The following is a 115343-nucleotide window of genomic DNA, read 5'->3' on the forward strand; positions in this document are numbered from 1 at the left end:
TCGAGTGTGTATTAATCTCTGCAAAAACCAGCTTCGGTTTCGTAAAAGGCATCCCCAGGATAACATTGAGGATTTACAGAATCCAATAGTCAGTACAGAGGTATATGAGGTTATGCATTCCGTGCATTTTCTTCCGGAAAAGCTTAGAAAGGTGATGATTTTGCATGCAGTTGAAGGGTATTCCGTAAAGGAGATTTCCAAAATTTTAAAGATTTCAGAATCCGCCGTAAAAAAAAGACTGCAAAGAGGTCGGGAACTTTTAAGAAAAGAGGTGTTGTCATGAACAGATATGAAAAAATCATACACAGTATCCGTATGGATGCAGAAGGCAGGAAACGAATCCTTGATGAAAGCAAACGTATTGCTGAGGATAGGATGAAAAGGAACAAAAGGCATAAAAGATATGCGGCTGGGTGCCTTATAGCAATTGGAATAAGCAGTGCCTGCCTGACGCTGAGGCAATCAAACATAAAAGATGGTGTTTTCCCCCTGACGGTTTATGCGCAGGAAATCAAAGGAGAGGAAGAAGTAAAATTGAAGGAAGGGCAGTTTGAATATCTGGAGGCAGTAAATACACCATTTGGAGAAGGGTATGCTATCAAAGTAAAGGCAGGGGAAAACTATTCCTATAAAAACCGCATAGAGGATACGGATTATGGTGTGGATACCATTTTTAGTAAAGAGGAATGTCTTTACTGGATACCGGATTACTGGAAAAGTGACAATTTCCAGATATATAATGAAAAAGGTGAATTACTTGAGTATTACAATGCAACAAAGGACAGCAAGGCAAAGGTCACCTATGATGTCTATGATGAGCAGGAAGTCTTAAGAGCCAGCATGACAGTGGAGCTATCAAAGAAGGAGCAGCAAGGAGTCATGAAAATACTTGAATTACACACGTATCCATCATTTAGCCCTGAATAAATTATTTTATTTTACTTTAAATTATATATGTCTTTTTGACTATCTTTTTATATCTTCTCAAATGTCCGCAAAGCCTTATTTTATCGGCTCTACGGGCATTTTGCTTTTGTGGTAAACCTCACATATCTAGGTCTATCTTCTTATATTTTCTCTATCAATCGTGGTTAAAATCGTGGTAAATACTTTTATGCGATTAGACGCTGAACCTCTGATTTTGCGGTATCTATGGACGCATGAGCATACCAGTTCATTGTGATACTGATATTTGAATGTCCCATGATATACTGTAAATCTTTCGGGTTCATGTTCTTGCTTGCCAGCCTTGTGCAGAATGTATGGCGTAGCGTATGCGGTGTGATATGTGGCAAGGGATTGTCCTTGTGGTGCTTGTTGTATTTCTTTACCATACGGATAAATAAGGCGTTATAATCAATCGCAACTTTTGGCTTGCCCTTATGATTGACAAACAGAAAATTGCTCCGTCCGTCTATTACAAATGGTTCTGCCTTTGGGCGTTTCTTCATAACCCTTTGAAATGCCTGTATCGTTTCTCTGCTTAATGGCACTTGCCTTATTCCGCTTTTTGTCTTAGGCGTTTCAATATAATAGCCCTGTTCCTTGCTCTTTAATAACTGGTGGTCGATTATCACAACTTCATTCTTGAAATCAATGTCGGCTACTGTCAGTCCGCACAGTTCCGAGATACGAAGTCCAGTTTTTAACAATATCAGCACATCATCATAATGCTTGTGATACACATTGTCCGTTTTGATGAATGAGAGTAGGGCTTGTTCTTGTTCCTCTGTCAATGCGACTTTCTCTTTGGTATCATTTTCTAGGACTTCACTTAACTTGAAATCAAAGGGATTTTTCCTTACACAATCGTCTTGTATGGCGATATAGAATGACGCTTTTAACGAGCGTTTATGGTTGTTAATGGTATTGTAGGAAAAGCCCTTGTCTTTCATGCGTAACGCCCATTCTTTAGCGTCAGAGGGTTTGATTGTATCAATGCTCCTAGCACCTAACTTGTCCTCTTTCAGTAACCGCATGAGTTGTTCCCGTTGTTTTTGTGTGCTTTTCTTCACATTTGCCCTCTGTGCGTTCTGTTTGGCATAGAGTTGGCAAAGCGTCATTTTCTTGCCTGTGCTGTCGATACCGTCCTCAATATCCCGTCTTATCTGTTGTTCCAGTTCTCGAAGTGAGGGTTTTACCCGTTTTCCCTTTGGTGTCGGGTCTGTGGGTGTCAATCTCCAAGCATACACATATTTTGTGTTTCCAAATGCGTCTACATATTTATATAAGTATTTTCCGTCTGTTCGTTGGCTCTCTCCAGTATGCAGGATACGACCTTTGTTATCCCGTCTTTTTTCTTTCATGGTGTCTGCTCCTTTCCTTGTTGGAAAGAGCCTTGATATGACTTGTGTTCATCATAACACATACAAGGCTCATTTGCACTAGATAGCGTCCAATTTGTCAATGACCTTTTCAAATTGTCGGCGTTTAATCTGTATGCGGTTGCCATTCATAATGAGCCAGCCAGCGTCCTTGTTTTCCTCTGCCAATCGTCTTAACTTGTTTTCTCCAATACGGAAATACTTTGACGCTTCTTCAATGGTAAGGGTATATTTTTCCCATACGGGAATATCCTGTGCATTACTCATAAAACACCCCCTCACTTTCGATTACATCTGCTATATCCGTACACATCTGTTCCACAAGCATTTCCTGTTTTTCGGAAAGGTGGGTACATTCATCAATCATTTTCATGTAGTTTGAGCCTGTCAGCCTGTCGATTTCCTCTATCATCACAATAGACGGCATGACCTGTCTTTCCAGCCATTGCAGAGTGCGTTCCATATTGACAGGTACGGGGTTCATTTCAAAAGGTAAACTGTCATGGGAAATGAATATCTCCCACAACGGATAGTCGGGAAATTGCACAAAATCAGTAATGAGGTAAAACACTAGCCCATGAGGGTTATATGTCAATAACAATTCCTCAACTGCCTGTACTGCCTTTTTATCACGCAGACGAATTTCAAAACGGTTGATAATATCGGTATGTTTCTTTTTCGTTGCCTGTTCCTTTTGCTTTTCATATAAGCAGAAATATTTTGTGCTTGCCTTTGAACCGATATAAAGGGTACTTGCTAAATTGCGGTTTTTCCCGCTTAATTTTCCACCTTGTACATTTTCATAGTTTTTACAGCGACAATCCGCACCGCCATTTTTGTATTTTTCAGACAAAACAGGAATATCCAGCAGACCGCACATATCATTGATTGCCAAGTCAAAACGTCGGATAACACCGCCACAGTCAAGACAGCGGTTTAAGAATGAATACCAATCCCTGTTCTGTGCCTGTAAGACATATTCCATGTTGCGTGAGCCTGCTCCTTTTAATTCCAAGAATACGCCCATGTGTTCATCATCAGAAGCCATAACCTTGATTTCCCCGTAGGCATAATGTTCTTTATAGCCATAATACCCATAGTCATAATAGATAAAATAATCTGCTTTCATGCCAAGCACCTTTCGGATAACTTCCAATGCGTCAGTCGTTGGAAAACGGACAGACAGATAATCAACGAGCAGATAAAAAGGCTTATCGCAGATATAGTAATTCAGACAACGCAGGATAATATTTTGTGTTTCCTTGCTAGCGTTGGCTTTTCCGTTCTCAAAGCGGTTGATACTATATCTTGATACATGGGTAAGACTTGCAAGTTCTCCTTGTGAAAGACCGCTTGCAAGACGTTTGTTTTTCATTTCAAGTGCAAATTCTAAATTGTTCATTGTATTCCTCCAATCCCACAATAGCCTTGAAATACCTGTAAACCACTATTCAAAAGAATGTGAAGTTACTATCTTCTTAAAACTCCTCATTACTCCTTACAGCTTTGGGGTTGTATGGTTTTTGACTTGTCTTTTGTGAAATAGTGCCCCCCTGTTAGATAACGGGGGCACAGGTAAGGCTCGCAGGCTCGCCCGCTGACAAAGCATTTCTGCCCCTTGACGGCAAGCCGTCATGGCGTTGTTGCTTACGCACGCCACCGTGTCAGAAATCCTTTGTCAGCAAACCCTGTTTTGCCTTTTCTAACCATGCCATATCAACTGATATTCATATCTACGGGTTTAATCAGATAGACTTTACTTTTCAAATAGTTTTATATTTCATTCTATTGTGCTTAATTATTTACAAACATATAATAATTCTTATGTGCTTATTTGTCAATATCTTTTTTTATCTTTACAAACCATATTAAGCGTGATAGACTTATAACGGAACGAAATAAGAAGATATGCAAAGTTACGGAGGGTTATGCAGTGAAAATAAATTTTTTAGGAAACAACATACAGACCATAAGAAAATTCAGAGGAATGAAACAACAGGAGCTTGCGGACAAAATCGGTATCAATATGCAGAGCCTTTCCAAAATTGAAAGAGGGTTGAATTATCCTGCCTATGATACGCTGGAAAAGATAATGGAAGTGCTGGACGTAACACCCAATGAATTGTTGTCGGGAGAATGGAAGTATGTCAATCAAGCGGAAAAGGAAGTCTGTCAGTTTCTAAGAACGGAAGAACGCCTAAATACAGAACTGAAACATGGACACTATGATAATTTCTTTGACAGCGAGGAAGAATGGCTGGAATTTGAATTAGAACAGTTACGAGGGTATATTACCGACTACATCAACGGAAAGAATATACAAGCAAAAGACCTTTATCCAATCAAAGAATTTATCCAGCATTTGAAATTTCAAAAGGTGTTAGACCGCTATGATGATTTATACAGCATGGATATGTTCGGGGAAAGCATAGAGGGACATAAGTATAAAACGCCTTACCAAGTTGTGAAAATGATAAATCCAAATTCTAAAGAAGATATAGAACTGTTACGGGAAGTATTAAGAAATAATCATTTTGATGATGAGGACGAGTAATCTTTTTCCTCTTATAAGAAGATACAGCAAACAAAAAGCCAATCAAGAGTGCAAAGCACCACCAATGGTGGCAAAGCTCTTGACAGGGCTTTTTCTTTTCTGTGTTGGGTAATCAAGAGGAAGAAAGGATAAAATCTGTAAGTGTATATTACCTATGCTTTGATACAATTTGTATGCGGTGTACTTCAAAAAATCTTTTTCATGGTTAATATACATTGACACCTTTTTTCAATAGATATATCATTTGGAGTATATTGTTAAAAAGGAGTTGAAACACAATGAATATCTTGTTAGTTGAAGATGATAAAAATATTCGTGAAATGGTTTGTGATTTTTTGACAAGTGAAAATTATAATGTCATAACAGCCATTGACGGACAAACAGCGATTGACATATTCAAAAAGCATACATTTGATATTGTGCTATTGGATTTAATGTTACCAAGGTCAAGCGGATTTGAAGTCTTAAAGTATATAAGAAGTGTAAGTGTAATTCCCGTTATTATCGCTACTGCTAAAGATAGCGATACTGATAAAATGATGGGGCTAAATTTAGGCGCTGATGATTATATTACAAAACCATTTTCTCTTGTTGAATTACTGGCAAGAATGAAAGCCAACATACGTCGTGCCACAGTATACAGCAATTCTGACGGTTCCCGTGATAATGTTATTAAGTACAAGGATTTGACTATCAATGTATCAAAATATACTGTTTCTAAAAATGGTGCTGATTTGAATTTGACGCATACAGAGTTTGAAATTATCAGACTTCTAGCAACTAATCAAGGTCGTGCTTTTTCAAAAGAACAACTTTACAACACCATTTGGAAAGAAGCCTATTACGGAAACGAAAGTGTACTGAATACGCACATCAACCGATTAAGAAATAAACTATCTGACGGTATAGATAAGAATAATTATATCAAGACCCTTTGGGGAATTGGTTACAAAATGGAGGAAGAATAATGGAATTAGTATTCGCTGTCATTTCAATTATATTATTAGTTCTCTATTTCAAGGAACGTAGCAAGAACGAAAAAATGGAAAGCGATTATAAATACATCAATGCAAGACTTCTTGATGTAACGAATGATGATAAAAGTAATTATATTCTCATACCGTCAGATATTAAAGTCGTAAAAGAAACTACGCAGAACATCAACAATCTTCTGGAAAAGTTTTACGGCAGACAGATTGATTACAATAGAAGTCAAAAGACGATTTTGCAGATATTTACTAACATCTCACATGACCTTAGAACGCCTATTACCGTTTTGAAGGGTTACATTGAAATGCTTTATCTTCAAAGTCAAAAAGAAGAATTACCCCTTACAATGCGTACAACTGTTGAAAAAATGCAGAGTAATTCGCAAGAACTGGTTCATTCTGTAAATAACCTATTCAATATGGCAAAAATTCAGTCTGGGGATATGGTCTTGAATATCCAAAAAGTAAACTTGACACAGGTTTGTCATGAAATTATTTTAGAGTTTTACGACCTATTGGAAAGAGAAAAATTCCATGTAGAGGTCAATATTGAAGATAAACCGTTATATGCGAATGTTGATACAGAAGCCGTTGGGCGTATCCTTAAAAATCTGATTGATAATGCAATCAAATATGGAAGTGCTGGTAAATTTTTAAGAATTTCCCTTTACGAAAACGACAGCCATATTTGCATTGAAATTGAAGATCATGGCGTAGGTATTTCTGAAAAAGACAAGAAACATATTTTTACAAGAGCATATACAGCAGACAGAAAAAAGGGTAACGGACTAGGCTTAGCCATTTCACAAGGGCTCGCAAATTCTATGGGAGGTTCAATTTCAGTAATAAGCATACCTCAAGAAAAAACAGTATTTACAGTCAGATTATAAAGTTAGAAAAAAGTTAGAATTAAAAGAGAGAAAAGATAACTTTCTTTTGTATACTGTTTTTAGAAAGGAGGCAGCATGATGAATTATATTATAGAAACTCATCATCTAAAGAAAATATATAAAGATAAAGCCGTAGTCAATGATGTAAATATTCATGTGAAAAAAGGAGAAATCTACGGCTTTGTCGGTCCAAATGGAGCTGGAAAAAGTACCTTGATGAAAATGTTACTTAATTTGGTTCAATCTAATTCTGGCGAGATTGTCATATTTGGAAATAAGGTTGTCGAGAATGACTTTGAAATGTTAAAAAGGATTGGTTCGATTATTGAAAACCCTTATTTTTACGAAAAATTAACCGCAAGAGAAAATCTTGACTTGCATTGTGAATATATGGGCTATCATAACAAGAACCATATCAAGGAAGTATTGGAATGTGTGGGACTGTTAAAAGACGCTGATAAAAAAGTATCTCAATATTCTTTGGGAATGAAACAACGTCTTGCAATTGCCAGAGCCATTTTAACAAAACCAGAACTATTGATACTTGATGAACCAATCAACGCTCTTGACCCAGAGGGTATACGGGAAATGAGAGAATTATTCCGTAAACTCAATACAGATTATGGAACAACAATTTTTATTTCCAGCCATATTCTTTCCGAAGTAGAACAGATTGCAGATAAAATTGGTATTATCCAAAATGGAAAGCTCATCAAAGAGATTTCTATGTCTGACGTACACAAATATCGAACAGATTATGTTGAGATAGACGTTGATAATGTAGAACTTGCAGGATATTTACTCGAACATGAACTACAAATACAAGATTTTAGAATTATTACTGAAAATCGAATTGAAATATATGATTTAAGCAAAAGCATAAAAAACATATCGTCCATACTTGTTCAAAATAGTATTGGCATTAACAGTATTGGACGTAAACAAAATTCTTTAGAAGATTATTTCTTTCAAATTACCGATACAAAGGCAGGGGAAAAAGTATGACATATTTAATGAAATTAGAGTTAAAGAAGATTAGTTTGAAAAGATACTGTTTTATATCAGTTGGTTTAATACTGTTCTCAATTTTATTCATTACTATTTCATTGATAGACTCTGCTACCGACCCAGCACAAAGCAAAGATACTTTTGATAATATTTTTCTAATGATAGAGGTATTGCTTTCGTTCATATACATTGTGTTTTTTGGGGTGCTGGTTTCTTCAATTATTATTAAGGAATACAACACTAAAACTATACTGATTATGTTTTCATATCCGATTCAAAAGGCAAAACTTATTCTTGCGAAGTTGTTTTTGATTAGCATATTTATTTCCTTATCTATGCTTATAGGCTTTTTTGCTTGTTGTGGTTATACTGTTATAGTGGATTATCTTTTGGACTTGCTTGCAGGGAATTTTGAGTTAACGTATTTAATAAATTGGCTGTTTTCAATAATTACCACTATACTAGTATGTATTTGTTTAGGCGGACTAACATTTTGTTTAGGTATGTTGAAAAAGTCTGTTCCATTTACAATCGTCGGCTCAATCTTTTTTATATTTCTTAGACAAGTTGCACTTTCATCTCCATTTGGTTATGCAGAGAATTTACTACAAGTTCTAATCATAGTAATATTCTCATGCCTTTGTATAAGATACATTGTAAAAACAAAACTTAGCTGTGTTGAATAAAAAAAGATTGGGCAAACTGATTAAATATTATTTAATATCGAACCATGTAAATTACAACTGAATATTTTAATGTCTTAGCTCATGCAAATCATATGTTTTGTGTGGGCTTTTTTCTTTGTCTCTTTTCCGTATTTCTCAAAGGTATAAACGGTATTTCCGTTTATATATTTCAGCGTTTGCGGAAAGGGGGTGAGATTATGAACACATCTTCTTTCGAGCATATCGTTAGAATACAATTTAACGCTTTGATGATGACAGTTATTAAATGCACAGTAAAAAGCAGGAAAAGACAGTTGGCAAGACGTTCCAAGCGTGAAGTTCTGTTTTGTGAATTATCAGATACGAAACAATTTGAATGTGGAACAACGAATAACTATTCTTGTGATTATATCTCTTTTGAAGTCTTGAATTATACAATCCAAGTATCAAATGAGAAACTTGCTGTTGCTTTACATAAGTTATCAGAGAAACAGCGTAGTGTTATCTTATTACGCTATTTTCAAGGCATGAGCGACAAAGAAATTTCAGAATTGTATCATGTATCACGTTCTGCAATTTATCGCAGAAGAAGTAACGGATTGAAGAAACTGAAAGCACTATTAACTGAAAGGAGTTGAACAAATGAGAAAAGATTATGGCTATCCCTCACTAGAACTAATATGCAAAGCGTCTGCTGGAAATGAAATTGCAATAAATGAAATTTTGAAATTCTATGACGCCTATATCTGTAAATTATGCTTGCGTCCGTTTTACCACTTTGAAAGTGGTAAAATCACTATGCAGGTTGATGAAGAATTAAAAGGTCAAATTCATACAGAAATGATGAAAGCAATCTTGAAATTTGAAATCAGAGTGAAGTAATCATATTACATGAATGAAAAACGGGAGATACACAGATGTTTTGTGCTATCTCCCATGTTGATTTTAGTGTCATATCAAGGCTCATTCAATCGTGGTAAATTCGTGGTAAAATGAGTGTTTTTCTATATTTTAAAACGCTTGAATGTGTAATATTTATGCGGATAATTGAAAATCAGATATAAAATTTACCATAAATGTTAAAATGAAACTATTATTGCAGCCTTATCAACAGCCGTGAGTGCATTGGGTATACTGAGCGTCGCAGTAGTTTCTTAAGTGATATTTAATGTGAAAAATAAGAAAGGCAGGAGTTTTGATATTTGGTGTCCTTTTAATTAAAATATGTTACAATCAGAGTAAGTGGAAGGAATATAATGATAGTAAAATAGAGCAATTATGTTATGCACTGCAGCGAAGCCTCATCTTGCTGCAGCGGGGAACGCGTAAAAGGATGAATGATATAGGTTAAGGGCAGGTGATGATTCGCCTGCCCTTTTGTCGTGCATCTTTTCAATCTCTGCTTATATCAAAATTCTTTTCATATTCATGAAAGCAACGTTTGCATTTACAGCTGAAACACAATATAATTAAAAAATAAAAAAATTGTTGAGAGGTGTAAATTTGGGGGTTATTTTTATATTTCCTGGAGTGATCCTTTTGTTTTTCAGCCTGGTGATCGGTATGGAAATCTTTACGGATTGGGAATTAGATCGGATACAAAAAAAACGTCAGAAGCTTTATGGGTGCAAATATCAGATCTTTCTGGCGAATGGAGCTTTCTATACCACAGACCAGGTCTATCACACGTATGATGGACTGACATTCACAGTAAAGGGAACAGGACGGCAGATATATCTGAAGGATCGGGAATATGGCATTAATATGAGCGTCAGGAAGTACTGGAAGATGATGGACAACATAGAGCTCTTTATCATCTGAATGCAAATGGTGGCTGCTATATGGCGGCAAAGGAACCTGTCAACTGGAGATACCGCAGGAAAGAAGGGGGAGAACACTGGAGATTTATATTGGATGGAGCCTGCTCATACCGGCGGCCCTTTATCTGCTCCGTGGGTATACGTCCCTTCGGACAATAAAAGCTTTGGGATATGTCCGTGATTGTACGTTGGTCCATAGTTTCTTATACATATTGCCCGAACTGCTCTTGTTTTGCCTTTGGTGCATGCTGGAGCTGCACCTGACGGTGGTCTATGTGCTGGCATTTCTATGTGATGCCTTCCGCTGGTGCTTAAAACGAAACGAATGGTCCAAAGGGTCCTTCATGGTAAGCCTTACCCAGCCGCTCTATATCGCATTTCATATGATATTGATCGGGATGGCTTCTTTGGGCGTAAAGATGCCAATGGGAATCTTGCTCCACCAGCCGAAATGGCGGATCGCGACAATCTCGGTAGCCGTAGCCGTCAGCATTGTGGCGGACATCGTTATCCTGAGCTGGCCGAAGCTTAAGGAAGCGCTGCGCGTACAGTCCCTCAGTGAAGAAACACGGCCGTTCATGGTATTCCTTTGGTTTTGTAATATATTCCTGCTTCTGGACAGCCTGCTCTGTATCGCAAGGATCCCGTGGACCTTTCTGCCTTTACTGTTGATCGGTGCGGCAGCACTCAAAGAATTCTTCATTATCCGTTGCCTGTTCCATCTGTATTCTATCATCGTGGAACACCAGAGCGAGATCCGGCACCGGGAGCTGTCCCAAAAGCTTGCCCGGCAGGAGCGGCGGAAAGAGGAGCTGAAAAACAGGAGCGACAGGGATGCACTGACAGGGCTGTTTTCCCGCCAGTACCTGATGGAGCAGATGGAAGCCCTGTTGGAGAAAAAACAGCAGTTTTCCCTGGCGTACATAGACCTGGACGGACTGAAACGTATCAACGACAGTCAGGGGCATGCCGCGGGGGATTCTTATCTCGTGCAGTTTTCCCAATATATCCTCGGCCGGCTTCGGGAAGAGGATATATTTGCAAGGGTTGGCGGTGATGAATTTGTGATCGTGCTTTCCGGTTGTAATGAAGCCGATGCGAACGAAAAACTGGAGCAAATGCGTTCTGAGGCTGCAGAGGGAAACTTTGAGCATATTCCGGCCTTCAGTTTCGGTATCGCGGAAGCAGACCTGGATACACAAGAGCGCACATACCAATTGTTGGAGCGAGCCGATAAGGTTATGTACCAGGACAAAGAGCGCAGAAGGCACTAGGAAGGAGGCGGCAGCTGTGGAGAGATTTTTAAATCCTTTCCATTTATTCATTATCCTGTTAAATGGAGCGGCATATTTCTTTTATCACTGGAATTATTTCAACTTTGTCAGCAGGCAGCGGCAGATGCCAGGGCTTCGCACCAGGGCGGTGATTCTGTTCTTTATAATCAATTATATGGCTTTTGTTGTGTTCGGCGCGCTGGAATTCCATCTGGTCATGAACTGGCTTTGCTTTGCTGTACTCCTGTTTGGTGAGACCATGTATTACACGGATAGGGACTGGCACTGCACGTTGTTCAGTACGCTGACCGGGATCATTTACGGCCTGGCGATTAATATCCTCTGCCGAAATGCCATAGCGATCATCACCGGGCAGTCTTTACAGGCCTTTGATAACCATATCAGCAGTCCCCAGAATCTGAAGGCTATCCCGGTATTTCTCGGATTCGTTCTGGCTGGCTTTACTATGCAGGTTCTGAGCCGGGCCCGATTTCAGGGATATCTGCGCCTGATCATGGATTACCGGCGGCGTATGCGGTTTTTGCTGGAATTGCTCACCTGCCTGTTCTTTTATCTGTTCCTGAACTTATTGATCTATTCGACAGATGCAAACAACCTGCTCTTAAAGGGATGGAGCATCAAATCCGGCCTTTTCAGCATGATGGGGTTTGCCATCGGCATCTGGTACACATGGCGGACCTGCGTCATGGCGGAATACCAGAAAATGAACCAGAGTATGGAGCAGGAGCTGGAGACCTACCGGCAGGAGGAGCCGCGCCTGCTGCAAAAGGCGCTCCGGGATCCGCTGACAGGGTTGTACAACCGGCAGCATGCCGTTGATGTGGGCACTGATATGCTAAGCAGGGGTATTCCCATAACTATTTGTTTTGTGGATCTGGATGAATTAAAGAAGATGAATGACCGTTACGGACATGCGGAGGGTGACCGCTATATCAGGACAGTGACCGGGCAGCTGCGGCATGCCTGCCGGAGCGGGAAGGATATGCTGTTTCGTTATGGAGGGGACGAGTTCCTCCTGCTTTTTCCGGAGGCAGCGGTCAGCATTGTAGAAAGCCGCATGGAAGAGATCCTTTCTATACTTGCGGAGCAGGGGCGGACGGAGCGCTTCCAAAGCCCGCTTTCCTTCAGTTACGGTGTGATCGATGGAGAGGATTTTTCCGACTTTGCAGAATTGGTCCAGGCGGCAGACAAAAAGATGTATATGCAGAAAAAAGAGAAGCACAGGGTACGTAAATGAAATATAAGGAGGGCACTCTATGGATCAAATGATTTTCTTGGGATATGAATTTCTGTCATCGTTTATTCCTTTTTTGGTCATGCTTGCGCTGTTTGGATTCCTGCATAAAAAGAAGAAACTGAACATATCAAAATCTTATTATCCTGCAATCATTCTTTTTGCACTCTACATCATGGCAGTATATCATTTTACGGGTACAGGAACACTTTATAATGGATTGTCATACCAATTTGAAGTAAAGCAGGATCAGATTAACTTCCTTCCTTTTTCCAAGGATATTGATGTGATCGCGTATGTGCTCAATGTTCTGCTGTTTATTCCGCTGGCATTCTTAGTTCCCCTTGTCTGGGAGAAGATGGATAAGTTTGTCCGTATGACAGGCGTTGGTTTTTCGTTTTCACTTCTCATTGAGATCAGCCAGTTACTAAACAACCGGCGGACAGATATTGATGACTTGATACTAAACACCCTGGGGGCAGCTATAGGATTCGTGTTGTATAAAGTATTTGCTATATGTACGAAAAACCGAATCAAATTACGGAATGTTCCGGCTATAGAACTTCCGATTTGTATTATAGTCATATTTGCGGGGCATTTCTTTTTTTCTATGAGATGGGGCTTGCGAAACTGCTTTATAAATTTTGAGTTATTAAGCAATGGCATTTTATCGAAGACTGCTGATGGAAGCAGCGTATGACCTGTCGGAACTGACAAACTATTATATTACGAATTTGAATTTATTTAGAGGTGTATAATGAACAATAAAGAGATTATAAAATACTTTTACGAGGTGGTCGTATCAGAAAACTTGCTTGATGAACTACCGCAATATATCTCAAAAGATTGCGTGCAAAGAGGTGGCAAAAACGAAATTTTTATCGGCATAGATGGAATGGAGCAACACCTTGTGGCTGTTAAAAATACATATCCCGACTACACAATGGAGATTACCCGCCAGTTTGAGGACGGCGATACTGTTATTTCGGAATTTATTATGAGAGGAACGCACAAGGGCGAGTTTATTGGAATAACGCCAACGAATAGGGTTATAGAAATGACTGGTGTAGATATTGATAAAATTGTGAACGGAAAAATCGTTGAACACGGTGGTGCGGTAAACACCTTTGATGCTTTTTGGGAAAACGGTTTAATTAAGCCAGTATAAATGAAAATCCCAGTTTAACGAACTGGGCAGATTAGAATTTGGAGGAAAGATAGTGACAATAAAACAGGTTATGGACGGAAAAAAAGAATATATAGACTTACTATTGCTGGCTGATGAGCAGGAAGATATGATAGATAAATACCTTGAACGTGGTGAGATGTTCGTTTTGGATGATAACGGTATAAAAGCCGAATGTGTGATCACGCAAGAAGGTGATGGTGTTTATGAACTGAAGAACATTGCTGTTTTACCCGATTGTCAACGTAAAGGCTATGGGAAAAGCCTGATAGAATTCTTGTTTTCCAATTATACCCATTGCAGGACCATGTTTGTTGGGACAGGTGATGTTCCTTCAGCTTTAACCTTTTATAATAAATGTGGTTTTACAGAGTCACATCGGATAAAAAACTTTTTTACAGATAACTATGACCACCCGATGTTTGAAGATGGGAAACAACTGATTGATATGGTTTATCTGAAAAGGACGCGGTAATCCCTGGGACACTTCGATGAAAGTATTTCGGTATATCGCTGACGGAAAGAAAATCGCGTTCCTGAATTTTGGGCAGGAAATAATCCATCCTCTATAAGAAGTTAAACATGGAGCGTAAGCACTTGTCACAATGACAGGTGCTTTTTTGTTTCTCTTCAATTGATAAAGAAGAATATGTTACTGTCACGCGTTAGTTATCCCGCGAGGTGTTTCCGTGCAGTATGCACGGAAATCCCGAGACATACGACGCGCGAACTTATACAGTATGCATAAGTTCTGTGCATCGCGAAACGTACTACTGATCACGGAGTGAACTGTAACAAAAATACTTCATAGGTTAGCCGGCAGACTAAATTTGTTGTATTTTAACATCCTCCATGTTATAATAAAAATCTGTAATGCACATGAACAGACGCGCTTTATCATGGGTCTGGCACGCTCCATGTGCCTGAGTGTTATTGCAGAAGGCGTGGAGACAAAGGAGCAGCTGGAGCGTCTGCACCAGTATGGCTGCGACTACGTGCAGGGCTACTATTTTGCAAAGCCTATGCCATGTGAAGAATTTGAAGCCCTTATGTGCCTAGACGACAGACAGTTAGAAATACAGGAAGAACTGCCTTTGCTGGATGAAAAAGGGTTTCTGGTAGTTGCTGACGAGATGGCTGCTTACCGCAATAAGGTGCATGATACCTTTTCGGATAAATATACGGTCCTGGAGGCTGCCGACAGAGAGACAGTCCTGGCCTTGCTCACCCGTTATGGGAACAGGATTGCTGCTATCATCCTGAATCTGTCCATAAAAACCCTGGATGGATTCACGATACTGGGGGCATTGCAAAAGTCAAAAATGGTCTGGGATATCCCCGTCATTGCCACAGGCCCGGCCAATGAAGAACTGGAAGGCAGAGCGATGGAACTGGGAGCCTCAGATTATACGGCAAAACCCCATCTGCAAAGCAGACTTCGCAAGAGAACACTCCATGCGGTTGAGCTGACCTTATTACGAAAAGCAGCACTCGACCTCCGAAAAGAGGCTTATGGCAGCCATAGAGGCCTTCCGGGATGAGGATGCTCTCTGCGCAGTGTATTTATTCGATCTGGATGACCTTAAGAGGATCCATGACACTCAGGGACATGGGAAGGGTGATGAGGCACTCTGCCGGTTTGGCAGCTTTCTGAGCAGCCATGCACGGGAGACGGATGTGCTGGCCAGATATGGCGGTGATGAATTTGTTGTGATCATGAAAAATATGAAAACAGAGGCAGCCATGAAAAAAAGCGAAGATATCTGCCAGGCCATGAAGAAGGAACGTGCTTTTATAGGAACACCGGCGGCCTGCTCCGTGGGTGTTGCCGTCTAGGATTTGAAAGAACCGATTCAGGCTGTGATCGAGAAGGCAGATCAGGCACTGTATCAGGCGAAAACAGGGAATAAAGGAGGATGCCGGCTGTGGAAAAAGCAGATCTACGGGGATGAATGCGGTGTTTTTGACACAGCTGAAGGGAGGGGTATAGTATGGCAAAGTCATTTCCACTGTCCCCCACCCAATCTGCGGTAGTGCTGGACCACGCGCCGATGTCTGTGTTCGTCAGTTCCGTCGATGGCCACGGCCTACTTTACGCAAACAGGCTGGCTAGGGAAACATTCTTAACAGAATAACTTTCCTAACAGGAAATAGGGGACAAACTATATGAAAAAATCAGATCAGCACGAAAAAAATTCTAACTATGAAATCCTTTTGCTGCCGGCAATCCGCAAAAGGTTTATTTGTTTATCTCTAATCTGCATATTACTTGCCGGTGCAGCGGGGATTTTTCTCAGTGTAAGGACAATGAGGCAATCGGCTGAGACTGCCTGTCAGAGCGCTTCTGCTCAGATTTCCCAAAGAGTCGATGAGTCGTTAAAGCTATTAAAATCACTCGCATCTCTTCCTGAATTTTATGATCCCCAGATACCCTGGGAGGAAAAGGTAGAAAAGATTGATAAAATCAATGAACAGTTTGGATACATGTTTATCTGCTATGTTGATAAGGAGATCCAGGTGTATACGCTGGGGGAAGAGCCCGCAAGTCTGGCAAGCCGCGAGCATATGCAAAAGCTCTATTCTACGAGGAATGATATTGTGACTGACAGCTTCATCGCCGGGGCGGACGGGGTAACTCTAAATTATACTGTCGCGGTACCCCTTATGATGGAGCAGGAGATGACAGGAAGCCTGTTTTGCTCCATATATTTTGATGAGACAATTAAGCTGATGGAACAGGCTGCAACGGCTGACGGTGTAGACGCAATATTGATCGGCTCGAAAGGACAGGTCATGTCTTCGACCAATAACTTGGATTACGGCGCTTTATACATGGATATATTAGGCGACAGAACATTATTTAATACTACAACAGATCAGCTTGAAGTGTCTTTGCTTGCACGCGAAGCAGGCTCTTTTACAAGCATGAAAACCGGAAGTATTCAATATACATTATATGGACCCATCAAACAGACCAACTGGGACATACTGGTAACGGCTGATTTCTTTTCCAGTTTTCTTGCGATTCTTCCTTATATACTGCTGTTTTGTGTTTTGCTTACAGGGTCCATGACTGTCTTTTATCTATATATCGTCCGGCAGACAAAGACGCAGGCGCAGGCTACGAGAAAACTGCTTGCTTCTTTCCATGATATTGAGAAGAAATTATATAATAGTGACGATGTCGAAAACATTGATTATGAAACAATTCTTCAAATGTCCAGCAAGGGACTGAGGGATGAGCTGACAGGTCTTTCCACACGGACATTTTTTCTGAATCAGGCAAAGCTTCTTCTGAATTGTAAAGAAGATAAAGATATCATTACGCTTTGTTTTGTGGATCTTGATGATCTGAAGATATTAAATGATACTTATGGACATGCAGCAGGTGACATTGCCTTACAGAAAATCGGCAGTATTCTGCGTGAATATGAGAAAAGATATGACGGTTTTGCAGGAAGATACGGCGGGGATGAATTTATTCTGCTGCTTAAGGACATAGAAAATGTCGGGGAATTGAAAGAAGTATTAATGGAGCTTGTAAAAAACCTGCAGATTTCTGTCTCCTACAAAGAAGAAGTTAAGGTCCACTGCAGTATCGGGGCATGTATCTGGGACAGGCAATCCTCTCTGGATACCCTCATCTCCAATGCTGACAAGGCGCTCTATGATGTAAAGCGTCACAGTAAAGGGCGGTACTCTCTTTTTTTAAATGGAGAACATGTATATGAATAATACAAGCAGGAAGAAACTATTCGAGTTTATTATATTAGCGTTCGTAATCTTAAGCGTTTTTTTAGGACTGAGGAATATGATCCGCCAGTGGCTGACCGATCAGCATCAGCGTGATGCAGGCACCGTTGCGAAGGTTTATACGGAAAAAATCAGGGGGAATCTCAATCAGTTAAATTATGCGTCCATCCTTTCCGTTTTCATTGGAGATACAAATAACGATATCACCGGCGTTTTTTCTGATATCGGAAGCAAATTACTTGCACAGCACGAAGAAATAGTTTATCTGGCATATTTTAACGGCGATTCTATGGCTAAAATATTGCCTGCAAAGTATCAGGACCTAGAGGGAAAGAACCTGAGTGAGTTTCCTTACAGCCATACTCTTGCAAAGGTGATTAAAAGTGAAGTTATAGAAGGACCCGAAACAGTAGATTTCTGTGAAAAGGATGTTTTTTTCTTTATTAATCCGATTGTAAACGGGAACAGATTTCAAGGTGAGATTGTAGCTGCTCTGGAACACAACAGTGTCATAGAGCAATTGCAGTTAGGTCTGCTGGAATCCGGGATGTATGACTATGAATTGTGGAGAGTCGATGAGTTAGGTGAGAAAAAGATGATTATTGCAGTCAGTGATGAATCAGTCGATTTCTCTGAAGCAGTAAAACTGGAGTTCAATCTTCCTGCAAACTGGAATATCAGTATACAGCCCAAAGATGGCTGGCTATCCCGGACAACGGAGACGCTGATCAGTCTGGGGTGTATCTTCGGCGGTTTAACAGTATATCTGTTAATCTGTACTATATATATCCTGTTCCGGAAAGAGAAGAGGTTAAAAAGGGCCGGTTATACTTATCCGGACAGCGGCTTATTGAATTTAGACGGATTCTGTCATTATGCTGATCAGAAAAGAATAAAAAATAAGAAATATATCAGGCTCCTGTACATCCATCTCACAAACTTTCATAATCTGGCCGAGAAACTGCAAAGCCGGCAGATTGATGAATATTTTGATGTTATATTCCAGAGCATAAACAACAGCTTTCAGGAAGATGCCCTTACGGCACGGTTGAATGAAGAAGTGCTGCTTATTGGCCTGTTTAAAGAAACGGATCAGGAAATCATTGAAGATTTCATATTGCAGCTGATCCTGAAAAAGAGAATAGACGGAAAAAAGGAATTTATCATCCCCAGGTACATACAGGTGGAGTTTCCGGATGACGGCATGACGGTCAGCCAGCTAATCGATTCGGCAGAGAAGAAGTATCAGAGCATCTGTGTTTCATAAAATCAATAAAAGGAACGGTATCCAACAATGAGAGGACAAAGAAAAATAAACTGGAAAATCCCTTTGGTAATAGCATTTGCGTGTATCATTGTATGCACCTTGTTATACTATACCTCCATTATCCGACAGACTACATATACAGAAAGTTCGGAGCATCTGGATGAGGTTTCCAGACAGATGGCAGCTTCCATTGTCAAACAGTCCCAAAGTCAGTGGAATATGGTAGAAATGTTTCACAATTATTTATCCGATGTTCCTTATCAGGATGATACAGACTTTAACAGTTATATCAGAGAAAAGAAAGAGGACTGGGGATTTGACTCACTGTGCTTTGTAGATAAAGACGCCATGTACTATGATAATGAAAATTCCTTCTCTCTGCTGTCACAGAAAGAGATAATCGTGAATCTGCTGACTGAGCGAATCCCTGTGATACTGGACAATGTTCTTTTCGAAGACGAAAATAAGCTTGTTTTTCTCTCTCCGGTGGAGAACCTAAGCATCAGCGGTAAAACATTCAAAGCTATGGGAGCGACATACAACAGTCAGAATCTATTCGATATCCTTGATATACAGGCATTTGACGGAAAAGCGGAGCTGTATATTACTCATAAGGACGGGGTCGTGCTCTTTCGGACTGCTCAGGACAGTGCCATATCCGGTTATAATCTCTTCAACAGTCTGGCAGAAGAGAAATTTGAAAGAGGTTCTGCACAGCTGCTTCGGGAGAATATACACTCAGACCATCAGGAGCTGATGACCGTTCACACAGACAATGGTGAATACTATTTGAATCATACTCCGGTAGGGGTTGACGACTGGCAGCTGATCATGATGGTGCCTATGGATGTAGTCAGCGGGCGTATACAGCAGTCTTCCATTATTACGTTTCTCTGTCTGCTGCTGATAGGGGCTCTGATTATAGCAGCCTTTATTCTGCTTTATTCTGACTCGGCAAAAAAAGTCCTGCATGCAGAAGAAAAGGCAAGGAAAGCAGCAGAAAGTGCGAATATGGCTAAGAGCCGTTTCCTCTCTAATATGTCACATGATATCCGTACTCCGATGAATGCTATTGTGGGAATGACAAAAATAGCGTCCGGTCATTTAAACGAACCCGAGAAGGTAAGAGACTGCCTTCAGAAAATTAATCTGTCAGGGCATCTGCTTGTCGGTCTGATCAATGATATTCTGGATATGTCCAAGATTGAAAGCGGCAAAATGGTCCTCAATAACAATACGGCATCTCTAGTGGAGCTGATGGATAATCTGGTAGGAATCACCCGGCCCACTATCCGGCAGAAAAACCAGGAATTTAATATCCGAATACACGATATTGACCATGAAGAGCTGGTTTTTGATTCCCTGCGTCTGAGCCAGATTCTGATTAATCTTTTGGGCAATGCCCTTAAGTTTACACCTGACGGAGGAAAGATCAGTGTGGATGTATGCGAACAGCCTTCCCCTGTAAAGGGCTGTGGGCATTTTGTATTCTGCGTGGCTGACACAGGAATCGGGATATCGCCTGAATTCCAGAAAAATCTGTTTGAATCCTTTTCACGGGAACGGGACAGCCGGATTGATAAGATTGAGGGCAGCGGGCTGGGCATGTCCATCACTAAAATGATTGTGGATATGATGGACGGAACCATCCGGGTAGAGAGTGAGCTTGATAAAGGGAGTGTATTCACTGTAGAGCTTGACCTGCAGATTGCCGCAGAGCCGCAGGAGCTGACACTTCCTGCCATCCGGGTATTATTAGCGGATGACGATCCAGATACATGCCTGTCTGCGGCTGAGTTCTTAAAAACAATGGGAGCAGTTGTGGACGTGGCCTTCAACGGTCAGGAGGCTGTTGAAAAGGTCCGGGAATCCTGTCTTGAAGGGGACGATTATCAGATGATTCTTCTGGACTGGAAAATGCCGAAATTAGGAGGTGCAGATGCGGCCAGATCCATACGCGAATACGTGGGAGATGACGTGCCGATCCTGATCATCAGTGCCTATGACCTGTCGGAGATTGAATCCGGGGTCAATGATACAAAGATTGACGGTTTTATTCAAAAGCCATTCTTTAAATCCACCCTGTATGACTGTATCCAGAGATATTATCTTAACCAGGATAAGAAGGAAAAGGTAAGTGCCGTAAAGAGACTGACTTTGAAGGGCAGAAGATTTCTGCTGGTCGAAGATAACGAAATCAATCAGGAGATTGCCCTGTATTCTATGAGTGAACTTGGGGCAGAGGTCGAGACAGCCTGGAATGGGAGAGAGGCCGTGGAGCTGTTCGGGCGCTCACCGGCTGGATATTACGATATGATTCTCATGGATATTCAGATGCCTGTTATGAATGGGTATGAGGCTGCAAGAGCCATCCGCAGCGCAGACCGAGAGGATGCAGGCCGCATCCCTATATTTGCCATGACAGCAGATGCTTTTTCAGAAGATATTATCATGGCGAAAGAGGCCGGAATGAACAGTCATTTTGCGAAACCATTGGATATGGAAGCAATTATAAAGGAAATCAAAAAATATATAGATTAGGCGGGGTCTGAAATGGGAAAAGGCAAAAGAAAGTACTATATTATGATAACATGTGCCGGACTGATGCTGCTCCTCGCATTGCTGGGAGGATGCACCGTGAAGGAAAACTCCGTGAGCGAGAATTTCATCGGGACGGCGGAGGAAGATGAAAGCGACTGTATTGCAGTCACAATCACAACCAGCATTCCGGTGAATCATTTTGCCGAAGCAGTGGAGGAGCGTTTTGAGAATGTCCGGTTAATTCAGGACAGTTATGCAGGTTCTTTTAAAATCAATGAACACATTGCCCGGGTTAAAAACAAGGATATGGGGGATCTGGTCCTGATCAAGGCAGGGCACATACCAAAAGCGGACTTAACGGGACTGCTTCTGGATCTTTCTACCCAGTCATTTCCGGCAAGTTATAATGCAAATGCGCTTCAGATGGATGAAGAAGGACATATTTATCTGCTTCCCGGTCCTCTCAGCTTTAATTGTAATATTTATAACAGAACATTGTTCGAGGAAAATGGATGGAGCGTACCAAAGACCTACGATGAATATTTAAAGTTAGCGGTAGAAATTGATAAAAGCGGGATACGCGGATATCGGTTTGTCTTTCATGATTCCAGTCTGCAAAGCTTTCAAATATATAATTACTGTGTCTATTCCGCTCTTGACACGCTCACCCAGGTGGACGGACAGATGTGGCACAACAGGCTTATGGCCGGGGAAAAGGTATCGCTCGAGCCTATGCTGACGGCTTTTCAGGATTTAGAGCGGCTGATGGATGCCGGCCTGGTTCGCACGGAGGATTTAGAGTTTACAGGCAGTATGTGCAATGAAGACTTTCTTAATAGAAAGATTGCCATTACTTCCGGGGAGATTGATCTGCTGCGCACATACAATGAGGAGGGGACAGACGAGTACTGTTTTATGCCCCATTTCAGCATGACGGACGGACAGGGATGGCTTCTGAACCTTGGCTATTATTTCTGTGCGAACCAGGAACTGAGCCTGGAGGGAAATGAAGAAAAGAGGGAAGCTGTCATGGAAATCCTTTCTTTTATGGCCTCGGATGAAGGGCAGCAATTGTTGATTAAAGACGGACTGGGAATGGTGTCGGCAACCAGAGGTGCAGAAGTTCCCGATGAATCTTTTATGGAAGATATCAGGATCCAGATTGAGAGCGGACAATATATCATGCGTCCCGGATATGACATGTTTACTTCTGTGCTTGAAACGGAAATCGCAGCCTTTATCCGCGGTGAAACAACCAGTGATGAAATACTGGAAAAGTGTCAGAAACTACTGGAAAAGGGAGGGCAGGCCGAAGAGTATATCGGAAGCGCCACTGAGGATTTTACGGTATTGCAGACAGGGAACCTGAAGGCGGACGCCCTGCGTACTGCCGCCGGCACGGATGTTGCACTGATCGGCATGGCAGAAGCGGATTTTTATGCCCCTGTAGGAGGAACCCGGTCCAGGCTGTATGAGGGCGGCATAACAAATGCCGATATAACCAGGATTACACAAATAGAATTGGACGTCCCGCTGCTGTGCAGCACTGCTTCGGTTACGGGCAGTGAACTGCTGGATATTCTGGAGCACGGAGCCACCTCCATAAAAGAGCAGGAGACAGGGGTAGTGGACCATTTTCATCCCTTCGCTGTTTCCGGCCTTACACTTACCTATGATACAGAACAGGACGAGGGACACAGGGTCAGCGATGTGAAGCTGAATCAAAATACTCTGAACCCTGAATCCACATATACTGTAGCATTTTTAAGCGGTGTGCTGACTGAGGAAGAAACCGGAAATATCCGGGAGACGGATCTGTCAATGACGGATGTTCTAAAGGATTATATACAGACAGAGCAGACTATCACTCCCAGTCCCCAGAATGTCCGTTTCCGTTAATTCCTCTTGCAAAAGGATTTTATGAACACATGGTATTTGATATTTATAAAAGAACTGAATTAGACGAACAAGGAAAGCCTTGTCTATTACTGTATATGAAAAGAGATTGTCAAATTCAATTTGAATTTGTCGATAAATCTGTGTGTTGGTTAGAAGGATTTGTTTTCTAAAGACAGGAGGGGAAAAAGTGAATTTCAACGCAGCAAGGCCTCGCAGGTGAATTTTGATGGGCATTCCTGGGATAATACGACGAGAGTTGGAAAACGGAATATGTTTGCAAGCCATCCCCGTTTATCACCTCTAAAAAGAGCGATTTCTATTTGGCGAACCAAGAAGTATGCGATTTTGAATGCAAGTTTATTGCAGACACTCAAAATGAGGATGGGACATGGAATATCAATTGGGCCTGGACAGGCTATCCTGAGGAATGGCATATCAGCAAAAATTGGTGGAAATCAGATTGGATCATAAAAACATCAAATTTTATAGAGGAATGAATCTACTAATTCCAGTTTTCCAGACAAGTTTGAATTTGTCAGTCCAACTCTAAAAAATATTCTCGGTTATCAAAGTGACGAACCCCATCAACATGGGAAGTAATACCATCTCTGTCATAAACAAAGCCAAGCTTTTCAAGTACCTTTGCAGAAGCAAGGTTTTCTTTTGCGTGACTGCCAGCAATTCGCTTTATACCCAAATTGGCGGAGACAAAACTGAAAATTGCCTGCATCGCTTCTGTGGTATATCCGTGATTCCAATGCGTCTTCATGATATTATATCCGACTTGAAACAGTTGCCTTTTTTCTTCCCAAATTAACCCACCAGAACCGAAAAGTTCACCTGTTTCTTTCAATTCAAATCCCCAAATGTAATTGTTATTTTCCAAGATATTCCCTATATCATCCTGTTTCCACTCAATTTCTTTTATCCATTCAATCGTATCATCAATCGAATGGTGAGGAAGCCAACTTACATATTCCGCTACTTCCGCATCTCCAGTCCATCCATAATAGGCAATATCCGCATCTTCAAGTGTAAGCGGACGAAGAATTAAACGTTCTGTTTCAATAATATTTATCATTTCAGCACTCCTGCATATTCAAATTTGCATCATTTGATCAATGCATTAATTGTAATTGAGTTATTATTGGACGATACTTGAAGCATTCCCCACTCAAACAATAATGCGTTATTTTCATCAGTTCCCGTCGATTCAGATTTATAATGCTCCATTAGGGTATCATAATCTGCTTCGGTTGTATCTTCAAAGGTTACAGTTAATACCGATTTATAATCCGGGGCATTGGTTATACCGGCAGAATAGTAGACGTTCCCTAAATTGCCGACTGTCGTTTCCAATATATCGGGGATATCGGCATCATCAACGCCAGGAAAGGGGCTATTTGAAATATTTTTTGCACTTGTACATGCAGTAAGGCTGATTGCTGTGATTATCAAAAGCATTATCAAAATAGTTTTCATGATTTTCATTGTAATCCTCTTCACTCCTCAAATTCAAATTGAACAAAATAGCTGAGCGATAGCCTGCCGAGGCTGTGGCGTAGCAATTTTGTTCAATTTTAATTTATTGATACACCTGTTATCCTCATAAGACGCTCGCTCCCAACAAGACCATTTTCCAACAGATCATTACCACCTGTCATAATGAATCTTTTCCGGTTCCCAGCGGCCCCGTAATTCCTTCTCCTCATCCGGCCATCCGAATGCAATCACCGCGACGGGTTCCAGTTTAACGGGAAGTTCTAACGCAGCAATCATCCGCTTCCGCCAATCAGAGTTTGACGCCACTCCGCACCAAACGCCTCCCAGCCCAAGGCCATGAATACCGAGCAGGATGTTCTGCGTGGCAGCAGCACAGTCTGCATACAAAAACTCTTTCATTCCCTCTATATTCTTATCACCACAAATGACGATGGCACCAGCGGCGGATTCAAGCATAGCGGCCTGTGAGTTTTGTGAGGCAAGTTCTGCCAGAAGCTGTCTGTTCCTTATAACAATGAAATGGCAGGGGCGCTTATTTTTCGCCGTAGGCGCATACATTCCACAGCAAAGTATTGTCGTAACCATATCGTCCCCGACGGGCCTTGAGGCGAACTTTCGTATGCTTTGCCGCGTTTTGATCGCCGCAAGTACATCCATACCGCTGCTGACAGCAACAGGCTCTTCACGTTTCTTGCCAGCAGGTTCCAGCTCTTCGGAGGACATGGTGACATGCGCGTTCATGGTCTGTCCATCAAATCCAAGGGACTTTTGTAACGGCTTATCTAAACCCATCAGAAATTTTCCGCCGCCACGGGATAATAATTTACCTCGGTACGGGGTACCGTTGATCGTTCCGCTTACATAGATCGTACCCTTCGGTTTGCAAAACCGCTCCCTTGCATCGAACGGGATTTCAAGAAAGGTTCGTCTCCCTATATCATCCTTGAAAATTGGCGATTCAAATAGTTCCATGATCTCTCCTTCCTTTTCATCCAAGCCTCTCTGTTACCCAAGGGTGTCCGGGTCCTGAAAGTCCGTACACAGCCGGGATATGTGGCTTTCCTGGGCGGCATTCTCAGTGAATGAGAGCTGGCCGGATACATTAAGCAGCTCTCCGCCGGCGGTCAGGAGCTTATCGCCTGGAAGAATGAGTTCCAAATGTGAGATCATTCCGTTTCCGCCTAAGGTAGAAAGAACCGAACTGACCGAGCTGAAGGTCTCCACATCATAATCCGTCAGGTCGTAATCTTCAAACAGGCCGGTGATCCCCTCCAGATAATCCTGGTCATCTTCAAAGGCCTTTTTATTTAGATAGTCGTTCCGCCCCGTACTTTAGCCATGATACGATTCTGTTCATGTACATTACAAAATATTATAACATAGGAGCCTTTAAAAAACAATCAATTCGGTATATCGTGGCATTATTCTTCCCCCACAGCCCACCGCGTCTTGTAAAGCCGATAAAATATAACCAAATAGATAAGCCGGCAGTCGAAATCAGTTGTGCTCAGAGGCCTCTCATGTTATAATAAATTCTGTGATGTACGTGAACAGTATCATATTCTATTTGATGATCACTTTCTGTTAGAATTGAAGTTGTGGAACCGGCGGACAGAACAGGGATTGGAAGCACAATCTTTTTATTCGTATATCCCGGCACCATATCAATGCTCACCGTGATAACAAATTTTGTGGCCTCAGGAGCTAACCTGGCCGTCGCACATAAGGTCCTGAAAGAAAGAGATGCTTTGTTTGCAGACCATCCGACAAAGACCGGCTATATAGCTTTTTATAAATAATTCAGATTCCGGCTATATACAGATTCATTATCGGACAATCCTATTAAATGTGTTTATATAAAATATCGCTCCATTGAGTACCAGAGGCAGGAAGTATATCAGCGGTACGAGTAGAAGGGGAAAAGATGAAGAAGGTCTCTTTAGGAATAATTATGATTGTAATGGTGGGATTATTATCCGGTTGTATAGTGACTGATGATTATGATGAATACGAAAGAAAGAAGTTTCAAAGCGCGGACGAAGTCTCTGATATCATAGTAAGAGACATAAGCGCTAGTATAACGGTCAAAATGTCAGAGCGTGAAGATGTACTTGTTAAATACTCGGATTCCCCCACTGACCCGTGGTATGAGATTGATATAACGAATGGCATATTAACCATTGAAAAAACGCGTGGTACAGTGGGGGTAGAGGATAACGCAGTCAATATCTCATTACCTCAAAAAGAATACGAGAGCATTTCGATTGAAACGACAAATGGAAATATAGTTTTTAGGGATCCCAGCGCATCTAATTACAAGTGCTCCACTGAAAATGGCAGCATTAAAGGAACGATAAAAGGGAATGAGGAAGAGTATCTGATAGTAACAGAAGTTAAGAATGGAAAGAGTGAGCTGGATAACCATGTAATAGAAAGTTCGAAGCTTATAGAGTTCAAAGTTACGAATGGTGATATAAAGGTAAGACTATCTGAATAATCATCGGCTTGAAGAAGGCACATGTCACAATGACGGGTGCTTTTTTCGTTTCACTAATATTTGAAAAAGAAATATATTTCATAGGTTAGCCTGCAGACTAAATTTGTTGTGTTTTGACATCTTCCATGTTATAATAAAAATCTGTAATGTACATGAACAGACAGACAAAAATCGAGAGGACGGCTTTATCCAGGCTGTATCCTTTTGAAAGGGATATTTAGCAGACAAATATTCGAATCAGAATAGAGGGGTAATCAGAATGCCAAAAAAGAAAATCCTTATCGTAGAAGACAATGCCATGAACCGGATGATATTGAGCGGGATTCTGACATCCGCCTTAATATATGAGGTAGCAGAAGCGTCCAACGGACAGGAGGCACTGGAAGTCCTGAAGCAGTATGGGGAAGAAATCTCCCTCATACTGCTGGATATCATCATGCCCGTTATGGACGGTCACACCTTTCTGTCAGTTATCAAGGCGAATCCTGCCTATTCTTCCATTCCTGTGATCGTGACAACCCAAAGTGACGGTGAAAAAAGTGAAGTCGCCGCTTTATCCTGTGGGGCTAATGACTTTGTCTCAAAGCCTTACCGGCCGGAGGTCATCCTGCACCGCATAGCGAATATCATCAACTTCCGTGAAACCGCAGCCATCGTCAACATGCTGCAGTATGACCGGCTGACAGGCCTTTACACAAAGGAGTTCTTTTACCAGAAGGTCAGGGAGGTCCTGGACCACAACCCAGACAAGTCCTATGATATCCTCTGTTCAGACATTGAAAACTTTAAACTGGTCAATGACATTTTCGGCATTCCCGCAGGAGATAACCTTCTGTGCCAGGTGGCAAATATGTACATAACTGATGTGGGGGACCGGGGCATCTACGGCAGGCTGAACGCAGACAAGTTCGCCTGTTTATTGGAGCATCAAACGGATTACAGGGAACAATGGTTTGTGGAGGCGGAGAATAAGATCAATACCTTATCCGGCACGAAGAATATCGTATTGAAATGGGGGATCTACTACATCGAGGACGGGGCGATCAAGGTGGAACAGATGTGCGACCGGGCGTTTCTGGCTGTACGCAGTATAAAAGGGCAGTACGGGAAACATTTTGCCGTCTATGATGACAAGCTGCGAAAGAAACTATTATTGGAACAGGCGATCACGGACAGCATGGAGGACGCCCTGGAACAAGGACAGTTTGAAGTATATCTGCAGCCCAAATACAGGATAGAGGACAACACCCTTTCCGGGGCGGAGGCGCTGATCCGTTGGAAGCATCCGGAATTCGGCATGCAGGCTCCGGGACAGTTCATCCCCTTGTTTGAGAAAAACGGCTTTATCACGAAGTTGGACCAGTTTGTGTGGGACAGGGCTTGTGCCATGCTGCAGGAGTGGGACCAAAAAGGGCATCATCTTCCATCTATTTCCGCCAATGTTTCCAGAGCGGATATTTACAATGTGGAACTCGCAGAGATATTGACAACCCTTGTGAAAAAATATGGACTGAAACCCTCAAGGCTTCACTTAGAGATAACGGAAAGTGCATATACAGAAGATCCTGACCAGATCATCGATACGGTAAGTGGTCTGCGGGACCTGGGCTTTATCGTGGAGATGGATGATTTCGGCAGCGGTTATTCCTCCTTAAATATGCTGAACCAGATGCCTATGGATATCCTGAAGCTGGATATGAAGTTCATCCAGATTGAAACAGCAAAACCGGTCCATCAGGGGATCCTGCGCTTTATCATGGGTCTGGCACGTTCCATGTGCCTGAGTGTGATAGCAGAGGGAGTGGAGACAAAAGAGCAGCTGGAGCGTCTGCGTCAGTATGGCTGCGACTACGTGCAGGGCTATTATTTTGCAAAGCCTATGCCATGTGATGAATTTGAAGCCCTTATGTGCCAATCCGACAAACAGTCAGAAATACAGGAAGAACTGCCTCTGCTGGAGGAGAAGGGATTTCTGGTGGTTGCTGACGAGGTGGCTTCTTACCGCAATAAGGTGCGTGAAACCTTTTCGGATAAATATACGGTCCTGGAGGCTGCCGACGGAGAGACAGTCCTGACCATGCTCACCCGTTATGGGAACAGGATTGCTGCCACCATCCTGAACCTGTCTATAAAAAACCCGGATGGATTCACAATACTTGGGGCATTGCAAAATTCAAAAGTGGTCTGGGATATCCCTGTCATTGCCACGGGCCCGGCCGATGAAGAGCTGGAAGGCAGAGCGATGGAACTGGGAGCCGCGGATTATACGGCGAAACCGCATCTACAGAGCAGCCTTCGTAAGAGAACACTCCATGCAGTTGAGCTGACCTTATTCAGAATGAAAGAGTTTGACCTTAAAAAGGAGGCTTACATGGATTATATGACCGGCCTTTTAAACCGCCGGGGACTTATGACTGCTATCGAAACCTTCCGGGAGGGGGATGCACCCTGTGCGGTGTATTTATTCGATCTGGATGACCTTAAAAGAATCAATGACACCCTGGGACATGGGAAGGGCGATGAGGCGCTCTGCCAGTTTGGAGATTTTTTAAACGCCCATGCCAGAGAGACGGACGTGTTGGCCAGATACGGCGGCGATGAGTTTGTAATAATTATGAAATGCATGAAAACAGAAGCCGCACTCAAAAAGGGGGAGGATATCTGTCAGGCCATGAAGAAGGAACGCGCCTTTCAGAGGATACCGGCGGCCTGCTCAGTGGGTGTTGCCATCTGGGATTTGAAAGAACCGATTCAGGCAGTGCTCGAGAAAGCAGATCAGGCACTGTATCAGGTGAAAACAGGGAATAAAGGAGGATGCCGGCTGTGGAGAAAATAAGACAGACAGGCCAGCGAAAAGAGGCGAGAGAACAGGCAGAGCTTTTTTGCCGCACATGGTTTGAACAACGGGATGCCGAGGCGGCGGCCAGCTTTCTGGCGGATAATGTAAGTTTCATCGGGGTAGGGGAGCAGGTACATATCAAAGGGCGGGATAAAATGGAGGCATACCTCAGGGAAGATATCAGGGAAATGCAGGAGCCATTCGCCTGCGGCCTTGCGGTGCTGGATGAAGAACTGGTATCTGAGAATGCCTGTCATCTTTCTGTTGAGATGTGTCTGAAGAATTCCCTCTATACATGGTATCTACGCGGTTTTATCCTGCTTTTGTGCCGGCAGGGGTTCTGGCAGATACGGAGCCTTCACTTTGCACAGCCCAGTGTGACTCAGCAAAAAGATGAGCATTACCCAAAAACACTGGTGATGGAGAACATAGCACGTCGGCATCAGGAAATCCTCAATGACTCCCTGGCCGGAGGCATGATGGGCAGCTATCTGGACGAAGGATTCCCGTTCTATTTCGTCAACAGACCGATGCTGGACTACCTGGGATATGCAGATGAGGAAGAATTTGTCACAGACATCGGAGGGAAAATCCTGCACTGCATGCATCCGGATGACCGGGAGATGGTGAATGAAACAGTACGGCGCCAGATCAAAGATTCCGGTGATTATGCAGTAGAGTACCGAATGAAAAAGAAGGACGGTAACTACATCTGGGTCCATGACATCGGAAGGGTGGTCGCGGCGGAAAACAGACAACCTGCTATTGCTTCTGTGTGTGTGGATATCACAGCCCAGCGGAACGACCGCAATGAGATCCTTCATCTTTATAACAACATTCCGGGCGGGGTTTTCCGCTGCCGGTTTGATGCGGACTTCCCTGTGATCGATGCAAATGACGGGCTGTTTGAATTCCTTGGCTACAGCAGGGAAGAATTCGCTGCCCTGGGCAATAAGATGTCTGCGGTCATGCATCCTGATGATCTGGCCGTTTTGACAGACAGATTGAATGAACAGCTAATATATGGCAATACCATAAAAAATGAGAACCGCTTCCTCTGTAAAGACGGCAGTATTAAGTGGGTATCTGTGAAAGGCCACTTATTTGAAGCGCCAAACGGGGAGCGGCATTTCTACTGCGTCCTTGTGGATATCACAGAGGAGAAGCGCCTGCAGGAGCGGATCAATGAACTGTATGAACAGGAAATGACTTATTTTGCTGAGCTTTCCTCCAAGGACGGCACATTCCAGGGCCGCATCAATGTGACGCAAAATAAGATAGAGAGCTACATATCAACCGCAAATGTAGCAGTGGCCCGACTGGGCGATACCTATGACCAGACGGTAGAAAATCTGGCGGACTCTTCCGTAAATCCCGATTACGGAAAGGATATGATGAATACTTTGGAGCGGGAGAAGGTTCTGGCAGATTACGGGGCGGGAAAGGTGGATTATCACTTCACCTTCATGCGCAGGCGGAAGGACGGTACTGCCTTTTGGAGCCGTTCCAATTTCCGTACCTGTCTGAACCCTGCCACCGGTGATGTGATCATGTTTTTCTATACTCTGGATATCACAGAGCAGAAGCTGCAGGAAGAACTGTTAAAGAAGGTCACCAGGCTGGACTATGACATCATCACGGAGATAGACATACAGACCTCCGGCTACCGTCTGGTAGGATTCTCCGATGGATGGAACCCCTCAATCCCACTACAGGGGGATTTCCAGCAGGAAATCCGCCGGGTAGCCTTACGATGCATGGATGAGCGGGGCAAAGAGAAATTCCTGAATAAGCTGGACTTTGAATATATGAAACAGCAATTGGCTGAACACGGCTCTTATACATTTATCCTGAAGCTTTGGGATGAGCAGGTCCCACGGATGAAGCGTTTTCAGGTATTTTACATTAGTGAAGAGCTTGGACGGGTGTGTATGACCCGGGCAGACGTCACAGATGTAGTAGAACAGGAGCGGAAACAAAGGGAGGATATGTCATCCGCCCTTATGGCAGCCGAGCAGGCCAATGCTGCAAAAACGGATTTCCTGTCCCGTATGAGCCACGAGATACGCACCCCGATGAATGCCATCATCGGCATGACAGCCATCGCTGTCCAGGCAAATCATGACAATACGCAGGTGGCGGACTGCCTGTCAAAGATTGGAATCTCATCCAGATTTCTGTTGTCCCTGATCAACGATATATTGGATATGAGCCGCATTGAAAGCGGCAAGATGCTGCTGAAAAATGAAAAGATACCTACAGAAGAATTTGTCAACGGCATCAATGCCATCTGTTTTTCCCAGGCAGAAGCCAAGGGCGTTGCATATGAGTGTATCGTGGACCCGGTACTGGATGACTATTACGTGGGTGACGCGATGAAGCTGCAGCAGGTGCTGGTCAATATTATAGGAAATGCCATCAAATTTACCCCAGAGGGCGGGACGGTCACTTTTTCCGTGGAGCAGTGCAGGCGCAGCAGAAAAGGTGCTGAGCTGCGTTTTGTGGTAAATGATACAGGGGTCGGCATGAATGAAGAATTCCTGCCCCATATATTTGAACCGTTTTCACAGGAGTCCACCGGTACCACGGCTTTATACGGCGGAACAGGACTTGGACTTGCAATCTCCAAAAACATTGTGGATCTGATGGACGGGCACATTGAGGTGCGTTCCATAAAAGGGATCGGCACGGAGTTCACTGTGGTTGCCAGACTGGGAATCACAGAGGAGGCGCTGCTGCAAAGCAGGAAAAAAGCGCAGATCCATAACTTTGCCCATTTGAAGACTCTGGTGGTGGATGATGATGTAGCAGCCTGTATCAGTGTGGTCGCTACATTAAAAGAAATAGGGATCACAGGCGAATGGGTGGACAGCGGCAGTAAAGCGGTAAAACGTGTGGAAGAGCTCTGGTCAGAAAACAAGTATTACGACATGGTCCTGATCGACTGGAAAATGCCGGGGATGAATGGTATTGAGACTGCCCGCAAGATCCGAACAATCGTAGGCCCGGATGTCACAATCATTATCATGACCGCCTATGACTGGAGTGTCATTGAACATGAAGCAAAGCTGGCAGGTGTCAATCTGCTGGTGAGCAAGCCTATGTTCCGTTCTTCACTTATCTCAGCTTTTTCAAAAACGCTGGGGGAAAAAGAGGAAGAACAGAAAAAAAATACCACGCCGGCATACGATTTTACAGGCAGGCGGGTACTGCTGGTAGAGGATAATGCTCTGAATACCGAGGTGGCCATGATGCTTTTAGAAAGCAGAGGACTCATGGTAGAAACAGCGGAAAACGGCCTGCGCGCGATGGAGATGTTCGCAAAGACGGAGAAGGGCCATTATGCAGCGATCCTGATGGATATCCGCATGCCTGTCATGGATGGTCTGACCGCAGCCAGAAATATCAGAAACTTAAGTAATCCGGATGCCGGGGAAATCCCCATTATTGCTATGACAGCCAATGCATTTGATGAAGACATTGAAAAAAGCAAAGCCGCCGGTATGAATGCGCATCTGGAGAAACCCATTGACCCTAACCGACTGTATCAGACGCTTCATCATTTTATCATCGGAAAGGAGGAATAGGAATGCCAGAATTTCGAGAGCTATTTGAAGCATATGGCGGCGATTATGATACTGCCATGAGGCGTTTCATGGGAAATGAAGGAATGTACCTGAAATGTTTTGGGATGCTCTTTCAGGATAAAAACCTTGAAAAACTGGGAAAGGCCCTTTCGTCCGGTGACCTTCAGGCTGCATTTGAGGCAGCCCATACACTGAAAGGTATGGCGGGGAATATGGGGCTGGAGCCTTTCAGTGAGGCGGTCTGTGCCATCATGGAGCCGCTGAGGGCCAAAGAGGAGTACGGCGATTATCCGGCACTTTATAACGGAATCCTGAGTGAGCATAAAAAAGTGGAAGCTTTCTGGGTACAACTGAATGGAGGGGTATAGTATGGTAAAGTCATTTCCACTGTCCCCCTTCCAGTCTGTGGCAGTGCTGGACCATGCGCCGGTGGCGGAGTTAGTCAGCTCCGTCGATGACCGCAGCCTCTTATATGCGAACCGGCTGGCTAAGGGCCAATGCCTTTGCTGAGAATGTACAGGCATGAATTCCCATGTACCCAAACCCATTGACGCGGATCTTTTGCAGTCAGTGCTTTCGGATATGATAGACCACAGATGATTAAGACAATGATAATCCACAGATGATATTGACATTCTGTGCCCCAGAGCTTAAAATTTAGTTAAAAGTTTAGCAGGGCACAACGGGATCCCTCCGTGCCCTGTTTGTTTTATAATTATAGTAGGAAGAATCAGGGTACAGATATGGAGATAGATATAGATAGTGAGCTGCATATGCTCGTGTATGAATATTTTGAGGCCAGGATCCTTTTTGGATTTTATGATTTTGAAGAAAAACTACAATCAGCTCCAAAGATTGCGGAATCCTTCCACCTTTCGCCATCTACTGTTCGGCAGGCATTTTCTCAGCTGGAGAAGCAGGGGTACGTAAAGCTGGAGGAAAGAAAGGTGGCAAGGGTTGCCTATCAGCCCGCGCCAGGGGAATGCAGGGAAAGAGCTTACCGGTATTTTGCAGAGCGCAGAAAGGGTATCACGGAATTCAATCAATCCGGACGCCTGCTCCTTCAGCCGCTTTGGAAAGAAGGGCTGAGCAGATGCAGTGATGAATTATTGCTGGAATTTCTGGCAAAGGCTCAGAAGAATCCCGACTCAATGGCGGTCAGGTTCTTTTTGTATACAATAAATATGCTGGACAATCAGCTGGTTCTGAACTTTTTCTGGGAGATCATACGGTATGTACGGTTCCCGTACCTGCGGAAAGAAACAGAGCCCCTTCCGTCGGACCTTACGAGCCTGCCCCGGAAGGATATCCTCACCTTTATCGGCCGAAATCTATTTCGGAACTACGAACTGGAGCTTGAAAAAGTATTTGCATTTTTAGATGAGTCGAAACCGGAATCTGCAATGGAGCAAGCAGAACCCGTACCTTTTGAGTGGAGTATCTACCGGCACCGTCCGCAGCTGCGTTATACCCTGGCGTCCCAGATCATACGGGAGGCCATGAACGGACGTTATCCGGAGGGCACTTATCTGCCGTCGATCTCCAAAATGGCTGAGCTGTATGGAGTCTCGGATATGACCATCCGGCGGACACTGGATATCTTAGCCGGCCTTGGTGTTACAAGATCCTATCACGGCAGAGGGACACTGGTCTGTATGGAGGAGGGAAAGATTGATCTTTCTATGTCAGGAGTAAGGGAAGGCTTTCGGTTATATCAGGAGAGCCTGCATATCCTGTCCCTGACCATTTATCCTGTAGCCCAGTATGTGCTGGCAGAAACATCCAAGGAAAAAAGGGCAGCATTACGGCAGGAATTTGAAACACTATTGTCAGAAAAGACCAGTTACCGTTGTTTTGAGATACTGCTCAGCTTTATTGAAGAAAACTGTACGCTGGATGTCATAAAGGAATGCTATGGGAAACTGCGTGAATTACTGGCATGGGGATACCCGTTCGCACTGATCCGTATTCAAAAACAAAGGATGTGCAGTGAGTATCTGGATGAGATAAGCCGTATGATACAGGCTCTGTCTAAAGATGATATAGAAGGCTTTGCCGGGATCTGGGAAGAACTCCTTAGAAGAGAAGCAGACCGCAGCAGAACATTTGGAGGGCTCTGATTCATGGACTATCGATCACTTGCAAATGAACTGCTGGGCATCCGCGCCGGTATGCTGCAGATCCCGGCAAATAGAAAATTATCTGAACTGGTCAAGGGAGAGTACTTTGTCCTGAATTATCTGCTCACTCGTAAACATGCGGTATATCCTTCGGAATTAAGCCAGCAATTGGTGGTCAGTACGGCCAGAATCGCGGCCCTTTTGAACCATATGGAAGAAAAAGGCCTGATCGCCCGCACGGCAGATGCAGAAGATAACCGCCATATCATCGTCAATCTAACCTCTAAAGGGACCGAGACGATCCGTAAAAAGCGGAAGGAAGTAGCAGATGTGGTGGCCCAGACGCTGGAACAATTAGGGGAAGATGATGCCCTGGAATATCTTCGGATACAAAAAAAGCTTATCCAAATATATTCCAGACATAGTTAAGAAAGCTACGGCGGTCCGCCGTAACTTTTCTGTCACTTTAATAGCTAACATTGTTAGTTACTTGCATATAACCAAAGGAGGCATCATCACTATATATGAATGAAAAATTGAAAGAAAAAACGAAAGAAGCACTCTCAAGTGTCCTTCCAATCACATTGATCGTCCTGGTTCTTAGCATTACGGTCGTTCCGATGGAGATTGGCACGATCGCTTTGTTTCTTACCGGGGCGATGCTCCTGATTTTTGGTATGGGATTCTTTCAGCTGGGGGCAGAGATGGCGATGACGCCTTTAGGGCAGGGGATTGGAGGAAGGCTTCTCAAAGGCCAGAAGCTGCTCCTCATCATTGCCGTCTGCTTCCTGATAGGAGCATTTATTACAATAGCAGAACCTGACCTGCAGGTTCTGGCCAACCAGGTTGCCTCCATTCCCAATGAGGTGTTGATCTGGACCGTGGCAGTTGGGGTCGGCATTTTTACTTCGGTGGCAGTCTGCCGGATCTTATTCCACATCAGCCTCTCGAAAATGCTGACGGTACTTTATATACTGCTGTTTATACTCGCCTTTTTAACCCCCTCCGATTTTGTTGCCGTGGCCTTTGATGCCGGCGGTGTTACGACAGGACCTATGACGGTTCCGTTTATCATGGCATTAGGCGTCGGCCTGTCTGCGTCACGAAGTGACAAAGATGGCGCCAATGACAGTTTTGGCTTGATTGCCCTGTGCAGTATCGGGCCCATCCTGATGGTACTGCTGCTTGGGATCTTCTATCATCCAACTGAGGCGACCTACAGTGCGGTTGAACTGATGCCAGTCATTACGACCCATGATGTAGTAAAACAATTCCTATCAGCAGTTCCGAAGTATGCCAGAGAAGTTACCCAGAGCATACTGCCTGTCCTTTGTGTATTTCTTATATTCCAGATCTTTTCAAAGCATTTCCGAAGGCGGCATATCCTGCGCATGTGCATCGGATTTTTATATACGGTGATCGGGCTGATCCTGTTTCTGACAGGCGTAAACGTGGGCTTTGCCCCGGTAGGAAACCTGCTGGGAAGCGGACTGACAGACGGCTGGCTGAAATGGCTGATGGTCCCTGTTGGAATCCTGATCGGATACTATATCGTTAAAGCAGAGCCGGCCGTACAGCTTCTGAACGAACAGGTGGAAGATCTCACCGGAGGCGCGATCTCACATAAAATGATGAATGCCTCGCTTTCCCTGGGCGTTGCCTGTGCAGTAGCGTTATCTATGGTACGTGTTTTAAGCGGCATCAGCATCTATTGGATCACCATCCCCGGCTATATACTGGCACTGGTGCTGAGCCGGCTTGTCCCGCCGGTTTTTGTAGGTATCGCTTTTGACTCCGGAGGGGTCGCCAGTGGTCCGATGACGTCTACCTTTTTACTTCCGCTGTCTATGGGGGCATGTACTGCCATCGGCGGCAATGTAGTAAGGGACGCATTCGGCATCGTGGCTTTGGTGGCGCTGGCCCCGCTGATCGCGATCCAGATTATGGGCCTTGTTTATAATCATAAAGCAAAAGCAGTCCCGCTGGCAGGCTCGACACTGGCAGAGGATATAGTGATAGAACTGGAGGAGGATGAAGATGAATAATATGGACGAAAAAATGATCTCACCCCGTGTGATGGTCTCCATCATGCGGATAGAGGATGAAAAGAAATTGGAGGATGTATTTGAGATGCTCCACATCCCCATCTATTATCAGTGCAGAGGGAAGGGGACCGCGCCAACCGAGATCATGGACATCTTTGGCTTATGCGGAACGACGAAGCTGATCACCATCGGGATCCTGCCGAAATTAATGATAAAAGGTGCGCTTAAGCTTATGGAGGAGAAATTGCTGCTGCGCCAGAAAGGCCGGGGGATTGCTGTGATAGTACCACTAACAGGCATACAGTCCCCTGTGCTGGATGTACTGAACGATGAAGCTCGAAGTAATATAATAAAAAAATTGGAAAGTGAGGAAACAAAGATGAAGGGGACATCGGAATATACAATGATCTTAGTTTCAACAGCCAGCGGCTATAGCGAGGATGTAATTGAAGCTGCACATAAAGCAGGTGCCAAAGGCGGCACGGTCATGAAAGGCAGAAGGAGAAATTCCAAGCATGTCAGCCAATATATGGGGATTTCCCTGCAGGACGAACAGGAATTTACAATGGTCATTGTTCCCAGAGAGAAGAAAGCGGAGATCATGACTGTGATCAGCCAGTCATGCGGACTGAAAACACCGGCACATGGTATGGTTTTGTCCATTCCTGTGGAAGATGCACTGGGGCTGGAATAAGGGGAGCAGAAAAAGGGGCTATAAAAAAAAATCCCCAAACAGAAAAATCGCTGAGGTCGTGAGACTTCAGCGATTTTTTGGTATAATTAATTATGCGACTAACTAACCTTACCAATGATTATTATACTCCACGTCAATTAAAATTACCATTAGAAATTGAAAAATTAATTGATATTTCTGATTCGGTATACACTTTCTGTGAGGTGATGGATCACATCGACCTATCAAAATATTTTGTAGTGAAAGGATACAAAACAGGCCGCCCAAGATGTGATCAACAGAAACTCCTCAAAGTGATACTCTTTGCTTTCATGGAAAACGGGATTTCTTCTCTGCGTGATATCGAAAAATTCTGCAGGAACGATATCCGATACCTGTATCTTCTTGATGGCATGAAGGCACCTTCCTTTGCCACCTTTGGCAACTTCATTCGAAATGAGCTTACTGATTCCATAGAAAAGATTTTTCTGGACGTGAATGCCTATATTTTTCAACAAGACCACGTGGATCTGGAACATACCTACATCGATGGCACGAAAATAGAGGCAAATGCGAACCGCTATACCTGGGTACGAAAAAAATCCTGTACAAAGAATCATAGCAAAGTTTTTGAAAAGATTTCGATGCTGATCGACGCTATGAACCAGGAAGTGTTAGGCTATTTCAATCTGAAACTTGAGAAGCGGGAAGAGTATGCCACTTTTATGCGGTTAAAAAAAGATCACATGGGAAATGATCAGTTGCTTCCGGCCTACAACCTCCAGATGGCTGTTTGCGATGAATACATAGCAATAGTGGATGTAAAACCATACGCATCAGACATGGAATGCTTTGTTCCACTGATGGAGAAGTTTTAGGAAACATATGGGCATTATCCAAAATATCCTGTTGCGGATGCAGGGTATGGTTCTTACAATAATTATCTTTATTGCGAAGAGCATGGGATGGAAAAATATATGAAATTCACCATGTTCAAAAAAGAGACAAACGATAAAAAGTATCATGAAAATCCATATCGTGCTGTAAACTTTCAAAGAGATAAATTCGGAAATCTGCTCTGCCCAAACGGAAGAAGATTCCGCTTCAAATGCAAGCGGCCTGTTTATAGGAATCAATATGGGAGAACAGAAGAATTCTATGAATGCGAATCCTGTGAGGGTTGTCAACATAAAAGCGAATGCTGTCCTAAGGCATCGGGAAACCGAACCATTCGCATGAATGAGGAATTGACTACCATACATCAGGAAGTAATTTCGAACCTTGAGTCCATACAAGGAGCACTTTTGCGAATGAATCGAAGTATACAGGCAGAAGGAACCTTCGGTATATTAAAGTGGGACAAATCTTACAAAAGATTATTTCGAAGAGGCGAGAAAAATGTGATTCTCGAACTCACGTTAATTTCTTGCGGTTATAATATCTATAAATATCATAACAAAAAGCAGCGAAAAGAACTAGCTGCTTAAAGCCTAAAATTTAGCCTCATAGGCTTAATAAGTGAACCCATTTTTATGAGTGAAATCAAGAATTGTCTAAAAAAGTAGGTATAAAAAGAAAGAATCGCCAGAGCCGGTATTAGCCGGAGCTGGCGATTCCTAATTAGGGACTTATTTTACAGCCCCTTTTTCTCTGAAATCTCAGAAAAAATTTATCATTGGTACCGTGATCCTTTTTGCAGGACTTTTGGCATTCCTACAATCCACGCATATATGTCAGTACCGGAACATGTGAGAAATAATAAAGGGGATGCCGGCGATGTACCGGCGGTGACAGCGTCAGCAGACGCCCGAGTAAAAGCGGCCCTGGAGACAGGAAAAAATTATATTCTGGAAGAAAGTGGATTAGATATCGTATTCAATGGGGATTTGCTTCAGTCACTGTCAAATTATTTGGGGGCAGAGCTGGATCATCTCGGAGCCGGCCTTTTTCAAGGCAGATGCAGTGACCATATTGTGCTTGAACTTCTCCTGAATTCCACAGGAAACGTCGGGCAGGTGCAGCTTTGCATCACAGAGGCCGCCAGTGAGGAAGAAATCAGGGATGCACTTTCTAATGAAGCCATCCGCCGTCACCGCAGGGATACTTATGATCAATCTGTTCCCGCGTATACGTCCGCACCTGACTATATATGGATTCAAACTGCTTGTTTGATAATCTCATCATCACGGCAAATGCGTTCTCTTCGGCAAACACATGACAGATCAGCTTTTTGTTTTTCCGATGGGCAATTCCCCAGCCGTATTGATTCCCATAGGGAAACGTGATTGCCTGTTCGGATTCTTTCGATGGTAGGCTCATTTTATTTCTCTAACATTCTTTCATACATATACATCCCTCCGAATTTCAAATTTTCCAGACAGAAAAACCGGGATTTATATCATTTAGCATATCGTGGGTCTAATAATGGTTTTCCGTCTTTATCTACCAGTACAGTAAGCCCTCCAACATTTGTCCAATGAGCCAGTAAGTATTGCACTCCCGTTTCTTTATCAACAACGATTTTAGCTCCTTCTGAAACCCCTTCTTTTTCTGTAAACTCAAATCTTTTATTCATTTAATATTCCTCCAAATTCTAATTTTTTAAGTTCAACAACCCGGGATTTATTTATGAATTACTTTTCTCATACAAGAACCGCAATAATCATGAGGGATTAACTTAAATCCCATTTTTTGATAGAATGTTTCCTTTCCTTTTTCCGCGATTAGCTGTATGCTGGAACGCCCGTTGACTGGTGTTTCATCATCAACATATTTGATTATCATATTGATTATTTGACTTCCCACGCCATTTTTTTGATAGGCAGGATGGACTATAATATCAATAATCATATAATACAGACCATCTCCGATCAATCTTCCCATGCCAACAGTTTGGTCATTTTCAACTGCAATTACTGTATATAAGCTTCTGTCAAGAGCTTTTTGAGCCTGTTGTTCTGAAAAATTTAACCAATCGACGCTTTTTCTTAACCTATAATAATCTTCGTAGCATAGCATATTTTCTTTGTATTCCATGTATTACCCCCAAATTCTATTTTTTGGCTTGGTAAACTGGGATACTTACTCTGAAAAAGTATTTGTACAATAGTACCCTGTTATCATTTTCTTGCCTCCTCAGTTTCCATTTGTTTCATCATACAGTATTTTAATGTGATTGTATAGCAGTTTGGCGCTATCCAGCTTATGCCGATGGCTTTTTTCTTTATTCCATATATTCATCATCCGGCATATTTAGTATGAAACAAAAAAGACGATGGGAGGTAAACAAGATGAATCACGCAAAGCAGATAGGGAAACCATTGTTTGTCCTGATGTCTCTCATAAAGGATGACGACAGCAGAAGTATTTATTGTGATGGATTTGTTTTGGAATAAGGAAGACGCAAGAAAAGAAATGCGCAAACAGTACAGAGGAGTAATGAAAAAAGTTTTAGAGGATCATGGTAAGCTCCCACAGGGCTATGTCAATACCTGGGACACGGGCGCATCTATTTGTACCGATACTTGTTCAGCAGATGAATATGAGTGCGAAATCTCAGAGCGGCGGATTATTGTGCAGGCCCGCCGTTGATATTTATGAGGGTGCCGGATTAAGCGTGTTCAATAACGGACAAAAAATCCTGACAGAATTGGATTTTGTCAGCATGGACAGCAACGACTCCAATCAAAGTTCGCTGGAACAGCAGAGATTTCACATGGGATCTGCTTTTTTCGTCTAACAGGAACATGAAAGCGCCGTCAGACAGCGTGTCTAAAATCTCCAGATCCTCTGTTCCGATTTGACAATCAACAATTTCATTATATCTTCCAAATGTTCTTTGCATTTCACACGATAATGTATCCATCCGCCATCGCCGCAGGGGTATTTATGATCCATATATTCCTGCGTGTATTTTTGCATATTTCCATAGACCGAAGCAAACTGCCGGTCAGAAAGCCGGACCATTACTGTAAAAGCATTATCTTCCGGAAAAATATTGCAGAGCAGCTTTTTCTTTGATCTGTGAGCAATTCCCCATCCATAATGATTGCCATAGGGGAAAACCGTTTCCTGCAAAGTGCAATATTGATTTGATAACCACTGATTCAGCATTGTAAATAATTCGGCGTTTACTCCACAATACGATGTCATTTCCTCAATGGTCGGCACAGCTTGTTTATTTAACATTCTTTCATACATACGATTTCTCCTTTAGGTTAGAATACAAGAGCGGCCTATCACAAGGAGGACCCCCGTCGGCACGGTCAGAGTCTACCTGACCGAATTTCAACGAACAGCGATACAATTTGATGTATCTTCATAATATTTCCTCATTAATCACAACAGCCCTTGCATCCACTGTTGATGTTCTCTTATGCATAATGGAGATATATTCTTTAGATCCAAAACATTTATCCAATGCTTCCTTATTTGGGAAACGAATTAGAATCACTCTATTTGGTGTTCTGGTTTCTGAGAGTGCCATTACATTTTCACTTCTAACAAGATACTTACCGCCATAAGCTTCTACGATTGGTTTTACCATTGCAATATATTCATCATATTCATTACGTTCATTATCTTTATTAAAATATACATCAACACAAAAATAACATGCCATTTCAAGTCCTCCAAATTACTATTTGATGATACACCTTATCCCAAAAGGCTGCATTAGTGCAGTTCAACAAACTGGGAATTGCTTATTTTTCTTTCTACCAATAGCGTTAAGTTAAAAAAATGAGATTTGTCTGATTTTAATTGATCGCTTTGCGTCGAATGGCAAAGATAATGTCAATCGTTGGCTGCCTTTCCGTGCTTCTTTCTGTGTGATACTCATATTCCAAATTCAATGCTTCAAAGGAACTTTTGGGTAACCATTTTGTATAGAAATATTGTTTTGCCTCTCCGATAGAAGCCCCCCACAAAAAGCCCAATTTAGGCTTTACTGTGATTTTGGCGTATTCGCAGGCTGAGAGGATGCAGCTTTCTAAACCGCTTTTGTCAATCATACTGCCAATAAATAATTCAAAATCGCGGCTTTGCTCATTGTAATTTCTGGAAAGTACAAAATAGGGTAACACCTTTCCCTCCGGCATGGAAACCACGGCATGATACTGTTTAGACAGAGCCTTTATATCTCTGGAAATAGTTTTATCATTTGACTTTTGCCACAATCCGTATATTGTTTGCTGGTCGATATATTCTAGCTTCACTTCTAATCCTGACATTATTATTTCTTCCTCCAAATTCAAGTTTGTCGGGGTGTCTTCACCACTGAACGAGACATTGACAACACCGCTTTGAACAATTTTATGTATCAATAAGCTCTGCGCTGAACATATAAGCAGTGCTACCTTTGTCGTATCCATTTTTAAATACTTCTGCTGTCCAATATTTATCCGGATACGGAATCGTTATTCCCTGGCTGAGCATAATGTTTCTGGTGACGTCGTACATGGCACTGATGTCATATCCTTCCGTTTTGTGCATAGCATCATAATCTCCTGAGAATTCCGCATAGGCAAATTGAGAAATATATGGAATGCCTGCCCTGCCATCATGATATGGCAGAAAATCAAATGAGAGAAATCCTTTTGGCACAGGGGTGTCTGCCCTCATAAACCGTCCCCAAAAAAGATGTACGGGCTCCACATCGATAGACAAGCCCTCATGATGCGAGAGCAGAATATCATAGTCAAAACCTGACGGATCACCATTCATGGCATCCAGTACACGAAAACGCTCCCCCTGCAATTCGCTGTCGGTCAAATCGTCGTCTTCCCATCCGATGAACCGCATACCGGGCATTTCTTTATATTCATAGTTTACTACTTTGAAGCCGTTCTGCTGTCGCTTTACTTTATCCGGCATAAACAGCGCCCATTGCACCTCCGCGTCACATTCTTTCAGATAATTGATAAAGCCGTATATGTCCGCATGATCCGTGCCGGTGGGGCCTGTTATGCTTCCTGCAATCTGCTCTCTGATGCCGCGCTGTTTCATAAGGGAAAAATCATCCAATACTTGTGCCACCACTTTCTGCAGCCGCTCGTCTGGAACCTGTCCTGACAACTGATCATTAAATTGATCCAGGGCTTTGAATACCGCTTCGTTGACCACCCCTGCCGGCCTTAATTCCGACAAGTATCGGCGGAGCTGTTTGTTCTGTTCTGAAAACCGTGCGAATACACCCTGCATCAAAATCTGTTCGTTTTCATTGAGCTTATCTTCGCACCATTCAATATCATCCAGCAGCCATTCCGTCAACGCATCAAAAACACCTGGGTTTTTCCCTCTCGCTGTTATCGCCCAATGAACGAGTTCTTGATACTTCTCTGCATCGGTCAGCGTTTTAATTATTTGTTCGTCAAGATTATTCCAACAAAATTCATCAATCTGTTGATAAGCCCTGTTGAATCCACCACGGATTGAAATATTAATAGAGAGAGGATGAAAAAATCGAAGCACAGCGCCGGATGTTTTGACATCTGAAGGTGAAATGCTGTGAAAACGCAAAAACGCCTTAGAAAAGCTCTCAGAAGTGTCATAACGGTATTTCTGCGCTATGTCAGCAACTTTATTGTCCGTAAGCAGCAGATCCTGCCCGGCCAGGCTTAAGCGGCGGTTTCGGATATATTCGCCAATCGTCACACCTGTCACCATATGAAACACCCGCTGAAAATTAGACTTTGAAGCGAATACATAATTTGATATCTGCTCAATGCTTAATTCTTCCATTAAATGTGTTTCCATATAATTGATTGATTCGTTGATGCGCTGTAACCAGTCCATGTGTTCACCTCGATTCCATAAAAATTGCAATGAAACTAATAGGATATAATGTTTCTATTATACCATTTTCATAAATCATTTGCCATGTCAGAAAATGCTTGCGTTTGTCATCCTACATTTGAAGTAATGATCTTAAGTTTTACCCCGGGACATGATGAGGCCGAACAACTGAAAGAACGGTATACCGAAGAGGTACAGGGGAAATTCATTGAGCGGATTGAAAGCAAACCGGAAAGACATGCCGCATAAGGATGCCCCGGACAGTGTGGAAAAGAAGCGGGAGTTGGAAAACAGCAGAGCCTATACATCTGAACTGATATATAGTATAATAAGGCAAGTTTAAAAGTGTGGTGTTAGGAGGGGGCAGTGGATGGAACAGAGCCTATCATTTCCAGTATCGAAATTGGATACAGCATATTCAAATCGGCCTGAGGGAATGGATTTTATTCAGATGGTTCTTTGTCGGATCAAAAATGGCCAACATACTCCGGGAAGAATGGAATTATAGAACCCCAGTATGGTAAACTGAAAAATTTAAATTTACGGAGGAAACGGAATATGTGGATATGCCCCAAATGCGGGAGAGAATTTAAAAGAATAAATCAAGGTCATTACTGCGGGAAAGCACCCAAAACAGTATTAGAATATATAGATTCGCAGCCCATAGAAACACACCCCCACTTAACAGAACTGATGATTATATTACAAAACAGTGTTCCATGTGTAAATGAACGTATATTATGGAGTATGCCATATTATGAGAAAGAAGGAAAATCCATCTCATTTTCTGCTTGTAAAAAGCACATCAGTTTCTATGTAGGGGTTGAAGCTATTGGAAAGTTTGCATTGGAGTTAAACGAATTTGTCACTAAGAAAAATGCAATATATTTTCCTTATGATAAAGCATTACCTACAAAATTGATTGAAAATATTGTGAAATGGTGTTTAAGCTGACTTGTTTATTTTAGTTTGCGGGGGTATCAAATTGGTATGGCGGGTATTACTCGAAATTCGGCAAGAGGCTGTACAATGCAGCAGCTGTCCGTGGTGACCTGGCATTGATGGCAGCAGGAATGGCTGTTCCGGTAAGAATATGGGGATATGCGGCAGCTTCTATGAACCTGCAGACAAAAGAAGAAACCTTCTCAGCTATGGTAGTGTATGATCAGGTTGAGGTATTATCATAGCCTCTGCATAGAAAGATAAATAACAGGTGCGAAAATCAACCGTTTACTGGCTGGTTTGCGCACCTCAAAATCCCCGGGGCTTGAAAAAGCCGGAGAGTTGCAGTATAATTTAATTTGGATTTTTGTAATTTGCAGGAAAGCGAGGAGAAATTATTTGCAGGAGCAGGAACTAGAATTTACACTAGATCAGCAGATGGATGTTTTCGGTGTTCAGGACAGCAATGCAAAGCTCATTGAAAATGCCCTGTCTGTTTCAATAAACGCCAGAAACTCCCATGTGGAGATTCTCGGAGATTCTGAGCAGGCTGTACAGAGTGCAGTGCGTACTCTCAAATCCCTCCGGGACATTCATGACAGAAAAGAGAAGATTGACACGGATGTAGTCTACCGCGTGCTGGAATCCATCCAGGCAGGAGAGATTGAGGAGACCATGAAGGCCATGTCCGATGTCATTGTCCTTGCCCACAGAAACCGTCCCATTAAATGCAAAACCATCGGCCAGAAGAACTATGCCAAAGCCCTAAAGGAAAATACGGTAAATATCTGCATCGGCCCTGCCGGTACCGGAAAGACATATCTGGCGGTTGCCCAGGCTGTGGCGGATCTGAAAAATGGTAATATTGAGCGTATCATCATGAGCCGTCCGGCAATTGAGGCCGGGGAGGAACGGCTGGGCTTTCTTCCGGGAGATTTATCCCAGAAGGTAGACCCCTATCTTCGCCCTCTCTATGACGCCCTCAACGATATTCTGGGAAATGAACAGGTCCAGAAATATCTGGAGCGGGGAACCATCGAGATCGCACCGCTTGCCTATATGCGGGGCAGAACCCTGAACCGGGCAAGCATTATCATAGATGAAAGTCAGAACGCCTCACTCTCAACCCTCAAAATGGCCCTGACCAGGCTCGGAGAAGGATCAAAAATGGTCCTGACCGGAGATGTGACACAGATTGACCTTCCAAAGAACACAGATTCCGGACTGGAAAAATGCGCCGCTATCCTGGGTTCCATTGACGGGATCGGTATAGTGCGGCTGAATAACCGGGATGTGGTCAGAAACAGGCTTGTGAAGGATATTGTGAAGGCATTTGAGAAAGCAGAGGCGGATAAAAAGCCGGGACCGTCCGGCAGACAGACGCATATGCGCAGAAAATAAATGAATAATAACCGATAGAAACTCATACAAAAGAGAATAATGGGGAGGAAAATGTATGACACTGAATATTGACAAGGAATATCCCGGAAATGTGGATTTTGATTATGAGTCCATTGCCCGGCAGGTTGTGGAAGCAGCCCTGGATTCTGAAAACTGTCCCTATGAGGCCGAAGTGAGCCTGGTACTCACCACAGATGAGGACATCCAAAGAACGAACCGGGAATTCCGTGAGATAGACAGGGTGACAGATGTGCTGTCCTTTCCCATGCTGGATTATGATACACCGGGGGATTTTTCCTTCTTAGAGGAATCCGAGGACGCATTCCATCCTGAGACAGGGGAGCTGATTTTAGGGGATATTATGATCGCAGTGCCCAGAATGCTTCAGCAGGCCGTGCAGTACGGACATGGCGCTGTACGGGAATTTGCGTTTCTTGTAGCCCACAGCATGCTGCATCTGATGGGCTATGACCATATGTCAGAGGAAGAGGCTGCTGTCATGGAAGCAAAACAGGAGGCCATCCTTGAGGGGCTTGGAATCCGCAGATAAGAAATTGGAGGAAAATTATGAGAACAAAAAAATATCTCGCATGGCTGCTGGTGGGAGCTGTCTGTGCGTCCACACTGCTTGCAGGATGCGGGAAAAAGAAAGAGGCTGAGAAAAAGGAGATTCCGCAGGAGACGGTAGAGGAGCCTGAGGAAAAAGAAGAGGTCAAGGAGATTGTACTGCAGCCAAAAGAACCGGAGACGGAACAGATCCCTGAGGGCATGATGAAAAGTTACCTGACAGGAGAGTATGTAAGTCCTGCCATCGGACAGAGAAGGCCCGTGGCTGTTATGCTGAACAATATCCAGGCAGCGGTCCCCCAGGCGGGAATTGCCAATGCAGGTGTTGTGTATGAGGCACCTGTGGAGGGCGGTATTACCAGGCTTATGGGTATTTTTGAGGATTACGACAATCTGGAGAAAATCGGCTCTGTGAGAAGCTGCAGGGATTACTATATTTTCTATGCCATGGAATTTGAAGCGATCTACGCTCATTATGGACAGGCGGCTTATGCCCTTCCCTATCTGGAACTGCCGGAAGTCAATAATCTAAGCGGCCTCTCAGGATACGGTGCGGATGTCTACTACCGTACTACAGACCGTGTGGCCCCCCACAACGCATACACAAGCTTTGCGGGACTGCAGAAGGGAATTGAGATCAATGCCTACAGCCAGGAGTATTCCCCGGAGTACAAGGGACATTTCCAGTTCGCATGGGTGGGCAAGGAGGCAGCTCCCGCAGGGGGCACACCCGCAACCCTGATAAAGCCCCATTACTCCGTCAATGACCCGTGGTTTGACTATAACGCGGAGGATAAGCTTTACTACCGTTCCCAGTACGGGGAACCGCAGATTGACGAGCTGACAGGCAGCCAGCTGGGCTACAAAAATGTCATCCTCCAGTATTGCCCTTGGGAAAATTATGACGATAACGGATATCTGAACATCAACGTGATGGCAGGAGGAAGCGGCAAGTATATCACGGAAGGTCAAGCCATTGACATTACCTGGAAGAAAGATTCCGAATGGGAACCGACCCATTACTACGATGCCGGCGGCAATGAGATCACCCTGAATCCCGGAAAGACCTGGATCTGCATTATCCAGGATACCAATGCGGACCAGGTGGAAATCTCAGGCCCGGAACCGGCAGCCCCGGAAGCTGCTGAGAATCCGGACGCAGCGGAAAACCCGGATGCGGCACAGGGAACAGAAGCGCCCGCAGAGACTCCGGAAGATACCGGTGCAGCCGAAGTGCCTGCCCAATAAGAAAAATCTCTGCTGCGCTTTTGAAAATGCAGGGAATAACTGAATAAAGTGGAAAAAAAGGCCGATACTAATATTCATAGATAGTTTATATGAATAAAGGAGTGATTCTTTCATGAAAAGAATTTTTTATAGTATCGGCCTTGTCTTTGCCATTTTCTTCCTGAGCTGTGGGTTTTTCCTGAGTTATCAGCTCACCTCTCTGAGAGACAGGATGAACCGGCTGGAACAGGAGAGCGCTTTGATGGGAAAGCAGGTCTCCGCCAATCCGTTTTCCAGAGACAGTGACTATGTCTTTGAATCCTTCAATTCGGATACAGGAAAACTGGTGAAGGAACGTTACCGGGTATCCTCCTATGCTGACAACCAGGTGGTACTGCGGCAGGAGCTGGGAGATATGTCCGCATCCGATCAGGAGACACGCTACTGTGTCCGTATGGAAAACGGCAGCTTGGTCGTTTATCTGGAAGATGGAAAGGAAGTCTTTGAGTACACGGACATTCCTCTGGAAGCACTGCCAAGCGAGGAACAGGCGGAGGTGCTGGGAGGCAAAGAGATCGTGGGGACAGATGAACTCTACAGTTTCCTTGAGAATTATTCCAGCTAAAGAAAAAGCCGCTCTGGACGAACTCTTAAAAATGGTGTAATATAAGAGAACATGAAAACGATGGAGTGATCAATAATGAACATAAGAGAAAAATTAAAAGATAAAAAAAGAGTTGTAGTAAAAATCGGCTCTTCCTCCCTGACACATGAGCAGACAGGACGTTTAAATCTGACAAAGCTGGAGATTCTGGTCAGGGAACTGGCAGACCTTCACAACCAGGGCAAGGATGTGATCGTGGTTTCCTCCGGTGCCATTGCGGTGGGAAGAAGCGCCATGGGCATCCACAGGCGTCCCGATGAACTGGCGGAGAAGCAGGCATGTGCCGCAGTGGGCCAGGCAAGGCTTATGATGATCTATCAGAAACTCTTTTCTGAGTACAACCAGACCGCAGCTCAGGTGCTCATGACAAAGTACACCATGATCAATGCAGCCACCAGAGTAAATGCCATGAACACCTTTAACAAGCTGTTTGATATGGGAGCCATTCCCATTGTAAATGAAAATGACACCATCTCCACAGATGAGATTGAGTTCGGTGACAACGACACCCTTTCCGCTCTGGTGGCAGCCCTGGTGGATGCGGACATGCTGATCCTGCTGTCCGATATTGACGGGCTTTTCACGGATGACCCCAACCAGAACCCGGACGCCGAATTCATTGACGTGGTGGAGAAGATAGACAGCCATCTGGAGAAAATGGCAAAAGGCAGCACAGGCAGCTCTGTGGGAACAGGAGGCATGGCAACCAAGCTCACCGCCGCCCATATTGCAACCAGCGCAGGCGCTGACATGGTGATCGCCAACGGAGAGGATTTCCACGTGATACATAAAATAATGCAGGGAAGAAACCACGGCACTTTGTTCTTAGCGGACAAAAAAGAAGGCTTTTACCTGGATGACATTATCCAGAAGCTGTGATGCCGCCCCTTTGAGACAATAAGAGAGGAGACCATACACATGAAACAGGAACAGATCGACAGGATCAACGAGCTTGCAAGAAAATCAAAGGTCACAGAACTGACCCCGGAAGAAAAAGAGGAGCAGAAAAAGCTCCGCACAGAATATATTGCCACCATACGCATGAACATGCGTGCCCAATTGGACAATATTGATATCCAGGAAAAAGACGGAACCGTCACTAACTTAGGCACGAAATACGGACTGAAAACAAAACATTAAGCGCAGCAGGCAGACTTGCAGATCTGCCGTATACATAAAGAAAAGGGTTGAATGTATGACAAATTTTGATACATTCCGCCCTTTTTTCCGTTACTGTTCCGATATTATGTAAATTTTAATGATTGAAAATTAAAATCCGTTATAGTAAAATAAGTCGTGAATGTTCAAAACGTGTATAAGAACAGTGACAAGGAATCGTGAATGTTTTGATTTTGCATTTTGGAAAGGATAAGGAATGAATCAGGAAAATTTGGAAGAAATTCTGGGAAATATAGATGCAGGCGGTGAAGCGCCGGCTAAGGAGCCGGACCGCCAGTATTATTTTATGAAAAAAGCACGGGCTCTGGTGAAAGAAAAAAGTGAAGCGCTGGGCCGTCCTCTGACCTTCTGCGTCAATACCTTCGGCTGTCAGATGAATGCCAGAGACTCGGAAAAACTGGTGGGCGTGCTGGAAAATATCGGATATGTGGAGAAGCAGGACGAGGATGCGGATTTTGTCATTTTCAACACCTGTACCGTCCGGGAGAATGCCAATCACCGTGTGTATGGCCGCCTGGGCCAGCTTCATGCCAGGAAAAAGAAAAATCCCCACATGATGATCGCGCTCTGCGGCTGTATGATGCAGGAGGCTCACGTGGTGGAAAAGCTGAAAAAGAGCTATTCCTTTGTGAATCTCATTTTCGGCACACATAATATCTATAAATTTTCAGAGCTGATCGTAAGCGCCCTTACTTCTGACCGTATGGTCATAGATATCTGGAAAGACACCGATAAAATCGTGGAGGACCTGCCTGCAGAACGGAAGTATTCCTTCAAATCCGGTGTCAATATTATGTTCGGATGCAACAACTTCTGCAGCTACTGCATTGTTCCCTATGTGCGCGGCCGGGAGAGAAGCCGAAGCCCGAAAGATATTGTAAGAGAGATTGAACAGCTTGTGGCAGACGGTGTTGTGGAGGTGATGCTTCTGGGCCAGAACGTAAATTCTTATGGCAGGAACCTGGAAGAACCCATGACATTTGCACAGCTTTTACAGGAGATTGAGAAGATAGAAGGGCTTCGCCGGATCCGTTTTATGACCTCACATCCAAAAGATTTGTCGGACGAGCTGATCGAGGTGATGAAAAACAGCAAAAAGATCTGCAGACACCTTCATCTGCCCCTGCAGTCAGGCAGCAGCCGTATCTTAAAACTGATGAACCGAAGATATGACAAGGAACAGTATCTGGCCCTTGTGGAGAAGATTCGTGCCGCAGTGCCGGATATTTCTCTTACCACGGATATTATCGTCGGATTTCCCGGTGAGACAGAAGAGGATTTTCTGGAGACCATGGACGTGGTGGAAAAAGTGCGCTATGACAGTGCCTTTACCTTTATTTATTCCAAGAGGACCGGAACGCCTGCTGCTGTCATGGAAGACCAGATTCCCGAGGAGGTCATAAAAGACCGTTTTGACAGGCTTCTTGTACGGGTGCAGGCCATAGGCAGGGAAATGTCTGCCAGGGACACCGGAACCGTACAGGAGGTTCTTGTGGAGGAGCAGAATGAACACGATAAAACCCTTATGACAGGAAGACTTTCCAACAACATACTGGTGCATTTTCCGGGAGACAGCTCTCTGATCGGCAGTCTGGTCCGTGTGCGGCTTGATGAGTGCAGAGGATTTTATTATATGGGTACGAAAGTAGGATGACAATATATGGGACTTACATTTAAAGACGTGGATGTGGCATCACTCTCACCGATGATGCAGCATTACGTGAAGACAAAAGAGGAAAATAAAGACTGTATTATATTTTACCGCCTGGGCGACTTTTACGAGATGTTTTTTGACGATGCGGTCACAACATCCCGGGAACTGGAACTGACCCTGACCGGTAAGGACTGCGGCCTGTCCGAGCGGGCGCCCATGTGCGGCGTCCCCTACCACGCGGCAGAAGTCTACATAAACCGTCTGGTGGGGAAGGGCTACAAGGTGGCGATCTGCGAGCAGATGGAGGACCCAAAGGAAGCCAAGGGGATGGTGAGAAGAGAGGTCATCCGTGTGGTCACACCGGGAACCAATCTGAATACCCAGGCACTGGATGAGACGAAAAACAACTATATTATGGCAGTTGTCTATCTGTCCAACCGTTTCGGCATCGCCATTGCGGATGTGACCACCGGTGATTTTATGGTGACAGAGGTGGATAAGATCCGAACCCTTCTGGACGAGGTATACAAGTTCTCACCGGCGGAAATCATCTGTAATGAGGCATTCTGTATGAGCGGCGTGGACCTGGAAGAGATCAGGAACCGGCTGAACATCTCCCTGTATCCGCTGGAGAGCTGGTACTTTGATGATGACCTGTGTGTGAGAACCCTGAAAGAGCATTTCCGTGTGGGGACACTGGAAGGCCTGGGACTGAAGGATTATGAATGTGCTGTCATCGGAGCAGGCGCCCTTTTGACTTATCTGCTGGAAACACAGAAAAACTCCCTGGAGCATATGCGTGCCATCACCCCATACATCACAGACCGTTTCATGGTCATTGACAGTTCATCCAGAAGGAATCTGGAACTGACGGAAGCCCTCCGTGAGAAAGTAAAGAGGGGTTCCCTTTTGTGGGTTCTGGACAAAACAAAAACTGCTATGGGAGCCAGAATGCTGCGCTCCTTTATTGAGCAGCCCCTCATTGACGAGGATGCCATCAACCGCCGTCTGGATGCCCTGGAAGAGATCAATTCCAGGGAAATGGACCGGGAGGAGATAAGGGAATATCTAAATCCCATTTATGATATGGAGCGTCTGATCGGGCGTGTCAGCTATCAGTCCGCCAATCCACGGGATATGATCTCCTTCAAATCCTCCATCTCCATGATCCCGTATATCAAACAGCTTGTCAAAAGCTTCTCCACAGAAGAGATGCAGTGCGTCTACGAGGATATGGATGACTTAAGAGATCTGTATACCCTTCTGGAATCCGCCATTGTGGAGGAACCGCCTCTTGCCATGAAGGAGGGCGGCATCATCAAAGATGGTTATAATGAAGATGTGGACCATTTCCGCGAGGCAAAAACAAAAGGAAAATCCTGGCTTGCGGAACTGGAAGCCGAAGAGAGGGAAAAGACAGGCATCCGCAATCTGAAGATCAAATACAACAAGGTATTCGGCTATTATCTGGAGGTGACCAATTCCTTCAAGGATATGGTGCCAGAATACTATACCAGAAAGCAGACCCTCACCAATGCAGAGCGTTATATCACTCCAAGGCTGAAGGAGCTGGAAGATATGATCCTGGGGGCAGAAGATAAGCTCTACGCCCTGGAATACGAACTTTTTGTAAATGTGCGCAATACCATCTCCAGGGAGGTGGAGCGGATTCAGCGGACAGCCAAGGCCATAGCCAAGCTGGACACCTATATCTCCCTTGCGCTGGTGGCATCCAGGAACAATTACGTCCGTCCCAAGATCAACACCAAAGGAGTCATTGACATCAAAAACGGACGCCACCCGGTGGTGGAAAAAATGATTCCCAACGACATGTTCATTCCCAATGACACGTACCTGGACAACAGCAAAAACAGGGTATCTGTCATCACCGGACCCAATATGGCAGGTAAATCCACATATATGCGCCAGACCGCCCTGATCGTCCTGATGGCACAGATCGGTTCCTTTGTCCCCGCTGAAAAGGCCAACATCGGCATTGCGGACCGTATCTTTACCCGTGTGGGCGCCTCCGATGACCTGGCAAGCGGTCAGAGTACCTTTATGGTGGAGATGACCGAGGTTGCCAATATTCTGCGGAACGCCACGTCCAGAAGCCTTCTCATCCTGGATGAGATCGGGCGCGGAACCAGCACCTTTGACGGCCTCTCCATTGCCTGGGCAGTCATTGAATATATCAGCAACACGAAGATTCTGGGAGCTAAGACACTTTTTGCCACCCATTACCATGAACTGACCGAACTGGAAGGCAAGCTGGCCGGCGTGAACAATTACTGCATTGCCGTGAAAGAGCGTGGAGACGACATTGTCTTTCTGCGGAAAATCGTGAAAGGCGGTGCGGACAAGAGCTACGGTATCCAGGTGGCAAAACTGGCCGGTGTGCCGGATGTGGTCATTGAGCGGGCAAAAGAACTGGTGGAGGAACTGGTCAGCGCGGACATCACTGCAGCGGTCAAGGATATCGCCTCGGAAAATAAAAAGACGAAGACAAAGCCCCAGGTACATTTGGACGAACTGGACTTAGAGCAGATTTCCCTGTTTGACACCGTGAAGGATGATGATGTGCTGGATGAACTGAAAAATATTGATGTCTCTAATTTAACACCCATTGACGCGCTGAACACAATTTATAAGCTTCAGAACAAACTGAAGAACAGATGGTGATAGAATTGAGAAAAATTGCTGTTTTAGATCAGAATACCATAGATAAAATAGCGGCCGGCGAGGTGGTGGAACGTCCCGCCTCCGTGGTGAAGGAGCTGGTGGAGAATGCCATCGACGCCGGTTCCTCTGCCATTACCGTGGAAATCAAAGAGGGCGGCATCTCCTTCATACGTGTGACCGACAACGGCCGCGGCATGGTGCGGGAACAGGTGCCCCTTGCTTTTCTGCGCCATGCCACCAGCAAAATTGAGAAGGTGGAAGACCTGATGCGGATATCCTCCCTGGGATTCCGCGGTGAGGCTCTGTCAAGCATTGCAGCAGTCGGACAGGTGGAGCTGATAACCAAAACACCGGAAGCCCTCACAGGCGTGCGCTATCTCATAGAAGGCGGAAAAGAAAAGTCTCTGGAGGAGATCGGCGCGCCCTGCGGCACTACCATAATTGTCCGCAACCTGTTTTTCAACACGCCGGTCAGGGCAAAATTCTTAAAGACAGCCATGACAGAAGCCGGTTATGTGAGTTCCTATATGGAACAGCTCGCTCTGTCCCATCAGGACATCTCTTTTAAATTCATGGTAAACGGACAGACAAAGCTTCACAGCTCCGGCAATGCCAGCCTGAAGGATGTCATCTACGGCATTTACGGCAGGGATATAGCCCGTGAGGTAACCGCCGTGAAGTATGAAAAGAACGGGATTTCCATAGAGGGATTTGCGGGAAAGCCTGTCATTGCAAGAGGCAACCGAACCTTTGAAAATTATTATATTAACGGCAGATATGTAAAAAGCAAGGTGCTCATGAAGGCCATAGAGGATGCCTATAAGCCCTATATGATGCAGCATAAATACCCCTTTGTCTGCCTGCAGTACAACATTCAGGGAGATGAGGTGGATGTAAACGTACATCCCACAAAAATGGAAGTCCGGTTTCAGAACCAGCAGGCTGTTTACCAGGCCACTTATGAGGCGCTCACTTCTGTGCTGGCGCACAGGGAACTGATCCCCGACATTGATTTTGACCAGGGAAAGGACAAGGAGGAGCAGGAACGCGGCGGCAGAAAACCAAACGGCCCGGAACCCTTTGAACAGAGACGAAGAGCAGGCATTTCCAATACACCGCAGAAGCAGAAATCACACATTTACACACCACAGCAGAATACCGGTTTTATAGCAGAGGAAAAACGTCCGTATAAGTACGGAACGGGACCTGAGACTTCAAAATCCGGTTCCGAACGGGGGACCGAAGGTGTTGTGCCCGCTCCCCTTCCTGCAGGCGTGCGCCCCGCTGTTGTACCGTCCTCCCCGGATGCGGATATTCGGCCTTCCGTAAATACTCCGCCTTCCGGCATCGGTGTGCGGCCAGCCACAACTTTCCCTGCACCCGAACATGGAGCGCAGGACATTTCCAACATGAACGCAGAAGAACCGTCATCCATTGCCATAAAGTCTGCAAATGGAACCAAGGCATCAATTGCTGTGCAGCCTGCGAATGAAGCGATGCCTTCAAATGACGCACAGTCCGCAAATGAAACATCACCATCAAATGCCGCACAGTCTGCAAATGAAACATCACCATCAAATGCCGCACAGTCTGCAAATGAAACATCACCATCAAATACTGCACAGCCCGCCGATGAAATACAACCATTGCCGCAAACCGCAGCAGCAGACCCGGCGGCCACAGCGGTACAGGAGTCAGTATCCGTAATACCGGAAAGCCCCCGGCAGATGGAGCTGTTTGACGACCGGCTTCTCTCCAAAAAAGCCAGACTGCGCCACCGCATCATCGGCCAGCTTTTTGACACATACTGGCTGGTGGAATACGATGAGAAATTTTACATCATTGACCAGCACGCCGCCCACGAAAAAGTGCTTTATGAGCGCTTCATGAAAGAATTCAGCCAGCGGGAGATCATCTCCCAGATGGTAAGTCCACCGGAGATCATCGCGCTCAGTCTTCAGGAGGCAGAGCTTTTAAAAGAGCAGATGGAGATATTTGAACAGTTTGGCTTTGAGATTTCTTCCTTCGGCGGCAGGGAATACAGCATCAGCGCTGTTCCGGCCAATCTGTACGGCGTCACGGTTCAGGAACTGTTCATAGAGATTCTGGACAGCCTGGAAACAGAGGGCAGGAGACAGACCCCTGAACTGATAACCCACAGAATCGCCACAGCCGCCTGCAAAGCCGCTGTAAAGGGCAACCAGATGCTCTCCGTCCCGGAAGCGGACAAACTGATCGACGAGCTTCTGGGACTGGAAAATCCTTATCACTGCCCGCATGGAAGACCCACCATTGTCTCCATGACAAAATACGAACTGGAAAAGAAATTCAAACGGATTGTGTAGGTGAATAGCTTGAAAAAACCTTTGATCATACTGACCGGACCTACGGCGGTGGGCAAGACCCACCTGTCTGTCCGGCTGGCTCACGCTGTTGGCGGGGAGATCATCTCCGCGGATTCCATGCAGGTATACCGCCATATGGATATCGGTTCCGCCAAGATCACGAAAGAAGAGATGGACAACATCCCCCATTATCTCATTGATGTGCTGAATCCAGAAGAGGAGTTCCATGTGGTCCGGTTCCAGCAGATGGCAAAAGAGGCCATGGCAAAAATTTACGCCAGGGGAAAGATTCCTATTTTAACCGGCGGTACAGGATTTTATATCCAGGCCGTGGTAAAAGACATTGATTTTTCCGAGGACACGGAAAAAAGCCCGGTGAGACAGCAGCTTGAGCAGGAAGCCAGGGAAAAAGGAGCCGCCTGGATGCACGGACGCCTCCGGGAAGTCGACCCTGCCTCCGCAAAAAAAATACATGAAAACAATATAAAACGTGTCATACGTGCCCTGGAATACTATGAACTGACAGGAGAACGCATCTCCGAACACAATGAGCGGGAGGCAGAGAAAACTTCCCCGTACAATACAGCCTACTTTGTCTTAAACGATGACAGAGAGAAACTTTATGCCCGTATTGACCAGCGGGTAGATGAAATGCTGGATGCCGGGCTGGTCCCTGAAGTAAAAAAACTTAAAAACATGGGCTACACCAAAAATATGGTCTCCATGCAGGGCCTTGGATACAAGGAGATTCTGTCCTATCTGGACGAAGAGATCACCCTGGAGGAGGCAGTCTACATTCTGAAAAGAGATACCCGCCATTTTGCCAAGCGGCAGCTTACCTGGTTCCGCAGGGAAAAAGACGTGATATGGGTAAACAAACCGGAATTCTCCTACAATGAGAATGCCATTTTGGAATACATGCTGAAAATATGTAAGGAAAGAGGAATTTGTGATGCAGGAAATGAATGCAGTGTACCGGGAACTGGGAATCAGCAGTGAGGTACTGGCATATGGAAATAAAATAGAACAGGAACTGAAGGAACGCTTTGCAGCCATCGACGATAACGCGGAATATAACCAGATGAAGGTGCTCCTGGCAATGCAGAAAAACAAAGTCAGCGAGGCATGTCTCTACGCCTCCAGCGGATACGGATACAATGACCTGGGAAGAGATACCCTGGAAGATGTATATGCAGACGCTTTCCACGCGGAGGCAGCACTGGTACGGCCCCAAATCGCCTGCGGCACCCATGCCCTTGCGGTTGCTCTTTCCGGCAACCTGCGCCCCGGTGATGAACTCTTCTCCCCTGTGGGCAAGCCATATGACACCCTGGAGGAGGTCATCGGCATCCGCCCGTCCAGAGGCTCCCTGGCAGAATACGGAGTCACCTACAGACAGACGGACCTGCTTCCTGACGGCAGCTTTGATTATGAAAACATCAAAAAGGCCATTAATGAGAAGACAAAACTGGTCACGATCCAGCGCTCCAAAGGATACCAGACCCGTCCCACATTGTCTGTGGAACGCATCGGAGAACTGATCGCGTTTGTAAAGAATATCAAGCCGGATGTCATCTGCATGGTTGACAACTGCTACGGTGAATTTGTGGAACGCATAGAACCCACTGACGTAGGTGCGGATTTGATCGTAGGTTCCCTCATCAAGAACCCCGGCGGCGGCCTGGCCCCCATCGGCGGTTATATTGCGGGCAAAAAAGAATATGTGGAAAATGCGGCTTACCGTCTCACCTCTCCCGGTCTCGGAAAAGAGGTCGGTGCCACTCTTGGCGTGAACCAGCCCTTCTTCCAGGGCTTCTTCCTGGCACCGACCGTGGTGGCCGGAGCGCTGAAAGGCGCTGTCTTTGCAGCCAATATCTATGAGCGCCTGGGCTTTGGAGTGGTACCGAACGGAACGGAAAGCCGCCATGATATTATTCAGGCAGTTACCTTCGGTGTACCGGAAGGCGTCATAGAATTCTGCAAAGGCATTCAGGCGGCAGCACCTGTGGACAGCTATGTGGAGCCGGAACCCTGGGCTATGCCCGGATACGACAGCGATGTCATTATGGCGGCAGGCGCCTTTGTACAGGGTTCCTCCATTGAACTGTCCGCGGACGGCCCCATTAAGCCTCCTTACGCCGTATATTTTCAGGGCGGTCTTACCTGGTACCACGCAAAACTGGGAATCCTCATGTCCTTACAGAAACTTATAGATAAAAAAATAGCGGTACTGCCAATACAGGAGGCATAGATCCATGGAGAAAAAAACTGTCTGCATCATCGGCGGAGGCGCTGCCGGACTGGTAAGCGCCATCTTCGCCGCCAGAAACCACGCATCCGTTATTCTGCTGGAACAAAATGAAAAACCGGGAAGAAAACTTCTGGCCACAGGAAACGGCAGATGCAATTTAACAAACACTTACCAGCACCCCTCCTGCTACCACGGCAGGCACCCGGAATTTGCCTGGGAGGTCATACAGCAGTTTCCCATGCAGCAGACAGTGGCCTTTTTTTCCAAGCTGGGTATCTACACCAGGAACCGTGACGGCTACCTTTACCCCGCGAGTCTGCAGGCATCCAGTGTGCTGGAGGTTCTGGAAGCGGAGGCCCGTTATCTGAAAGTGAAGATCAAATGCAGGGAACAGGTAACAGATATCTGTGCATGCCCGGACCGGGAGCAGGGCAGATGGCTGGTCAAGACCGCGTCATGGCAGTATCCCGCCGACAGCGTGATCATCGCCTGCGGTTCACCGGCATCTGAGATTGCAGGCTCCTGTACTTCCGGGTACGAGCTTGCAAAAAAGCTGGGCCATACGCTTATAAAACCGCTCCCCGCACTGGTGCCTCTGGTCTGCAAAGGCAGCTTCTTTAAAAAGTGGGCAGGCGTCCGCGCAGAGGGATGCGTCTCCCTTGCCGTTGACCGCCGGATTTTCCGGGAGGAGAGAGGCGAGCTGCAGCTCACAGAATACGGCGTCTCCGGAATCCCGGTCTTCCAGCTGAGCGGCTATGCGGTGCGGCTTCTGGATGAGGGTGTGCCCGTACGGCTTTTGCTTGACTTTATGCCGGATTTTACAGAGGAAGCCCTGGAGGCATTTCTGAAAGCCCGTATGGATAACTGCCCGTACAAGACTTTGAAGGAAAGCCTTGTGGGACTTTTTCCGAAAAAACTCATTGATGTGCTGACTCAGGATGATAAGACTGACACAGCATCTCTGGTACAGAAAATCAAATGCCTGGAACTGGATGTCAAGGGGCCTCGTTCCCTCGGGCAGGCGCAGGTATGCTCCGGCGGCGTTTCCACAGAGGAGTTATCCGCAGGAACCATGGAATCTTCCCTTCATCCCGGTATCTTTTTCGCGGGGGAAGTGGTGGACACAGACGGTATCTGCGGAGGATATAACCTGCAGTGGGCCTGGTCCAGTGCAGCCATGGCAGGCACACATGCCGCTTTATAACAGAAAGGTAGATACATGCTCACCATACAACAATTAAAGCTTCCGGTCTCACACACTGAAAACGAACTGGAAAAAAAGATTATAAAAACATTGAAAATAAAAAAAGAAGAGCTTTGTTCCTGGTCCATCCGGAAACAATCCCTGGATGCCAGAAAAAAGCCGGATCTTTTTTTCGTATATACCATTGACGCAGAGGTAAAAAAAGAGAGCACTGTTCTTAAAAGAGTTGACCATAAAATTGTTATGTCAACCAAAAGAGTGCCCTACACCTATCTGCACACGGACAACAGAGACAGACTGCAGCGCCCGGTAGTTGTGGGCAGCGGTCCGGCAGGTCTTTTCTGTGCCTATTATCTGGCTCGTGCAGGTCTTTCTCCCCTTGTCATCGAACGGGGGGACGATGTGGACAGCCGCATGAAAAAAGTACAGTCCTTCTGGGACGGCAAAGCTTTGGATACAGAATCCAACGTGCAGTTCGGGGAGGGCGGTGCGGGAACCTTTTCTGACGGAAAACTGAACACCCTGGTCAAGGACCCTGCAGGCAGAAACCTGGAGGTCCTCCGTCTCTTTGTGGAATGCGGAGCACCGGATGAGATCTTGTATGTGCAGAAACCCCATCTGGGCACGGATCTTCTGGTGACGATCGTAAAAAATCTCAGAAAAAAAATCGAAGCGCTGGGCGGTGAAATCCGTTTCCGAAGCGCACTGACCGGTATCCATACAGAAAAAGGACAGCTTACGGGCATTGAGATCAATCACCGAGAACAGCTTTCTGTTTCCACACTGGTCCTCGCCGTGGGGCACAGCGCCCGGGATACGTTTTCTCTTCTGGAGAAAAGCGGATTTTCCATGCAGGCCAAAGCCTTCGCAGTCGGTCTGCGCATTGAACATCCCCAGACGCTCATCAACCAGTACCAGTACGGCTGCAGAGAACATGAAACCTTAGGAGCGGCCGCCTACAAGCTGACTCACAAGGCAGCGGGAGGCCGGGGGGTGTACAGCTTCTGCATGTGTCCCGGCGGCTATGTGGTCAATGCCTCCTCAGAGGAGGGCATGCTGGCAGTCAATGGCATGAGCTACCAGGACCGCGCCTCAAAAAACGCCAATAGTGCCATGATCGTCACCGTAACACCTGACGACTACGGAAATACCGGCCCCCTTTCCGGCGTGGAATTCCAAAGAGGGCTGGAACGGGCCGCCTGGCGTCTGGGCGGAGGCAGAATTCCCCTTCAGCTTTTCGGTGATTTTAAAGAGAACCGGAAGAGTACCGGACTTGGACAGGTCACGCCCTGCCTGAAAGGAGACTGGTCCTTTGCCAATCTAAGAGAACTTCTGCCCGCCGGTATCAGCAGCGCCCTGCAGGAGGGAATCACATATTTTGACCGCATGATCCCCGGCTTTTCCAGGGATGACGCAATTCTCACCGGTGTGGAGAGCCGTACTTCCTCCCCTGTGCGCATAGAGCGAAATGCAGAGATGGAGAGCAGTATCCGCGGTGTTTATCCCTGTGGGGAGGGTGCCGGATATGCGGGAGGAATCACCTCAGCAGCCATGGACGGCTTAAAAATTGGGGAAGTAATTGTGAAAAAAGTGATAAATTTTTGTTAAGGCATATACATCGTTTTTAATCTGTGCTACAATTAAATCTGCTAAATTTTTTTATGATGCCCATACCATGCTGAAGAGAGTATGTGGAAAATCATATGAATGACAATAGAAAAATCAAAGAAATACCAAATGAAAACCGGCCATACGAAAAGTGTCTGAAGCTTGGAGCCCAGGCACTGACTGATGAAGAACTGCTGGCAGTGCTTTTGCGCTCCGGCTCAAGCGGCAGCTCCTCACTGGAGCTTGCAGGGGAGGTGCTGCACCTTTCCCGGGACAAAGAAGGCCTGCCCGGCCTTCACCAGCTGAGCCTCCAGCAGTTAAAAAGTATACGGGGAATCGGAACAGTGAAAGCCGTACAGCTCAAATGTATCGGTGAACTTTCCAAGAGGATTGCAGTCTCTGTGGCAGAAAAGGGTGTTTCCTTTGATCATCCGGCATCCATTGCCAATTTCTACATGGAGCAGCTCCGCCATCAGGAACAGGAGCTGCTGCTTTGTATGATGCTGGACTGCAAAAATCATCGCCTGGGGGAAGAAACTGTTTTTAAGGGGACTGTAAATATGTCCCTGGTAAACCCGCGGGAAATTTTTCTTGCCGCTCTTTCCTATCACGCGGTGGGAATCCTGCTGGTCCATAACCATCCAAGCGGAGACCCGACCCCAAGTAAGGCGGATCTTAACATTACGAAGAGAGTTCAGAATGCCGGCGCAATGCTGGGCATCCCGCTTCTGGATCACATCATTATCGGAGACTGCCGTTACATAAGCTTCCGGGAGCAGGGTTTATTTGAATAAATAGATATATAGAAAGAACGCGCAGCGGGCTTTCTTGGTCATAAATAAAGGGGAGCACAATATGCCATTTCATAAAACGTTCGGTGTGGATTTAGGCACCAGTATGGTGAAAATCTATTCCTGCCAGCAGGACACCATCTTAACGGAAAAGAACATGATTGCCATTCGGAACGGAAAACAGATCCTGGCCACAGGCAATGATGCTTATGAGATTTTTGAAAAAAACCCCTCAAATGTCTCGGTCATCACTCCCATGACATTCGGCAAAATTGCAGACATCAACCACACGGAGATGGTTCTGCATTCGCTTCTGGAGAAAGCGGGCGCCGGTACGATTTTCGGAAATACACTGTACCTTGCAGTTCCCGCGGATTTATCCGAGATAGAAAAGAGGGCCTACTATACAATAGGAAATTCCAGCAGAAAAAATAAGATATATATGGTAGAAAAGACCATCGCCGATGCGGTAGCGCTGGGAATACCCATCAACAAGACAAAAGGTTCCATGGTGGTAAATATCGGGGCGCAGAGCTGTGAGATCTCTGTCATTGAAAAGGGCAGAGTGGTTCTGAGTAAAATTGTGGAGATCGGCGGTAAGCAGTTAAATGAATCTATACAAAATATGGTTCGCCGCCGGTGCAATCTGAATATCGGAAGCCGTACTGCCAGGCGCCTGAAATTCTCCCTGGCCTACTTAAAAGAAGACAAAAAAGAGGCCAGGAAAGTGGTGGGAGTGGACAGCCTCACGGGTCTGCCCCAGGAGGGTGTCGTGTCCTCCCGAATGGTTTATGAGGCCATTTTAGAGCCTCTTGGCACTATCTGCGAGGAAATACGCTTTTTTCTGGAGCGGACGCCGCCCCAGATTCGCCAGAATATTTCCAGGGAAGGCATCAATCTCACCGGAGGCACTACAAAAATTCCGGATATCGAATGGTTCATCAGCAGACAGACAGGACAAAAAGTCTGTCTGTCACGGTTCTATGATCTGTGCACCATATACGGTATTAAGGAGATCATAGGAAGCAAGTCTCTCAGAAAATGGGTGAAATAACAGAAAGCACATCCCGTGGACTTTCTGCTGACATGAATAAAAAGCTGAGGTTTTATAGAATGAAAAAAAAGCATGATTGGAACATAAAAAGTAAACACATCCTGGTTGTGATGATTCTGGTGTGCATCAGTTTGATGCTCCTCACCTTCGCAGGAAAATTTCCGGCCGCACCGGTCAGGAAGGCAGCCAGCTACGCCGTTGTACCTTTCCAGAACGGCATCAATAAAGTAGGAACCGCCCTAAGCGATATGACCTCCGGCTTCCGCAATAAAAAAAAGCTGGTGGAGGAGAATAAAAAGCTTCAGAGCAAGGTGGATGAACTCACCGCTGAGAACAGCCGCCTGACCCAGTCCATCAGTGAACTGGACCGTCTGAAAAAGCTTTACGACCTTGACAAAGAGTACAGCGAGTACGACAAGGTAGGTGCTGAGGTCATCAGCAAGAATTCCGGCAACTGGTTTTCCACCTTTACCATCAATAAAGGCAGCGATGACGGCATCCAGAAAGACTGCAATGTCATTGCAGGAAGCGGACTGGTCGGCATAGTCACAGAGGTGGGGAAAAACTGGGCAACCGTTCGGTCCATCATTGATGACACCAGCAACGTGGGTGCCATGACCATGACCACCTCCGACACCTGCATTGTTTCAGGTGACATGCGTCTGATCGATGAGGGCAAACTGCAGTTTATCCATCTCAAAGACCAGGACGATAAAATACAGGAAGGCGAAAAAATTGTTACATCCGCAGTGAGCGACAAATTTCTGAAGGGAATTCTGATAGGATATGTAAGTGAGATAGAAGAAGACCCCAACAATCTTACTAAGACAGGAACTCTGACACCTGCGGTGGACTTTGAACATCTGCAGGAGGTACTTGTGATCAAAGAACTGAAACAGCAGAAGGGAGATTCATAAATGAGAATTCAAAGGAAAGTGGTAACCCTCCTTCTGATTCTGATCTGTGCCATCCTTCAGGGAACCCTTTTCAAGGCCCTTTCCATCGGCTCCATTTCGCCGAACCTGCTGTTGATTCTGACCATTTCCTTTGGCTTTATGCGGGGAAAGAAAAACGGCATCTGGATTGGATTTTGCTGTGGCTTACTGAAGGATCTGCTCTCGGACGGACTGCTGGGCTTTTACGCCTTAGTCTATCTGTGTATCGGCTACGCGGCGGGCTGCTGCTGCAAGCTGTTTTATGACGAGGAGCTGCGTGTTCCCATCATACTCACGGCTGCAGGCGATCTGGTTTACGGCGGCCTGCTTTACGGGATGCAGTATCTGATGCGGGGACGCGTACAATTTTACTATTATTTCGGAAGGATCATCATCCCGGAAATGATCTATACGGTTCTTATGACTGTTCTTCTCTACAGGTTACTCTTTAACATTAACAAGCGGCTGACAGAACTGGAAATGAAGGAGAGAGATTCTATTTGGTTAAGAAAATAAAAAACTTTTTAAAGAAAATTTGTATCAAACGTACCACTGTGCTGTTTCTGGTATTCATTCTTATGTTTTTCATCCTGATACAGCATCTTTTCAAACTACAGATCATAGAGGGAGACGAATACGCCGACAACTTTAATCTGAGCACCACAAAAACACGTACCATCAAGAGCACCCGCGGAAATATCCGTGACCGGAACGGCCAGCTTCTGGCTCATAACCAGTTGTCCTATTCCATTATATTGGAGGATAACGGGACCTATGACTCCAACCGGGAGAAAAACCTGACCCTCAATTATGTGGCCTACTCCCTGATGAAGATTCTGGAGGCCAACGGCGAGTCCCTGGACACCTCCTTTCACATTGTGGTGGATGAGAACGGGGAATATGCCTTCGACGCCACGGATTTCACACTGAACCGTTTTAAGGCCGATGTCTACGGACAGGCTAAGATCGATTCCCTGGAAGAAGATCAGCTGAACGCTTCCGCCAAAAAGATCATGGATTATCTGTGCAGCGCAGAGCGCTTCGGCCTTGTAAATAAAGATGACCCGTACACAGCGGAAGAGCTGAAAAAACATGACCTGCCGGAATCCTTCACCCCGGAGGAAACCCTGGCCATTGTCCGCATCCGTTATGCGCTGTCTGCCAACAGCTTCAAAAAATATGTGCCGGCCACCATCGCCACCAATGTGAGCGAGGAGACCGTTGCCATGGTAATGGAGAATAAGGACAAGCTGCAGGGCGTTGATATTATGGAAGACTCCATCCGCGTGTATGACGACGGCGTGTATTTTGCCCCCATTATCGGATACACCGGCAAAGCTTCCGCAGAGGAATTGGAAGAGTTAAAAAAAGATAATGCGGACTACTCCACAGATGCTGTGATCGGCAAAACAGGAATTGAGCAGTACATGGAGACCACCCTGCAGGGAAAAGACGGGCAGGAGCAGGTAACGGTTGACAACCTGGGCAAAGTACTGCAGATCAATGAGGATTCCAGGATTGAGCCTGTATCCGGTGATGATGTTTACCTGACCATTGACAAGGACCTGCAGGAGCTGGCTTATCATGTACTGGAGCAGAAGATCGCAGGTATTCTTTCCGATAATATTATTATGGCTAAGGAGTTCGACCAGGATTCCACCAACAATGATACCAGCAACATCCGGACACCGATCTATGATGTATATAATGCCCTGATCGGCAACAGCGTCATAGATACCAGTCACTTTAAGGAAGAAGACGCCTCTGAGACTGAGCAGACCATCTACGGCCTGTTCACCCAGAAACAGGCAGAGGTCTTTGAATCCATCCGGCAGGAGCTGACCGCTGCTGCACCGGAGGCCTATAAGGACCTTCCAAAAGAAATGCAGGAGTATCAGAGTTATATTGTCAACGATTTCCTTATGAACAAAAAGGGAATCCTCTCTCTGGACGCCATAGATGCTTCGGACCCGACCTATATCGCATGGACAAAAGACAGTTCCATCAGCTTAAAAGAATTTCTGACTTACGCGGCAAGCCAGAACTGGATCGATATCTCCCAGTTCTACGCGGAGGGAGATTATCTGGATTCCACAGAAGTGTATAATGCACTTTCCGAATATTTGACAGAGTCCCTGACAAATGATTCGGAATTCTCCAAGATCATATATAAATACATGATCCTGTCGGATACCATATCCGGAAACCAGCTCTGTCTGGTTCTCTTTGACCAGGGAATTCTTGAGGCTGACGAGGAGACCTATAACGCCCTTGCCTCCGGACAGAAGAAATCCTATGATTTTCTGAAGGAGAAGATCAGCAGTCTGGAGATCACGCCGGCACAGCTGGCCCTTGATCCCTGCTCCGGCTCTCTTGTGATGACAGATGTAAATTCCGGGGAAGTGCTGGCCTGTGTCACCTATCCCGGATATGACAATAACCGTCTGGCCAATCAGATGGATGTAGATTATTACGCGAAGCTTTCCCTTGACCTTTCAAGGCCCTTCTTTAATAAGGCCACACAGCAGAAGACTGCACCCGGTTCCACATTTAAAATTGTGACGGCAGTAGCAGGAATGGAAGAGGGACTTGTGGACGATAATTATGGTGTGACCTGTACCGGTGAATTTACAAAAGTTACGCCGCCTATCAAGTGCTGGCTGCACACCGGACACGGCTATCTGGGAATACAGGGGGCCATCAAGAATTCCTGTAATACCTTCTTTAACCAGGTGGTCTATGACCTGGGCACGGACTCCGACGGGAATTTCTCGGATTCTCTGGGACTTGAAAAGCTCCGCAAATATGCAGAACTGTTCCAGCTTGACCAGAAATCGGGCCTTGAGATCACAGAAGCCGAACCGCAGATCACAGACGAGGCTGCCGTGGCATCTGCCATCGGACAGGGTACCAACAACTATACAACCTCACAGCTGGCGCGCTACGCCACCACAATCGCAAGCCGGGGAAACATTTATTCGTTGTCCCTTCTTGATAAAGTTACAGACTCCAAAGGAAACCTCATCGAAGACTACACACCGGAGCTGAAGGCTACTATGGATATTCCCAATAATGAATGGGATATCATCCACGCAGGAATGCGGGAAGTAGTAGAAAACAATGATGCCTTCCAGGATTTTGATTACCCGGTATCCGGTAAGACCGGTACCGCCCAGGAGGTTACGACCCGGCCCAGCCACGGACTTTTCATCGGATTTGCTCCATCGGACAATCCGGAGATCGCCATGGCAGTCCGCATTGCCAATGGTTACAGTTCCACCAATGCGGCAGCAGTAGCAAAAGATGTAATCAGCTATAAGTACAATCTTGTGGATAAAGATGCGATCGTGACCGGAACGGCATCCGCAGGCGGAAGTACACAGCAGACAGACTAAACCTTTTTTGAGTCTTGAAAATACGCATGAAAAGTAAAGGCGGTTAATACCGCAGTTTCGCAGCGGTTCAGCTTGTCTGAACTGTTGCGCGGTTTCAAAAAGGATTTAGGAGGATAGGATATGAGTGAAATTATTGTAGTGACTTCCGGAAAAGGCGGGGTCGGAAAAACCACCGTTACGGCAAATCTGGGCCTTGGACTTGCAAAGCTCAACAAAAAGGTTGTCGTGGTGGACACAGACATCGGGCTTCGGAACCTGGATGTGGTTCTGGGGCTTGAGAACAGGATTGTCTATAACCTGATCGATGTCATTGAGGGGAGCTGCCGTATGAAGCAGGCGCTCATCCGGGACAAACAGTGTGACAATCTCTGCCTTCTGCCCTCGGCCCAGACCAGAGACAAGACAGCTATCACGCCTGAACAGATGATTAAGCTGACAGATGATCTGTCAGAAGAATTTGACTATATTCTGCTGGACTGCCCTGCAGGTATTGAACAGGGCTTCAAAAACGCCATTGCAGGGGCGAACCGGGCCATTGTGGTAACCACACCGGAAGTCTCCGCCATCCGTGATGCTGACCGTATCATCGGGCTTCTCCAGGCAAATGAAATGCCAAGAGTACAGCTTATCATCAACCGTCTGCGCATGGATATGATAAGACGCGGGGAGATGATGTCCGTGGAAGATGTCACGGAGATTCTGGCAGTGGAGCTTCTGGGCGCGATCCCGGATGACGAGGCTGTGGTCATTGCCACGAATCAGGGGGAACCTCTCTGCGGGCAGGATTCCATGTCAGGACAGGCATTTTTGAACATCTGCCGCAGGATAGCGGGAGAGGATGTACCTTTCCTGAATTTCCAGGCAAAGCAGGGTGTATTCAAAAGGCTGTCCGGTATCTTTAAAAAATAATAAGGTAAGGGAGGGCCTGCGTGTTGATTCATTTTCGGAATAAACGTTCCGGTCATGTAGCAAAAGACCGGCTGAAGCTTCTCCTCGTATCCGAGAGGCTGGATTGTTCTCCACAAATGATGACCATGCTTCAAAACGATATGATCCGTGCAGTGAGCAGATATTTCACCGTACAGGAACAGAAAGTGGAAATCCGTTATCTGAAGGATACCACCACCGTTTTGGCAAAGATTCCTCTGAAAGCAGATATACAGGAATCCTATCCCGGTTTTTAGGAACAGGTAAAAAAGGACTTTAAGGATAAAACTAGGTGTTTTCATGATTAAACAATATAAACTACGCGACTATAATTTCAGACTGGTGCTGTTTCTGGTTGTGCTCACCTTTATGGGAGTGCTGCTGGTAGGAAGTGCGGAACCGGATCTGCAGAAAAAGCAGTTCTTCGGTATGATGCTGGGGTTTATCGTCATGGTGATCATATCCCTGATGGATTTCAGCTGGATCCTGAACTTTTACTGGATCATGTATGTGGGCAATATCCTCATGCTTCTTCTGGTACGGCTGTTCGGTACGGAATCAAAAGGTGCCGCCAGATGGCTGAGTATCGGAAGTTTCCAGTTCCAGCCCACAGAGCTGTCGAAGATCATCATCATTCTGTTTCTCGCACGCTACTTAATGGAACACGAGGAAGATTTGAATACATTTAAGACAATATTGAAGACAGTGGTGCTGATCGCCATACCTCTGCTTCTGATTTATAACCAGCCGGACTTGAAAAATACCATCACAATTGCTATACTTTTCTGTATACTGCTGTATCTCGCAGGACTGAGTTATAAAATTATAGGCGGGGCGCTGCTGATTGCCATACCTCTGGTGGTTGTATTTCTGTTCATCGTTATACAGCCGGACCAGAAGCTCATAAAAGATTACCAGAGAGACCGAATCATGACATTTTTGTATCCGGAGGAGGAGGAGTATTCCGACGATGTCCTCCAGCAGCAGAATTCCATCATGGCCATCGGTTCCGGAAAACTGACAGGAAAAGGATTAAACAACAATGAGGTGGCAACTGCCAACAAGGGAAACTTTGTGTCGGAGAGCCAGACAGACTTTATCTTTTCCGTTGCAGGTGAGGAACTGGGATTTCTGGGCTGTACGGCGCTGCTGCTGCTTATGTTTTTGATCATCTTTGAATGTATGAGGACGGGCAGGAGGGCCAAGGATCTATCCGGCAGCCTTATATGCTACGGTATGGCTTCCATAATAGCAGTACAGAGCTTTATCAACATCTGCGTGGCAACGGGACTTGGCCCCAACACAGGTACGCCGCTTCCCTTTGTCAGCTATGGGCTTTCTTCCATGGTAAGCCTTTATATCGGTATGGGACTGGTGTTAAATGTCAGTCTTCAGAAAAACAGAACCTACAGGGAGGTAGAAAAATCGTGAACATCGGATTAATCGCACACAACTCTAAGAAAAAATTAATGCAGAACTTCTGCATTGCCTACAGGAGCGTCCTGTCAAAAAATGACCTGTATGCCACCGGCACAACAGGCAGGCTCATTGAGGAGGCTTCCAATCTAACAGTACACAAATTCCTGGCCGGACACCTGGGCGGGGAACAGCAGATGGGCGCTTTGATCGAGCAGAACCAGATGGACCTTATCATTTATCTGCGTGAGCCGCTGGCACCGCAGAAGCATGATCCGGATGTAAAACGGATTTTTCATCTGTGTGATACACATAATATCCCGCTGGCAACCAATCTTGCAACAGCAGAAATGATGATCAAATCACTTGACAGAGGAGAGTTAGACTGGCGTGAAATGTACAAATAAACCGAAAAAAAGGCTTTCCAAAAAAGCACAGAGAAAACGTAAGATCAGACGCACCCTGTTTCTCAGTATGTTTTTCGTCATCCTGCTTCTTGCAGGTGTCCTGGGGATTTTCATGCTGAAGGGAAAACAGGCGGTGGATGCACCCATGGCTTTTAAGCTGACCACCGAAGTATTCGGTCAGACCATAGGCGAGGATTCCCTGGTGGCGGAAGGCGTGGCAGCGGATTTGTGCGTGGGCGCAGGTGACACACCTCTGGAAGGGATCGAGACTCAGGGGGAGGAGAGGGCAGCGCTCTTTGACATCAAAGATAAAAAACTGCTTTTTTCAAAATCTCTGTATGAGAAATCCTATCCGGCCAGTATCACCAAGATCATGACAGCACTGGTAGCTCTTGATAAGGCCAACATGGATGAGGTTGTGACCATTCAGGCACAGGACGTCCAGCTTGAGGCAGATTCCCAGGTCTGCGGGCTTTTGGAGGGAGACCAGATATCCATGGACCAGCTCTTCCATGCGCTTCTTGTCTATTCCGCCAATGACGCGGCCATGGCTATTGCCAGAACCGTAGGCGGCAGTGTGGAAAGCTTTGTGGATATGATGAATGAGGAGGCCCAGCGTCTCGGTATGACGGGAACACATTTTGTGAACCCACACGGTCTTCACGATGATGACCATTACACCACGGTCTACGACATTTATCTGATGTTAAATGAAGCCATGAAACATCAGGAGTTCACAGATATCACCCAGTTAAGCAATTATACCATTAATTACAAAGCAGCGGACGGAACCGCCATGCAGAAGTGGCTGGATGCCACAGACCAGTATCTGACAGGCGAGTCCAGCGCACCAAAGGGCGTTACCATCCTGGGCGGCAAGACCGGTACCACGGGAAAAGCAGGCGCCTGCCTGGCTTTAATGGTACAGAATAACTATGGGGAACCATATGTGTCCATCGTTCTGGATGCAGAAAACAAACCTGTTTTGTATGAGCGAATGAACCAGCTTCTGGAGAAAGTGAACCGTTCCTGAAGAAAAAATGAAATTTCAAAAAATAGCAGAAATTTTTTATTTTACCATTGTATTTTTGAACGAAATGCACTATAATTAATTCCAAGATAACCACGTTTTTAGTAAATATACATATTACGTGCGGCTAAGGAGGAAAATGCGATGGTTCAGTTAATTGTAGGTGAAAAAGGTAAAGGAAAGACAAAAATTCTTCTAGACAAGGCTAATGCTGAGGTCAAGAACGCGAACGGCTCAGTTGTTTACTTAGATAAGAGTACAAAGCACATGTATGAGCTGAATAATAAAATCCGTCTGATTGATGTGATGGAATACGGTATTGAGAACAGTGATGAATTCGTTGGTTTTATCCGCGGTATTGTTTCCCAGGATCATGATCTGGAGCAGATGTACCTGGATGGTTTCCTGAAGATTTCCAGACTGGAATCCTGTCCGGAGAATATTTCAAAAGTTATGGCCAGCCTTGAAAAGATTTCAGAGACTTATAAGATTTCCTTTATTATCAGCCTTTCAAAAGACGAAAAGGATCTTCCTGAAGATGTAAAGCATATGATCGTTACATCCTTATAAAATAAACAAAACAAAAGAGCAAAAAGCCGCTGCACACCCTGAAAAAACCAGGCGTGCGGCGGCTTCTTTTTGTGCGTGCTCAGCGGTCACCCAGAGATGTGATCCTTCCGAAGAGGCTCAGCAGATAGAGTCCGCAGATTCCTACGATGACATATACAATTCTGGAAAGCCATGTCATGTCTCCGAACAGGAATGTAACCAGATTAAAACGGAACAGTCCGATTAATCCCCAGTTGAGGGCACCGATAACGGTAATAACCAATGCGGTATAATCTAATCCATTTGATTTCATGATAATTCCTCCTTTATCTTTTTCTATTTTCTGCATTATTTATAATTTTTATACAATAAAATTGGCTATTGTACTTAAATGCTGAAAATGTTAAAATGGAAAACGATAATGAAAGGAGATTTTCATTCCAATTGAGAGAAAAAATATTGACATTCATAAAAAACCTGCTGAAAATCATAAAAAAAATTTTTACTTTTAATATCGCCACACTGCTTTTCGGGGCACTGTTCATTTATATGCTGATAACGGTTCTGCTCTATATCACCTCCACCCATGTCACTTCCTATCAGGTGACAGCCGGACCCTTGTCCAGGAACCCGGTCAGCACAGCCTTAGCTGTCAGAGATGAGGAGATCGTCACTGCGGAAAGCCCCGGATATGTGCGCTACTATGCCAGGGAGGGAATGAAAGTACGCAAGAACGGCAATGTCTATGCTCTGAGTGATACCAAAAATGTCAAGGCTGACATCACACTGTCCAAAGACCAGTTGGAGGAAGTACGCGCTGGGATCGCGGATTTTTCCAACAACTTCAGCGGTACGGATTTCTACGATACCTACAGCTTCAAATATGAGATGCAGGGTCTTATCTTCCAACAGGCATTATCTTCCCAGAAAGCGCCGGCTGACGCTGTGGAGGATGACGAGGAGGAGAGCGGCGTAACTGTCATCCAGGGGTCCAAGACTTTTGGAAACCAGGTGGTACATACAGCGCCGAATGCCGGTCTTGTGGTGTATTCCACAGACGGGTATGAGGGAAAGACCGTGGAGGATCTGACGGAGGAGGATTTCAGCCAGAAAGCCTACGAGAAAAATGACCTTCTCACAGACGAAGAGATCAAGGCCGGAGACCCGGTCTATAAACTGATCCGGGATGATAACTGGACCCTTATGGTCCCTCTCTCCGATAAACTGGCTGCCAAGCTTGCAGACCGCAGCAGCATCAAAGTGAAGTTTTTAAAGGACGGCGAGACACAGACAGGACAGCTCTCCATAATGAATGTGGGAAGCCAAAAAGTGGCGAAGATCGCCCTGAAAAACGGCATGGTGCGCTATGCTGCTGACCGGTTTCTGAAGATAGAACTGGTCATCAACACCCAGAGCGGTTTAAAAATACCCATGAGCTCTATTGTCACCAAAGAATTCTATATGATTCCCTCTTCTTTTCTGACGAAAGGCGGCAACGAGGATTCCGCCGGATTTCTCCGGGAGACAGTCACCAAGGGCGGCGAAAAGACAATAGAGTTTGTATCAGCCACGATTTATAAAAATACAGCGGAAGAGAGTCAGGATACAGAGGTATCCGAAAACACCGATGACACCGGCTCCAAGGACGGTTATTGTTATGTGGACAAGCAGACCTTTAAGGACGGGGACGTACTCCGTAAGCCGGAAACAGAGGAAACCTTTGTGGTCGGTGAGATTGATTATCTGGAGGGCGTCTACAGCATGAACAAAGGATATGCGGTGTTCCGGCAGATTGATATCATTGACCAGAATGAAGAATACTGTATTGTAAAAACCAATACTTCTTACGGTCTGGAAGCCTTTGACAGAATTGTGGAGGACGGAGAGAGCGTAAAAGAAGAAGATATACTGACAGGAAAGTAAGGAGAGATGAAACATGAGTGTATGTGAAAATTATCTTGCAGTGGAAGAAAAAGTAAAAGAAGCCTGCCGGCGTGCCGGAAGGAGCCGGGATGAGGTTACCCTGATCGCAGTGAGCAAGACAAAACCCATGTCCATGATAGAGGAGCTTCTCCCTCTGGGCGTAGTGGATTTCGGCGAGAATAAGGTACAGGAGCTGACCGCCAAGGAGGAGGCACTTCCCTCCCATATCCGCTGGCACATGATCGGGCATCTGCAGAGAAATAAAGTAAAATACATTGTGGACAAAGCCTTTCTGATCCACTCCGTGGATTCCCTGCGCCTGGCAGAGGCAATCAGCCAGGAAGCCGGAAAGAAAAACGTCACAGCCAATATTCTCATTGAGGTCAATGTGGCCGGTGAGGACAGCAAATTCGGTGTACGCCCGGAAGAGACGGCAGCACTGGCAGAGGCCATTTCAAAACTTCCGAATATTTCGGTGAAGGGCCTGATGACCATCGCCCCATTTGTTGAAAATGCTGAAGAAAACAGGGAAGTTTTTAGAAATTTAAGAAAATTAAGTGTTGACATTGAAGAGAAAAAATTTAATAATGTTACTATGGCCGTGCTCAGCATGGGCATGACTGGTGATTATGAGGTTGCCATTGAAGAGGGTGCCACCATGGTCCGTGTAGGAACCGGCATCTTCGGAGAAAGAGATTATAGCAAATAAGATTGGAGATTTTATCATGGGTGTTTTAGATAAGTTTTTAGATGCAATCAAAGTGAACGACGATTACGACGATGACGAATTTCTGGATGATGAGTTCGATGACGACTTCGATGACGAAAAACCCAAGAGACGTTTCTTCAAAAAATTAGAGGAAGATGATGACGACTTAGATGACTACGAACCGCGCAGAAGAGCGGAGAAACAGCCTGCTCCCAAAGCTGCCAAGACAGCCAAACCGCAAAAGACGGTCAAGTCCCCATCTTCAGCTTCCGCTTCCTCCTCCAAGGTTACCCCGATGCGTCAGGTAAAAAGAACAGGCAGCGCGATGGAAGTCTGCGTGATCAAGCCCACCAATATGGAAGATACCAGAGAGATTGCAGATACACTGATCGCCAACTGCACCGTTATTCTGAACCTGGAAGGCCTGGATATGGAAGTTGCACAGAGGATCATTGATTTTACTTCAGGTTCCTGCTATTCCATAGGCGGAAGCCTGCAGAAAGTGTCCAGCTACATATTTATTCTGACACCGGCAAGCGTGGACATTACAGGAGACTATCAGCAGATATTAAGCGGTGCTTTTGACATCCCGTCCATACGGACCGAATATTAAGGACAGAGTGGACAAACCATGGAAAAAGAAGTTTTATTTGAAAAACGTATGAAAGAGTTAAGTAAGAATGCCTATTACCGCGGTGTTCTTACTTTCTCTGATTTTCTGGACTTAAATGAATTGCATATGTTGCACAGCCTGCCAAAGAATGAATCAGGGGTCAAAGTGGAGACCTTCGGAGGCTATGCATTGGCAGAGCGTCAGATGGCAGCATTCATCCCTGATGCTCTTTTCTTTCAGCAGGATTATCCCATCTCCTGCATCCAGATCCGGCCTGCGGCGGAGAAATTCGCAGAGAGCCTGACGCACAGGGATTATCTGGGAGCCATATTAAACCTGGGTATTGAGAGAAGCAAGATCGGGGATATCCTGGTGGACGGGAAGACAGCCCATGTCTTCTGCCATGAGAACATGGCGCCGTTTCTCATGCAGGAGTTGTGCCGCGTCCGCCATACGAACGTAGTGCCAAAGCTTCTTGATGCACTGGAGGATGTGCCTGTCCTGAAAACAGAAAAAGTTTCCGGTACGGTTTCCTCTGTGAGGCTGGACAGTGTCATCGCACTGGCATTTTCCACTTCCAGAAGCAGTATCATCTCCCTGATCGAAGGGGGAAAGGTATTTGTGAACGGAAAGAACATCCTCTCCAACGGATATAACCTGAAGGAAGGGGATATTGTGTCTGTGCGCGGCAGAGGAAAATTCCGTTTTGAGGAAGTGGGAGGCATCACAAAAAAGAACAGGTATCATATAAGCCTGGCCAGATATTGTTAAGACAGGAGTGAAAAGAATGACAGCAGACATATTACAGGTTAGAAGAGACGGGGATTTTTCCTATCCCATTATATTCCGCAAGGATTTTTCGGATTTATCCGCGCAGCTTAAGAGACTGGAATTCTCCGGGAGAAAATTCTGCATTGTGACGGACAGCACGGTTGCTCCGCTGTATTTAAATACCGTGAAAAAAGAGCTGGAACGGTGTGCCTGCTTTGTGACTTCCCATGTGCTTCCCGCCGGAGAGGAGAATAAGACACTGGAACAGGTCCAGGGGATATACCAGCATTTGATTGAAATGCACTTTGACCGGAAGGATTTTCTGGTTGCCCTCGGAGGCGGTGTGGTAGGTGATATGACCGGATTTGCGGCGGCTACCTATCTGCGGGGAATTGACTTTATTCAGGTACCCACCACACTTCTGGCCCAGGTGGACAGCAGTATCGGCGGCAAGACAGGTGTGGATTTCTTAAAATACAAAAATATGGTAGGTGCATTCCATCAGCCCCGCATGGTATATATGAATGTGAGCACATTATGCACGCTGCCCCTGGAGCAGTTTTCCTGCGGTATGGGGGAGGTTGTGAAACATGGATTTATCCGTGACGCCTCCTATTCCCGTTGGCTGTATGAAAACCGTGCCAAAATACTTGCCCTTGACACGGATACCCTTTCCGAGATGATCTGCAGAAGCTGTGTCATCAAAAAGACTGTGGTTGAAAATGACCCCACAGAACAGGGAGAACGGGCTGTTCTGAATATGGGCCATACAGTTGGCCATGCAGTTGAAAAGCTAAAGGATTTCCGCCTGCTCCACGGCCAGTGCGTGGCAGTCGGCACGGTGGCCTCCGCATACTTATCCATGCGGCGCGGCATGATCACAGTGGAGGAGTATGAAAATGTAAAGCAGCTTCTGGAGGCTTTTGGCCTGCCTGTTTCCACAGACGGACTGCGCGCAGAGGAAGTATTAAGCGTCACAAAGTCCGATAAAAAAATGGAACAGGGCAGGATCAAATTCATTCTTATGAAAGAACCGGGATACGCGGTGGTGGATAAGACCGTGACAGATGAAGAACTGCTCACCGCTATCCGGGAAATACTGGAGTAGCCGCAGGGAGATGAACATGAATCAGAAAACAAAAAAAATAACTGTGCTGGTGCAGTTTCTCATCAGCGTAACTCTTTTGACCGGACTGGACCAGTGGACAAAATACCTGGCCGTCCGGCATCTGAAGGACCAGGCGGATATTCCCCTGATCCCCAATGTGCTCTATCTGCATTATCTGGAAAACAGGGGCGCTGCTTTTGGCCTTTTCCAGAACCAGTTTATTTTCTTTGGCATTATAACCGTTGTCATACTGTGCGCTGTGCTCTATGTCCTCTGGCGTATGCCTGTAAAAAGAAAGTATCTGCTATTGCGGATAATCTGCTTTGTCATCTCCGCCGGGGCAATCGGAAACTTCATTGACCGTGTCCGGCTGAATTATGTTGTGGATTTTATTTACTTTTCCCCCATTAATTTTCCTGTCTTTAATGTGGCGGATATCTATGTGGTAGTCTCCATGGCGTTATTTTTAATCTCCTTTTTGTTCCTCTACAAGGAGGAAGATTTTGCGTTTTTATCATGGAAAGGGAATGTAAAATGAAAAGAATCTGCCTTTTGGCTGACCCCTCACAGGCAGGGGAGCGTATTGACAAATATCTGGCCCTGGAACTTGACGGCTACTCCCGTTCCTTCCTTCAGAAGCAGTTAAAAGACGGAAATGTCACAGTGGGAGATAAACCGGTAAAGTCCAGCTACCAACTGGCTGAGGATGACGAGATTTGTGTCTTTATCCCGGACAACAGAGAACCGGATATTCTGCCGGAAGATATTCCCCTGTCCGTTTTATATGAAGACGAGCATCTGCTTGTGGTGGATAAGCCAAAGGGAATGGTGGTGCACCCAAGTGCGGGCCATTACAGCGGCACATTGGTGAATGCCCTCCTGTATCACTGCAGAGGTAATTTATCCGGTATCAACGGCGTGCTCCGTCCCGGCATTGTACACCGCATTGACAAGGACACTACCGGCGCCCTTCTTGTGTGCAAGACAGACCTGGCACACAGAGATCTGGCACAGCAGTTAAAAGACCACAGCATCACACGGCGGTACCGGGCGATCGTACACGGAAACCTGACAGAAGATGAGGGTACTGTAGAGGGTCCCATCGGCCGTCATCCCACGGAGCGCAAAAAAATGGCAGTCAACCAGAAAAACGGCAAACCGGCTGTCACCCATTACAGGGTGCTGGAGCGTTTCGGAAACTACACGTATATCGAATGCCGCCTGGAAACAGGGCGTACCCACCAGATCCGTGTGCATATGAGCAGCATCGGGCATCCCCTTTTAGGAGATTTGGTGTATGGCCCCAGAAAATGTCCGGTATCCGGACTGGAAGGCCAGACACTGCACGCCATGGTTTTAGGCTTTATCCATCCGGCCACGAAAGAGTACCTGGAGTTTACAGCACCTCTGCCGGAATATTTTGAAAAACTTCTCATAAAATTCCGATAAAATAATATAAATTTTATATACAGATTGGATAAAATAGATTATAATAGTTATAGTAAGATAATAATTCCACATTTGTCTGATGCATTGCTACAACAATGTCAGAGAGAGGGGATTATCGAATAGAGAGGAGTGTTTGATTATGGCAGCAAATACGGTAATTACAATTGGAAGACAATACGGAAGCGGCGGTAAAGAAGTGGGCCTGCGTCTGGCTGAAGAACTGGGCATCAAATGTTATGATAAGGAGCTTCTTGACAGGGCAGCCAAGGACAGCGGATTATGTCAGGAGTTATTCGAGAACAACGATGAAAAACCAACCAACAGTTTTTTGTATTCCCTGGTCATGGATACATATTCCTTTGGCTATTCCTCTGCGGCATTTACCGATATGCCCATCAACCACAAGGTATTCCTGGCACAGTTTGACACCATCAAAAAGCTGGCTTCCGAAGCGCCCTGCGTGATTGTGGGCCGCTGCGCGGATTATGCGCTTTCCGATTATGAAGGTGCGATCAGCGTATTTATACATGCTGATCTGGATAAACGGATCAAGAGGATTGCAAGAAAGCATGAACTGACAGATTCTGCTGCAAAAGACAGAATCCAGAAGACAGACAAGAGAAGAGCCAGCTACTATAATTACTACACCAGCAAAAAATGGGGAGATGCCACCAGTTATGACTTATGCCTGAACAGCGGCGTACTGGGCATTGATGGCTGTGTGGAAATGATCAAGAGAGCCATTGAGATCAAAGAAGGCAGAAGAGCGAAATAAGGCAGATTCCGATTTCTGCCGATACTATCTAGAAGGAGCTGTGCAGAACATAAATTCTGCACAGCTCCTTATTTTCTGTGTTTATTTCGCTATTCTTTTATCCCATCCGTTTATATTGCTGTTTAAAATGGCGGTAAACATGCGCTCTTTTGTCCCCGGATGTTCTTTTGTAAGGTCCCGGAGCAGTTCCTTGGCATACTGCCTTTTGGTATATCCGTCTACCGGGCAGGGACTTTTCTCCACCGGCAGGTCATATTTATTTTTAAATCCAATGACGTCTGCCTCCTCCACATAGAGCAGCGGACGGATCACTGTCAAATCCATGCGGTCCAGATAGGTTTTGGGCGAGAAAGTGTGGAACCTTCCCTCAAAAATCAGGGAGAGGAGCATGGTTTCCACCACATCATCCTTATGATGGGCATACGCCACCTTATTGCAGCCCAGTTTCTTCGCCTCCTCGTTGAGGGCTCCTTTCCGCATCTTTGCGCAGAGGGAACAGGGATTGCTCTCTTTCCGCTCATCAAAGATGATCTGCGCGATGTCTGTCTTCACCACCGTGAACGGCAGCCCCAGGGAATCACACAGTTCTTTTATTTTCTCCACATGGAACCCGGGATGCCCCAGGTCCACAGTGATCACTTCTATGGAAAAGGGATGGGGGTAGAAGCGCATCAGCCCGTGGAGTGCATAGAGCATGGTCAAGCTGTCTTTTCCTCCTGATACACCCACAGCGATCTTATCCCCGTCCTCTATGAGGGAGAACTCATCCACCGCTTTTCTGGTGAGACTCAGTAATTTCTGTAATTTCATATCATTATCCTCCGTAGCATAATTGAATATATCATAGAAATTTAAAAAAATAAATAACTTTTTTACAGAATTATGACACAAATAATAAATTTCATGTTATAATGATTCCAGTTTATGCATAATCGGAGGCTTAACATGAAGTTTCGTTGGGATAAAAAATATTTGTATTGGGGCGTTACAGCATTTGCAGTTATTTGTGCCAGTATGCTCTTTTATTTTGGGATTTTTCATATGGACGTGCTCATACGGGGATTTCGTATTCTGAGCAGTGTCATGATGCCGGTAATCTTCGGAGTGGTCATCGCCTATCTGCTGACACCGGTTGTGAATTTTCAGGAACGGAAGATCTTCTTTCCTCTTATGAAGAGAAAGAAGATGGATATCAATAAAAAGAAGAAAAAAGCAGTCCGCTATATCTCTGTCTTTTTTGCGCTGCTGTTTGCGCTGCTGATCATCTATTCCCTGATGGCCATGATCGTGCCGTCTATTGTGGAAAGTATCATCAGCATCATCAATGACATGCCCAGATACGTGCAGAATGTGGGAAACTGGCTGAATTCCATTCTGAAGAACAATCCGGAGCTGCGTTCCACAGCCATTGATTTCTTCAACAGCTATTCCTCTAAGGTGGAGACCTGGATGAATGTCCAGCTTCTTCCCCAGGTGAAAGAGGTTCTGCAGCAGTTTACCACAGGTGTGTTCGGCGCGCTGGTCTTTATCAAGAACTTTTTGATCGGTGCCATTATTTCCGTCTATCTGATGGCTGACAAAGAAGGATTTCTCACACAGGGAAAAATGTTCATCTACGCTGCGTTTGATGCGGAGAGAGCCAATGACATCATCAAAGGCTGCCGTTTTGTGAACAGGACCTTCGGCGGTTTTGTCAACGGTAAGATCGTAGACTCTGCTATTATCGGTGTTCTGTGTTATATCCTTACCTCCATCATCGGAACCCCCTATGCGATCCTGGTCAGTGTGATCGTTGGTGTGACCAATGTGATCCCGTTCTTCGGACCGTACCTGGGCGCCATACCCAGTGCCTTTATCATACTGCTGGTCAATCCCATGCAGTGTTTGTACTTCCTGATCACCATCCTGCTGCTACAGCAGTTTGACGGTAATATTCTTGGCCCAAAGATTCTGGGCGGCTCCACAGGCCTTTCCAGTTTCATGGTCATTGTGGCTATTCTGCTGTTCGGCGGACTGCTTGGCATTCCGGGCATGATCATCGGTGTGCCGGTGTGGGCTGTTATTGTGGCAGGCCTTAAATACCTGCGCAATTCCTGGCTGAAAAAGAAGGATCTGCCTACAGAGGAGAATAGGTATCAGAATGTGGATTTTATCAATCCGGAAACCCTGGAGCCGGTAAAAATGGTTCCTGAGGAAGAGAAAGACGAGAAAGAAAAGAAAAAAAGGAGTTTTTTGCGTAAATGAAATTTGTAATTCAAAAAGTCAGTGAGGCGTCTGTCCATGTGGAAGGGGAGTGCATAGGCAGGATCAACCGCGGATTTCTTGTTTTTGTGGGAATCGGCAAGGAGGACACAAAAGAGACTGCAGACCAGTACATTAAGAAAATGGTCAATCTCCGGATCTTTACGGATGCAGAAGGAAAGACAAACCTGTCTCTGGCCGATGTGGGCGGGGAGGTGCTTCTGATATCCCAGTTCACACTGTACGCCAACTGCAGAAAAGGTAACCGGCCCAGCTTCTTTGGCGCAGGAGAACCTCAGATGGCGGAAGCGCTTTATGAATATATCATCGAGAAGACAAGAGAACAAGTCCCTGTAGTCAGAACCGGCAGATTCGGTGCCCTGATGCAGGTATCGCTTGTAAACGAGGGACCTTTTACCATTATATTGGATGAAAGTACATTTGCGTAAGGGGGAGAATATGAGGAATAAGAAACTGATCAAGACAGCGGTGTGCGGAGCGATACTGAGTGCTTCTTTGATGGTGAGCCAGCAGAATATTTATGCAGCCCAGGAAGAGAATATCATAAACGCCGAGACCGGCGAAAAGGAAGCCTCCCAAAATGTCCCCGAACCCGGTGCAGAACAAGATATCATAAAAGATGAAGAACAGCCGCCAGATTCCAATCCGGACAGTGATGCCGCGGAGGACCCGGATGAAAAAAAGGAGGATGCGGATTCCCCTTCTGACGAACCAACACCTGAAGTCCCCACGGATGAGAACAATCAGGCTGTTCCTGTGAAAACAGGCTGGATAGAGGAGGAGGACGGCACACACTACTACAGGGAAGACGGTACTCTTGCAACCGGATGGCTTACATTAGAAGAGGGCACATATTACCTGGATGAACAGGGTCTGAAAACTACAGGCTGGCAGACCATAGAGAAAAAGAAATATTACTTTCAAGAAGATGGCCTGATGTACCAAAAGACTATCCTGAAACTTTCCGGCAAGCTGTATTATATAACAGACGACGGCAGTCTGTATACAAAAACCGGATGGCTGAAAAGTGGAAAGACATATTACTATGTAAATAAAAATCAAACCCTTTACAACAAAGGCTGGCTGAATTTAAACGGTGCCTGGTATTATCTGGGCACAGACGGAAAGATGAAGACAGGCCTGTTAAGTGCAGACGGAAAGAAATATCTTTTAAAATCAAACGGTGCCATGCTGACCGGCAATGGCTGGACAAAATACAACAAGCAATGGTATTACATATATCCAAATGGCTCTCTGCATATTAATAACTGGCTGAATTTGAACGGCACCTGGTATTATCTCAACAAAAAAGGCGTGATGCTCACCGGATGGCAGAAAATAGGCGGAGGTCTGTATTATCTAAACGGCAGCGGTGCCATGGAAGCCGGCGGATGGCGGTATATCAATAATCGCTGGTATTATCTGCAGGGAAATGGTGCGGCAGCTCTCGGATGGCTGAATCTGAATGGTACCTGGTATTATCTGAACCCCTCAGACGGAGTTATGAAAACAGGCTGGTACAAGGTAGGTAAAACCTGGTATTACTCCAATGGAAGCGGTGCCATGCAGACCGGATGGCTGAATCTGGGCGGTACCTGGTATTATTTGAACGGCAGTGGTGCTATGCAGACCGGATGGCTGAATCTGGGCGGCACCTGGTATTACCTGAATCCCTCAGGCGGTGCCATGCAGACCGGATGGTACAAGATAGGTAAAACCTGGTATTACTCTAACGGCAGCGGTGCCATGCAGACCGGATGGCTGAATCTGGGCGGTACCTGGTATTATTTGAACGGCAGTGGTGCCATGGCTACTGGCTGGCTGAATCTGGGCGGCACCTGGTATTACCTGAATCCCTCAGGCGGTGCCATGCAGACCGGATGGTACAAAGTGGGAAAAACCTGGTATTATTCTAACGGCAGCGGCGCCATGCTGACCGGATGGCTGAATCTGGGCGGTACCTGGTATTATTTGAACGGCAGTGGTGCCATGGCTACTGGCTGGCTGAATCTGGGCGGCACCTGGTATTACCTGAATCCCTCAGGCGGTGCCATGCAGACCGGATGGTACAAAGTGGGAAAAACCTGGTATTATTCTAACGGCAGCGGTGCCATGCAGACCGGATGGCTCAGATTAGGGAATACCTGGTACTATATGAACGGCAGCGGTGCCATGCTTACAGGGTGGCAGAAGATCGGAGGCTGCTCCTATTACTTTAATCCCACAAGCGGCGCCATGTCCTCAGGATGGGTGACGATCAAAGGAAAGAAGTATTATCTCAGCAGCAGCGGAATCACACTTACCGGCTGGCAGCAAATAGGAGGAAAGTGGTACTATTTTAACAATAGCGGTGTCATGCAGACCGGCTCTGTTACGGTCGGAGGCAGCAAATATTATCTGAATAAAAACGGTGTCATGCAGACCGGCTGGCAGAAAATCGGTGATAATTACTACTATTTCAAATCAAACGGTGCCATGGCTGTGAATACCTACATGGACGGCTACTACCTGGATGAAAACGGTGTCCGCACAGAAGTGGAATATGGCAACGGGGAGTGGTGCTTCCCCTGTCCGAGTATCACTTATGTATCCAGTGAATTCGGGAACCGTGACAGCCCGGGCGGAATTGGTTCCACCAATCACAAGGGCGTGGATCTGGCTGCACCTGCCAACTCCAGGATTCTTGCCGCTGCCGGAGGCACAGTGGTCAACGCAGGGTACGGCTGGGGCGGAGAAGGCAATTACGTGGAGATTGACCACGGAAACGGCCTTCACACCATCTATATGCATATGATTTCCAATCCGGTTGTCAAAAAAGGACAGACAGTCAAGGCAAGCCAGCTCATCGGCTATGTGGGCATGACAGGGGCTGCCACAGGATATCATCTGCACTTTGGCGTAAGCGTAAACGGTGTTTACAAAAATCCATGGGATTATATCCACAGACCAAACGGCATGTAAGACAGAAAGAATAGAAAATATGCTCTGACATATCTCTATTCATATAAACAAAAAACACATTGGAGATTTCCGTGACAATTCTCCAGTGTGTTTTTTTAATCATCAAATACTCGCTGCCGTGACGCTTACCTATATAAGCACAATATAGTTTACATAATATATTTATAGTAAACCATCTGCTTTTTCTGAACCATTTCTGTATCCCGGAACCGTAAAATAAAAAACACTCCCTCCTCCTTTTCTGTCCTCCACCCAGATTTTCCCTTTATGAAGCCTGACAATCTCCCCTGCAATACTGAGGCCAAGGCCAAAATGCTTTTTCTCTTTTCTTGAGGCATCCCCTCTGAAGAAACGGTCAAAAATCCGTTCCTTCCATTTGTCCGGGATTCCGGGGCCGCTGTCCGCCACAAAGAACTTCCACTTTGTCCCATCCTTTTCATATCCCAGCAAAATCGTTCCGCCTTGCGGTGTATAACTGACAGCATTGTCCAGCAGTATGTCCAGTACCTGCTCCAGACGCTGCCCGTCACAGAGGACTATTGGATTCTCCTCACATTCCGGAAGGCTGATGTGAAGCTTAAGACCCTTTTTCTTTGCCAGCATATGATACCTCCCATATACTTCTGAGAACAGGGTATCCAGAGAAACCTTTTCAAAATGCATGGACCAGGACTGATTGTCCGCACTTGCAAGAGAAAGCATATCATTCACCAGCCGGGACATTCTCTGTCCCTCTGCCTTTATCATTTCGTGAAACCCGGGTCTGTCCTCCTCATCAGCCACAGCCATGGCGTCTGCGCTGGACAGCATCACAGCCAGCGGGGAACGGAGTTCATGGGAGGCAGATGCCACAAACTGCATCTGCTTTGTTCTGTTATTTTCAATAGGAGACAGCATACGGCCTGTGTAAAACCAGGAAAAGAGAAGCAGAAGTACCAGGGCCGTCAGATCTATGACGGCAAAAACAAGGTACAGGTACCAAATCTGATGATTCAGTGTCTCTCTTGCATAGGAGACCGCGACACAGAAAGTACCGTGCCGGTAGGGTACTGTCGCAAACGTTATCATATGTTCTGTATGATTTATTTTCATGGAAAATTCCAGGGGTTTTTCTTTTCCTCTGCCTGCAGGCGGATCATACACGTCAAATCCGTAGGTATTCTCTGCCCTCTGAATCACCTTTTTCATCAGCTTCTGTTTTTCTTTTTCTGGACTGTAAGTATAGCTCACACCGTTTTCATACAGAACTATTGTGTAGAAACGCGGGTCTGCCACTGCACTGATCTTTTCATAATCGATCATGCCCCCGTTTTCCAGATAAGTCAGCACAGAATTGATATCCTTGTCATGCACTGCCGCGTCATTGGCCTCAAGCAGGTTTTTAAAAGCCAGAAGCCCGGCAAATGTCATAGCCAGAAGAATGATCCCGGTGACCGCTGTACAGAACAGGGTCATTTTTCTTCGGAGTTTTTTATACATCTATTCCTCCAGACTGTAGCCCACGCCGCGAATGGTCCGGATGGACAGGCTGCTTCCCACAGATTTCAGCCTTCTTCTCAGGAAATGAATAAAATTGTCAAGATTGCCGTCCTCAATTTCCGTGTCAATTCCCCATACCTTTGTGACAATATTCTTTCTTGCCAGCACCTGCCCGGGATTTTTCAGAAAAACTTCCATCAAATCCCCTTCTGTGCGCGACAGCCTGCAGGTATTTTCCCCGCAGGAGAGAACCTTTGAGCGGATATCAAAAGATAAATCCAGATAATGCAGCTCCATTCCACTGTCCATCTTCCTCGGCCTTCGTCCAATGCTCCGTATCCGGGCCATCAGCTCCTCAAACGCAATCGGTTTGACCAGATAATCGTCTGCGCCACAGTCCAGCCCCTGCACACGCTCCTTCACTTCCCCAAGAGCTGTGACCAGTATCACCGGCGTGCTGTTTCCCTCTTTTCTAAGGAGGCTGAGCACTTCCGTCCCGGAGAGAGACGGCAGCATACGGTCCAGTAATATAAGATCATGGGCATTTTCTCTTGCAGCCATCAGTCCTTCTGCGCCGTCATGGCAGTGATCCGCATGAATTCCTTCTTTTTTCAGCCGATAGGCCAGTGTCTGGCACAGCTGTATATCGTCCTCAATGATCAGAATCCGCATAATATATATCCCCTTTCATATCTGCTCTGGTCAGTATAACATTTTATAGAAACATTCGACACTATTTCCAGTAATTTAGAGGTAAATTAGAGATTGAATAGATGTAACGTAGAGGTTTGCTATGCTATACTGATTCATGTAAAAAGACCGGTCTTACAAGGGAGTATTGAGAGAAAGGATAGATGAAATGAACCAAAAAAAGAGATGGACACAACGGATTCTTGCCGTGCTTTCCCTCTGCCTCGTATTTACGCTTGCATCATGCGGGAAAGCGCAGGATGAGAAAGAGAAGGATACAGGCAGCCAAAGCGCCGCAAAAGGCAGATATACGGAACAGGAAATAAAGCTCCACGACACAGATATTTTAAAACCTGCAGATTCAAACAGCGCAGACGCGCCTTTTCTCGATGACCTGCTTCTGGCAATGAAGGGGCTGGAAGACGGCAGTTTGAGAATAGCTTCTGCCAACGGGATCTTTGACTCTGACGACAAGGGGGAAAGCTGGGTCTCCTGGGCGGAAACGCCTCAGGAACTGAGGGATGATCTGGCATCCCAAGACAGATCCGCATTTTTTGCTATCTCCGGCAAAGGTGATATCTTTTACGGTATGGGAAGTGAGCAGCGCCGGTATAAGATGGTGACAGCGGACGGAAGCGTACGCACAGTTGACCCGGAACTTCCCCAGACGTCCATTGAAGACTCAGGCAGTGTCAATATAGTGAGAAATGCCGTTTTTACAGATTCCGGTGATGTTCTGTGTATGGATGACACAAATGTTTATCAACTGGACGGTGAAACCTTTTCGCTGAAACACACTTATGGCCAGGAGACAGCAGAGGGACAGGAAATCCAGGGGATGGCCATGTACGCCTGTGTGGGTGACAGGCTTTTTGAATTTTCCAGTGATATCCGTGTTCTGGATGATGGCTCTCTCAAATATGAAAATATAAAAGTCATATCATACGATCTGCAGACACAGGAACCCGAGGGAGAGCAGGAGGCCCTCAGCAGTTTCCTGCAGGAAGGATCCATGGATTTCTCCATACTGCCGGGTGCTGACGGCAAATCCCTGTATTTTGTCAGCCAGTCCGGTATTTACCGCTACAAAACAGACGGAACTGCCATAGAGAAAATTTTCAATGGCTCCATGGGACAGATGAACAGCAATTCGTTTTCTGCCGACATATCCGCTGCCCTGACGGACGGAACCATTTTCATCCCCTATTATATGAATGAGCAGGGACGCCTGTTCCGCTATATGTTCGATACCGAGGCATCTCTTCAGCCGGAGCATACCATCACCGTGTATTCGCTGTATGACAGCCCGAATATCCGCCAGTCCATCACAGCCTTTCAGGGCCGGCACTCTGATGTGATGGTGGAGTATGAAACCGGCATGACAGGAAAGGATGCTGTGACTAGATCCGACGCGCTGAAGACACTGAATACGAATATCATGGCCGGCGAGGGACCGGATGTGCTGATCCTGGACGGCCTGCCCATTTCTTCCTACATAGAAAAAGGGCTGCTCATGGATATTGGGGACCTGGTGGAAAAAGCAGATCAGAAGGAAAAATTCTTTGACAATATTGTAAACGCTTACAAAAAAGACGGCGCACTCCGCGCAGTGCCCACCGGTTTTTCCATACCGGTCCTCGTAGGTGAACAGTCCGTGCTGGACCGGATCGGCAGTCTGGAAGAGCTGGCAGAGGCAGCGGAAGCGGACAGGGAAAACCGTCCGGAGGTCAGCCATGTTCTGGGAAGTATGACGAATTCCACACTTTTACTGACTCTGATTCCTTCTTCTTCCCCATCCTGGATGGCAGAGGACGGAACGCTGGATGAAGAAAGACTGACAGCGTTTTTTGAAAACGCAAAAAAGATAGCAGACGCCCAGAATGCGCCGGACAGTATGGAATACTCCGACACAGAATCCCAGCCATTTGAACTGTCTCCCTTTATGACAAGCGCACAGCTCAATACCATTGAGATGGGGTATACGGATTCCCATATGACCATAGGCAACTTCATGAGTGCAGAGGGGCTTTCTCATATCCTCTCCATGGCAAAATATTTCGGAAGCGGCGGATATAAAAGCACGCCGGGTCAGTCGGAAAACGTATTTATTCCGTTGTCACCTGTTGGGATCAGTTCCAAGACCGGCAGCGAAGAGACTGCCAGAGAATTTGTAAGCTTTCTTCTGACAGAGGGGCAGTACAGTTCTGCTGCGGCTTCCTGGCCGGTGAGCCGGACGGCTTTTGATGGCAGGCTTACACTTCCCTCCAATTTCCCTCTGGGGATGACACATATGGAAAGTGATGTGGATGGTAGTGTACTTGATCTGGAAATGATCCCACCTGCCCAGGAGGATTACGACGCACTCAAGGAAATGATAAAAACACTGAAAACGCCTGCAGTCACAGATGAGATCATAAACAGAACCGTCATGGCAGAAGGGGTAAAATGCCTTTCCGGGGAGGTGTCCGTTTCCGATACTGTGGATGCCATTCTGAAAAAGATCAATCTCTACCTGGCGGAGTGATATCCTATGGGTAGAAGAAAACATGCCTTAACAGGAATTTTGTTCCTACTGCCCAGCCTTGCCGGAGTCTGTATCTTTGTCCTCATCCCTTTTCTGGATGTAACACTACGTTCCTTCCAGAATGCGGTCACAAGGACATGGACGGGTCTGGACAATTACCGTATCTTGTTCCGGACTCCGGCCTTTCGGCTGGCAGTCAAAAATACCCTGCGCTTCACCAGTATCTGCATTCCGCTTCTTATCTGCATGTCACTCTTTATCAGTGTATTTCTGCAGCGGCTGAAAAGACTGGGCAGCCTTTTAAAATCAGCATTTCTGCTTCCCATGGCTGTTCCGGTGGCATCTGTGGTCCTGCTCTGGAGAGTGACCTTTCACGAAGACGGGTTTCTCAGCCTTCTGGCTGTCAGTACAGGCCATGAGGCAGTGGACTGGATGAATTCCGGATATGCTTTCTGGGTGCTGGTGTTCAGTTATATCTGGAAGAACCTGGGGTATGATATCGTGCTGTGGATGGCAGGACTGTCCGGTATTCCATACAATCTGTATGAGGCTGCCAGGGTTGACGGGGCAGGAGAGTGGACCTGCTTCTTTAAAATCACCCTTCCCAGCCTGAAGCCGGTCCTCTATACCATCACAGTTCTGTCATTTTTGAATTCTTTCAAGGTGTTCCGGGAGGGATACCTGGCTGCAGGGGATTATCCTGATGAGAGTATGTATCTCCTGCAGCATCTGTTCAATAACTGGTTCCGGGAAATGGATTTTGATAAGCTGGCAGCAGCGGCTGTGCTGATGGTTCTTGTCATCTTCGGGCTTGTCTCTCTGCTTAAGCGTTCCTGGGATCTGGAGGAGTGAATAAAATGAGCAAAAAAATAGCGGGATTTCTGCTGCTTCTTTTAGGAGCCGCTGTCTGTTATCCTATTTTCTTTCTTTTTACCGGTTCTCTGATGGGAACCGGGGAATTACAAAATCACCTGGGGGCAGCCCTGTCGCTTGGAGAACAGCCTATGTCATGGAGCCTTCTTCCCCTCACCCCTACCCTCAGGCATTATGTGCAGCTTCTGCTGGACTCCCCGGAATTTTTTCATATGTTCTGGAATTCTGCCGCACTCACTGCCGGAATCCTGGCCGGACAGTTACTGGCCGGAGTTCCGGCTGCCTGGGGATTTGCCAGATATGCATTCCCTTTCAAAAAGCTGCTGTTTACTTTATACATACTGCTCATGATGATGCCCTTCCAGGTCACCATGCTTTCCAGCTATCTGGTCCTCTCCGAAATGCAGCTCACAGACACGCTTCCGGCGGTAATTCTTCCGGGTGCTTTCTCTACCTTCCCCGTGTTTATCATGTACCGCTTTTTCTGTGGGATTCCGCAGGCGCTCATGGACGCGGCAAGGATAGACGGGGCGGGGGAGAGGGACATTTTTCTGCATTTAGGCATTCCCCTTGGTTCCTCAGGCATTGTGTCTGCCGTTGTACTGGGATTTCTGGAATCCTGGAATCTGATCGAACAGCCCCTGACCTTCTTAAAAAGTAAAAAACTCTGGCCGCTTTCCCTGTATCTGCCCAATATCAGTCCGGAGCGCGCGGGAATTTCCTTTGCAGCATCTGTGGTAACCCTGCTCCCTGCCCTGATGGTTTTTTTGTGCGGGCAGGATTATCTGGAACAGGGGATTGTTGCAGCAGCGGTCAAAGAGTAGAGAGGATAGACACCATGATTCATAACAAAAAACAATTACCTGATATTCAGAAAAAAGCCGGGAAGGCTCTGGGCGCATTTCTGGTGGTCATGGCTTTGCTCACGGTTCTGTCGCGGGCAGCAGCCAACATCATAACCCCCAGAGTCACATGTACCGCGCCGCAAAAGACAGCCCTAAAATACAAAGTGACTGCCACAGGGACCGTGAAGGAGAAACAGCAGCAGGCAGTCAATACCGTACCCGGCATCCGCGTAAAAAAGGTGCTTGTCAGTGAAGGAGACCATGTCTCTGAACAGGACGTACTCTTTGAAGTGGACATGGAGGATCTGGAAGAAAAGATCCTGTTAAAAAACCGGGAACTGGAGAAATTAAAGCTGAGCCTTAAGGACAGCAGGGAAAAAAGCCGTCTGGAACAGCAAAATAAGAATACGGAGCAAAGCAGGGCAGAGGAAGATTACAGCAGAACAAAAGAAAGCCTGGATGCCAAAGTTCAGCAGGCTTATGAGGCCCTGGCAGAAGCGCAGAACCGGCTGGAGGAATTTGACAGTCAAAGCAGCGGCGAGCAGGAGAACCTTCCCGATTCTGTGGAAGAGGCGCTTATACAGGCCAGCGATGAAAAGCATCAGCTCCTGGAACAGGCGGAGGCAGACGCAGACCAGAAAAAAGCGCTCTTAGAGCAGGCAAAAACGGAGCAAAAGCCCCAAGAGATTCTGGCAGCACTGGAAAAGGACGCAGAGGAGGCCGAAAACGCGGTACAGTCTGCAAGAGATGCCTGCACGTCAGCCGATGAAGCCCTGGAAACCTGGCAGGCGTCCCAAGAAGCCCTGGAAAACCAGTCTGCGGGCGAACAGCGCCAGGTGCTTGCTGATGCCTGCACACAGGCTGAAAACGCCTATGAGGACGCTCTCAGGCTGAGAGAGGAAGGACTTGCTGATGCCCAGAGAAAGATGGAGGACACCCGGAAACCCACCGTACCCGACAGTACACCGAAGACCACGGAGATGGAGATGAAAACACTGCAGACGGAACTGGACAAATACACCGCCCTTCAAAAAGCAGGCGGACAGATTCTTTCCCCCGCAGAGGGAATCGTAAGAAAAGTCCATGTGGAAGCCGGCAGCGCAACGGGAGAGGGAAGTTCCGTCACCCTGGCGGATTTATCTTCCGGATACAGATATACGGCTTCCATCCCAAAGGAACAGGCAGAAATCATCACAGACGGAGATGCGGTCACTTTAAAATCCGCTGACGGTAAAAAAACGGCGGAGGGCCTCACCATCCAATCCATTACTGAGAATAAAGAAAATCCTGACCTGACAGATATCACGGCAGATATAGAAAAAGGCGAATTTGACGCAGATGAAAGCGCTGTGCTTTATGCAGAAATGAACTCGGCTGTCTATCCCTGCGTAGTTCCTCTGGAAGCACTGCGCATGGAGGACAACCAGTATTTTGTCCTCACCGTACAGGAAACGGAAAATATTCTGGGAAATGAGCTCACTGCTGTCCGCATCAATGTGGAGGTTCTGGAGAAAAATAATACCATGGCAGCTCTGAAGGCGGATGGATTAGACGCAGACAGCCAGATCATTCTCTCCTCCCAAAAGACCGTGAAGGCAGGCGACCGCATACGCCCGGAGGAAGAATGAGGGGGAAAAAGGGGCATATGAAACAGCTTCTGCTGGGAGCCGTCTGTTTCATATGTCTTGCCCAGGCGCTGTTCTATGGAACCATAAAGGCAGATGAAACCACCTGTGTCATACAGACAGAAAACCGGATAGACGGGAACCAGGCTCTTTCCCTGTCCCGTGACAGCCGGGATGGTGATTTGTCTTTTACCCTCTGGGGAGAATCTGAAAATGTGCAGGTTGCCGCACCCGATTTGAACAGAAAGGCCAATGCCGGCCTCATCACAGCAGCAGGCAGCTCCGGCCTTATTCTGCCGGGCAGCCGTACACTGGAAGTGACAGATACCGGCGGCTGCATGATCGATGAAAAACTGTCCGGGCTTCTCTTCGGAAGTACAAAGATACAGGGGAAGAGCCTGATGATCGACGGAAGACCATATGAAATTCTGGGAGTTCTCCCCGGCAGCAGCGGCACTGCCCTCATACAGGCGGACAGGGATACAAAGGCTGTCATGAACCGTGTTACACTTCACATTACCGGAAAGGAAAGCAGGCAGGAGGCTGTCCGCCGGTTTTCAGGCAGTACGGGAATACAGGGTACTCTGCTTCCTCTGCATCTGTACGGGATTTTTTCGGAGGCACTGCTTCGTATCACTGCCGCGTTTTTCCTGCTCTATCTCCTGTCCGGCATATTCAGGAAGGCGGACGGTCTCTTTCCCCTTTTGGTCGGTATTCTGAGTGCAGCGGCATGTATCTGGATTTTAGATATCCGCATCCGGATTCCGGGAGATATGCTTCCCTCCCAATGGTCCGATTTTGCTTTCTGGGCAGAGACGGCAGAACAAAAGGCCGGGGAGATTGCTCTGCTTTTTAAAGCCGAAAAAAGCGGGATGGAGCTTTCTTATTTTACATCCGCTTTCATCTCCGGATCGTTCAGTATTTTTTCTGTTTTGCCGGGATATTTTTTCCTGCGCAGCCTCCGGCTTAGAAAGCTTTCATCTCTTCTTATGATGACAGGATTCTTTTTGCTGCTCTCCTTTTCTTTTTGTATTCTGCACGGACAGAACAGCAGCGCACTTATACAGGAACGGATTCTCTGGCTGTTTTTTCCGTTCTGCCTGTGGCTTACATATCTGAAAACGAATATCGGTATCCAGTCCCCGCCGCATTGGAAGAAACCGCCATTGTCCTAAACCTGTTTTTCCATTATACTGAAATTACCTCTCTTTTTTGTGCACAAAAGGAGAGGAAGCCCAACAGAAAATACATTAAAATCAGAGACAATTATAATGAAAAAAAGGAGCCTATAACAAATGGATTGGATCGAACGTCTCAATAAAGCCATCAGCTATCTGGAAGAACATATCAAAGAGGAAACCGATTATGAGCAGGCAGCGAAAATAGCCTGCTGTTCCACCTATCACTTTCAGAGAATGTTTACCTACATGGCAGGAATCCCCCTTTCAGAGTACATACGCCGCAGACGCATGTCCCTGGCTGCCGCGGACCTGCAGAGAAGCGATGCGAAAATCATGGACATTGCCCTGAAATACGGCTATGCTTCCCCCACTGCCTTTAACCGCGCCTTTCAAAATGTACACGGCATCACACCCTCCGCAGCCAAAAAAGCGGGCATCTGCCTGAAATCTTATCCTCCCATCAGCTTTACGATCACCATAAAGGGAGTGGAAGAGTTGAATTATCGGATTGAAGAAAAGGAAGCCTTCCGTATTGTAGGCATTTCGCAGCCCATGTACAGGGAAGTGGAAAAGAATTTTGAAATCGTTCCCGGGATGTGGGGCAAAGCGGCAGCCGACGGCACCATACCGAAACTGGCAGCCATGATGAACCGGCAGCCCATGGGCCTCTTAGGTGTCAGTGCCTGCAATGACCAAGAAAAATGGAAATATTTTATTGCGGTTGCCAGCAGTCTTCCGACAGCTGAGGATCTGGAGGAATATGAGGTTCCGGCTTCCGCCTGGGCGATTTTCTCCGGTTCCGGCACCCATTTGTCCATTCAAGAGCTGGAGCAGCGGATCGTCACAGAATGGCTTCCCACCTCCGGGTATGAATACGCAGACAGGCCGGACATAGAAGTCTACTTAAACCAGGACCCGCAGAACGCCCTGTACGAGGTCTGGATACCGATTGTAAAAAAAGCGTGAACATACTGTTTTCCGGGCTGCTGCCTTTCATTTGACAATCCGGCAGAAAGTACACTATAATCAGACTATCAAATGAAAAAGGAGAATTCCCTTGAAAAAGACCATATTACTTCTGGAAGATGACAGGAACCTGAACCGGGGGATTTCCATGCGTCTGGAAAAAGAGGGTTTTCGCGTCCTGTCTGCGTTCACCGCTTCCGGGGCGGAAGACCTGTTTGAAAAAAATGAGGTCCACCTGATTATCAGTGACATCAACCTGAGTGAGGGCAGCGGACTTGATTTCTGCCGGAAAATAAGAGAAAAGAGCAATGTTTATATTATCTTCCTGACCGCGCTTGACCAGGAGATTGATATAGTGACCGGCTATGACATGGGGGCGGATGACTACATCACCAAACCTTTCAGTCTGATGGTCCTCGTATCCAAAGTTCACGCGCTGATGAAACGGGTCGGTACAGAAAAGACCTCCACTTTAAAATGCAGTGACATCCGCGTATCCCTTAAGGAAATGAAAGTCTGGAAAGGCGGAGAGCCTCTGTCACTCAGCAAAAAAGAACTGCAGCTTTTGATCTTCTTTCTGGAAAATCCCCAGCAGATTTTTTCAAAGGAACAGATTGCGGAGGCGGTATGGGATATTGACGGCCAGTTCGTGGATGACAATACCGTACCGGTCAATATAAGCCGCCTGAAAGCAAAGCTGGAGATAGACGCTGTACAGAATGTAAGAGGGATGGGATACATATGGACAAAGGACGTAACAAAAGAATAATGGTGTTTCTGGGCCTGCTGGTTCTGCTTCTGTCCGGCACTTTATACACAGCTGTCCGATGGATAGACACGGTGCACATGGAAAACCAGGAACTTCTGGGAAGACTTCTTCTCACAAAACCCACTACAGAAGGCGGTTATGTCAGCGCAGTGGAAGGAAAAGAGGAGATTGACCGCGAACAGGCCCTTGCTGCCGGACAGACAGCAGAAGCTGCATATGGTTACAGCGGAAGATACGCGGTCATATCCCCTGCGGTTGCCTCTTTTCTGCCTGTATTGTTACTGGCTGCCTCCTTTTTCGTCCTTCTGCTGGCATTTCTTATTTTACACCAGAAAAAGCTGCAAAACCGGACGGAGCTTAAACTCTTCGAGCTGGAAGACAAAGCTGTCCAGCTTACGCAGGAGAACAGCCTTTTAAAATCCAGGATTGAACGGGAGGCTGCGGAGACAAAGACACTGGTCACAGACATTTCCCATCAGCTGAAGACACCCCTTGCCTCCCTGAAAATGTGCTATGAGATCGCGGATACCAGCAGATTTACGAAAGAAGAGCAGCATTCTTTCCTCATGCAGGGGAAAAATGAGGTGTTCAAGCTGGAGAACCTGACAAAATCCCTTATACAATTATCCCGGCTGGAAACCAACATGATCCGCCTGGAGCCTGTATATGAAAGCCTGAAAAAGACGCTTCAGGGTGCTGTCAGCAGTGTCTACATGAAAGCTTACCGGAAAAATATCGCCATTTCCGTCAGTGAATTTGAGGATGAGAATGTCCTGCAGGACCCCCGCTGGACCCAGGAGGCACTGGTGAACATACTTGACAACGCCGTAAAATACTCCGCGCCGAATACCGCAGTGGAGATCCGGGTGGAACCCATGGTCAGTTATTATCTCATCGAAATCGAAGACCAGGGCATAGGAATCCCGAAAGAGGAGAGAAACCAGATATTCAAACGCTTTTACAGGGGCAGATCCTCTGCTGTCCAGGAGACAGACGGCTCCGGTGTGGGGCTGTATCTAACCAGAAAGATTCTGGAAGAACAGGGTGGGAGCATCTGTGTAAAAAGCGGCAGGGAGGGATGTATATTTCAAATCACATATCCCAAAACCAGTCACAGGCTGTCCTAAAGGGCAGCTTTTTGCATGGGCGAATACGTTTCACATTTCTTACAAATCTGTTATTCTTCTTGAAATCCTTTTGTAAGAATACACAGGTACAATAAAGACAATAAGATAAAATAACAGATAAGACAAGGAGAACCCCTATGAAAACAATGCTATTGGAAACAGAAGACTTATGCAAATATTACGGCAGCGGGGAAAATCTGGTGAAAGCCATAGACCATACCACCATGGACATACAGCGCGGAGAGTTCACTGCCATCGTGGGACGCTCCGGTTCGGGAAAGAGTACCCTGCTCCACATGCTGGGCGCTCTGGACCGCCCGGACAGCGGAAAGGTACGGATAGAGGGCAAAAACGTTTTTGAACTGAAAGATGAGGAGCTGGCTGTCTTCAGAAGAAGAAAGATCGGATTTATTTTTCAGAATTATAATCTGATTCCCTCCCTAAATGTCTGGGAAAATATTGTTCTTCCCATGGGGCTTGATAAAAAGAAGGTTGACCAGACCTTTGTCAGGAACCTAACAGAGCGCATCGGGATCACAGACAAGCTGAAATCCCTTCCCAGCACCCTCTCCGGAGGGCAGCAGCAGAGGGTTGCCATTGCCCGTGCCCTTGCCTCCAAACCTGCCATTATACTGGCAGATGAGCCCACCGGCAACCTGGACTCCAGAACAGAGCTGGAGGTGATCTCCCTTTTAAAAGCCTGTGTAAATGAATACGGACAGACGCTTGTTATGATCACCCATGACGAGACCATCGCCCAGATGGCTGACAGGATCCTTGTCATTGAGGACGGTAAGGTGGTGAGCCAATGAACACAATAAACCGTACTGCATTCTCCAATCTGAAATTGAATAAGGGAAGAAATATCATGGCAGGCATAGCCATCCTTCTGACCACGCTTCTCATCTTTGTCATTCCAGCGATTGGCCTTGGAACTGTAGAAATTGACATGGCGGCTGCCAACAAGGTATATCCCACCTTTCATGTGATGTACCGCAACGTGAAGCCTGATACCGCGGAGGCGATTTCCCACCGCGCAGAAGTGGAAACCGCAGGACTTCGACAGGACCCCGCCATGATTCCCGTCCCGGATGGGACCGGATGGATGGTGTACATGGATGACACAGCCCGGAAGCTCAATAAAACAAAACTGGAGGAAGGGAATTTTCCGAAAAACGGAAATGAAATTGCTGTTTCAAACGGCCTGTTAAAAGCAATGGGAATCACAGCAGGCATAGGGGATACCATAGAGCTTCCCTATCAGCCCGTGGAGGCAGATGGCGTCGGATATGAGAAAAAGCAGGAATTTGTCATCACCGGCCTGCTTCCCACCCAAAAGGACAGCGATGATTCCGGAATCTATTCCGCCATGGTCACCAGGGACTTTGTGGAGCAGGAACAGCCGGAGTCTGTCCGCAGATACAGAGTCATGCTTCGGGTAGCGGGTGCTGAAAGCATGACTACAGACGAGATCAAAGATATTTATAAGCAGATTGCCCTGGAGATGGGGATTAGCGAGGCAGATATTGCAGATAACTCTATTTACCTTTCTGCCAACTACAGAGACCCGTCTTTATACGCGGGCATTGCGGGTATTATGCTCATTGTTATCCTGGCCGGTATCATGACCATTTACAGCCTCTACTATATCACCATGATCTACAAGGTACAGGAATTCGGAAAGCTAAAAGCGCTGGGAGCCACCAAACGGCAGATTCGTCAGATTGTCTTTCGGGAGGGAATGCTGACTTCCTGTATTGCCATTCCCCTGGGCCTGATCGCCGGAAGTATTGCAGCCAGTATCGGGTATCGTTTTCTCCTATCTGCATATGGCACCGAAAACCCGCTGCGTCCTGTAGTCATAGAGCTGATTGAAAACCATGAAGTCACTCTTTTGAAGCCGTGGATATACGTCATGGCAGCAGCCGTCTCCCTGCTCACCGTGGTATGCGCACTGATCCGCCCCATGCAGATCGCTGCCAGGATTTCTCCTGTGGAGGCCATGCGCTACGACGGCAGTATGAAAACAAAGAAAAAGCTCCGCAGAGGCTGCCCGGAAATGACCCTGTTCCGCCTGACCGGAGCCAATCTATCCAGAAATAAAAAACGAACGGTTATGACCATTGTCACCCTGAGCCTCACAGGCATTCTTTTCATGGTCATCTCCACGGTACTGTCCTGCGCGGACCCGGAGGAGATAGCCAGGGACAGTGTCTTTGATGAATTTCAGATATCTGTGAACAGCCGCACCGGGGACAAGATGCATCCGGAGCTTGAGTGGTCCGTCCTGTGTAAGAACAACCCTCTGAACCGAGATTTTGAAAAACAGGTTATGAATATCCCGGGTGTGGAAAAAATAACAAAAGCAAGCCTGCTTCAGGTTGAGCTTCCCGACCTGATGGATGGGGATGAGACCTGGAAGACCGGCATTATAGGTATTCCGGAGGAATATGCCGATAAAATGCAGCAGACCGTCAAAGAGGGATCCTGTACCTATGAGGAACTGCAGCAGGGAGATAAAATCCTGATTGATGAAAATATGCTGAGTTATATACCCGGCACCAAAATCGGTGATACCCTCCGTGTTGTGATCCGCTCCGGAAATAATCTGATCCCAAAAGAATTTGAGATCGCGGCCATTGCCGATATGCCCTACGGCATGAACCACTTATCCTTTCTGGTGCTTCCAAACTCTGTCATCCATGAACTGGCAGGACTTGAAATGGATTACTACTGGTCCGTAGCCGCTGATCAAAAAAGGCTCCAAAGTGTGGAAAAAGAACTGAAATCCCTTATAAAAACAAACGAGCTTCTGGAACTGAAAAGCTATGAGGATGAGGTGGCTTATAACGAAAAAAATACAAGCTTCTTATCCCAGCTCTGTTATGTCTTCATGATCGTTCTGGGCGGTGTGGGCATCATGAACCTGATCAACACCATGGTCAACAGTATCTATGTGAGAAGAAGAGAGCTGGGCATCATGCAGGCCATCGGCCTTTCCGAAAAACAGTTGGTGCGCATGCTGCAGTTAGAAGGAATCTTTTACACAGCGGGAACTCTGCTCCTGTCTCTCGGATTCGGAAATCTGCTGGGATACCTTGTCTTTCTCTATGCGAAAAAGAACCGGATGTTCGGTATCCTGAGTTATCATTATCCCGCTGCGCAGACAGTGGTCCTTATTATCGTCATCCTGACCATACAGCTGCTGCTGACATATCTCATCATGAAAAACTTCAGGAAACAGAGCATGATAGAACGCATCCGGCTCTCAGAAGCCTGATACGGCATCTGCCTTGCAGTTGTATGTATCTTTCCTGTCCCATATATGTTCCGGCGGGTATTTGACATACAGACGGGCACAGAACAGAAGGGCAATCATCTCTGTGACGGGAAAAGTCAGCCATACATAGGAAAGTCCCTGAAAATGAAAGACCCATGCCAGGGGGACCAGAAGAAGGATCTGCCTTAAAACAGTGACGCTGATGCTGGCTCTTCCCATATTTACCCCCTGGAAATAGACTGTCAGCATGATCACAAAAGCCGCGGGAATAAAGCTGACGGAAATAATGCGAAGCGCTGTGCAGCCAATCTCCAGAATCTCTTTTTTTCCGGAAAAGACTGTCACAAGCTCCGCCGGTACTGCCAAAAAGATGCCGCAGGCCAGGACCATCACGGTCACAGAAACGGCAATGGAGCATTTCAGTGTCTCCTTCACGCGCTTGAAATCCCCTGCCCCATAGTTAAAGCTCATGACAGGCAGTATTACCTGCTGCAGTCCCATAAGCGGAATGAAGAAGAAGGTCTGCAGCTTGTAATAGATGCCCAGCACTGTGACCGCGTCCTCTGTAAACTGTTTCAGTATCAGGTTCAGGCCCACCATATAAAGGGTGTAGAGAGACTGCATGACAATGGCCGGCATTCCCGCTTTATAGATCTGTATACAGCTTCCGGCTCTGAACCTGCCGTTCAGCGGACAGTGTCTCAGCACAGAGAGCAGGACCACCGCCATGGCACTCCACTGGCCAATCACTGTGGCAATGGCGGCTCCCCGGATTCCCATTACAGGAAATCCGAACTTTCCGAAGATCAGAAGGGGGTCCAGCACTATGTTGATCAGCGCGCCGAATATCTGCGCGCACATGGGAAGTACCATATTCCCTCTGGCCTGCAGTATTTTCGTGCAGTTTGCCTCCACGAACATGCCCAGGGAAAAAAGAAAAACAATGGTACCGTACTGCATTCCCCCTGCCCGCACTAAGGGCTGGTCAGAGGAAAAACGGCAGTAAACATCTAATCCCAGCAGGCCCACTGCCGTAAAAACGGAAAAATTCACAATTCCGAGAAACAACCCGCTCTTAATCATATCATTCTGGGCCCCTGATGCCTCGGCCCCGTCCATACGCGATACCAGAATGTTGATCCCTGTTCCCGTTCCGGTTGCCACAGCAGTCATCAAAAGCTGAATGGGAAAAATAATAGACAGGGCAGTCAGGCCCTCCGCCGAATATTTTGCCACAAAATAGCTGTCCACAATATTATAGACGGACTGGATCAGCAGAGCCAGCATCACCGGGGGTGACAGTTTAAGCAGTAGTTTCCATACAGGTGTCTGTTTCATATTTAACCATCCTTTCTTAACGAAAAAAAGAATAAAGGATGGAGTAACTACACAGTCAAGTGTTATTTTATATTTTTTTTAAATGGGCTTTTATTTCACAGTAATAGTCGTCAATATAGTCAAAAAGCTGCAGCCCCAGCTCATCTGCATAGACCGCATCCGTTGTATATCCGTTTTCTTTCATCCAGGAAAAAAGCGGGCCGAAATCCGCAGACTCCCGTATGATACGGACTATACAGACCGCATATTCCCCTGAGGGCATCACATGGAGGTTTTCCGGGCTTACATGGGAATAGCTGCTGTCCGCAATCTTCAGATACTCACTGCACTTGTAAATATTTCCCGCCCTCATCTCTTCGATATCCAGAATATATCCGTATTTCCGCTGTATGGTATCTGCATACCTGAGTTCATCCCTGGCAGCGGCCTGAAGGTTTGCGTGGTAGGAGGTGCCGTCCCTTGTCATAGTGCCCGCGATCACAATTTCCTCCTTCAGCCGTTTCTTTTGTACCTCTTCCGAATGGATGGCAGCGGAAACCCTTTGGTTCTCCTCGTCATACCACAGGATATCCTCCGCCACCTGCTGATAATATCTGCTCAGGCGGAGGGCTTCATTTCTGTAATCCAGCAGAAGCTGGGTGATCCTGCCATTGTCATGAAAGTCCAGAATCTGCTTTACTTTATCAAGCGGCACGCTTAATTTGCGGCATGTGGTTATGATGTCAAGCTGCCACAGGTTCCAGCGGGAGTAATAGCGGTATTGATTCTTTTCATCTATGTAATCCGGGACCAGCAGACCGATCTTGTTATAAAAATGCAGGGTGTCCTTTGATATTCCGGTGATCTTACTCACCTCACCGATCAAATAATATCCTTCTTTCAAATCTGTTCTCCTTATCCTTTTTCTCTGCACGTGTACGTGTATGGTATCTATCCTGTTCCTTTTGTGCACAGGAACCGTAACCATTATATATCAAAACTACAGAAAAAAGCCACTAAAACCCTACACCTGCATCCCATTTTGGTGTACAATCACAGCAGAAGACTGATACATTTATATACGCTTACGGTAAAAAACAGGGATTTGAGAGGATAAACAGATGAACGATATGACACAAGACAGCCTGCATATATTTACACAGCCCACAGCCTCCTGGTTCAGACAGGCCTTCGGACAGCCCACAAAAGTGCAGCAGGAAGCCTGGCCTGCCATACAGAGCGGAGGCCCTGTTCTGATCAGCGCACCCACCGGTACCGGCAAGACACTGTCGGCTTTTCTGGTATTTATCGACCGTCTGCAGGATCTGGCAGGAAAAGGGGAATTGAAAGAGGAGCTGTACCTGATCTATGTCTCACCGCTTAAATCTCTCGCCGGTGATATCCGGGAGAATTTAAACAGACCCTTGGACGGCATCAGCGCTTTTACGGGCGGCGAGGGCGCCGGCAGGATCAACGTGGGCATCCGGACCGGGGACACACCCCAGAAGGAACGGCAGCGCATGGTAAAACACCCGCCCCATATCCTCATCATCACACCGGAATCCCTGTATCTGATGCTGACCAGCCGGACCGGGCGGACGGTTCTTAAGACAGCCAGGGCACTGGTCATCGACGAACTCCATGCTCTCATTGACACAAAACGGGGCGCCCACCTGATGCTGTCTGCCGCCAGACTGGACCGTCTCTGTAAAGCGCCTCTGCAGAGGATTGGCTTGTCCGCCACCATAGAACCGCTGCAGACGGCAGCCGATTATCTGTCTCCCGAACCGGCACATATGGTTGCGCCCCATATGCCGAAAGCGGTACAGATCGAGGTGATCGGCATTACCCAGGCCCCGGGAAGAAGAAAAGACCCCGTTTGGGAAGAACTGGCGGAGAAGGTATACAGCCGCTGTATGCAGTGCCGCAGTGTCATTGCCTTCTCCGAAGGGCGCAGATACGCAGAAAAGCTGGCCTACTATGTAAATCAGCTTGGGGGTGAAGATTTTGCCCGTGTACACCACGGCAGTCTGTCAAAAGAGCAGCGGGCAGAATCGGAAGATGCCCTGCGCAGGGGAAATCTGCGCCTGCTCTGCGCTACCTCCTCCATGGAGCTGGGCATTGACGTGGGTGACATTGACCAGGTACTGCAGATTGGCTGTCCCCGCACCATATCCAGTACCATGCAGCGCCTTGGCCGCGCCGGGCACAATCCGGGGCGGGTCAGTGTCATGTATATGTACCCCCGTACTGCCTCTGAAACCCTGTACTGCGGCATGACTGCCCAGGCTGCCAGACAGGGAGGCATCGAGCAGGCCAGCCCTCCCTGCATGTGCCTGGATGTACTGGCACAGCATCTGGTCTCCATGGCGGCCACAGCGAAAGATCAGGAGCCAGGCAAGGGCTCCGGCGGGATTCCCTGTACGGCGTATACCATTGATGAAGTGATGGAGATCCTTGCCCGCACTTATACCTTCCGCTCTGTCACCAGGGAGGACGTAAAAGCCGTTCTGGCCATGCTGGCAGGTGATTATGAACACAGAAGAGAGATCCCCGTGCGTCCCAGGATTCTGTACGACAGGCTGCATGAGCAGGTATTTGCTGATACCTACAGCAGAATGCTGGCCGTGGCAGCAGGAGGCACCATACCGGACAAGGGCATGTACACAGCCCGGACGGAGGACGGTGTTAAAGTAGGCGAGCTGGATGAGGAGTTTGTCTACGAATCACAGCTTGGCGACCGGTTCCTGCTGGGCTCCTTTGCCTGGAAGATCGTAAGCCAGGATAAAGATACCGTGGTGGTGACCCAGTCAGGTACGGAGGGTGCAAGGCTTCCCTTCTGGAAGGGAGAGATCAGGGGACGCAGCCTTGGGACCAGCCTGGCATTCGGAAGGATCATGAGAACATTGGCAGAGGCGGAGCGCAGGGGAACACTGACGGAAGAACTGGAACATCTGGGACTTGACCGGGCTGCCTGTGAAAATACTTCCGGTTTTTTACAGCGTCAGCTTGAAGCCACCGGAATCCTGCCCGACGATAAGACTATCGTAGTGGAACATTTCAGGGATTCCACAGGAAGCTGTCAGATCATGCTGCACGCGCTCTTTGGAAAAAGGATCAACACCCCCCTTTCTCTTCTTCTGCAGGATACCGCACAGAAATTAACGGGAAATCCTGTGGGAAGTGTGGAGGAGGAAGACGGCATCCTTCTGTATCCCTATGGGGAAAATGTACTGCCGGAGGGACTCCTTTTTTCCGTAGACGTGGATAAGGTGCGGGAGATCCTGGAGGCGATGCTTCCGGCAACCCCTGTCTTTAACATGACATTCCGTTATAATGCGGCCAGGGCCCTGATGATGGGGATGAGACGAAACGGAAGGCAGCCGCTCTGGATGCAGCGCCTCCGCAGTACGGAAATGCTGGAATCTCTCATACAGGAAAAAGACCATCCCCTGATCCGTGAAACCCGGAGGGAATGCCTGGAGGATCAGTGGGATATACAAGGCATGCTTGACATCCTCCATGCTGTGCAGAGCGGGCAGATTGCTGTAAGAGAGGTATATCTGGACAGTCCTTCCCCCATGTCTCTGCCCATGCAGTGGCGCGTGGAGGCTGAGGAGATGTACGAATATTCCCCAACCACACCGGGCATCCGGCAGGCTGTGTACGATGAACTGCGCTATATTGAAAAATTGAAGCCCTCGGCAGAAGCACTCAAAAAAGTACAGGAGCGCAGAAAACTGCCCGGGGACGCCGCAGAGCTGCATACCTTTCTGATGATGGAAGGTGATATAACAGCCCCTGAGCTGCATGATCTGTACACAGGGACACCTGAATCCGGCAGCATATCAGTCTGGCTGGAGGAGCTGGCAGCCCGGGGACTGGCGGAATATCTGGAACCGGGACTGTGGATCGCGGCAGAACAGCTTGAGGAATATAAACGTACACTCCTTGAACTGGACGAAGAGGAGGGGATGCATATCATCCGGCGAATGCTGTACTACCGGGGACCCCAGACCGCTGCACAGGTTCAGGAGCGCTATCTGCCGGATCAGGACTTTATTCTGAAGTGGCTGGAAACACTGTGCACCCAGAAGGAGCTGACAGAGGACAAAGGCCTGTATTACCACGCCAAACTCTATGACCGGGCCAGAAATGCCACGATCCGCAGTTTACGCACAGAGGCGGTCACACAGCCGCCGGAACATTACGCGGCACTGGCGGCAGGCAGAATCCTCATAAATGCCTCACCGGAAGAGCAGCTGAAGCAGACCATAGAACTTTTCTGCGGTCAGGGATTCCCGGTCACCTTCTGGGAGAGCATTATCTTAGCCGGTAGAGTCCGCAGATACAGCGAAGGGCTTCTAGACCGGATCTTGACAGAAGGGGACTACTTCTGGAAGATGCTGCCTCAGGGCATGCTCTGTTTCCTCAAATATGATGAGATTGACTGGGACACCCCGCCTGCTGAAGAGATTTCTACCGAAGACCAGGAGGAACAAACCCTTTACCGGGAACTGCGCCGCCGCGGTGCCAGCTTTTTAAAAGCACTGACCAATATCCCTGTATCCAAAGATGTGCGCAGTCTGATCATGGAGCTGGCCCAAAAGGGACTGGTGTGCGCGGACAGCTTTATCCCGGTAAGACAGTGGCTGAACAGGGATAAGATCCAAAAGGCAGCGGCAAGACAGCGTGTCAATGCCAGGATCACCGCTCTGTCCGCAGGACGTTGGGATATCATTCACCCTCTGAAGACCCCGTCCACGGAAGAACTTCTGGAAACCTTTTTCCGTGAAAATATCATTCTGTGCAGGGAAACCTTCCGGCGTTCCCTCTCTCTTCACGCAGACCTTTGCCGGGAATCCGCGCCTGACTGGAAACAGGCGCTGGAGGTGCTCCGTATCTGGGAGTTCACGGGCCAGGTGAGAAGAGGGTATTTTGTGCGGGGACTCTCCGGTGCCCAGTTTATACGAAAACAGGATTATAAGGGAATCGTAAAGGCTCTGGCACATCCGGAAGAGCAGATCATCTGGCTGAACGCATCAGACCCCGCACAGCTCTGGGGAAAGGTACTGGAGCATCCGGAGGGCCGTTCTTTTCTCAATGTCCCCGGCACTGCCGTGGCACTTCGCGGCGGAATTCCCGTCATGGTGCTGGAACGGCAGGGAAAAATCCTGCGGATACTGGAGCATGCGGATATAGCTGCTGTACTGAAAGAATTTGTCCGCGCGTTCAGGGAAAAGGCCGTCTTTCCGGAAAAGAAAAGGCTTCTCATAAAAGAATACCCGGCATATGCAGGTGACGCTTTAAAAGATGCAGGCTTTAGCCGGGAAATGATGGACTATGTCTTATACCGATAAGGGATATTCCTGACCTCTTAGAACCATTATCCTGCCGGCAGATTCAGCAAATAAAGTCGAGGCATTTTTTTATGAAAATGTTACACTTGACAAAGCAAATGGATCAAACGAAAAACGAGGAGGTCACAGGAATGGAGATACAAAAAAAGATAGAAGGTCACCTAAACACACTCTGCAGAGAAATCGGCGCAAGACCAACAGGCTCAAAGGCCAATCAGAAGGCAGCCGCATATGCCGGCAGAGTATTCGCTGACGCCGGCCTTAACGTTACAAAACAGGAATTTGACTGTATGGACTGGACAGAAAACGGCAGTACGCTCACAGTTGACGGACAGGATATCCCCACAGCCCCGGCACCGTTTTCACTTCCCTGCAGCGTGCAGGGAGAACTTCTCTGCATTCGCTCCCTGGAGGAGCTTCGCAACGCACCTGCTGCCGGGAAAATAGTGGTACTGTGCGGTGAGCTGGCAGCAGAGCCGCTGATGCCGAAAAGCTTTGTGTTCTGGAATCCCGACGAGCACAGAGAAACTATCTCCCTGCTGGAAAGGGGCGGAGCAAAGGCTGTGCTGACCTTAAGCCTTTCCCCAGAACAATTCGTTCCGGTTATTGAGGACGGAGACTTTCAGGTTCCATGTGCCGTGATCCTTCCGAAACACCTTCCGCTGCTTAAAAGCGGTCTTTCTGTATCGCTGACTCTGAACACAAAAAGACACTCCGCAAAGGCCGCCAATATCCTTGCCGTCTACGGAAGCGGCAGACAAAAGGTCTGTGTCTCAGCACATATTGATACCAGGCCGGGAACCCCGGGTGCCCTGGACAACGCATCCGGAGTGGCTGTGCTTCTTGCACTGGCAGAGCATCTTTCAGGGCAGGAGCTGCCATACCGCATTGAATTTGTACTCTTTAACGGTGAAGACTATTATTCCACCCCCGGAGAAATGATGTATCTTTCCTCTTACCTTTCTTCTCCAAAGGAATATATCTGCGCGTTCAATCTGGACGGCGTGGGCGCGAAAGGGCAGAGCACTGCATACTCGTTTTATGAGTGTCCCCAAAATCTGATGAGCTGTATTTCCGGCTGCGCGGCAGACCTTGATGGATTTGAACAGATCGAGCCATGGCCTCAGGGAGACCACACCCTGTTTTCTTTTTCCGGTGTTCCCGCAGTCTCTGTTACCTCCGGCAACATATTCGGACTGGCAGAGCGCATTCTTCACACGGAACACGATACGCCGGACTTGATTGATACCAATAAACTGGAGGCTCTTGTAAATTTTCTCCACACCCTGCTTTGCGGCGGCAGTATCGAACAGATACTATAACACCTCCCGGTGCCTATCCCACTTTAAAGTGCATACTTTGCAAAATCCTTTCACTGCCTTATGATAAACATATAAGAAGCGGCCGCTTCAAACAAAGGACAGGAACAATCCGGCAAATACAACATTTCAGAGAGGATGGAACAAAATGAAAAGAGTAGTGGAATTTTTACAGGCAAACCCGGTACAGTATCTGGCAACTGTCGGCAGAGACGGCAAGGCAAAATGCCGCCCCTTCATGTTCTGCTTTGAGAAAAAGGGAAAACTCTGGTTCTGCACCAACACTACAAAAGAAGTGTACAAAGATATGCAGGCGAACCCTGAGATAGAGGTTACTGTCTCCGACGCGTCATACACCTGGCTCCGCCTGCACGGCAAAGCAGTCTTTGAGGACAATATGAAAGTAAAAGAGGCCTGCATGGCCAATCCCATTGTAAAAGGCCAGTACAATACTGCGGACAATCCGATCTTCGTGGTATTCTATCTGGAAGAACCCCATGGCGTGATCGCGGACTTCTCCGGCAATCCGCCTTATGAATTCTGAAAATTTCTTTGACAGGACTCCGCTTTTGCCTTAACAGAGATCAAAAAAGATTCGGATAAAACGGCTCTTTTTTGGTCTCTGAAAAACGCAGTTACCTAATCCAGACGATTCTTATAATTTGTCCCCCAGGTCACCATGGAATCCAGAATCGGTTTCAGACTGTATCCTGTTTCCGTGAGGGTATATTCCACTTTGGGCGGAACTTCCGGGTACACCTTCCTGGTGAGAAGCCCGTCCGCCTCCATATTGCGCAGATGGCTGGTCAGCACTTTCTGGGTGATACCGGAAACCGAACGCATCAGTTCACTAAATCTTTTTGTTCCTGTCAGCAGATCCCGGATAATGAGCACCTTCCATTTATCCCCAATAAGCTGCAGCGTCATTTCCACCGGACAGTCCGGTATTTTCTTTTCCTGATTCATGGAAACATCTCCTTGGTATGTAAAAGTATGTACAGACATTAATCAATATTTATTTTCATTATATACTGCCCTCGGGAAAATGCAAGAAGGCACCGGGAAGTATTCTAGTATCAAAAAGATACCAGCCGCAATTGACGGTACCCGCTCCAAAGAGTTATACTGTTACTGGACAGTACCGCTCTTTTTTTGCTGTCAAAACGAAGAACCTCTGATTATTTTCTTGATAAAGAAATGGTCACATGTTAAAATAATCTGGAACACACATGAGCATAGTGGACCGCATTCTGCAGAAACCACAGACTGCTCAATACTAATATAATAACTGTTGTGATAGGCAGTCAGCCGGAGAGGTAAGAGGAACGATGGAATGAGATCCAAAAAAAATATACTGGTAGTAGAAGATAATGCTATCAATCGAATGATGTTATGTGAAATTCTGACTCCTGAATATACGGTCCTGGAAGCAGAGAACGGACAAGAGGCGCTTTTGGTTCTGCAGGAATGCAAAGAGGAGATTTCCCTGATTCTGCTGGATATCATTATGCCTGTCATGGATGGGCATACCTTCCTTTCCATTATAGAAAAAAATCCCTCCTACGCGTCCATCCCCGTGATCGTGGCAACACAGAGTGACAGCGAGACAGATGAGATTGCGGCCCTCTCCAGCGGTGCAACGGAGTTTGTGACAAAGCCCTATAATCCCCAGGCGATCCTGCGCCGGGTCGCAAGCATCATCCGTCTGCGGGAGACTGCCGCTATCATCAATCAGTTTCAGTTCGACAGGCTTACCGGTCTCTACAGCAAAGAATTCTTCTATCAGCGGGTCAGGGAAACCCTGGAACAGACCCCTGACCAGGAGTACGATATCGTATGCTCCGATATTGAGAATTTCAAACTGGTCAATGACATATTCGGAACACCTGCCGGGGACAGACTGCTGTGCAGCGTGGCTGATATGTACACAGGACTGGTGGGAGAGGAAGGAATCTGCGGCCGTCTCCACGCGGACCAGTTTGCCTGTCTGATGAAACACCGGGAGGATTACCGGGATGAATTTTTCATACAGGCAGGCGCACAGATCAGTAAAACCGGCAGTATGCGCAGCATTGTGATGAAATGGGGTATCTATGCGGTTGAAGACCGCTTACTGCCGGTGGAACAGATGTGCGACCGCGCCCTTCTGGCTGCACGGAAAATCAAAGGACAATACGGAAAGTATTATTCCAAATATGACGATGACCTGCGCAACCAAATGCTCCACGAACAGGCTATCACGGATGTTATGGAAAACGCGCTGGCAGAGGAGCAGTTTATTGTCTATCTGCAGCCGAAATACAGCATCAGCACAGAGCGGCTGGCCGGCGCGGAGGCTCTCGTGCGTTGGGAACATCCCAAATGGGGCTTTCAGTCCCCGGCGGCATTTATTCCGCTCTTTGAACGGAACGGCTTTATCACCAACCTTGACCAGTATGTCTGGGAAAAGACCTGTGCCATCTTACAGAAATGGGACAGCATAGGTTATCCGCCCATTCCTGTCTCAGTCAATGTATCCAGGGCAGATATCTATCAGGTGGATCTGGCTGATGTCCTCCTGAAGATGGTCAGCAGATACGGTCTTGCGCCTTCACGCCTTCATCTGGAGATCACAGAGAGTGCCTATACGGAGGATCCTGACCAGATCATCTCCACAGTCCGCCATCTGCGTGAACTGGGATTCATTATCGAGATGGATGACTTCGGAAGCGGCTACTCCTCCCTGAACATGCTGAACCAGCTCCCGCTTGATATCCTGAAGCTGGATATGAAATTTATCCAAAGTGAGACAGCAAAGCCCATGGATTAGGGCATTCTCGGTTTTATCATGGGGCTTGCACGCTGGATGGATCTGCGGGTGGTGGCAGAGGGCGTGGAGACCAGGGAACAACTGGAGCGTCTGAAGGAGATCGGATGCGACTATGTACAGGGCTACTATTTTGCCCGGCCCATGCCCAGTGAAGAATTTGAATCCCTCTTAAAGAGACAGGACAGCACGAAGGAAGAAACAGAGGCGGAAGCGTCTTCCCTCGGCAGCACATCCCTGTCCGGATATATTCTCGTGGCAGAGGAGGATGATGCGTACCGAAACCAGATCTGCAGTCTGCTGAGAAACAGATTTAAGATCATAGAAGCGGTTACCGGAAAGGAAGCTCTGGGATTTATCGTCCGCTATGAGCGTGAGCTTTCCGGTGTCGTTCTAAGCCTCACCTTACCGGAACTCAGCGGTTTTTCCGTATTGGAAATTCTGCAGAGGGAAAAGGCGGTCTGGAATATCCCTGTGGTCGCCACAGCCCCGCCTGATCCACGGACAGAAGATCAGGCAGTTGAGATGGGTGCCGATGACTTCGCATATAAACCCTGTTCCGCAAAAATAATAGAAAGACGGCTCATAAACGCCATGGAGCGCTCTCTGTCTTACGAGAGCAGGCAGACCTTACATGAGGATGCCTGCCGGGATTATCTGACAGGACTGCTAAACCGCCGCGGTCTCAATGCCGCGGTAAGGATCATGAAAAAAGAAGATGCCCCCATGGCAGTCTTTTTATTCGATATTGATAATTTAAAACAGGTAAATGAAACGCTTGGACACAGCCTCGGTGACCGTCTTTTGAAAAAATTCGGAGACCTTCTCCACGCCCGGACAAGAAGCAATGACATTCTGGCCCGGTTCGGCGGCGATGAATTTCTTGTCATCATGAGACAGATGGGCTCTGAAGAGACAGCGCTGAAAAAAGGTGAGGAAATCTGCGGCGGATTCCAGAACGCGGCGCTTACAGACCAGTTACCCATAAGCTGTACCTGCGGAGCAGTCATCTGGAACAATGATGTCCCCCTTGACAATATCATATCACAGGCCGATAAAGCCTTATACCAGGCTAAACTAAACGGTAAAGGCGGCTGCAGCGTCAGACACCAGTCGGGCCTGCCGGATTCATCGAACGACAGGCAAAACGGTTCGCGGGATTAACCCTGCGGACCGTTTCCTTTTTTTCTTCAAAAAACATCTTGTGAACAAACCAGGATTGTGATATGAATATATAGAAAATATATTCTTCACAAGGAGACCGAAATGATAAACAGAGAGGATATGCTGGAACTGACCAGACGTATGACACCAGCCAGAACGTCCATGACAAGAGCTGCCGGCAGCTATATGGATGCGGACGGTGATATAGACGGCACTTTTAATACAAATTTTCTGAAGCTTTCCCCATCCGATAAAGGGAAAAACCTGGCAATCGCAAAGGCCATTCCCTTTTCCGCCACCAATAAAAATCTAAAGCGATACCGATTTCCGGAGGATTCCATGAAAGCGGGCAGTATGCGCCAGCTCCTCATGGGAATGAAATCCTGCGGTCTGAAAAACGATGTGCTGATGGAGACATTCTACGACCTGATCGCGGAATCCTATGAATCAAACGACGGCTACGCGGTCCTTGTCTACCACGACCGTTATGATGTACCTGTAAAAGCTGCGGATCATGAGAGGGTAGGGGAGTCAGAAGAAGTGTTTGAATACATCATCTGCGCCATCTGCCCATTAGAGGGCGACTATGAACCGGCTAAACCGGAGTGTGGGTTTCTTTTCCCTGCCTTTGCAGACAGAAGCGCAGATGTGGACCACATTGACGTATTTCAGTCAGATACCGGACATCCCCATTTAGAATTGTTGAAAATATTAGGTCTGTGATTTTTGCCGCTACAGAATTCCGGCCTTCTTTAGAGAACGCGGCGGGTATTCTTCTTACAGGACCTGAATGGCTTTTGAAAAGCATTCTATATTCTCAGAAGAAATCTTCAGGGTTTCCCCGCGTCTCTTCATGGCCGCTTTCATGATCAGCTTGTCAAAAGCCTTCATTTTCTCTGTTCTGGCCTCACCGCCAAAACACTTTATTACCGCGTTCTTTCTGAGAGAAAGCGGAAAATTTGAAGACAGGTATTCCTCAAACTGTTCCTGGAATCCGCAGCAGAGGAAAATTCCTATTTTTTTACTGCTCAGCAATGATTCGTTTGCCTTACAAAATGCTTTCATTTTCTTTGATACCGCGCCGATATAAATGGAACTTCCCAAAATGATGGTGTCAAAATCTTTAAGGTCAGCAGGGCTCTTGGAAACCCGGTCGATATCTGTAAGAGATACAGAACCGGATAATCTGGATTTCAATTGCTGCGCACAGTCCGCGGTACACCCATATCTGCTTGCGTAAATAATCATTGTATTCATTTCTTATTCTCCTTTTTTCAAAGCATTTTCTACAGCTTTTCGTATAGTATCACTGCTGTATGTGGCAGAACTGACCGCATCTACCTCCAGTGACTGCTGTTCGACAATGTCGTCGATGATTTTTTCGCCCGGTCGGCCCAACAATGTATCATGTTCCAGTATGGTGATGCTCTTTAGTTTCCCATCACTGACTTCAACAGAAACAGCGGCCTTAACGAATCCATTGTCAGCGCGTCCAACATAGGTACCGTCACTGACAGATGAGATATCCATGTTTGATATTTCCATTTTCTCAGGCTTTTGTGTCAGCATTACAATAAAAATTATGCCCAGAAGTACAGCGAACACAATACCTGCCCCTGCAAGCAGCTTTGGTAAAATGCCCCTGCGGGCTTTGGAAGATGCTTTCACAGTTTTATACCTCCTAATAAAATTCCCACAAAATCCTCTGTAAGCTGTTCAAAACCAGCAAGCAGAT

At 46.5% G+C, this 115343-nt stretch carries 104 protein-coding genes and 3 pseudogenes (2 of these 107 running past the window's edge); 84 read left to right on the plus strand and 23 right to left on the minus strand.

Annotated features, from left to right (window positions below; all coding sequences use genetic code 11):
* Nucleotides 1–283: the 3' portion of an RNA polymerase sigma factor gene (locus tag WMO65_RS02945; protein ID WP_148391426.1), read on the plus strand. It extends 170 nt beyond the left edge of the window; the window shows 283 of its 453 coding nt (coding positions 171–453); its start codon lies beyond the left edge, outside the window; it ends in the stop codon at nt 281–283.
* A complete protein-coding gene (locus WMO65_RS02950; RefSeq protein WP_148391425.1) occupies nt 280–927 on the plus strand; it encodes a hypothetical protein in 648 nt (215 codons plus the stop codon). Before WMO65_RS02945 ends, WMO65_RS02950 begins: the two co-directional genes overlap by 4 nt.
* Before the next feature lie 185 nt (nt 928–1112).
* On the opposite strand, the gene WMO65_RS02955 is transcribed toward WMO65_RS02950, so the two are convergent.
* From WMO65_RS02955 to WMO65_RS02965, 3 genes are all read right to left on the minus strand, one after another.
* Nucleotides 1113–2306 carry a site-specific integrase gene (locus WMO65_RS02955; RefSeq protein WP_103930022.1) on the minus strand — a complete coding sequence of 398 codons (1194 nt, stop codon included), beginning with the start codon at nt 2304–2306 and terminating at the stop codon, nt 1113–1115.
* Nucleotides 2307–2384: 78 nt separating this feature from the next.
* Nucleotides 2385–2591, minus strand: a complete 207-nt coding sequence (locus tag WMO65_RS02960) for an excisionase (RefSeq protein WP_009009528.1) — start codon at nt 2589–2591, stop codon at nt 2385–2387.
* Complete coding sequence (locus WMO65_RS02965) at nt 2584–3726, minus strand: replication initiation factor domain-containing protein (RefSeq protein WP_349063625.1); 1143 nt, start codon at nt 3724–3726, stop codon at nt 2584–2586. Before WMO65_RS02965 ends, WMO65_RS02960 begins: the two co-directional genes overlap by 8 nt.
* A 531-nt stretch (nt 3727–4257) precedes the next feature.
* On the opposite strand from WMO65_RS02965, the gene WMO65_RS02970 reads away from it, so the two are divergent.
* The 19 genes from WMO65_RS02970 (at nt 4258) to WMO65_RS03060 (ending at nt 23425) form a co-directional block, all read left to right on the plus strand.
* Nucleotides 4258–4878: a helix-turn-helix domain-containing protein gene (locus WMO65_RS02970; RefSeq protein ID WP_128125233.1), complete on the plus strand. Its 621-nt coding sequence runs from the start codon at nt 4258–4260 to the stop codon at nt 4876–4878.
* Nucleotides 4879–5156: 278 nt separating this feature from the next.
* Entirely contained in the window at nt 5157–5846 is a 690-nt protein-coding gene (locus WMO65_RS02975) for a response regulator transcription factor (protein WP_128125234.1), read from the plus strand.
* Nucleotides 5846–6757, plus strand: a complete 912-nt coding sequence (locus WMO65_RS02980; protein ID WP_128125235.1) for a sensor histidine kinase — start codon at nt 5846–5848, stop codon at nt 6755–6757. Before WMO65_RS02975 ends, WMO65_RS02980 begins: the two co-directional genes overlap by 1 nt.
* 75 nt (nt 6758–6832) lie before the next feature.
* Entirely contained in the window at nt 6833–7762 is a 930-nt protein-coding gene (locus tag WMO65_RS02985) for an ABC transporter ATP-binding protein (protein ID WP_270399215.1), read from the plus strand.
* Nucleotides 7759–8451, plus strand: a complete 693-nt coding sequence (locus WMO65_RS02990) for an ABC transporter permease (protein WP_128125236.1) — start codon at nt 7759–7761, stop codon at nt 8449–8451. Before WMO65_RS02985 ends, WMO65_RS02990 begins: the two co-directional genes overlap by 4 nt.
* Nucleotides 8452–8648: 197 nt before the next feature.
* Nucleotides 8649–9068 carry an RNA polymerase sigma factor gene (locus WMO65_RS02995; protein WP_128125237.1) on the plus strand — a complete coding sequence of 140 codons (420 nt, stop codon included), beginning with the start codon at nt 8649–8651 and terminating at the stop codon, nt 9066–9068.
* Nucleotides 9069–9072: 4 nt separating this feature from the next.
* Nucleotides 9073–9312 carry a helix-turn-helix domain-containing protein gene (locus WMO65_RS03000; RefSeq protein WP_128125238.1) on the plus strand — a complete coding sequence of 80 codons (240 nt, stop codon included), beginning with the start codon at nt 9073–9075 and terminating at the stop codon, nt 9310–9312.
* A gap of 657 nt (nt 9313–9969) precedes the next feature.
* Nucleotides 9970–10251 carry a hypothetical protein gene (locus WMO65_RS03005; RefSeq protein ID WP_148391424.1) on the plus strand — a complete coding sequence of 94 codons (282 nt, stop codon included), beginning with the start codon at nt 9970–9972 and terminating at the stop codon, nt 10249–10251.
* Nucleotides 10252–10495: 244 nt separating this feature from the next.
* Nucleotides 10496–11524, plus strand: coding sequence for a GGDEF domain-containing protein (locus WMO65_RS03010; protein WP_148391423.1), 1029 nt, complete (start codon nt 10496–10498; stop codon nt 11522–11524).
* 16 nt (nt 11525–11540) lie between these two features.
* Nucleotides 11541–12782, plus strand: a complete 1242-nt coding sequence (locus WMO65_RS03015; RefSeq protein WP_243128764.1) for a GGDEF domain-containing protein — start codon at nt 11541–11543, stop codon at nt 12780–12782.
* Nucleotides 12783–12801: 19 nt separating this feature from the next.
* The gene (locus tag WMO65_RS03020) at nt 12802–13479 is read left to right on the plus strand and encodes a VanZ family protein (RefSeq protein ID WP_243128763.1); all 678 of its coding nucleotides are present in this window, start codon (nt 12802–12804) and stop codon (nt 13477–13479) included.
* Between the two features lie 57 nt (nt 13480–13536).
* Complete coding sequence (locus WMO65_RS03025) at nt 13537–13947, plus strand: ester cyclase (protein WP_148391422.1); 411 nt, start codon at nt 13537–13539, stop codon at nt 13945–13947.
* 70 nt (nt 13948–14017) lie between these two features.
* A complete protein-coding gene (locus WMO65_RS03030; RefSeq protein ID WP_187370530.1) occupies nt 14018–14440 on the plus strand; it encodes a GNAT family N-acetyltransferase in 423 nt (140 codons plus the stop codon).
* A gap of 424 nt (nt 14441–14864) precedes the next feature.
* Nucleotides 14865–15506, plus strand: a complete 642-nt coding sequence (locus tag WMO65_RS03035; RefSeq protein WP_148391420.1) for an EAL domain-containing protein — start codon at nt 14865–14867, stop codon at nt 15504–15506.
* Nucleotides 15478–15801 carry a GGDEF domain-containing protein gene (locus WMO65_RS03040; protein ID WP_148391419.1) on the plus strand — a complete coding sequence of 108 codons (324 nt, stop codon included), beginning with the start codon at nt 15478–15480 and terminating at the stop codon, nt 15799–15801. Before WMO65_RS03035 ends, WMO65_RS03040 begins: the two co-directional genes overlap by 29 nt.
* 330 nt (nt 15802–16131) lie before the next feature.
* The gene (locus tag WMO65_RS03045) at nt 16132–17700 is read left to right on the plus strand and encodes a GGDEF domain-containing protein (protein ID WP_148391418.1); all 1569 of its coding nucleotides are present in this window, start codon (nt 16132–16134) and stop codon (nt 17698–17700) included.
* The gene (locus tag WMO65_RS03050; protein ID WP_148391417.1) at nt 17693–18985 is read left to right on the plus strand and encodes a hypothetical protein; all 1293 of its coding nucleotides are present in this window, start codon (nt 17693–17695) and stop codon (nt 18983–18985) included. Before WMO65_RS03045 ends, WMO65_RS03050 begins: the two co-directional genes overlap by 8 nt.
* Nucleotides 18986–19048: 63 nt before the next feature.
* Entirely contained in the window at nt 19049–21526 is a 2478-nt protein-coding gene (locus WMO65_RS03055) for a hybrid sensor histidine kinase/response regulator (RefSeq protein WP_349063632.1), read from the plus strand.
* Nucleotides 21527–21538: 12 nt separating this feature from the next.
* Nucleotides 21539–23425, plus strand: a complete 1887-nt coding sequence (locus WMO65_RS03060) for an extracellular solute-binding protein (protein WP_148391415.1) — start codon at nt 21539–21541, stop codon at nt 23423–23425.
* 535 nt (nt 23426–23960) lie between these two features.
* On the opposite strand, the gene WMO65_RS03065 is transcribed toward WMO65_RS03060, so the two are convergent.
* From WMO65_RS03065 to WMO65_RS03075, 3 genes are all read right to left on the minus strand, one after another.
* On the minus strand, nt 23961–24506 hold the full coding sequence (locus tag WMO65_RS03065; RefSeq protein WP_148391414.1) for a GNAT family N-acetyltransferase: 546 nt from the start codon (nt 24504–24506) through the stop codon (nt 23961–23963).
* A gap of 29 nt (nt 24507–24535) precedes the next feature.
* Nucleotides 24536–24916: a hypothetical protein gene (locus WMO65_RS03070; protein ID WP_148391413.1), complete on the minus strand. Its 381-nt coding sequence runs from the start codon at nt 24914–24916 to the stop codon at nt 24536–24538.
* Between the two features lie 159 nt (nt 24917–25075).
* Nucleotides 25076–25900, minus strand: coding sequence for a nitroreductase family protein (locus WMO65_RS03075; RefSeq protein ID WP_148391412.1), 825 nt, complete (start codon nt 25898–25900; stop codon nt 25076–25078).
* 952 nt (nt 25901–26852) lie between these two features.
* Here WMO65_RS03075 and WMO65_RS03080 point away from each other — a divergent pair.
* The 10 genes and pseudogenes from WMO65_RS03080 (at nt 26853) to WMO65_RS26635 (ending at nt 40176) form a co-directional block, all read left to right on the plus strand.
* The gene (locus WMO65_RS03080) at nt 26853–27425 is read left to right on the plus strand and encodes a DUF4097 family beta strand repeat-containing protein (protein WP_148391411.1); all 573 of its coding nucleotides are present in this window, start codon (nt 26853–26855) and stop codon (nt 27423–27425) included.
* 259 nt (nt 27426–27684) lie between these two features.
* Entirely contained in the window at nt 27685–30261 is a 2577-nt protein-coding gene (locus WMO65_RS03085) for an EAL domain-containing protein (protein WP_148391410.1), read from the plus strand.
* On the plus strand, nt 30240–33851 hold the full coding sequence (locus WMO65_RS03090; protein ID WP_148391409.1) for a response regulator: 3612 nt from the start codon (nt 30240–30242) through the stop codon (nt 33849–33851). Before WMO65_RS03085 ends, WMO65_RS03090 begins: the two co-directional genes overlap by 22 nt.
* 2 nt (nt 33852–33853) lie before the next feature.
* Entirely contained in the window at nt 33854–34219 is a 366-nt protein-coding gene (locus tag WMO65_RS03095; RefSeq protein ID WP_148391408.1) for an Hpt domain-containing protein, read from the plus strand.
* Between the two features lies 1 nt (nt 34220).
* Nucleotides 34221–34361 (plus strand): hypothetical protein, encoded by a 141-nt coding sequence (locus WMO65_RS03100; RefSeq protein WP_187370507.1) that lies wholly within the window; start codon nt 34221–34223, stop codon nt 34359–34361.
* Between the two features lie 233 nt (nt 34362–34594).
* The gene (locus tag WMO65_RS03105) at nt 34595–35971 is read left to right on the plus strand and encodes a GntR family transcriptional regulator (protein WP_148391407.1); all 1377 of its coding nucleotides are present in this window, start codon (nt 34595–34597) and stop codon (nt 35969–35971) included.
* Nucleotides 35972–35974: 3 nt separating this feature from the next.
* Nucleotides 35975–36400, plus strand: coding sequence for a MarR family winged helix-turn-helix transcriptional regulator (locus WMO65_RS03110; protein ID WP_148391406.1), 426 nt, complete (start codon nt 35975–35977; stop codon nt 36398–36400).
* A gap of 95 nt (nt 36401–36495) precedes the next feature.
* Nucleotides 36496–38016 carry a DUF1538 domain-containing protein gene (locus tag WMO65_RS03115; RefSeq protein ID WP_148391405.1) on the plus strand — a complete coding sequence of 507 codons (1521 nt, stop codon included), beginning with the start codon at nt 36496–36498 and terminating at the stop codon, nt 38014–38016.
* Nucleotides 38009–38710, plus strand: coding sequence for a P-II family nitrogen regulator (locus tag WMO65_RS03120; protein ID WP_148391404.1), 702 nt, complete (start codon nt 38009–38011; stop codon nt 38708–38710). Before WMO65_RS03115 ends, WMO65_RS03120 begins: the two co-directional genes overlap by 8 nt.
* A 92-nt stretch (nt 38711–38802) precedes the next feature.
* A pseudogene (locus WMO65_RS26635) lies at nt 38803–40176 on the plus strand (transposase).
* Nucleotides 40177–40762: 586 nt separating this feature from the next.
* Here WMO65_RS26635 and WMO65_RS03140 read toward each other — a convergent pair.
* The 3 genes and pseudogenes from WMO65_RS03140 to WMO65_RS03150 all read right to left on the minus strand — a co-directional run.
* A pseudogene (locus WMO65_RS03140) lies at nt 40763–40981 on the minus strand (DUF3788 family protein); the annotation flags it as partial.
* A 106-nt stretch (nt 40982–41087) separates the two neighbouring features.
* The gene (locus tag WMO65_RS03145) at nt 41088–41264 is read right to left on the minus strand and encodes a DUF6440 family protein (RefSeq protein ID WP_187370506.1); all 177 of its coding nucleotides are present in this window, start codon (nt 41262–41264) and stop codon (nt 41088–41090) included.
* 47 nt (nt 41265–41311) lie between these two features.
* Nucleotides 41312–41725, minus strand: a complete 414-nt coding sequence (locus tag WMO65_RS03150; RefSeq protein ID WP_033142441.1) for a GNAT family N-acetyltransferase — start codon at nt 41723–41725, stop codon at nt 41312–41314.
* Nucleotides 41726–42230: 505 nt separating this feature from the next.
* Here WMO65_RS03150 and WMO65_RS03155 point away from each other — a divergent pair.
* Nucleotides 42231–42428, plus strand: a complete 198-nt coding sequence (locus tag WMO65_RS03155; protein ID WP_148391403.1) for a hypothetical protein — start codon at nt 42231–42233, stop codon at nt 42426–42428.
* 32 nt (nt 42429–42460) lie between these two features.
* Here the strand turns inward: WMO65_RS03155 and WMO65_RS03160 are convergent, their stop codons facing one another.
* The 4 genes from WMO65_RS03160 to WMO65_RS03175 all read right to left on the minus strand — a co-directional run bounded on the left by WMO65_RS03160 (nt 42461) and on the right by WMO65_RS03175 (nt 45514).
* Nucleotides 42461–42889, minus strand: a complete 429-nt coding sequence (locus WMO65_RS03160; RefSeq protein ID WP_148391402.1) for a DUF3788 domain-containing protein — start codon at nt 42887–42889, stop codon at nt 42461–42463.
* Between the two features lie 118 nt (nt 42890–43007).
* A complete protein-coding gene (locus tag WMO65_RS03165) occupies nt 43008–43310 on the minus strand; it encodes a DUF1330 domain-containing protein (protein ID WP_148391401.1) in 303 nt (100 codons plus the stop codon).
* Nucleotides 43311–43446: 136 nt separating this feature from the next.
* A complete protein-coding gene (locus tag WMO65_RS03170; RefSeq protein WP_256138293.1) occupies nt 43447–44061 on the minus strand; it encodes a GyrI-like domain-containing protein in 615 nt (204 codons plus the stop codon).
* Nucleotides 44003–45514, minus strand: a complete 1512-nt coding sequence (locus WMO65_RS03175) for a helix-turn-helix transcriptional regulator (RefSeq protein WP_148391399.1) — start codon at nt 45512–45514, stop codon at nt 44003–44005. Before WMO65_RS03175 ends, WMO65_RS03170 begins: the two co-directional genes overlap by 59 nt.
* A 528-nt stretch (nt 45515–46042) precedes the next feature.
* Here WMO65_RS03175 and WMO65_RS03180 point away from each other — a divergent pair.
* The 26 genes from WMO65_RS03180 to WMO65_RS03305 all read left to right on the plus strand — a co-directional run bounded on the left by WMO65_RS03180 (nt 46043) and on the right by WMO65_RS03305 (nt 73733).
* Complete coding sequence (locus tag WMO65_RS03180) at nt 46043–46438, plus strand: iron chaperone (RefSeq protein ID WP_033142435.1); 396 nt, start codon at nt 46043–46045, stop codon at nt 46436–46438.
* 107 nt (nt 46439–46545) lie between these two features.
* Nucleotides 46546–46671, plus strand: coding sequence for a hypothetical protein (locus tag WMO65_RS03185; RefSeq protein WP_255786267.1), 126 nt, complete (start codon nt 46546–46548; stop codon nt 46669–46671).
* 154 nt (nt 46672–46825) lie between these two features.
* Entirely contained in the window at nt 46826–47827 is a 1002-nt protein-coding gene (locus WMO65_RS03190; RefSeq protein ID WP_033142434.1) for a PhoH family protein, read from the plus strand.
* A gap of 55 nt (nt 47828–47882) precedes the next feature.
* The gene (gene ybeY, locus WMO65_RS03195) at nt 47883–48377 is read left to right on the plus strand and encodes an rRNA maturation RNase YbeY (RefSeq protein ID WP_033142433.1); all 495 of its coding nucleotides are present in this window, start codon (nt 47883–47885) and stop codon (nt 48375–48377) included.
* 17 nt (nt 48378–48394) lie between these two features.
* Nucleotides 48395–49642, plus strand: a complete 1248-nt coding sequence (locus WMO65_RS03200; RefSeq protein WP_148391398.1) for a DUF3048 domain-containing protein — start codon at nt 48395–48397, stop codon at nt 49640–49642.
* Nucleotides 49643–49754: 112 nt separating this feature from the next.
* The gene (locus tag WMO65_RS03205) at nt 49755–50246 is read left to right on the plus strand and encodes a hypothetical protein (protein WP_033142432.1); all 492 of its coding nucleotides are present in this window, start codon (nt 49755–49757) and stop codon (nt 50244–50246) included.
* A gap of 75 nt (nt 50247–50321) precedes the next feature.
* Nucleotides 50322–51164 (plus strand): glutamate 5-kinase, encoded by an 843-nt coding sequence (gene proB, locus WMO65_RS03210; protein WP_033142431.1) that lies wholly within the window; start codon nt 50322–50324, stop codon nt 51162–51164.
* A gap of 39 nt (nt 51165–51203) precedes the next feature.
* Nucleotides 51204–51425 (plus strand): DUF896 domain-containing protein, encoded by a 222-nt coding sequence (locus WMO65_RS03215; RefSeq protein WP_033142430.1) that lies wholly within the window; start codon nt 51204–51206, stop codon nt 51423–51425.
* Between the two features lie 235 nt (nt 51426–51660).
* Complete coding sequence (gene miaB / locus WMO65_RS03220; RefSeq protein ID WP_103732159.1) at nt 51661–53118, plus strand: tRNA (N6-isopentenyl adenosine(37)-C2)-methylthiotransferase MiaB; 1458 nt, start codon at nt 51661–51663, stop codon at nt 53116–53118.
* A gap of 6 nt (nt 53119–53124) precedes the next feature.
* Complete coding sequence (gene mutS / locus WMO65_RS03225) at nt 53125–55800, plus strand: DNA mismatch repair protein MutS (protein ID WP_148391397.1); 2676 nt, start codon at nt 53125–53127, stop codon at nt 55798–55800.
* Nucleotides 55794–58145: a DNA mismatch repair endonuclease MutL gene (mutL, locus tag WMO65_RS03230; protein ID WP_148391396.1), complete on the plus strand. Its 2352-nt coding sequence runs from the start codon at nt 55794–55796 to the stop codon at nt 58143–58145. The genes mutS and mutL overlap by 7 nt, the downstream gene beginning before the upstream one ends.
* A gap of 9 nt (nt 58146–58154) precedes the next feature.
* Nucleotides 58155–59144 (plus strand): tRNA (adenosine(37)-N6)-dimethylallyltransferase MiaA, encoded by a 990-nt coding sequence (gene miaA, locus WMO65_RS03235; protein WP_033142426.1) that lies wholly within the window; start codon nt 58155–58157, stop codon nt 59142–59144.
* Entirely contained in the window at nt 59098–60396 is a 1299-nt protein-coding gene (locus WMO65_RS03240) for a methionine gamma-lyase family protein (RefSeq protein WP_033142425.1), read from the plus strand. The genes miaA and WMO65_RS03240 overlap by 47 nt, the downstream gene beginning before the upstream one ends.
* Before the next feature lie 4 nt (nt 60397–60400).
* Nucleotides 60401–61600, plus strand: coding sequence for a BaiN/RdsA family NAD(P)/FAD-dependent oxidoreductase (locus WMO65_RS03245; protein WP_148391395.1), 1200 nt, complete (start codon nt 60401–60403; stop codon nt 61598–61600).
* A gap of 15 nt (nt 61601–61615) precedes the next feature.
* Nucleotides 61616–63208, plus strand: coding sequence for an NAD(P)/FAD-dependent oxidoreductase (locus tag WMO65_RS03250; protein ID WP_148391394.1), 1593 nt, complete (start codon nt 61616–61618; stop codon nt 63206–63208).
* A 95-nt stretch (nt 63209–63303) separates the two neighbouring features.
* Entirely contained in the window at nt 63304–64002 is a 699-nt protein-coding gene (gene radC / locus WMO65_RS03255) for a RadC family protein (RefSeq protein WP_033142422.1), read from the plus strand.
* A 61-nt stretch (nt 64003–64063) separates the two neighbouring features.
* Entirely contained in the window at nt 64064–65053 is a 990-nt protein-coding gene (locus WMO65_RS03260) for a rod shape-determining protein (protein ID WP_148391393.1), read from the plus strand.
* Between the two features lie 59 nt (nt 65054–65112).
* Nucleotides 65113–65970: a rod shape-determining protein MreC gene (gene mreC / locus WMO65_RS03265; protein ID WP_033142445.1), complete on the plus strand. Its 858-nt coding sequence runs from the start codon at nt 65113–65115 to the stop codon at nt 65968–65970.
* Nucleotides 65971–66504 (plus strand): rod shape-determining protein MreD, encoded by a 534-nt coding sequence (mreD, locus tag WMO65_RS03270; protein WP_148391392.1) that lies wholly within the window; start codon nt 65971–65973, stop codon nt 66502–66504.
* The gene (locus WMO65_RS03275) at nt 66489–69383 is read left to right on the plus strand and encodes a penicillin-binding transpeptidase domain-containing protein (protein ID WP_033142420.1); all 2895 of its coding nucleotides are present in this window, start codon (nt 66489–66491) and stop codon (nt 69381–69383) included. The genes mreD and WMO65_RS03275 overlap by 16 nt, the downstream gene beginning before the upstream one ends.
* A 120-nt stretch (nt 69384–69503) precedes the next feature.
* Complete coding sequence (gene minD / locus WMO65_RS03280) at nt 69504–70292, plus strand: septum site-determining protein MinD (RefSeq protein ID WP_033142419.1); 789 nt, start codon at nt 69504–69506, stop codon at nt 70290–70292.
* A gap of 20 nt (nt 70293–70312) precedes the next feature.
* Nucleotides 70313–70567, plus strand: a complete 255-nt coding sequence (gene minE, locus WMO65_RS03285; protein ID WP_225305322.1) for a cell division topological specificity factor MinE — start codon at nt 70313–70315, stop codon at nt 70565–70567.
* 43 nt (nt 70568–70610) lie between these two features.
* Complete coding sequence (locus WMO65_RS03290) at nt 70611–71741, plus strand: FtsW/RodA/SpoVE family cell cycle protein (protein WP_033142417.1); 1131 nt, start codon at nt 70611–70613, stop codon at nt 71739–71741.
* Nucleotides 71738–72133 carry a methylglyoxal synthase gene (locus WMO65_RS03295; protein ID WP_033142416.1) on the plus strand — a complete coding sequence of 132 codons (396 nt, stop codon included), beginning with the start codon at nt 71738–71740 and terminating at the stop codon, nt 72131–72133. Before WMO65_RS03290 ends, WMO65_RS03295 begins: the two co-directional genes overlap by 4 nt.
* Nucleotides 72117–73166 (plus strand): D-alanyl-D-alanine carboxypeptidase family protein, encoded by a 1050-nt coding sequence (locus tag WMO65_RS03300; RefSeq protein ID WP_033142415.1) that lies wholly within the window; start codon nt 72117–72119, stop codon nt 73164–73166. Before WMO65_RS03295 ends, WMO65_RS03300 begins: the two co-directional genes overlap by 17 nt.
* Before the next feature lie 141 nt (nt 73167–73307).
* On the plus strand, nt 73308–73733 hold the full coding sequence (locus tag WMO65_RS03305) for a hypothetical protein (protein ID WP_033142414.1): 426 nt from the start codon (nt 73308–73310) through the stop codon (nt 73731–73733).
* Between the two features lie 79 nt (nt 73734–73812).
* Here the strand turns inward: WMO65_RS03305 and WMO65_RS03310 are convergent, their stop codons facing one another.
* On the minus strand, nt 73813–74025 hold the full coding sequence (locus WMO65_RS03310; protein ID WP_033142413.1) for a DUF378 domain-containing protein: 213 nt from the start codon (nt 74023–74025) through the stop codon (nt 73813–73815).
* Between the two features lie 146 nt (nt 74026–74171).
* On the opposite strand from WMO65_RS03310, the gene WMO65_RS03315 reads away from it, so the two are divergent.
* From WMO65_RS03315 to WMO65_RS03350, 8 genes are all read left to right on the plus strand, one after another.
* Nucleotides 74172–75635 (plus strand): biotin/lipoyl attachment domain-containing protein, encoded by a 1464-nt coding sequence (locus WMO65_RS03315; protein WP_243128761.1) that lies wholly within the window; start codon nt 74172–74174, stop codon nt 75633–75635.
* Nucleotides 75636–75648: 13 nt separating this feature from the next.
* A complete protein-coding gene (locus WMO65_RS03320) occupies nt 75649–76344 on the plus strand; it encodes a YggS family pyridoxal phosphate-dependent enzyme (RefSeq protein ID WP_033142411.1) in 696 nt (231 codons plus the stop codon).
* 16 nt (nt 76345–76360) lie between these two features.
* On the plus strand, nt 76361–76957 hold the full coding sequence (locus tag WMO65_RS03325; protein WP_033142410.1) for a cell division protein SepF: 597 nt from the start codon (nt 76361–76363) through the stop codon (nt 76955–76957).
* A gap of 18 nt (nt 76958–76975) precedes the next feature.
* Nucleotides 76976–77728: a YlmH family RNA-binding protein gene (locus WMO65_RS03330; RefSeq protein WP_033142409.1), complete on the plus strand. Its 753-nt coding sequence runs from the start codon at nt 76976–76978 to the stop codon at nt 77726–77728.
* A 16-nt stretch (nt 77729–77744) separates the two neighbouring features.
* Entirely contained in the window at nt 77745–78836 is a 1092-nt protein-coding gene (gene aroB / locus WMO65_RS03335) for a 3-dehydroquinate synthase (RefSeq protein WP_033142408.1), read from the plus strand.
* Between the two features lie 16 nt (nt 78837–78852).
* The gene (gene lspA / locus WMO65_RS03340; RefSeq protein ID WP_033142407.1) at nt 78853–79374 is read left to right on the plus strand and encodes a signal peptidase II; all 522 of its coding nucleotides are present in this window, start codon (nt 78853–78855) and stop codon (nt 79372–79374) included.
* Nucleotides 79371–80285 (plus strand): RluA family pseudouridine synthase, encoded by a 915-nt coding sequence (locus WMO65_RS03345; RefSeq protein WP_033142443.1) that lies wholly within the window; start codon nt 79371–79373, stop codon nt 80283–80285. The genes lspA and WMO65_RS03345 overlap by 4 nt, the downstream gene beginning before the upstream one ends.
* A gap of 139 nt (nt 80286–80424) precedes the next feature.
* A complete protein-coding gene (locus WMO65_RS03350; protein ID WP_033142406.1) occupies nt 80425–81060 on the plus strand; it encodes a cytidylate kinase-like family protein in 636 nt (211 codons plus the stop codon).
* Between the two features lie 81 nt (nt 81061–81141).
* On the opposite strand, the gene WMO65_RS03355 is transcribed toward WMO65_RS03350, so the two are convergent.
* Nucleotides 81142–81870, minus strand: a complete 729-nt coding sequence (locus WMO65_RS03355) for a tRNA 2-thiocytidine biosynthesis TtcA family protein (RefSeq protein ID WP_148391389.1) — start codon at nt 81868–81870, stop codon at nt 81142–81144.
* Between the two features lie 135 nt (nt 81871–82005).
* Between WMO65_RS03355 and WMO65_RS03360 the strand changes: the two genes are divergently transcribed.
* Genes WMO65_RS03360 through WMO65_RS03370 form a run of 3 tightly spaced genes read left to right on the plus strand, consistent with a single transcriptional unit; the run spans nt 82006 to nt 86283 of the window.
* A complete protein-coding gene (locus WMO65_RS03360; RefSeq protein ID WP_033142404.1) occupies nt 82006–83304 on the plus strand; it encodes an AI-2E family transporter in 1299 nt (432 codons plus the stop codon).
* Nucleotides 83301–83750, plus strand: coding sequence for a D-aminoacyl-tRNA deacylase (gene dtd / locus WMO65_RS03365; protein ID WP_148391388.1), 450 nt, complete (start codon nt 83301–83303; stop codon nt 83748–83750). Before WMO65_RS03360 ends, dtd begins: the two co-directional genes overlap by 4 nt.
* A gap of 10 nt (nt 83751–83760) precedes the next feature.
* A complete protein-coding gene (locus tag WMO65_RS03370) occupies nt 83761–86283 on the plus strand; it encodes a peptidoglycan DD-metalloendopeptidase family protein (protein ID WP_187370505.1) in 2523 nt (840 codons plus the stop codon).
* A gap of 162 nt (nt 86284–86445) precedes the next feature.
* Here WMO65_RS03370 and WMO65_RS03375 read toward each other — a convergent pair whose 3' ends face one another.
* On the minus strand, nt 86446–87762 hold the full coding sequence (locus tag WMO65_RS03375) for a sensor histidine kinase (RefSeq protein ID WP_148391386.1): 1317 nt from the start codon (nt 87760–87762) through the stop codon (nt 86446–86448).
* Nucleotides 87763–88434, minus strand: coding sequence for a response regulator transcription factor (locus WMO65_RS03380; protein WP_033142288.1), 672 nt, complete (start codon nt 88432–88434; stop codon nt 87763–87765). It lies immediately after the preceding gene.
* A 187-nt stretch (nt 88435–88621) separates the two neighbouring features.
* Between WMO65_RS03380 and WMO65_RS03385 the strand changes: the two genes are divergently transcribed.
* From WMO65_RS03385 to WMO65_RS03430, 10 genes are all read left to right on the plus strand, one after another.
* Nucleotides 88622–90976, plus strand: coding sequence for an extracellular solute-binding protein (locus WMO65_RS03385; RefSeq protein WP_148391385.1), 2355 nt, complete (start codon nt 88622–88624; stop codon nt 90974–90976).
* Nucleotides 90977–90982: 6 nt separating this feature from the next.
* Nucleotides 90983–91828 (plus strand): carbohydrate ABC transporter permease, encoded by an 846-nt coding sequence (locus WMO65_RS03390; protein WP_148391384.1) that lies wholly within the window; start codon nt 90983–90985, stop codon nt 91826–91828.
* 5 nt (nt 91829–91833) lie between these two features.
* The gene (locus WMO65_RS03395; protein WP_033142285.1) at nt 91834–92673 is read left to right on the plus strand and encodes a carbohydrate ABC transporter permease; all 840 of its coding nucleotides are present in this window, start codon (nt 91834–91836) and stop codon (nt 92671–92673) included.
* 14 nt (nt 92674–92687) lie between these two features.
* Complete coding sequence (locus WMO65_RS03400; RefSeq protein ID WP_033142284.1) at nt 92688–94322, plus strand: biotin/lipoyl-binding protein; 1635 nt, start codon at nt 92688–92690, stop codon at nt 94320–94322.
* Nucleotides 94319–95494 carry an ABC transporter permease gene (locus WMO65_RS03405; protein ID WP_148391383.1) on the plus strand — a complete coding sequence of 392 codons (1176 nt, stop codon included), beginning with the start codon at nt 94319–94321 and terminating at the stop codon, nt 95492–95494. The genes WMO65_RS03400 and WMO65_RS03405 overlap by 4 nt, the downstream gene beginning before the upstream one ends.
* A gap of 120 nt (nt 95495–95614) precedes the next feature.
* Nucleotides 95615–96466 carry an AraC family transcriptional regulator gene (locus WMO65_RS03410; RefSeq protein WP_148391382.1) on the plus strand — a complete coding sequence of 284 codons (852 nt, stop codon included), beginning with the start codon at nt 95615–95617 and terminating at the stop codon, nt 96464–96466.
* Nucleotides 96467–96557: 91 nt separating this feature from the next.
* Nucleotides 96558–97235 (plus strand): response regulator transcription factor, encoded by a 678-nt coding sequence (locus WMO65_RS03415; RefSeq protein WP_033142281.1) that lies wholly within the window; start codon nt 96558–96560, stop codon nt 97233–97235.
* Nucleotides 97208–98362 carry a sensor histidine kinase gene (locus WMO65_RS03420; protein ID WP_148391381.1) on the plus strand — a complete coding sequence of 385 codons (1155 nt, stop codon included), beginning with the start codon at nt 97208–97210 and terminating at the stop codon, nt 98360–98362. Before WMO65_RS03415 ends, WMO65_RS03420 begins: the two co-directional genes overlap by 28 nt.
* 137 nt (nt 98363–98499) lie before the next feature.
* A complete protein-coding gene (locus WMO65_RS03425; protein ID WP_103731639.1) occupies nt 98500–99174 on the plus strand; it encodes an ABC transporter ATP-binding protein in 675 nt (224 codons plus the stop codon).
* The gene (locus tag WMO65_RS03430) at nt 99171–101642 is read left to right on the plus strand and encodes an ABC transporter permease (RefSeq protein WP_148391380.1); all 2472 of its coding nucleotides are present in this window, start codon (nt 99171–99173) and stop codon (nt 101640–101642) included. The genes WMO65_RS03425 and WMO65_RS03430 overlap by 4 nt, the downstream gene beginning before the upstream one ends.
* Here the strand turns inward: WMO65_RS03430 and WMO65_RS03435 are convergent.
* Both WMO65_RS03435 and WMO65_RS03440 read right to left on the minus strand, forming a co-directional pair.
* A complete protein-coding gene (locus tag WMO65_RS03435; protein WP_148391379.1) occupies nt 101631–102980 on the minus strand; it encodes an MATE family efflux transporter in 1350 nt (449 codons plus the stop codon). The genes WMO65_RS03430 and WMO65_RS03435 overlap by 12 nt on opposite strands.
* 67 nt (nt 102981–103047) lie before the next feature.
* On the minus strand, nt 103048–103863 hold the full coding sequence (locus WMO65_RS03440) for a MerR family transcriptional regulator (protein ID WP_148391378.1): 816 nt from the start codon (nt 103861–103863) through the stop codon (nt 103048–103050).
* 226 nt (nt 103864–104089) lie between these two features.
* On the opposite strand from WMO65_RS03440, the gene WMO65_RS03445 reads away from it, so the two are divergent.
* The 3 genes from WMO65_RS03445 to WMO65_RS03455 all read left to right on the plus strand — a co-directional run bounded on the left by WMO65_RS03445 (nt 104090) and on the right by WMO65_RS03455 (nt 110182).
* Nucleotides 104090–108319, plus strand: coding sequence for a DEAD/DEAH box helicase (locus WMO65_RS03445; protein WP_148391648.1), 4230 nt, complete (start codon nt 104090–104092; stop codon nt 108317–108319).
* 131 nt (nt 108320–108450) lie between these two features.
* Nucleotides 108451–109641 (plus strand): M28 family peptidase, encoded by a 1191-nt coding sequence (locus WMO65_RS03450; protein WP_148391377.1) that lies wholly within the window; start codon nt 108451–108453, stop codon nt 109639–109641.
* A 145-nt stretch (nt 109642–109786) separates the two neighbouring features.
* Nucleotides 109787–110182: a pyridoxamine 5'-phosphate oxidase family protein gene (locus WMO65_RS03455; RefSeq protein WP_033142276.1), complete on the plus strand. Its 396-nt coding sequence runs from the start codon at nt 109787–109789 to the stop codon at nt 110180–110182.
* A 95-nt stretch (nt 110183–110277) separates the two neighbouring features.
* On the opposite strand, the gene WMO65_RS03460 is transcribed toward WMO65_RS03455, so the two are convergent.
* Nucleotides 110278–110604, minus strand: a complete 327-nt coding sequence (locus tag WMO65_RS03460) for a winged helix-turn-helix transcriptional regulator (protein WP_148391376.1) — start codon at nt 110602–110604, stop codon at nt 110278–110280.
* A 367-nt stretch (nt 110605–110971) separates the two neighbouring features.
* On the opposite strand from WMO65_RS03460, the pseudogene WMO65_RS03465 reads away from it, so the two are divergent.
* Together WMO65_RS03465 and WMO65_RS03470 are read left to right on the plus strand one after the other, a co-directional pair.
* A pseudogene (locus tag WMO65_RS03465) lies at nt 110972–113608 on the plus strand (EAL domain-containing protein).
* Between the two features lie 102 nt (nt 113609–113710).
* Nucleotides 113711–114331, plus strand: coding sequence for a DUF4317 family protein (locus WMO65_RS03470; protein ID WP_148391375.1), 621 nt, complete (start codon nt 113711–113713; stop codon nt 114329–114331).
* Between the two features lie 54 nt (nt 114332–114385).
* Here the strand turns inward: WMO65_RS03470 and WMO65_RS03475 are convergent, their stop codons facing one another.
* The 3 genes in view from WMO65_RS03475 to WMO65_RS03485 are tightly spaced (at most 3 nt apart) and all read right to left on the minus strand, a layout consistent with a single transcriptional unit that may run on beyond the window.
* Complete coding sequence (locus WMO65_RS03475; RefSeq protein ID WP_148391374.1) at nt 114386–114865, minus strand: flavodoxin domain-containing protein; 480 nt, start codon at nt 114863–114865, stop codon at nt 114386–114388.
* Nucleotides 114866–114868: 3 nt separating this feature from the next.
* Nucleotides 114869–115276, minus strand: coding sequence for an FMN-binding protein (locus WMO65_RS03480; protein ID WP_225305319.1), 408 nt, complete (start codon nt 115274–115276; stop codon nt 114869–114871).
* Nucleotides 115273–115343, minus strand: the 3' end of a protein-coding gene (locus WMO65_RS03485) for a TetR/AcrR family transcriptional regulator (protein WP_033142272.1). 529 nt of this gene lie beyond the right edge of the window; 71 of the gene's 600 nt are visible here — the last part of the coding sequence; its start codon lies beyond the right edge, outside the window — the gene reads right to left on this strand; the stop codon is at nt 115273–115275. Before WMO65_RS03485 ends, WMO65_RS03480 begins: the two co-directional genes overlap by 4 nt.

Source organism: Blautia caccae, assembly GCF_040095955.1.
In the GTDB taxonomy this organism is placed as follows: Bacteria; Bacillota; Clostridia; order Lachnospirales; family Lachnospiraceae; genus Blautia; species Blautia celeris.

Coding starts and splice junctions, on each gene's coding strand:
- WMO65_RS02950 (WP_148391425.1), top strand. CDS start 280: ATGAACAGATATGAAAAAATCATACACAGTATCCGTATGGATGCAGAA.
- WMO65_RS02955 (WP_103930022.1), bottom strand. CDS start 2,306: ATGAAAGAAAAAAGACGGGATAACAAAGGTCGTATCCTGCATACTGGA.
- WMO65_RS02960 (WP_009009528.1), bottom strand. CDS start 2,591: ATGAGTAATGCACAGGATATTCCCGTATGGGAAAAATATACCCTTACC.
- WMO65_RS02965 (WP_349063625.1), bottom strand. CDS start 3,726: ATGAACAATTTAGAATTTGCACTTGAAATGAAAAACAAACGTCTTGCA.
- WMO65_RS02975 (WP_128125234.1), top strand. CDS start 5,157: ATGAATATCTTGTTAGTTGAAGATGATAAAAATATTCGTGAAATGGTT.
- WMO65_RS02980 (WP_128125235.1), top strand. CDS start 5,846: ATGGAATTAGTATTCGCTGTCATTTCAATTATATTATTAGTTCTCTAT.
- WMO65_RS02985 (WP_270399215.1), top strand. CDS start 6,833: ATGATGAATTATATTATAGAAACTCATCATCTAAAGAAAATATATAAA.
- WMO65_RS02990 (WP_128125236.1), top strand. CDS start 7,759: ATGACATATTTAATGAAATTAGAGTTAAAGAAGATTAGTTTGAAAAGA.
- WMO65_RS02995 (WP_128125237.1), top strand. CDS start 8,649: ATGAACACATCTTCTTTCGAGCATATCGTTAGAATACAATTTAACGCT.
- WMO65_RS03000 (WP_128125238.1), top strand. CDS start 9,073: ATGAGAAAAGATTATGGCTATCCCTCACTAGAACTAATATGCAAAGCG.
- WMO65_RS03010 (WP_148391423.1), top strand. CDS start 10,496: ATGCTGGAGCTGCACCTGACGGTGGTCTATGTGCTGGCATTTCTATGT.
- WMO65_RS03020 (WP_243128763.1), top strand. CDS start 12,802: ATGGATCAAATGATTTTCTTGGGATATGAATTTCTGTCATCGTTTATT.
- WMO65_RS03025 (WP_148391422.1), top strand. CDS start 13,537: ATGAACAATAAAGAGATTATAAAATACTTTTACGAGGTGGTCGTATCA.
- WMO65_RS03030 (WP_187370530.1), top strand. CDS start 14,018: ATGGACGGAAAAAAAGAATATATAGACTTACTATTGCTGGCTGATGAG.
- WMO65_RS03035 (WP_148391420.1), top strand. CDS start 14,865: ATGGGTCTGGCACGCTCCATGTGCCTGAGTGTTATTGCAGAAGGCGTG.
- WMO65_RS03040 (WP_148391419.1), top strand. CDS start 15,478: ATGGCAGCCATAGAGGCCTTCCGGGATGAGGATGCTCTCTGCGCAGTG.
- WMO65_RS03045 (WP_148391418.1), top strand. CDS start 16,132: ATGAAAAAATCAGATCAGCACGAAAAAAATTCTAACTATGAAATCCTT.
- WMO65_RS03050 (WP_148391417.1), top strand. CDS start 17,693: ATGAATAATACAAGCAGGAAGAAACTATTCGAGTTTATTATATTAGCG.
- WMO65_RS03060 (WP_148391415.1), top strand. CDS start 21,539: ATGGGAAAAGGCAAAAGAAAGTACTATATTATGATAACATGTGCCGGA.
- WMO65_RS03065 (WP_148391414.1), bottom strand. CDS start 24,506: ATGATAAATATTATTGAAACAGAACGTTTAATTCTTCGTCCGCTTACA.
- WMO65_RS03070 (WP_148391413.1), bottom strand. CDS start 24,916: ATGAAAATCATGAAAACTATTTTGATAATGCTTTTGATAATCACAGCA.
- WMO65_RS03075 (WP_148391412.1), bottom strand. CDS start 25,900: ATGGAACTATTTGAATCGCCAATTTTCAAGGATGATATAGGGAGACGA.
- WMO65_RS03080 (WP_148391411.1), top strand. CDS start 26,853: ATGAAGAAGGTCTCTTTAGGAATAATTATGATTGTAATGGTGGGATTA.
- WMO65_RS03085 (WP_148391410.1), top strand. CDS start 27,685: ATGCCAAAAAAGAAAATCCTTATCGTAGAAGACAATGCCATGAACCGG.
- WMO65_RS03090 (WP_148391409.1), top strand. CDS start 30,240: ATGCCGGCTGTGGAGAAAATAAGACAGACAGGCCAGCGAAAAGAGGCG.
- WMO65_RS03095 (WP_148391408.1), top strand. CDS start 33,854: ATGCCAGAATTTCGAGAGCTATTTGAAGCATATGGCGGCGATTATGAT.
- WMO65_RS03100 (WP_187370507.1), top strand. CDS start 34,221: ATGGTAAAGTCATTTCCACTGTCCCCCTTCCAGTCTGTGGCAGTGCTG.
- WMO65_RS03105 (WP_148391407.1), top strand. CDS start 34,595: ATGGAGATAGATATAGATAGTGAGCTGCATATGCTCGTGTATGAATAT.
- WMO65_RS03110 (WP_148391406.1), top strand. CDS start 35,975: ATGGACTATCGATCACTTGCAAATGAACTGCTGGGCATCCGCGCCGGT.
- WMO65_RS03115 (WP_148391405.1), top strand. CDS start 36,496: ATGAATGAAAAATTGAAAGAAAAAACGAAAGAAGCACTCTCAAGTGTC.
- WMO65_RS03120 (WP_148391404.1), top strand. CDS start 38,009: ATGAATAATATGGACGAAAAAATGATCTCACCCCGTGTGATGGTCTCC.
- WMO65_RS03145 (WP_187370506.1), bottom strand. CDS start 41,264: ATGAATAAAAGATTTGAGTTTACAGAAAAAGAAGGGGTTTCAGAAGGA.
- WMO65_RS03150 (WP_033142441.1), bottom strand. CDS start 41,725: ATGGAATACAAAGAAAATATGCTATGCTACGAAGATTATTATAGGTTA.
- WMO65_RS03155 (WP_148391403.1), top strand. CDS start 42,231: ATGAGTGCGAAATCTCAGAGCGGCGGATTATTGTGCAGGCCCGCCGTT.
- WMO65_RS03160 (WP_148391402.1), bottom strand. CDS start 42,889: ATGTATGAAAGAATGTTAAATAAACAAGCTGTGCCGACCATTGAGGAA.
- WMO65_RS03165 (WP_148391401.1), bottom strand. CDS start 43,310: ATGGCATGTTATTTTTGTGTTGATGTATATTTTAATAAAGATAATGAA.
- WMO65_RS03170 (WP_256138293.1), bottom strand. CDS start 44,061: ATGGATACGACAAAGGTAGCACTGCTTATATGTTCAGCGCAGAGCTTA.
- WMO65_RS03180 (WP_033142435.1), top strand. CDS start 46,043: ATGTGGATATGCCCCAAATGCGGGAGAGAATTTAAAAGAATAAATCAA.
- WMO65_RS03185 (WP_255786267.1), top strand. CDS start 46,546: ATGGCAGCAGGAATGGCTGTTCCGGTAAGAATATGGGGATATGCGGCA.
- ybeY (WP_033142433.1), top strand. CDS start 47,883: ATGACACTGAATATTGACAAGGAATATCCCGGAAATGTGGATTTTGAT.
- WMO65_RS03200 (WP_148391398.1), top strand. CDS start 48,395: ATGAGAACAAAAAAATATCTCGCATGGCTGCTGGTGGGAGCTGTCTGT.
- WMO65_RS03205 (WP_033142432.1), top strand. CDS start 49,755: ATGAAAAGAATTTTTTATAGTATCGGCCTTGTCTTTGCCATTTTCTTC.
- proB (WP_033142431.1), top strand. CDS start 50,322: ATGAACATAAGAGAAAAATTAAAAGATAAAAAAAGAGTTGTAGTAAAA.
- WMO65_RS03215 (WP_033142430.1), top strand. CDS start 51,204: ATGAAACAGGAACAGATCGACAGGATCAACGAGCTTGCAAGAAAATCA.
- miaB (WP_103732159.1), top strand. CDS start 51,661: ATGAATCAGGAAAATTTGGAAGAAATTCTGGGAAATATAGATGCAGGC.
- mutS (WP_148391397.1), top strand. CDS start 53,125: ATGGGACTTACATTTAAAGACGTGGATGTGGCATCACTCTCACCGATG.
- mutL (WP_148391396.1), top strand. CDS start 55,794: ATGGTGATAGAATTGAGAAAAATTGCTGTTTTAGATCAGAATACCATA.
- WMO65_RS03240 (WP_033142425.1), top strand. CDS start 59,098: ATGCAGGAAATGAATGCAGTGTACCGGGAACTGGGAATCAGCAGTGAG.
- WMO65_RS03245 (WP_148391395.1), top strand. CDS start 60,401: ATGGAGAAAAAAACTGTCTGCATCATCGGCGGAGGCGCTGCCGGACTG.
- WMO65_RS03250 (WP_148391394.1), top strand. CDS start 61,616: ATGCTCACCATACAACAATTAAAGCTTCCGGTCTCACACACTGAAAAC.
- radC (WP_033142422.1), top strand. CDS start 63,304: ATGAATGACAATAGAAAAATCAAAGAAATACCAAATGAAAACCGGCCA.
- WMO65_RS03260 (WP_148391393.1), top strand. CDS start 64,064: ATGCCATTTCATAAAACGTTCGGTGTGGATTTAGGCACCAGTATGGTG.
- mreC (WP_033142445.1), top strand. CDS start 65,113: ATGAAAAAAAAGCATGATTGGAACATAAAAAGTAAACACATCCTGGTT.
- mreD (WP_148391392.1), top strand. CDS start 65,971: ATGAGAATTCAAAGGAAAGTGGTAACCCTCCTTCTGATTCTGATCTGT.
- minD (WP_033142419.1), top strand. CDS start 69,504: ATGAGTGAAATTATTGTAGTGACTTCCGGAAAAGGCGGGGTCGGAAAA.
- WMO65_RS03290 (WP_033142417.1), top strand. CDS start 70,611: ATGATTAAACAATATAAACTACGCGACTATAATTTCAGACTGGTGCTG.
- WMO65_RS03305 (WP_033142414.1), top strand. CDS start 73,308: ATGGTTCAGTTAATTGTAGGTGAAAAAGGTAAAGGAAAGACAAAAATT.
- WMO65_RS03310 (WP_033142413.1), bottom strand. CDS start 74,025: ATGAAATCAAATGGATTAGATTATACCGCATTGGTTATTACCGTTATC.
- WMO65_RS03320 (WP_033142411.1), top strand. CDS start 75,649: ATGAGTGTATGTGAAAATTATCTTGCAGTGGAAGAAAAAGTAAAAGAA.
- WMO65_RS03325 (WP_033142410.1), top strand. CDS start 76,361: ATGGGTGTTTTAGATAAGTTTTTAGATGCAATCAAAGTGAACGACGAT.
- WMO65_RS03330 (WP_033142409.1), top strand. CDS start 76,976: ATGGAAAAAGAAGTTTTATTTGAAAAACGTATGAAAGAGTTAAGTAAG.
- aroB (WP_033142408.1), top strand. CDS start 77,745: ATGACAGCAGACATATTACAGGTTAGAAGAGACGGGGATTTTTCCTAT.
- lspA (WP_033142407.1), top strand. CDS start 78,853: ATGAATCAGAAAACAAAAAAAATAACTGTGCTGGTGCAGTTTCTCATC.
- WMO65_RS03345 (WP_033142443.1), top strand. CDS start 79,371: ATGAAAAGAATCTGCCTTTTGGCTGACCCCTCACAGGCAGGGGAGCGT.
- WMO65_RS03350 (WP_033142406.1), top strand. CDS start 80,425: ATGGCAGCAAATACGGTAATTACAATTGGAAGACAATACGGAAGCGGC.
- WMO65_RS03355 (WP_148391389.1), bottom strand. CDS start 81,870: ATGAAATTACAGAAATTACTGAGTCTCACCAGAAAAGCGGTGGATGAG.
- WMO65_RS03360 (WP_033142404.1), top strand. CDS start 82,006: ATGAAGTTTCGTTGGGATAAAAAATATTTGTATTGGGGCGTTACAGCA.
- dtd (WP_148391388.1), top strand. CDS start 83,301: ATGAAATTTGTAATTCAAAAAGTCAGTGAGGCGTCTGTCCATGTGGAA.
- WMO65_RS03370 (WP_187370505.1), top strand. CDS start 83,761: ATGAGGAATAAGAAACTGATCAAGACAGCGGTGTGCGGAGCGATACTG.
- WMO65_RS03375 (WP_148391386.1), bottom strand. CDS start 87,762: ATGTATAAAAAACTCCGAAGAAAAATGACCCTGTTCTGTACAGCGGTC.
- WMO65_RS03380 (WP_033142288.1), bottom strand. CDS start 88,434: ATGCGGATTCTGATCATTGAGGACGATATACAGCTGTGCCAGACACTG.
- WMO65_RS03385 (WP_148391385.1), top strand. CDS start 88,622: ATGAACCAAAAAAAGAGATGGACACAACGGATTCTTGCCGTGCTTTCC.
- WMO65_RS03390 (WP_148391384.1), top strand. CDS start 90,983: ATGGGTAGAAGAAAACATGCCTTAACAGGAATTTTGTTCCTACTGCCC.
- WMO65_RS03395 (WP_033142285.1), top strand. CDS start 91,834: ATGAGCAAAAAAATAGCGGGATTTCTGCTGCTTCTTTTAGGAGCCGCT.
- WMO65_RS03400 (WP_033142284.1), top strand. CDS start 92,688: ATGATTCATAACAAAAAACAATTACCTGATATTCAGAAAAAAGCCGGG.
- WMO65_RS03405 (WP_148391383.1), top strand. CDS start 94,319: ATGAGGGGGAAAAAGGGGCATATGAAACAGCTTCTGCTGGGAGCCGTC.
- WMO65_RS03410 (WP_148391382.1), top strand. CDS start 95,615: ATGGATTGGATCGAACGTCTCAATAAAGCCATCAGCTATCTGGAAGAA.
- WMO65_RS03420 (WP_148391381.1), top strand. CDS start 97,208: ATGGACAAAGGACGTAACAAAAGAATAATGGTGTTTCTGGGCCTGCTG.
- WMO65_RS03425 (WP_103731639.1), top strand. CDS start 98,500: ATGAAAACAATGCTATTGGAAACAGAAGACTTATGCAAATATTACGGC.
- WMO65_RS03430 (WP_148391380.1), top strand. CDS start 99,171: ATGAACACAATAAACCGTACTGCATTCTCCAATCTGAAATTGAATAAG.
- WMO65_RS03435 (WP_148391379.1), bottom strand. CDS start 102,980: ATGAAACAGACACCTGTATGGAAACTACTGCTTAAACTGTCACCCCCG.
- WMO65_RS03445 (WP_148391648.1), top strand. CDS start 104,090: ATGACACAAGACAGCCTGCATATATTTACACAGCCCACAGCCTCCTGG.
- WMO65_RS03450 (WP_148391377.1), top strand. CDS start 108,451: ATGGAGATACAAAAAAAGATAGAAGGTCACCTAAACACACTCTGCAGA.
- WMO65_RS03455 (WP_033142276.1), top strand. CDS start 109,787: ATGAAAAGAGTAGTGGAATTTTTACAGGCAAACCCGGTACAGTATCTG.
- WMO65_RS03460 (WP_148391376.1), bottom strand. CDS start 110,604: ATGAATCAGGAAAAGAAAATACCGGACTGTCCGGTGGAAATGACGCTG.
- WMO65_RS03470 (WP_148391375.1), top strand. CDS start 113,711: ATGATAAACAGAGAGGATATGCTGGAACTGACCAGACGTATGACACCA.
- WMO65_RS03475 (WP_148391374.1), bottom strand. CDS start 114,865: ATGAATACAATGATTATTTACGCAAGCAGATATGGGTGTACCGCGGAC.